The 93772-nt window shown below is 44.5% G+C and carries 62 protein-coding genes; 22 read left to right on the top strand and 40 right to left on the bottom strand.

Annotated features, from left to right (window positions below):
- Nucleotides 1–124 precede the first annotated feature (124 nt).
- The 3 genes from M0Q51_05165 to M0Q51_05155 form a co-directional block, all read right to left on the bottom strand.
- Nucleotides 125–1951 carry a T9SS type A sorting domain-containing protein gene (locus tag M0Q51_05165; protein ID MCK9399368.1) on the bottom strand — a complete coding sequence of 609 codons (1827 nt, stop codon included), beginning with the start codon at nt 1949–1951 and terminating at the stop codon, nt 125–127.
- A 125-nt stretch (nt 1952–2076) separates the two neighbouring features.
- Nucleotides 2077–2610, bottom strand: a complete 534-nt coding sequence (locus M0Q51_05160) for an isoprenylcysteine carboxylmethyltransferase family protein (protein ID MCK9399367.1) — start codon at nt 2608–2610, stop codon at nt 2077–2079.
- Nucleotides 2611–2614: 4 nt separating this feature from the next.
- Nucleotides 2615–3556: a class I SAM-dependent methyltransferase gene (locus tag M0Q51_05155; protein ID MCK9399366.1), complete on the bottom strand. Its 942-nt coding sequence runs from the start codon at nt 3554–3556 to the stop codon at nt 2615–2617.
- 184 nt (nt 3557–3740) lie between these two features.
- Here M0Q51_05155 and M0Q51_05150 point away from each other — a divergent pair, with 184 nt between their 5' ends.
- The 8 genes from M0Q51_05150 (at nt 3741) to M0Q51_05115 (ending at nt 12350) form a co-directional block, all read left to right on the top strand.
- The gene (locus M0Q51_05150) at nt 3741–4748 is read left to right on the top strand and encodes a hypothetical protein (GenBank protein MCK9399365.1); all 1008 of its coding nucleotides are present in this window, start codon (nt 3741–3743) and stop codon (nt 4746–4748) included.
- A gap of 178 nt (nt 4749–4926) precedes the next feature.
- Complete coding sequence (locus tag M0Q51_05145) at nt 4927–5283, top strand: four helix bundle protein (GenBank protein ID MCK9399364.1); 357 nt, start codon at nt 4927–4929, stop codon at nt 5281–5283.
- Between the two features lie 81 nt (nt 5284–5364).
- Complete coding sequence (locus M0Q51_05140) at nt 5365–6339, top strand: hypothetical protein (protein ID MCK9399363.1); 975 nt, start codon at nt 5365–5367, stop codon at nt 6337–6339.
- A gap of 129 nt (nt 6340–6468) precedes the next feature.
- Nucleotides 6469–7959: an oligosaccharide flippase family protein gene (locus tag M0Q51_05135; GenBank protein ID MCK9399362.1), complete on the top strand. Its 1491-nt coding sequence runs from the start codon at nt 6469–6471 to the stop codon at nt 7957–7959.
- Between the two features lie 130 nt (nt 7960–8089).
- Nucleotides 8090–8524, top strand: a complete 435-nt coding sequence (gene dut, locus M0Q51_05130) for a dUTP diphosphatase (GenBank protein MCK9399361.1) — start codon at nt 8090–8092, stop codon at nt 8522–8524.
- A 32-nt stretch (nt 8525–8556) separates the two neighbouring features.
- On the top strand, nt 8557–10317 hold the full coding sequence (locus M0Q51_05125) for a tetratricopeptide repeat protein (protein ID MCK9399360.1): 1761 nt from the start codon (nt 8557–8559) through the stop codon (nt 10315–10317).
- Nucleotides 10310–11128: a DUF4292 domain-containing protein gene (locus M0Q51_05120; protein ID MCK9399359.1), complete on the top strand. Its 819-nt coding sequence runs from the start codon at nt 10310–10312 to the stop codon at nt 11126–11128. Before M0Q51_05125 ends, M0Q51_05120 begins: the two co-directional genes overlap by 8 nt.
- A gap of 1 nt (nt 11129) precedes the next feature.
- Nucleotides 11130–12350, top strand: a complete 1221-nt coding sequence (locus tag M0Q51_05115) for a peptidoglycan DD-metalloendopeptidase family protein (GenBank protein ID MCK9399358.1) — start codon at nt 11130–11132, stop codon at nt 12348–12350.
- Nucleotides 12351–12398: 48 nt separating this feature from the next.
- On the opposite strand, the gene M0Q51_05110 is transcribed toward M0Q51_05115, so the two are convergent.
- Both M0Q51_05110 and M0Q51_05105 read right to left on the bottom strand, forming a co-directional pair.
- A complete protein-coding gene (locus tag M0Q51_05110) occupies nt 12399–14792 on the bottom strand; it encodes a S8 family peptidase (protein ID MCK9399357.1) in 2394 nt (797 codons plus the stop codon).
- A 241-nt stretch (nt 14793–15033) separates the two neighbouring features.
- On the bottom strand, nt 15034–16842 hold the full coding sequence (locus M0Q51_05105) for a T9SS type A sorting domain-containing protein (GenBank protein MCK9399356.1): 1809 nt from the start codon (nt 16840–16842) through the stop codon (nt 15034–15036).
- 404 nt (nt 16843–17246) lie between these two features.
- Here M0Q51_05105 and M0Q51_05100 point away from each other — a divergent pair, with 404 nt between their 5' ends.
- Complete coding sequence (locus tag M0Q51_05100; protein ID MCK9399355.1) at nt 17247–18461, top strand: outer membrane protein transport protein; 1215 nt, start codon at nt 17247–17249, stop codon at nt 18459–18461.
- Between the two features lie 18 nt (nt 18462–18479).
- Nucleotides 18480–19811, top strand: a complete 1332-nt coding sequence (locus tag M0Q51_05095) for a hypothetical protein (protein ID MCK9399354.1) — start codon at nt 18480–18482, stop codon at nt 19809–19811.
- Nucleotides 19812–19815: 4 nt separating this feature from the next.
- Here the strand turns inward: M0Q51_05095 and M0Q51_05090 are convergent, their stop codons facing one another.
- Both M0Q51_05090 and M0Q51_05085 read right to left on the bottom strand, forming a co-directional pair.
- A complete protein-coding gene (locus tag M0Q51_05090; protein MCK9399353.1) occupies nt 19816–21615 on the bottom strand; it encodes a T9SS type A sorting domain-containing protein in 1800 nt (599 codons plus the stop codon).
- 3 nt (nt 21616–21618) lie between these two features.
- Nucleotides 21619–25545 (bottom strand): C25 family cysteine peptidase, encoded by a 3927-nt coding sequence (locus tag M0Q51_05085; GenBank protein ID MCK9399352.1) that lies wholly within the window; start codon nt 25543–25545, stop codon nt 21619–21621.
- 290 nt (nt 25546–25835) lie between these two features.
- On the opposite strand from M0Q51_05085, the gene M0Q51_05080 reads away from it, so the two are divergent.
- From M0Q51_05080 to M0Q51_05070, 3 genes are all read left to right on the top strand, one after another.
- A complete protein-coding gene (locus tag M0Q51_05080; GenBank protein ID MCK9399351.1) occupies nt 25836–26234 on the top strand; it encodes a YkgJ family cysteine cluster protein in 399 nt (132 codons plus the stop codon).
- 2 nt (nt 26235–26236) lie between these two features.
- The gene (locus M0Q51_05075) at nt 26237–26416 is read left to right on the top strand and encodes a hypothetical protein (GenBank protein MCK9399350.1); all 180 of its coding nucleotides are present in this window, start codon (nt 26237–26239) and stop codon (nt 26414–26416) included.
- Between the two features lie 183 nt (nt 26417–26599).
- Complete coding sequence (locus M0Q51_05070; protein MCK9399349.1) at nt 26600–27304, top strand: ATP-binding domain-containing protein; 705 nt, start codon at nt 26600–26602, stop codon at nt 27302–27304.
- Nucleotides 27305–27420: 116 nt separating this feature from the next.
- Here the strand turns inward: M0Q51_05070 and M0Q51_05065 are convergent, their stop codons facing one another.
- Nucleotides 27421–27807, bottom strand: coding sequence for an endonuclease domain-containing protein (locus M0Q51_05065; GenBank protein MCK9399348.1), 387 nt, complete (start codon nt 27805–27807; stop codon nt 27421–27423).
- A 262-nt stretch (nt 27808–28069) separates the two neighbouring features.
- Here M0Q51_05065 and M0Q51_05060 point away from each other — a divergent pair, with 262 nt between their 5' ends.
- Nucleotides 28070–29719 carry a radical SAM protein gene (locus tag M0Q51_05060; protein ID MCK9399347.1) on the top strand — a complete coding sequence of 550 codons (1650 nt, stop codon included), beginning with the start codon at nt 28070–28072 and terminating at the stop codon, nt 29717–29719.
- A gap of 29 nt (nt 29720–29748) precedes the next feature.
- On the opposite strand, the gene M0Q51_05055 is transcribed toward M0Q51_05060, so the two are convergent.
- The 8 genes from M0Q51_05055 to M0Q51_05020 form a co-directional block, all read right to left on the bottom strand.
- The gene (locus M0Q51_05055) at nt 29749–31230 is read right to left on the bottom strand and encodes an Omp28-related outer membrane protein (GenBank protein ID MCK9399346.1); all 1482 of its coding nucleotides are present in this window, start codon (nt 31228–31230) and stop codon (nt 29749–29751) included.
- Between the two features lie 31 nt (nt 31231–31261).
- Nucleotides 31262–35854, bottom strand: coding sequence for a C25 family cysteine peptidase (locus tag M0Q51_05050; protein MCK9399345.1), 4593 nt, complete (start codon nt 35852–35854; stop codon nt 31262–31264).
- Between the two features lie 113 nt (nt 35855–35967).
- Nucleotides 35968–38304, bottom strand: coding sequence for a C25 family cysteine peptidase (locus M0Q51_05045; protein MCK9399344.1), 2337 nt, complete (start codon nt 38302–38304; stop codon nt 35968–35970).
- A 193-nt stretch (nt 38305–38497) separates the two neighbouring features.
- Entirely contained in the window at nt 38498–39007 is a 510-nt protein-coding gene (locus M0Q51_05040; protein ID MCK9399343.1) for a GNAT family N-acetyltransferase, read from the bottom strand.
- Nucleotides 39008–39246: 239 nt separating this feature from the next.
- Nucleotides 39247–41598 (bottom strand): glycoside hydrolase family 3 C-terminal domain-containing protein, encoded by a 2352-nt coding sequence (locus tag M0Q51_05035; GenBank protein ID MCK9399342.1) that lies wholly within the window; start codon nt 41596–41598, stop codon nt 39247–39249.
- A 24-nt stretch (nt 41599–41622) separates the two neighbouring features.
- Nucleotides 41623–44046, bottom strand: a complete 2424-nt coding sequence (locus M0Q51_05030) for a glycosyl transferase (GenBank protein ID MCK9399341.1) — start codon at nt 44044–44046, stop codon at nt 41623–41625.
- A 15-nt stretch (nt 44047–44061) separates the two neighbouring features.
- Nucleotides 44062–45894 carry a Na+:solute symporter gene (locus tag M0Q51_05025; GenBank protein ID MCK9399340.1) on the bottom strand — a complete coding sequence of 611 codons (1833 nt, stop codon included), beginning with the start codon at nt 45892–45894 and terminating at the stop codon, nt 44062–44064.
- 99 nt (nt 45895–45993) lie between these two features.
- Nucleotides 45994–46728, bottom strand: coding sequence for an NUDIX domain-containing protein (locus M0Q51_05020; GenBank protein MCK9399339.1), 735 nt, complete (start codon nt 46726–46728; stop codon nt 45994–45996).
- Nucleotides 46729–47133: 405 nt separating this feature from the next.
- Between M0Q51_05020 and M0Q51_05015 the strand changes: the two genes are divergently transcribed.
- Together M0Q51_05015 and M0Q51_05010 are read left to right on the top strand one after the other, a co-directional pair.
- Entirely contained in the window at nt 47134–50223 is a 3090-nt protein-coding gene (locus M0Q51_05015) for a TonB-dependent receptor (GenBank protein ID MCK9399338.1), read from the top strand.
- Between the two features lie 54 nt (nt 50224–50277).
- Nucleotides 50278–51792 (top strand): RagB/SusD family nutrient uptake outer membrane protein, encoded by a 1515-nt coding sequence (locus tag M0Q51_05010; GenBank protein ID MCK9399337.1) that lies wholly within the window; start codon nt 50278–50280, stop codon nt 51790–51792.
- Between the two features lie 310 nt (nt 51793–52102).
- Here M0Q51_05010 and M0Q51_05005 read toward each other — a convergent pair whose 3' ends face one another.
- The 13 genes from M0Q51_05005 to M0Q51_04945 all read right to left on the bottom strand — a co-directional run bounded on the left by M0Q51_05005 (nt 52103) and on the right by M0Q51_04945 (nt 70257).
- Nucleotides 52103–53224, bottom strand: coding sequence for a nitronate monooxygenase (locus M0Q51_05005; protein ID MCK9399336.1), 1122 nt, complete (start codon nt 53222–53224; stop codon nt 52103–52105).
- Between the two features lie 149 nt (nt 53225–53373).
- The gene (locus tag M0Q51_05000) at nt 53374–53874 is read right to left on the bottom strand and encodes a LytTR family transcriptional regulator (protein MCK9399335.1); all 501 of its coding nucleotides are present in this window, start codon (nt 53872–53874) and stop codon (nt 53374–53376) included.
- A gap of 596 nt (nt 53875–54470) precedes the next feature.
- Nucleotides 54471–58382: a GEVED domain-containing protein gene (locus M0Q51_04995; GenBank protein ID MCK9399334.1), complete on the bottom strand. Its 3912-nt coding sequence runs from the start codon at nt 58380–58382 to the stop codon at nt 54471–54473.
- A 215-nt stretch (nt 58383–58597) separates the two neighbouring features.
- Nucleotides 58598–62098, bottom strand: a complete 3501-nt coding sequence (locus M0Q51_04990) for a GEVED domain-containing protein (GenBank protein MCK9399333.1) — start codon at nt 62096–62098, stop codon at nt 58598–58600.
- 257 nt (nt 62099–62355) lie between these two features.
- Nucleotides 62356–63432 carry a butyrate kinase gene (buk, locus tag M0Q51_04985; protein MCK9399332.1) on the bottom strand — a complete coding sequence of 359 codons (1077 nt, stop codon included), beginning with the start codon at nt 63430–63432 and terminating at the stop codon, nt 62356–62358.
- A gap of 11 nt (nt 63433–63443) precedes the next feature.
- Entirely contained in the window at nt 63444–64349 is a 906-nt protein-coding gene (locus M0Q51_04980; GenBank protein ID MCK9399331.1) for a bifunctional enoyl-CoA hydratase/phosphate acetyltransferase, read from the bottom strand.
- A 188-nt stretch (nt 64350–64537) separates the two neighbouring features.
- The gene (locus M0Q51_04975; protein MCK9399330.1) at nt 64538–65806 is read right to left on the bottom strand and encodes an IgA Peptidase M64; all 1269 of its coding nucleotides are present in this window, start codon (nt 65804–65806) and stop codon (nt 64538–64540) included.
- A gap of 64 nt (nt 65807–65870) precedes the next feature.
- Nucleotides 65871–66491: a hypothetical protein gene (locus tag M0Q51_04970; protein ID MCK9399329.1), complete on the bottom strand. Its 621-nt coding sequence runs from the start codon at nt 66489–66491 to the stop codon at nt 65871–65873.
- Nucleotides 66492–66612: 121 nt separating this feature from the next.
- Nucleotides 66613–67143 (bottom strand): hypothetical protein, encoded by a 531-nt coding sequence (locus M0Q51_04965; protein MCK9399328.1) that lies wholly within the window; start codon nt 67141–67143, stop codon nt 66613–66615.
- A 28-nt stretch (nt 67144–67171) separates the two neighbouring features.
- The gene (locus tag M0Q51_04960; GenBank protein ID MCK9399327.1) at nt 67172–67945 is read right to left on the bottom strand and encodes a DUF2807 domain-containing protein; all 774 of its coding nucleotides are present in this window, start codon (nt 67943–67945) and stop codon (nt 67172–67174) included.
- A gap of 74 nt (nt 67946–68019) precedes the next feature.
- Nucleotides 68020–69126 (bottom strand): hypothetical protein, encoded by a 1107-nt coding sequence (locus M0Q51_04955; GenBank protein ID MCK9399326.1) that lies wholly within the window; start codon nt 69124–69126, stop codon nt 68020–68022.
- Nucleotides 69101–69676, bottom strand: coding sequence for a hypothetical protein (locus M0Q51_04950; GenBank protein MCK9399325.1), 576 nt, complete (start codon nt 69674–69676; stop codon nt 69101–69103). The genes M0Q51_04955 and M0Q51_04950 overlap by 26 nt, the downstream gene beginning before the upstream one ends.
- A complete protein-coding gene (locus M0Q51_04945) occupies nt 69673–70257 on the bottom strand; it encodes an RNA polymerase sigma factor (protein ID MCK9399324.1) in 585 nt (194 codons plus the stop codon). The genes M0Q51_04950 and M0Q51_04945 overlap by 4 nt, the downstream gene beginning before the upstream one ends.
- 243 nt (nt 70258–70500) lie before the next feature.
- Between M0Q51_04945 and M0Q51_04940 the strand changes: the two genes are divergently transcribed.
- Nucleotides 70501–71877, top strand: a complete 1377-nt coding sequence (locus M0Q51_04940) for a tryptophanase (GenBank protein MCK9399323.1) — start codon at nt 70501–70503, stop codon at nt 71875–71877.
- Between the two features lie 15 nt (nt 71878–71892).
- On the opposite strand, the gene M0Q51_04935 is transcribed toward M0Q51_04940, so the two are convergent.
- The gene (locus M0Q51_04935) at nt 71893–72468 is read right to left on the bottom strand and encodes a rubrerythrin family protein (GenBank protein MCK9399322.1); all 576 of its coding nucleotides are present in this window, start codon (nt 72466–72468) and stop codon (nt 71893–71895) included.
- A 74-nt stretch (nt 72469–72542) separates the two neighbouring features.
- Between M0Q51_04935 and M0Q51_04930 the strand changes: the two genes are divergently transcribed.
- From M0Q51_04930 to M0Q51_04920, 3 genes are all read left to right on the top strand, one after another.
- Nucleotides 72543–73004, top strand: coding sequence for a GAF domain-containing protein (locus M0Q51_04930; protein ID MCK9399321.1), 462 nt, complete (start codon nt 72543–72545; stop codon nt 73002–73004).
- Between the two features lie 132 nt (nt 73005–73136).
- Entirely contained in the window at nt 73137–73697 is a 561-nt protein-coding gene (locus tag M0Q51_04925; GenBank protein MCK9399320.1) for a manganese efflux pump MntP family protein, read from the top strand.
- A 23-nt stretch (nt 73698–73720) separates the two neighbouring features.
- On the top strand, nt 73721–74167 hold the full coding sequence (locus M0Q51_04920) for a 6-carboxytetrahydropterin synthase (protein ID MCK9399319.1): 447 nt from the start codon (nt 73721–73723) through the stop codon (nt 74165–74167).
- 83 nt (nt 74168–74250) lie between these two features.
- Here the strand turns inward: M0Q51_04920 and M0Q51_04915 are convergent, their stop codons facing one another.
- The 10 genes from M0Q51_04915 to M0Q51_04870 form a co-directional block, all read right to left on the bottom strand.
- Nucleotides 74251–75267: a DUF1028 domain-containing protein gene (locus M0Q51_04915; GenBank protein MCK9399318.1), complete on the bottom strand. Its 1017-nt coding sequence runs from the start codon at nt 75265–75267 to the stop codon at nt 74251–74253.
- Nucleotides 75268–75422: 155 nt separating this feature from the next.
- Nucleotides 75423–77780 (bottom strand): PKD domain-containing protein, encoded by a 2358-nt coding sequence (locus M0Q51_04910; protein ID MCK9399317.1) that lies wholly within the window; start codon nt 77778–77780, stop codon nt 75423–75425.
- A gap of 12 nt (nt 77781–77792) precedes the next feature.
- Nucleotides 77793–81032 carry a hypothetical protein gene (locus M0Q51_04905; GenBank protein ID MCK9399316.1) on the bottom strand — a complete coding sequence of 1080 codons (3240 nt, stop codon included), beginning with the start codon at nt 81030–81032 and terminating at the stop codon, nt 77793–77795.
- Nucleotides 81033–81092: 60 nt separating this feature from the next.
- Entirely contained in the window at nt 81093–82397 is a 1305-nt protein-coding gene (locus M0Q51_04900) for a PKD domain-containing protein (protein ID MCK9399315.1), read from the bottom strand.
- Nucleotides 82398–82409: 12 nt separating this feature from the next.
- Nucleotides 82410–83750, bottom strand: coding sequence for a hypothetical protein (locus M0Q51_04895; GenBank protein ID MCK9399314.1), 1341 nt, complete (start codon nt 83748–83750; stop codon nt 82410–82412).
- Nucleotides 83747–84334, bottom strand: a complete 588-nt coding sequence (locus M0Q51_04890; GenBank protein MCK9399313.1) for an RNA polymerase sigma factor — start codon at nt 84332–84334, stop codon at nt 83747–83749. The genes M0Q51_04895 and M0Q51_04890 overlap by 4 nt, the downstream gene beginning before the upstream one ends.
- 94 nt (nt 84335–84428) lie before the next feature.
- Nucleotides 84429–86042 (bottom strand): PKD domain-containing protein, encoded by a 1614-nt coding sequence (locus tag M0Q51_04885; protein MCK9399312.1) that lies wholly within the window; start codon nt 86040–86042, stop codon nt 84429–84431.
- A 10-nt stretch (nt 86043–86052) separates the two neighbouring features.
- Complete coding sequence (locus tag M0Q51_04880) at nt 86053–87387, bottom strand: porin family protein (GenBank protein MCK9399311.1); 1335 nt, start codon at nt 87385–87387, stop codon at nt 86053–86055.
- A 5-nt stretch (nt 87388–87392) separates the two neighbouring features.
- The gene (locus M0Q51_04875) at nt 87393–87926 is read right to left on the bottom strand and encodes a sigma-70 family RNA polymerase sigma factor (GenBank protein ID MCK9399310.1); all 534 of its coding nucleotides are present in this window, start codon (nt 87924–87926) and stop codon (nt 87393–87395) included.
- A 273-nt stretch (nt 87927–88199) separates the two neighbouring features.
- Nucleotides 88200–91628 carry an efflux RND transporter permease subunit gene (locus M0Q51_04870; protein MCK9399309.1) on the bottom strand — a complete coding sequence of 1143 codons (3429 nt, stop codon included), beginning with the start codon at nt 91626–91628 and terminating at the stop codon, nt 88200–88202.
- A 189-nt stretch (nt 91629–91817) separates the two neighbouring features.
- Between M0Q51_04870 and M0Q51_04865 the strand changes: the two genes are divergently transcribed.
- Nucleotides 91818–92942 (top strand): N-acetyltransferase, encoded by a 1125-nt coding sequence (locus M0Q51_04865; GenBank protein MCK9399308.1) that lies wholly within the window; start codon nt 91818–91820, stop codon nt 92940–92942.
- A 47-nt stretch (nt 92943–92989) separates the two neighbouring features.
- Nucleotides 92990–93667 carry a hypothetical protein gene (locus M0Q51_04860; GenBank protein MCK9399307.1) on the top strand — a complete coding sequence of 226 codons (678 nt, stop codon included), beginning with the start codon at nt 92990–92992 and terminating at the stop codon, nt 93665–93667.
- The last annotated feature ends 105 nt before the right edge of the window (nt 93668–93772 follow it).

The following is a 93772-nucleotide window of genomic DNA, read 5'->3' as shown; positions in this document are numbered from 1 at the left end:
TCGGGTAATTTCGGTCAATTGATCTCGTTCTTCCTGTGTAAGAGTAACTTTGTAAGTGTTCATAGCCTTTTTTTGGCTAAGATACAATTTTTTTTGATTACGTCATATTAATTGTGACGTGACACTACATTATTACAACCTTCTCTGTCGTCTGCTGTCCGCTACATTTCACCACGCAGTAATAAATGCCTGCCGGCAGTTCTGAAACATCCAGCCGGATGAAGTGCCGCCCTTCATCATATCTTCCCGGATCATTGCTATAAATGCTCTGTCCGACCTGGTTCAGCAATTTTATCGAGACATCACCGGCCTTTTTCAGGGTCAAATTCAGAAACGCGACTGTGGCGACGGGGTTTGGATAGATGGACAATTCAAAAGGCAAAGCTTCGGCCGGTTCCTTCAAGCCGACAAAAACATCCTTATCAATAGTCATGTGCATCATATTGTTCTGTACCTTGTCGTGGTTGGTAAGCCATTCGGCAATACCCGGGAAAGGATCTTCCTGGAATACAACATGAACATAATCGCCGATCACCGGAGCCATTTCCGGGTAGGCACATTCGGAAAAAATGTACTGTATATCCTCATTCAGGTCAATCTGCCCTTCCCAGCTGTTTCCCAGGTCGAAGGAGCTATTGGCGATGATATGACGGTAAAAGAATTCACCGTTGGTATAATCCGGAGCCAGGGTGCTGGACGCAACAAAAATATTGTCATCGGAATCAATTGAAAGCTGGGGATAGGCACACATGGCATTAGAATAATTAGGCTGCCCTTCAGGAATGGTATAGGAAGGTTGTGTGGTCATTACCCAGCCGCACAGGTTGCCGGCAGCGTCAAGAAAATCAAGGGTATAGGAACTTATGAGTGTGGTGTCTATCACCGGCATCGACTCATTCCAGTATATAAGCCCGTCGGTGAACGGATAATAATAAAGTATACCACCGGTATAAACCTTAGCCATCCGGGGGAATACGATATGGACATTACCTTGTGAATCCAGGACACAGGAAGAAGTTCCACTTCCGCATGGGGTCACCTCACTGTCGGTGGGGATATTGAAAGGATCGAGCGTGGTTTCCATGACCTGGATAAATTCCCAGGTATCCCCGTTATCGTACGATTTAAAAACCCGTCCGCCCCATTCGTCAAATCCCAGGGTAAATGCGATCGTTTCTCCAACGGGATTTGCCCAGGAATAGGTCAATGAATGGATGGTCGGAAAATAATCAGATCCCGATCCATCGATCACTTCACCATCGACTTCCCAGGTTTGTGCTCCGTCGGAAGACCTGTAGTAAAGCAGGGCATTGGTCTGGCCTTGATATTCAATATCATAAGTATAGGCCAGAAGCTGGATGTATTCATGGTTCTCGCCGCTTGTCATCATGGAGTGCCATACGAGGGAAATGCCTGCAGGTGGATTTAGCGTGGTTTCTATCCAATCTCCCTGGCCTTTGTTTTCCCTCTTGTAAAATTTAATAGAACCTGATCCAACGACATACCGGTATAATGCAATAATTTCCCCGTTCGGGCCCCATGGGGCATAGCTGGGCCAGCCCATACGGTCAGACGGGCCTACATGCAGATTTGGTATGTCCCCCCATTCGTTTCCGTCAAAATAATTATAGCCTGCACCCCTCTCAGGAACAAGATTTTCACCAGCACACATCCAGGTGGCACCGACAGTCCCGTCAGGATATGCCCAGATCCGCTGCATCACGTTTGTGTATGACTGGAGGTCGTACCAGGTGGTCCCGATAATGGAATTATCAAATTGCTTCTGGCCAATCACACTTTCACCGGCATACAGACTTACCTGATCTGGTCGCACCTGTTCCTGTCTGACACGATGATCCTTTTCAGGGCCGGTAATCTGTGCAAACTTTGGCTGCGCAAACGCGGAAAATGTAATAGCACAGGCCAGAATCGTAAATTGAAGCTTTTTCATACGTATAGTTTTAGAATGTTAATTAAAGTAATTACAATTATTTACTCAAATATATAAAAATTACGCAGAGATTTTCAGTTTTAAGGTTACTATTTGCAATAATAAGTGGGTAAAATCAAATTTGATTAATAAATATAAGGAATAAACATTTTCGTTTTAGTAAGATATGTTTCATATTCATCCCCGAATTTCTTCAGCATTTCTTTCTCTTCAACTTTACAGGTGATATATAAGGCAACGGAGATGATCACAATTAAAACTATAGTCTGCCATGTCATCGATTTCAGGAACATTCCCCATCCCAGGAAGAGGAGGGAACCATACATAGGGTGGCGGACATAATGATAAAGTCCGGTGGTGACCAGCTGTGTTGTATTTTCGAAATTCCTGCCGGGTTTCCCATGGCGATGAAATAAACGGAAGGCTGTAAAAGCATAATAAATCGAAAAGATGAACAGCAGCCATGCAACTATTTGAGGAATTGACAATGGATCTTTGAACCAGACGGATGAGTTCAGCAATGCGAACACAAGTAATCCTTCAAAAGCAAAAAATCGTGGAATGCCGTGATACCGGCGCTCCCGGATAGAAACAAACCAGGAAAACAGGATGATCATGATGGTTCCGGCTAATAAGATAAGAAGTTGATCAGCCGTCATTTTGTTAAGATTTTAGGGTTTCCAACCCTGTTAGAAAATAAACCACCGAACTCGATTGCTGAATATTAAAAAGACTTTCCAAATATGCCAGCTTTCCTATCACAACCCCGGAAATCATATAAGACCGGTTGCTCTTATATTTCTCGCTAAGCATCGAATTATAAAACGGGTCCAGCATGAGGCGCTTCATTCTATTCAACTTCAGGCCGTGCTTTTCCGCAAGGATTTTTAAGGTCGAGGGGGTAAAATGCCACAAATGCCTGGGTACATCATAACCTGCCCAGAATTCCTTGTAATGCCGTGCATCATAAGCGCTGCAGTTGGGCAGCGCAATCACCAGCGAACCGCAATCTTCTAAATGTTTGAGCATCAGCTTGAAATAGAGATTGAAATCGTGCACATGTTCCAGCACGTGCCACAATGTGATCACATCAAATTTGCCTTCAAACTTATGATTAATGAAATCCTCAGGAGAATATACCGGAATACCAAACTCTTTCTGCGCAAAAGCCCTGGCTTTTGGATCTGCTTCTATACCGGCAACTTTATAACCTTTTCGATTCATAAACGCCGGAAAATATCCTGTCCCGCAGCCAATATCCAGCAGGTTCCTTCCTTTTGCGACCCGCTTTATCATCCCATGTTTTTTCTTCAGCATAAACGTTCTTCCCAGGTGGTAAAGTTTGTTCGTCAATCCTTTACGGGTGTCGGAGTGGGAGATGTAATCCCGGCTCTGGTAATATCTTCCGATTTCAACAGATGTGGGAATATCTTGCGTGAAGACAAAACCACAGGAAAGGCATTTGAAAATATTAAATGGTTCATGGGTTACAAGATGATCAGTTGCCTTCAGAAAGGCCGATATATTATCAGCTCCGCAAAGAGGGCAATTTTCATGGGTGATAGCCATCACTTCAAATTTATTAAGCGCTTTATATTCCGGCATTCATTGTTCAAATTTATGAATCTTATGGATTCACTCACAAGCCTGACATTATTATCTCTAATATAAATATCGCATATTCAATCCTCTATCATCAGCAACATACGTTACTTTTATTTAAATCAATATTTTCATTATTTTAGAACCCTGAATGAAATATTCATTAGCTAACTGAATTTATATCAATATGAAACTGAATTACCCCAAAAAAGTAACGATCGGAGATATTACCGTACGTGACGGTTTTCAGCATGAAGAAAAATTCATCCCGACGGAGGCGAAGCTCTGGCTGGCGGAAGAATTACTGCTTTGTGGCTTCAAACACATCGAGGTGACCAATTACGGCAACCCGAAAGGAATGCCGCAGTTCCAGGACGCCGACGAGCTGATGAAGAATCTCAGGAGCAGCAAGAAGGTTGCACATCTGCTTGACAAAGTCAAGCTTACAACCATCACGATCCGGGAAAAGGCCATTGAACGGGCTATCCAGGCACGTAAGGATGGTTATGGCCCTGACCGTATCCTGATGATGGTATCCACGAGTGAATCGCACCACAGGACTAACTCAGGCCTGTCGATTGAAGAATACTTTAAAATGTGCGAAAAATATATCCCGATGGCGCGAGATGCCGGCCTCAAAGTGAACGGAACGGTCAGTACAATCTGGGGCTGCCCCATTGAAGGCCCGACGGATATGAAGAAAGCCATTGAGTTCGCCAAACGCTGGTTTGATATCGGTGCAACCGATGTAGAGCATGCCGACCACGACGGATCCGCCTCACCCGACAGGGTTTATCGCTATTATTCGATGCTGCTCGATGCCTTCGGCAACCCTGACAAGCACATCGTCCATTTCCACACCACACGTGGCTGGGGCCTCGCCAACGTGCTCGCCGCACTCCAGGCCGGGATGACCAATTATGAATCGACCATGGGCGGGATCGGCGGACAGCCGGCTAACTTCGTGGATGGAGTCCCGGTGAGCGGTACCGGCGATTATTATTACAAAGACCCCCAAATCGTCGGGCTCGTTTCTACGGAAGATATGGTGGTGATGATGGATGAAATGGGCATCGACACCGGGCTGGATATCGACAGGATACTTGAAACCGGGAAAATGGTGGAGCGAATTGTCGGAAGGAAGCTGAGATCTGAGACGATAAGGAGTGGGAGGATACCGAAGCACATGAAATGAAGTTCAAAGGGCAAAGGGCAAAGGGTAAAGTTGAAGTTAGTTAGTTAATGGTTAATAAGTTAGGTTGTTTGAAGTTAAGTTTTGAGTGTTAAGTGTTGAGTTTTAAGTTGGGGAATTTTATTAACAGGGCGGGTATATTTCTTCAATTTTCAGATTAACAGGTATAAAAACCTGTACTATGAAAAACAGTATTGTTGGGGGAAAGACTTTCCTGTTTGCTTTGAATATTCTGGGTCTTTACAAGGAATTGATAAATCGAAAGGAATATGTGATTTCCAGGCAATTGTTGCGTAGTTCCACCAGTATTGGAGCGAACATTGAAGAAGCTTCAGCAGCATTAAGTAAGAAAGACTTCATTGCTAAAATGTCGATCACTTCAAAAGAAGCCAGAGAAGCACGATATTGGTTAAGGCTTTTACAAGCAAGTAACTTTATCAATGGGATCACTTATAATGATTTGATCACCGAAGTAACAGAAGTCATAAATATGCTTACAAAAATTGTCAAGACATCCCAACAAAATCTTAAAGAATAATCCCCAACTTAAAACTCAACACTTAACACTCAAAACCTAACTAAATCACTTTAAACACTTAACAACAAAACAAATATTCCCGTGATTAAAATAATCGAAACTCCCCGTGACGCCCTCCAGGGCATTTCAAACTTCATTCCAACCCAGGAAAAGATTAGGATTATCAACCTTTTACTGCAGGCTGGTTTCGACACCGTAGAAGTTGGCAGTTTCGTCTCCGACCAGGCTATCCCTCAGATGGCTGACACAGCCGAAGTGCTGAAAGGTCTCGATGTTTCCGGAAGCAAATCAAGGATCATGGTTTTGGTGGGGAACAAACGCGGGGGCAATGAGGCAGTTCAAAGTTCAAAGATCAATGTTCAAAGTGGAGGAGTGCATAGAGCAAAGAGCTTAGAGCAGTTTTGTGCCGACTGCCGACCGCTGACCGCCGACCGCGAACCGGGAACTGGGAACCGCGAACTGCGAACTGATGGCGTGGATGATATTCTTTATCCGTTTTCGGTTTCACCATCATTTTTGAAGAGAAACCTCAATTCGGATGTTGACCGGGCCAAGGGGACGATTCTTGATCTGATGGAGATCTGCGAACTGCACCGGAAACGACTGATCGTTTGCCTGACGATGGCTTTTGGCAATCCTTACGGCGACAAGTGGGACCCGGGCATCGTTGAGGAATGGACCGGGTATTTGTATGAATTCGGGCACAGGGTAATCCCATTGTCGGATATCCTTGGTAAAGTCACTCCGGAAACGATCACCCGAGTGTATTCCAGGCTTATAAAAACATTTCCGGAGGTGGAGTTCGGCATTCACCTGCATAGCAGGCCGGGCGAGGAGTATGATAAGATCGACGCCGCCTGGAAAGCAGGCGTGCGCCGCTTCGATACCGTCACCGGCGGCTTCGGCGGTTGCCCCATGGCCGATGACCACCTTGTCGGCAACCTCGACACGTTTGCTTTAATAGATTATTGTGAAAAAAACGGGATAGAGCATGGGCTGGATGTTGGGCTGCTGAAGAAAGTTAAGGAAGATTGGATGAAAATATTTGAAAATTGAAAATTGAAATTTGGAAATGAATTATTTTAAAAATTGGCTGCTGACTACCGACTTTTTCCTGTCAACTGTCAACTGCCAAATGTCAACTGTCAACTTTTTTCTATCTTTACCCCCATCAATCCGCCAACATTGAACCCTCTGAAGAAACTGGCAGGGCAGACACTCGTCTACGGGATGGGAACCATCGTTCCGCGGTTGATGAATTATTTCCTGCTCACCCCTTTTTATACACGCGTTTTCATTGAAGGGCAATATGGCATCATCACGGAGCTTTACGCCTACATGGCTTTCCTGCTGGTGTTGCTGACCTACGGCATGGAAACAACTTATTTCCGTTTTGCCGAAAAGGAACTTGACCCGAAAAAAGTTTTCTCAGCATCACTTTTTAGTGTCCTCCTCACCTCTTTCCTCTTCGTCTTGTTAATACTGATTTTTGCCCAGCCAATAGCAGGGGCCATTCATTACACCGACCACAAAGAATATATCATTTGGTTTTCCCTGATCATCGCCCTGGATGCCTTCACAGCCATTCCTTTTGCCCACCTGCGACATAAGAACAAGGCGCTGAGGTTTTCCGTCATCAAGATAATAAACGTACTGGTCAATATCGGCCTGAATTTTTTCTTCCTATGGCTTGCCCCGCGGATGCTCGGCCACAACCCGGATTCATGGGTCAAAGCCGTTTACGATCCTACAATCGGGGTAGGGTATGCCTTTATCGCAAACCTGATTTCAAGCGCCATTACCCTGATCTTATTACTTCCTGACATCTTCAGTATCCGGTTTAAGGTTGATTGGGCTATGTTACGCCGGATGCTTGTCTATACTTTCCCGCTTCTGATCGTTGGCATGGCCGGGATGGTGAACGAAGTAGCCGATAAGATCATCTTCAAATACCTCCTGATCGTGCCGGCCGGTGTGCCAAACCCGGAGAACTACGCCATGGGCCAGCTTGGGATATACGGGGCGGTTTACAAACTTTCAGTATTGATGACCCTTTTTATACAGATGTTCCGCTATGCAGCAGAGCCTTTCTTTTTCGCTCAGGTTAAGGAAAAAAATGCCAAGCAGGTCTATGCCGATGTGATGAAATATTTCATCCTGTTCGGCCTGTTCCTCTTCCTCGGAGTTACTCTGTTTGTCGATGTGGTAAAGTATTTTATCGGGCCACGTTACTGGGAAGGTTTGTATGTCCTGCCTATCGTCCTGATGGCTAACCTGCTGCTGGGCATCACTTATAATCTTTCGATCTGGTACAAGTTAAACGACATGACCCGTTTCGGCGCATATATCGGCCTTTCGGGAGCTGCGGTTACGATCCTCATGAACGTGCTTCTCGTACCGCACTTCAGTTACCTTGGCGCCGCCTGGGGTCATCTTTCAGCCTACGTAGTGATGGTCATCCTTTCCTTCATATGGGGCCAGAAATATTACCGGATCAAATACCAAATAGGAAGGATCGGGTTTTATACCCTGATCGCTCTGGGATTGTTCCTGGTCAGCTACTTCCTGCCTTTTGATCAGAGATGGCTTTCACTGGGGATCAATAGCATCCTGATGATGATATTTCTGATTATTGTCTTTTTCAGGGAGAGAAAGGATTTTAAGCTTGCTTTTTGAGGTTTCTCGCAGATTTTCGCAGATCAACACGCAGATTTGTCAGCATTATTTTCTGCGTTAATCAGCGGAAAAATCTGCGCTCATCTGCGAGAAACTTTCTACCTTTGCAGCCCGTTGCAAATCTATCACAGTGAATATCAAGATCGTCAACCTTTCAAAGCACCCCTTGCCATCTTATGAAACCGGCGCTTCGGCAGGGATGGACCTTCGCGCCAGCCTCGATCACCCGGTTACACTAAAACCACTGGAACGGACGTTAATTCCTACCGGCCTGTTCATCGAACTGCCTGTCGGCTTTGAAGCACAGGTTCGTCCACGCAGCGGGATGGCCCTGAAAAAAGGCATCTCCCTTGTCAATGCCCCCGGAACCATCGATGCCGATTACCGCGGTGAAATAAAATTGATCGTGATAAACCTTTCCCAGGATTCAGTCGTTATAGAAGATGGTGAAAGGGTCGCTCAAATGATCATCGCCCGCCATGAAAGAGCTGAATGGATCCAGGTTGAGGAACTGAAGGAATCAGGGCGAGGGGTGGGAGGATTTGGGCACACCGGGACCAAATGATTACAGAGAATTTCCTTTAAATTTATGAATCAATGTTAAAAAACTTAGCAAATAGAACTCTTACAGTCTTACCTTTTCCTACAGTCTTACCTTTTCTTACTGTCTTAATATTTCTTACCGTCCTACAGTCTTTATCAGGAAAGGTGTTTGGCCAGGATAATCTTGCGGGTACCGGTAACTTTCCGAAAAACCGCGAAACCTACTACGAGGCTTCCAAACAAAAGATATTGGAGAATTATGATAAAGCCATCGAGCTTTTCAAAAAGAGCCTTGACCAGGAACCTGCCGATGCAGCCGCCATGTGCGAACTGGCCAGTATTTACGCTGAACAGGGAAACATAGCTGAAGCGACCCCGCTTGCTGAAAAAGCCGTTGCATTGGACCCGTCAAATAAGTGGTTTAAGATGTTGCTTATTCAGCTTTACCAGGTCCAGGGAAAATACAAAGATGCAGGTGTTATCATCAATCAGCTTCTTATGGCTGAGCCCGGCAATATCGAGTATTATCAGGATCAGGCGTTGAACTACATCTATGATAATGATTACAAGAATGCGGTAAAATCCTATGATATCCTGGAACAGAAACTGGGTATCAATGAAGATGTCTCCATTCAGAAAGAAAAGATCTACATCATGATGGGCAAACCCGACAAGGCTATCGAAGAAATCCAGAAGCTTTCCGGGGCATTCCCCGATGAACCGCGATACCTGGAAATGCTGGCCGAGCTTTACATGACCAGCGGAATGGATGACCAGGCGCTGGCAATTTATAACGAAATCCTTAGGATCGATCCCGAAAACCCATACATCAACATTTCTTTATCCGATTATTACCGGAAAAAAGGTGATAAGGTCAAATCCTTCGAGTACCTGAAGGCTGGTTTTGCCAATCCAAGCCTTGATATCGACTCCAAGGTGAGCATCCTGTTAGCCTATTATTCTGTCACTGAAATTTATAATTCTTATAAGGACGAGGCATTTGAGCTTGCCGCCATCCTGATAAAAGCCCACCCGGATAATCCAAAATCCCATTCCATTTATGCCGATTTTCTGGTCCAGGATAAAAGGTATGCAGAAGCGCACGAGGCGTTCCTGAAAGTGATCAGCCTTGACAGCACGAAATATCTTGTCTGGGAGCAGTTATTGTATGTTGAATCGGAGTTAAATGATAACCAGGCAATTGTTTCTGAAAGCAAAAGGGCGCTGGAACTTTTTCCGGAACAGCCAATGCTTTATCTTTTTGCCGGGGCGGCAAACTTTCAGTTGAAGGATTTTGAAGCGGCAGTCAAATATTTTAAAAACGGGGTAAATTTCGTAGTAGGTAACGATAAAATGCTGGCCCAATTTTATTCTTATCTCGGTGATACGTATTTCCAGCTGAAAGACCACCAGCATTCCGACGAGGCTTATGAAAAGGCATTGAAGATCGAGCCATCCAATGCGTTGGTACTGAATAATTATGCTTATTACCTCTCACTGCGGAATGTTGACCTGGACAAAGCAGAGCAAATGGCGAAAAAAGCAGTGGAGCTTGATCCCGGTAACGGCTCCAACCAGGATACTTATGGCTGGGTATTGTTTAGACTTGGCCGGTACGAAGAGGCAAAGGAATGGATCGAAAAAGCAATACAGACCGGTGAAGAAAGTGCCGTTGTGCTGGAGCATTATGGTGACGTCATGTGGAAACTTGGCAATAAAAAAGATGCGGTCAAATATTGGGAAAAGGCCGGGAAGGCTGGTGAAGGATCGGAGTTCCTCCAAAAGAAAATCCAGGGAAAAACATATTATGAATAGACTGTTTACCGCAATACTACTGCTGGGGTCAGCAATCCTCCTCATGTCGTCCTGCAAATCCACCAGGCCCTTGATGAGAGCGCCATTGAAAGAGGAGGGCCCCGAATATCTTTACAGCAGGCTGAAAGATAATGAACTCCGTTTCGATTGGGTTTCTGCGAAATTCGATGCGAGTTACACCGAGAAAAGGAATTCATCCAGTTTCAAAGGCCAGGTCAGGGTCAGAAAAGACAGCCTGATCTGGGTTTCCATCACCCCGGCTTTGGGGATTGAAATGTTCCGTATGATCATCACTACCGACTCGGTCAAATACGTTAACCGGTTTAACAAGGAGTATTTTCTCGGGGATTACGCCCTGGTGAGCCGCTTTTTGCAAATCCACATAGATTTCGATATCCTCCAGTCGTTATTACTGGGTAATGATTTCCAGTTTTATGAGACCAACTCGTTCCGGGCTTCCATCGACAACCTGAATTATAAACTTTCTACCACCGGACGCCGGAAGATCAGGAAAGAAGCCGAAGAAACCAATACCGACCCGATCGTCCTTCTTCAGAACATCTGGCTTGACCCTGAATCATTCAAGATAAAAAAGGTTGATGTAAAAGAATACATCAAAGACAACCGTAAACTTTCGGCGAATTACAGTGATTTCGTGGGTCTGGAAAACCAGTTTTACCCTTCTGCACTCAAATTTGATATCCAGGGGGAAAATTTGATTAAAATTAAGATCAATTACAGCAAGGTTACCCTGGATGAACCCATGACCTTTCCTTTTTCTATTCCGGGGAATTATAAGAGGATCCGGTAAAATGAGAAGAATCACCATTATTCTGCTTTTATTAGTGTTGACCGGTTTCGGTGCATTCTCCCAGCAGGACCGTGCAAAACTGGAGCAGGATAAAAAAAAGGTAGAGGAAGAGATCGAATACACTAACCGTCTCCTGGAGCAAACACGCCAGACACGGCAGAATTCCCTGAATGAGGTGGTGATTTTAAATAAGAAGATCGGCAAGCGTGAAGAATTGATCAGTACGATCAACAATGAAGTCCAGTTAGTGGAATACCAGATGGCACAGGCGCAGGACAGCATCAACCTGCTTGAAAAAGACCTGAAGGCCCTGAAGGATGAATACGCGAAGATGATCTATTATGCCTATAAAAACAAAAACCTTTACGACCGGTTGATTTTCATTTTCGCATCAGAGGATTTCAACCAGGCTTACCAGCGTCTCAAATATTTCCAGCAATATAACGAATACCGGAAGCAGCAGGCTTTACTTATCCAGATCAAGCAGAAAAGGTTGGAGATCAAGATGGAAGACCTCGCCTCGATCAGGGACCGGAAGAATACTTTATTAACAGGGGAAGAGCAACAGCGGCAACAGCTCACCCGTGAGCGGGAAGAAAAGAACAAATCGGTAAAGACGTTGTCGAAAAAGGAGAAGGAACTGCAGAAAACCCTGAAAGAAAAAGAGGCCGCAGCGCGCAAACTGCAGCAGGCGATCCAGGATATTATCGCTGAAGAAATCCGGCTGGCTAATGAGCGTGCCAATAAATACGGCGCCCCGATTCAAAAGACCGGTCTGTTTGCCCTGACGCCGGAGGAAAAGATATTATCCGATAATTTTCAGAACAACCGGGGCTCATTGCCATGGCCGCTTGAGCAGGGCATTATTTCCAGCACTTTCGGTGAGCACCCGCACCCGGTGCTTAAAAATGTCACGACCCGCAATAATGGTGTCGATATGCTGACGGAAGAAGGAGCGGAGGCCAGGGCAATTTTCAGCGGTGTGGTCACCCGCGTAATGAATGTGCCTAATAACAACAATGTGGTCATTATCCGCCATGGCGAGTTCCTGTCAGTCTATTCCAACCTCGACCAGGTTTATGTAAAAATCGGTGAAAAAGTGACCACCAAACAAAAGATCGGCAAGATTTTCACCAACAAGGTTGATTCGAAAACAGAACTGCACTTCGAGGTATGGCAGTCGAAGACGCTGCTGAACCCGGAGGAATGGCTCGCGAGATAATTTTAAATTTTAAATTTTGAATTTTGAGTTCGGGACTTTTTTAATTTTCTATTTCGCTATAACAAATCTGCTGCTTTCAATGATTTGTTCGTCCCCTTTTAAAATTGCGATATAAACCCCAGGCTGATATAATTCAACATTTAACCGCAATTCATGTTGTCCACTTGGTACTTTGATCTCTTGAATTTGCTTTCCTGTTGCATCAAAAATACCAAACGAATAATCCTTACCCGAACTTAAACCTGAAACCTTAAAACTTAAACCTTCCTTCGCCGGATTAGGATAGAGGATGAGCTGCCTGTTTCCGGCATTTTCATTCACACCCGCCGAGGAATAAATCTCAGTTGCAAAAGCATCCGAAAATTCACTGTTCCAACAGTCATTTATACCCACGACAGTTATCAAAACAGAGCCTGTATAACCAATTGTCCAGGCAAATTCACCGTCTGTACCGGTGCTGGAAGTGGTGCCGGCTTCCGCTGGGGCGACAAACCATTGGTAAGATATAGCATTTGGAACTTCTGCACAGCTAAAGGTTGAAGAAGTGGCAATATAGTTATCAACTGAAGCCGGACCGGAAGAGATAACAGGTTTTTCCGGCATCTGCACTACAACGAGGATTAGGGCATCTGTAGCGGTGCAACCGAACTCATTGGTAACTTCTACCCAGTATTCACCCTGGACGGCCGTTTCTATCGATATGGTCGTTTCACCCGTATTCCACAGGTATGATGCAAACCCTTCTCCGGCTGATATCACGAGGCTTTCACCCTGGCAGATCGAAGTATCGGCTCCGATATCAACGCTCGGCAAAGGATTAACCTGTATGGTGATCTGGTCCTCAACTGTGACGGACCCATCGAAAACCTCAAGAAAATAAGTGGTGGTAACATCCGGGATGACAGTGACGTTGGCCTCACTGGAGGTAAACCCCGCCGGATCGGAGGTCCACGTGTAAGTAAAAGGGCCTGGACTGCCAATGACGTAAGATGTTAGCTGCACACTTTCGCCCAGGCAGATTGTCTCCTGATCGGCACTGATATTAACTGCTACTTCAGAGACATATAAAGCCGCTTTATAAATATTCAACCTTCCACCTGTGACGGTGATTCCATCCAGGGAAGGAAGAGGATCGACGCCATCCAGGATATACTGCTTGATCAATAGGGCCATGCCTGCAGGATCATTATGGTAAGCTGTCATGAATTCTTCACTGGCCACTGAAAACATATATGCAATGGCACCGGCGACATGCGGCGAAGCCATGGAAGTGCCGGTCTTATAACCGTAAGCATTCGATTGACGGGTAGAGTATATCTGCGTGCCCGGAGCGCCCAGGTCGATAGTAGTGGGGCCATAGGCAGCAAAGCTGCTTTTTACATCATCATTATCGGTGTTAGTGACAGTAATCAGGAAGTCACTGGGGAAAGCAGTAGGAATATCACCAACTACATCGATATTCACGTTTGCATTGGCGGTTGCCCCGGCGCTCAGAATACCCTGCATCCCTAAAGAATCATACATCGCTCCCCAGATGGGAAAATCTTCCGGCTGGCCGTTATCCACCCCGAAAGAAGCATTCGTGGATACGATAAATGCGCCCTTTTCCCCGCCGGTCTCATTATACAAAGTCCTCATTTCGAGGATATAGGCATAACCTGCCACCACGATCGACTCGACCGAAGCCGAGCCCACCACCGGCATTACTTTCACATGCAGGTTCACCCCGGTGACACCTTTTGAATTGTTGCCCTGGGCCGCGGCAATACCGGTAACATGGGTGCCATGATCCCTTTCAATGATTTCCCCGGAATTGGTCCAGGAGTTCCATCCATTGTAATCATCGATATAACCGTTGGTATCATCATCGATACCGTTTCCGGGAATATCGTGGTAATTCTTCCAGTAACTGATATCTTCATGGTCGATATCGAAGCCGTCATCCACGATGGCAACTATGATCGTATCGCCGGTGGCTGTTACGCCCGAATTGCCAAGATCCCATGCTTCGGGACCGTCAATGTCGGCATCATTCGTTCCCCCGGTCTGGCCGGTATTATGCATATTCCATTGAAGGCCGAAAAACTCGTCGGAAGGAATAAGTTCCCTTTGCTGGATATAGTGGTTGAACTGGGCCAGTTCCACATCAGGATGGACCTTGATTTCTTTAAGTAACCGGTCGTCATCAGTAACACCCGGATTATAACGGAGAAGAAAAATATTCAGTCTTCCTGATAGCTTTTCGACCATATCCAGATTTACAGATTTAAAATCGGCCAGAACCTCCTGGAGCATCTGCTGTTGGCGTTGGGGAAGATCAGAACGCAATTTTATCATGATCTGCCCTTCGACATAAGGCTTGTCGCCATTGCGCGGTGGCTTCTGCGAGATGAGAAACGGGATTAACAGGATGATTGCGATGAGAGTAAAGATTTTTTTCATAACGTTGTGATTATGGGAATGCAAAAGTAACAATTAATTGGGAAAAATGTTTTCAGAAGCGGGGAAGCGGGAAAGCAGGGAGGCGGGGAAACATGGAAGCAGGGAAGTATTGATGGGGGGAACAAAAAATGAAAAGTTTCTCGCAGATCAACGCAGATAAAAACGCTGATTTATGCAAATCTTTTGCGTTTATTTGGATAGCATCTGCGGAAATCTGCGAGAACCAACAACTCGTTAAGATTTACAGTGAAATTTTCAGAAACTTCGCCGAACCGGATTCCCCATCTTTGTTTATTGCACGCAAAATATACATTCCTGGCTGAAGGTCAGAGATATCGAGCAGGAAAGGAAATGAAGAGATGTTAGCACATTCTTTAATCCTGCGTCCGAAAAGATCAGTTATCACCATCTTGACTGCCGACTGCCAACTGTCAACTGTCAACTGCCTACCCGCCGGATTGGGATAAACACTAATTCCCATGCTCTCCGGCTTCGGTTCATCGATCCCTATTCCCCCGTCAAGGATCATAAATGCCCTCGACGTAGTACTTGAATAGGTTGAAGTACCGGAAGTTATTGTGTAACGGATGTAACAAGTTACTGAATTTTCCTGGGGCACAATCCACTGGTACCTGCCGCTGTTGGGCAGTCCGTCAGCAATCAAAGTCATTGGTCCATTGGATCCTATGGTGGAATATTCCAGTTTGACAGTAGCAGGCTCATTTCCCGGGACTGTGCTGATCCAGTCGATAAAGCGGACGGAATTCGGCCTGAACCTCTCCCACCCGCGGGGGTATACCGGCTTAATGTCAAGCAGAATGGGGACCGAACTTTCCCGGTAACAGCGGAGATAGTTCTGATAGGTAAACCAGCTTAATTCCTCTTCCTCGAGCAGGACGATATCCGGCCTTCCGTTGTGGTCCACATCTCCGCCAACACGGAATGCCTGGGAATATCCCGGGTCGCCGGTGGTGAAGGTAGCATCAGCAGTCCAGTTGCCGTTGCCGTCGCCGAGGAAAACCTGGAATGTTCCTTCGCCATAGGCGGCCAAATCAATGAAACCATCCATGTTCATATCGGCCAGCTGGGTGTGTTCAAAGGGCCCGGTGGAGGGAAGATCCCCTGAAAAATCCTGCCATAATTGGTCCCAATCGTCAAAGATATAAACATGCAATCCGCCATTGTTGTTTGCAAAGGCAAGGTCCATTCCTCCGTCGTTTTCAATATCTCCCAGGGAAGGGCCTAACCGGCCCATCAATCCTCCCGAAGGGAGATTGAGATCTTTCAGGATAAAGTCTCCCGTTCCGTCGCCAAAATAAACCGTTCCGTTTTCGTAGCCGGCGATAAAATCTATAAAACCATCGTTATTAATATCTCCAAACTGGAAAATCATGTCGGAATTCCCGTCAAGTACGCCGAAACTCTGGGTCCAGGTACCATCTGAATTATTCAGGTAAACATGAATACCGGCGCAGCAGCCGAAAGAAATGCTTCCGAGGTCGAGGTCGCCATCGTTATCCACATCGGCAAAATCGGTGGCAAACATGCCATAGTCTTCGCCATTGGTGGCCAAGCCATCGTCCCAGGGTGTCCAGTTTATTCCGGTACCATCCCCCAGAGCTACTTCAATGAGCTGATCGCCGAAATCCGTGGAGGAATAATTATGATGCATGGCATAACCCACATCCAGGAAGCCGTCATTATTGACATCACCGGCTGCGATCCCTCCATATCCGAAATCCCCGGTCATCTGGACACTCCAGTTTCCCGCACCATCCCCGTAATATACCATGATGCCATGCTCTTCTGTATTGATAAAGGGACTGCCATGGTCGCCGATCGTGATGATATCCAACAGACCATCAGCATTGATATCGGCGAATTCCAGCTCCGTCCGCCCGCCTTCCCATTCGGGATTTGCAAGGCCGGAAGACGATTCGATGTAAGAAAGGGTTTGTGCTGTGACGGAGGAATGCGTTTGAGAAATGAAATTGCCTGTAAAAATGATAAGGCAGACAGAAATGAAAATCAAATGGCCTGGACTTTTCATAGTTTTTTTTCTTTAAAGATAAGAAAAATTTCTCGCAGATCAATGCAGATGAATACGCTGATTTACGCAGAACTTCTGCGCTAATCTACATCCAAATCTGCGAAAATCTGCGAGAAACTTAATCCTGGTATGCATTTATTTCGAAATTTTTAAAAACTTCTCTGAAGCGGTTTCGCCATTATCAAATATCAACCGCACAATATACATCCCGTTCGTAAGCCCTGAAATATCAATCTGAAAAGGAAATGAACGGACTTTTGATACACCCTCTCTACAATGAAGGGTCATTGATTATTGTCTGTCCAACTGCCAACTGTCCATCTGCCCAACTATAATTTCCCTATATATTTTTGCAACGAATTAATATTTAACTTGCACCCCATTTCAAACTTAAAAACCTACCTATGAAGAACAAATTATTCCTATTCCTCATGTTCTGCCTATGTTCGGTTACCCTTCTCGGTGGGGGTTACCAGGTCCGTTTGCAGGGACATAAGCAGACGGGCATCGGGCTCATCGGAACGCCGTTTGCTTTTGATGCCAGCTCTATCTTCTATAATCCGGGATCCCTGGCCCTTTATGACGGGAAATACAGTATTTCAGTCGGGGCCAGCGGCATCATAAGCAACCACATCTTTCAGAAAGAAGCCACTAATTACCAGGCGCGCACGGAAAACCCGCTCGGGACACCGTTTTTCGGTTATTTTTCAATCAAGATCAAGGACAAGATAGCGGTGGGTATTGGCGTTTATACACCATTTGGAAGCTCCGCCAAATGGAATGAAGACTGGGCAGGACGTTACCTGATCCGGGATGTTAAAATCAGTGCGATCTATATCCAGCCGACAGTTGCTTACCAGTACAAGGGAAAATTCGGTATAGGCGCAGGTTTTGTCTATGCTATCGGCAATGTCGAGCTGAACAAGGCATTGCCTTACAGCGAAACTTCGAAAGCTAATCTCAAAGGCAAAGCCACCAATTTTGGCTTCAATGCCGGGGTTTTCTACAAACCTATAGAAAAGCTAAGCATCGGGATCGATTACCGTTCGCAGATCATGATGAAGCTTGAAGGCGGAGATGCGACTTTTACGGTTCCATCAGCCCTTTCGACATCTGTTCCTGCAACCAACAAATTCAACGCTGAACTGCCTCTGCCGGCAAACCTTGACTTCGGCCTTGCCTATCAGATCAATGATAAGTTTCTACTTGCGGCAGAAGTGAACTGGGTCATGTGGAATACCTACAAATCCCTGGATTTTGAATTTGAACAGAGTGGCGATTTACTGAACACACAAAATCCCAGGGAATACAAGAACAGCTGGATCACCCGCCTGGGTGGCCAGTACAAGCTGAACGACATATTCACATTCAGGGCAGGAGTTTATTATGACCCCTCTCCGGCGAACGAGAAATATTTCACCCCGGAAACAGTAACCCTGAACACCATCGCTTTCACACTCGGTGCAACCATTACACCGGTGAAAGGACTTGAAATCGACCTGTCGTATCTTGAGCTGCACGGGCTGCAAGCCGATAAGACCTATGAACCCGATAATTTCGGAGGTACCTACAAGACCATGACTTTCATTCCCGGGATAGGGCTCAGCTATCGCTTTTAACTTTTAACATTCATCAAGATGAAAAAAAGAAATTTGCTTTATATCATACCTTTAATATTGCTTGCATCATGCAAGCCCAATATTGATGAGTTCTCCCCTTCCAAAGGAAATGCCGATTTCAGCCGTTATATTGCGGTTGGTGATTCATGGACTGCAGGATTTGCAGATGGCTCGCTTTATATATCAGGACAAGAAAATTCCTACCCGAACATCCTTGCCGGGCAGTTCAGTTTTGTCGGCGGTGGCTCATTCAAACAACCACTGATGGTTGACGAATACGGCTTCGGACTATCGACCGGTGTGCCCGAACCTAAATTGGAAATGGGATTCCGCGAGGATTGCAAAGGCGCTATCTCTCTTTTGCCAGGTTATGCCGATGTGCAGGTTGACATGGCGAATTTCGCTTCAATTGCCGCCAATGGCCCTTACAATAATATTGGCCTGCCCGGATTGAAAAGCTTTTACATGGGAGTGGTTGGTATGGCAACATTACATCCGTATTATGGAAGGTTTGCCTCATCTGCCGGATCTACTATTATTGGAGAGATACCTGCTGTCAATGCCACATTTTTCACCCTTTGGCTGGGGAGTTACGATGTCCTTTCCAATGCCATAAGTGGCGGTGTTGATCCGATCACTACGGTGGAAATTTTTACCGGCTCCATCCAGGCGACTCTGGATGTGCTGACAGCAAACGGTGCTAAAGGCGCTGTTGCCAATGTGCCGGATATCACCGATGCGGCTTTCTTCCATACTATCCCATATAATGTGCTGGCAATTGACCAGGCAACCGCAGATTTGCTGAATGGAGCCTATGCCGGCTTGAATCAGCTAATAAAAAGCCTTGGATCGAGCGATACCCTGCATTTTATCCCCGGTCAAAACCCGATTGTGATCCAGGATGCTTCATTGCCCTGGGGAATGCGTCAGATTAAAAGTACTGAGTTCGTTCTTCTCTCCATGCCCCAGGATTCTCTGAAATGTGCAGGATGGGGCAGCCAGAAACCGGTTCCTTCATCTTACATCCTGGATGAAACGGAAATCGCCAGTATAAAGCAGGCTGTTGATAATTATAATGTGCAGATAGACCAACTGATCAGCGGAAAAGATATTGCGCTTGTGGATATGAATAAGATCATGAAAGATGTCAACGGAGGACTGGTTTTCGATAATGTCAAGATCAGCCCCGGCTTCGCTACCGGCAATTTCTATTCTACAGACGGTCTTAATCCCACACCGGTGGGAAGTGCAGTAATTGCTTATTATTTCATTGATGCGATCAATACAACCTTTGGTGCAAAAATCCCGCAGGTAATCGTGAGCGATTATCCCGGGGTTACGCTTCCGTAAAATCCTACCGGGAGATGATGAGGAACTTAAACAGTTCTTCAAACCGGGAATCGCTTTTGATGATAAGCCAATAGATACCCGAAGGATATCCGGTCAGGTCGAAATGTAATCCTCCGCCTGCCATGCTGTATTTTTGACTGCATATTTTTATTCCTGAAGAAGAATAAATTCCAATCTGCAGGTATTCAGGAAGGCTTGAATTTCCTCCGAAATCAGGTGGATTAAGTGTAATGCTGTTTGTTGCAGGATTGGGGAAGATTTTCCATCCTTCTTTTACCTTTCCAGGGACTTCCGGCGTCCCCACCATCAGGTAATCTCCAAAAACCCCGTTATGGCGTGTATTATATTGAAGAATTGGCAAAACAGCCAGATCAGCGTTATATTCGACATTGGCATTCCATAGGTAAAGATTGGTGTTGCCGCTTCCCTGGTCGGTTCCTCCGCCGGAAATTGCCATAATTCCATCACGGTTAATATTGGCAACGAGAGGATTAATAAAGAAAGTGCTGCCATTGACAATAAGTGGCCAACCTTCCATTATAGTCCCATCATGGTTATAACCTGGGTATTTTCCGTCTGAAGTATTATCGTCGAACATCAGTTCGATCTCATGATCCCCATCGATATCTGCCAGGATGATCTGGCTGTTTACGGCAAAAATATCAGTGATGGGAAAACCTGGCAGGGGATTCCCGGTTATGGCGGTCCAGGCATAGACTTTATTCACCGGTGTAGCCGACAGCGTCTGGTCCCCCACTGCAATGTCGAGAGAGCCGTCGTCATTGATATCACCGATAGATGGAGGTCCGTAGATCCAGCTACCGGTTAATTTGGGCCAGGCTTCCAATGAGGTGCCATCATTTTTCACCACATGGACCGCGCCGGTGCCATCCGTGATAGAGTGATCGCCGCAGACGATCTCCCGGTTACCATCTCCATCCAGGTCTGCCAGGACAGGGGTGGAGTAGGAAAACACCCTGGTGCCTGTTGTGTCCGGTAAATAGGGGAATCCTGGCAGCAGGGTGCCATCTGTTTTAAAAGCATGCAGGCTGTAATATGACTCGGCGATGATCTCGGGGATTTCATCACCGTTGATATCACCCACAGCGACAGTTGAACCAGGGACATAATCCATCCGTTGCGGCCAGTCGGGAAAAACTGTCCCGTCACCGCGGTAAACATAGATGAACCCTTCGGGCCAGTCCCTTACCGCAATGATGATCTCCAGGGCGTCATCCCCATCAAGATCGGCCAGGACAGGTGTCCGGACCCCACCACCTACCGTGGTGACCGGAAATCCTGAAACATTCGTGCCATTAATCTCAAAGGCATAGATGGTGCCAGAGGAAAAAGTTGCAATCTCGTGAGTAGACACGACAATTTCGCCAACGCCATCCCCGTCAATATCGCCGAAAGCCGGAGCCCCGTCGGTAGGATAATCCAGTATCTGTGGCCAGCCAGTGACATTGGATGCGTCAATATTGAAAGCATATAATGCTGCACCAACCGGGTAAACCAGTTCCAGTTCGGGATCATCGTCGAGATTTCCATAAACCCCGCCTCTTTCGTTGCTCCCGGCCCTGGCAACCGGCCATTGCGGGAAAACGGTTATGTCGTCTTTATTTTCTTCTGAGGATAAGTAATTAAAATATCCTTCATCAATAACTACTTTTCCTTCTACATCAGGGTAAAACCGGTATGGATATTTATCCGTAAGCCTGGAAGCATCAATAACTTTGACTTGTCCCAGCGAAGGGAAAATACAAATTAAAAGAAAGCATAATATATTTGATAATCTGAGCATCTTCTATTGGATGATCAGCTTCCGGGTCTGGCTGTAATTATCTCCAATTAAGGTTAAAATGTAAATTCCATTTGGTAAGCTTGATAAATCAAGGGTAAGTACCTGCCGGTCTCCCATGTGAATTCCATCGCGGATCAACACCGAAGAACCAAGAAGGTTGTATATGCCTATCTTCATGTTGTCAGCATGAGGCCCGCTTACATCCAGGTTAATCACACCGGATGATGGATTTGGATAGATGACAAGACCCGGATTTACTGCGTTGGGTGTATTGATACTTACGAGGGAATTATCCACAGTAACTTCAAAGGCTTCTGAAAGGCCACCTTCGCCGCATTCATTAGTCCCGGCCACGGAAATGTATGCAGTTCCCATAAAAGTACTGTCCCAGCTAACGGTTGCATTGTTCTGGTCGGCAATGACCATCCCGGCGCCGGCCGGTTCGAGGTACCAGTTATAATTTTCCGATTCTTCCAGCAGATTGACTGAATATTCCGAGATCTGGATTAAAGCTAAATCAACATAATCAGGCCCCTGCGGAATATCGGGCACTGCAGGGACATCTGTAAACCCGAGAAGCATCTCATCAGCTACCATGTTTTCTGTGTCATCCCAAAGTGTAAGGGTCAGCATGACTTCACCGCTGTTAATGTCATCGCTGCTGGGATTGTACAGTGGGTGCATGTTCGTGTTGTCATCGAAATTACCTGTGCCGGAACTGGTCCATTGAACCTGGTTATAATCGGTTCCATAAGACTCGTCCAACTGATAGGATTCCCCGGTGCAAACATCATCATCAGGCCCTGCCCAGATGGTTAAAACCATAGGTGAGGGCAATACGATATAATCCAGCCAGGCGCAGTCGGATCCTGTGCTGCCCAAAGAGTTTTTCTCATAAACCCATTTAAAAGTTTTGTTGCCGGCACCAACAGCAAAAGCTTCACGCTTCCATCCACCGGTAGTCCCCGACCAATCTTCGATCAACTGGTTATTAATGTAAAATTTCAGGAGATCAGACGACTCTGAAGAGACCTTGCGGTAGAAGACAATGCTGTCGGCAGTCATCACGTTATAAGTTAAAGAGATTTCGGAGGTCTGGTTATGCGTAATGGCACCGGAACGAACGCTGTAATAACCTTCATAAGGATAGAGGTTAACGATCTGCCACGGTAAATTCCCGCCAGATTGCCAGTTGAACTTGGAGAAATCGCCCGTTTCAAAATCTTCGACATTTGCACTGATTTTCAATGGGAAAACCTTGTCCTGCAAGAGATCTCCCATAGTCAGTTCATTGACGAAATCGACCTTAATTCCTTCGGGAGCCAGTTCATCCACGATAACGGCATAAGTTTTATTGAAAACACCGAAGAACCCGATGGAAGAAAAGTTCTGCAGGGGATCGGTCAGTTCGACGAATCCTGACTGTCCTTCGAGGTAAACACCGACATCGTAAGCAGTAGCATGCCCGGTGTTGCTGTAATCGATTGTCAGGTCTGCCCTTTCGCCTGGATCCAGTTCGCCGTCGCCGTTACCCACTTCAGTATCGTTGATAGTGATATAATTAATATGCAGGATTGGCGCATTTACTTTAATGATAAACACACTCTCCCAGGTATTGGCGCCATTACTGGCACTAAGGTTAAAAGTAACGGGATGCTGGTCAGGCACATCGCTTGCGATCGAAAAGGCAAAACCATTTTCAACCGAGATGGTCTGGCCGGCCGGTATGACAGGGTAAAGCTCGCTATAATCGGTGATAATAATATACGGATCAGAACAGGTAAGAGTAACCATCACATTGTTTGCATCTACAATACCCACATTTTCTAATCCCACCGAAAGGTCAATAGACTCATTGTAATCGGGCAGGCCGTTATTGTTACCCTCAACATCGGCGATGTCATAGGAATCCATAACAACGTAGGGCCCGTTGGCCGGAATTACATCAATATCTGCAATATAGGGGATATGGTTGAAAGTTGTAATGGTGAGTGTAGCCGTGCCGATGTCATTCAACTGGGCAAACTCAAGGATAGCTGAACCTCCCTGGATCACAGCAGTGCTTAATTTGGCACCGTCCATACTCAATGTAATGCGGGCTCCTTCAGCGTCGCAGATTACAGTAAGCTGGGTGGCCCCGATGAAGAGCACCGGGTCGTGTGTTGCAGTGAGGTTTTCCGGCATGGTTGTGCGGACCATCACGCTGGGATCGCCAAAGCAAACCCAGGTGTCGGTCATTTCATTACCACCGCTGCCAAATTCATCGTTCATCTGCATGCAACCATGCATAGACAGTGCCCCGAAAGTCCGGTTGATGTTTCCGGGGTATGTTTCAACCATGATATCATTCATTTCATCCTGTCCAACCATCGGCGGGTCCCATGACTGGTTGATGGTGGCACCCAGGAAAGCCACGGCGCCGGTAGGTTGCCCGTTATGCGTCGCCCTGAGCCAGGCTTCGGCAAAACAGGTCCCGTTCACAAAATTCCCATTGACACAAGCTACCGACCAAATGAAAGGAAGAAGATTATCGTTGACAAGGTTATTGACATCGCTGACGGAAAAGCCGGTAGTTCCCCATGAAATATCACTGCCATGGCCTGTGTAATTAATGATGCCGGTACCTGCATTGACCGCTGTTGCAACTGTCGACGGTGTCGGATTTCCGCCTTCATCATTTCCGCCCTGGCTGCCGTCAAATAATTCGTTGGCATAAGTGTAGGTGAAAGGGATCAGCTTATTATTCTGGATATTGCGGATGTGCTGGTAGTCAAACTCATTGTCATCACCCGGGCCCTGGTCAGAGCCAATGCCCGTGGAAATTGAAAACCAGTCAGTGCTGATAACCGGATTCCGCTCATAATCCAGCGTACGTTGCACCTGGGTCTCCACCTGGGCAATATTTTCCGCGGAAAACCTGCCGACAAAGAGGTCGGGATAATGGTCGTTTCCAACGATGTAGGCGTAATTGTTATCAGAATCGCCGGCAGAGGTCGAAGAAGTCGGTACCTGCGCTGCATCGCCGACCAGCAGCACAAAGGTCAATCCTTTAGTATTATAATAATTGGCAATAAAGCTTTTAATAGCGGTAGAATTTCCGATGGTTCCCACATCCACGATCTCAACCGGGTAACCTTCCTGTTTTTTCCAGTCCACAAACGGCTGCATGGCATCCATGAATGCGCCAAAGGAGATGATCAGCATATTCCCGAATTCCGGCACCGGCGTATACCTTGAATCATTGTCGACAGGGTTCAGGAAATGGCGCTGATAGATCTGGTCAAACTGGCCATCGACATCCTCAAAGGGTACAATGCGGACAAGCGAATTTTGTCCCAGATCGTTAATCCGGCTGATTTTCACGGTTATATCGGTGTAAACTCGCAGCGTCCTTGAAACCGGGTTATACTGGAAAGGATAAACGATAACCGTTTGCCCGCGATAATCCCTAACGATATAAGGCTCCCTTAAACCTGCTATGTTTCCTGGGAAAAAGGCATCTGTCGTGTATTCTTTGCCGAATTCATAATGTATTGTAGAAGGGTCGATATCACGGGTCAGGTTACCTTTTGAAGGGGCAACCAGGATATTTTCAAAATCACGGTAAGCCGCATCCAGAACTTCGATTTGCATCCCGGCTAAGTCGGGGATGATAACAGAAGCGGTCATTTTCGGAAGGTCAGGCGCCCCTTTCTGAAGGAGCTGGGTTGCTCCTTCCAGGCCTATAACCATGGCCTGTCCCATTGGGGTATTCACTTCAGATTTGAGAAACCCGTCCAATGAAAAACGGATAATACTTTGATCGATGTTGGAAGAAATAAGTTGTTTTTGTCCAGGTTTGGGCTGTTCCGACCGAATGCCGGTCCAGTCAGTTGCAAAAGATTGAAAAACAATAAACAAAGAAATAAGAAGCGTAGTAAAATTTTTCATAAGTTAATGCATTAAAGTAGAAGGACAAAGTTAAGCAAATATCCTCTTTAAAGGTGTTAATTCTTTCTTAATCAGAAAAATCCCCCCAAATGTAATGTGGGTTCCGAAAAACTATTTTAGCCGGGGGATTTTTGAAATTTGAAACCTGAAATTCGTATTTAATTTAAGGTGATTTATTGTTTATATTTGGGAGGGGAAACAGGTACATTTACATTACCAGGTTTGGGAGGATCATATTACTAGGGTTGTTATGCAGATGTTGCAAGTAAATTGTAAAAAATCGGAAATCAATGCTTATAAAAGACTTAGAATTGATTGAAAAACTTTCCAAACGGAATGAAGACAAAAATTGGAGATTTCGTTCTTATTTAAAAATGCAGGAAGGAAAAGAAATTGATTTACTTGTTAAGCCGATTTATGAATTTGTAAAAAAGAACATAGATTGTTTAGAATGTGGAAATTGTTGTCGCAAATTGCGTCCGATAATTTTAAAAGGTAATCCATGTATCTTTCTCAATGGCAATAAATGTGAAATTTATAAAAGCCGACCAAATGATTGTAAATCCTTCCCTCATCTTCAAAAGAGAGGATTCACAACTCGACTAATTGGGATTATCGAGTACTCCATGATTTGTCCAATTGTTTTTAATGTTTTTGAAGAATTAAAAATTGCGATGAAATTCAGATAGTTATGAGCCCTTTTTATGATGATAATGGAATTGAAATCAATCCTGATGAAATCAAAAAACCATCCTTGTGTATTATTTGCAAAAAGGATTCAAGCTCTGATGAGGAAATTTTATGTACATTGACAAGGCTGGACCAAAGAAATGATGAAGAATTTATTTGTGAAGCATTTGACAAAATTTAACCTGCATACAACGAGCCGGCAGCTTCAATGCGGGGCAAGGTGGTAAGGAGAGTGGTTGGAGCTAATAAACATGATAGCGAAAAGCAAATGTAAAATCTGCTAAAACCTGCACTACGGCTGCCGGCGGGGCGTCACCTGCAAGCCTGACAAAAAAACATTACTAAAATAATATCAACAAGTAAAATGACAAAGACAGACGCATATCTTACTCCACAAGACCCTCAAGAGATAACAAAAATATTCTTTAAAATAGCTGACAGCTATACCAAATCAATTGAAAACATAAAATTAAAAAATAGTACGTTAGACGATTTCACTGATTCAAGAATACATCTAACAACTATTCACAAAACCAAGGGAAATGAATATCCCAATATCGTCTATTTCAACTTGAGCCAAGATTCACGGCTGACAGATGAATCCGATATAGAGGAAGAGAGGCGGGTAACATATGTGGGCGTCACAAGGGCAAGAGAAAGCATTTTCATAACTGCCCTGAAGAACAAACCTTCAATGTTCTTGCCTGAAGTTGCATTCAATCCTGAACTGAAATCGCTTTCAACAGTGAAGCTCCAAAGCGAGATAAGCTTCACTAGTCGACAGCTTTTGAAATTAGAGTACAAAGTGGACGTTCGGCAGAGTAAGAAGAACTATTTTTTAGACAAATTCCCGGAACTCCGGGGCAAGCAGGTCGTTCAATCTTACTCACTTTTAGCTAATGCACTCTCTTGGTGGCGAGAAAAGAGAATCGAAGTAGCGTTAAGAAAGATTGATTTACTAGAGGCTGAAATCCTTCAGCTTACACAAGATCAGATGAGACCAATGAGTGAGAAAATCGAATTTCTTGAAACTGAGGTTCAATTGCGAAATAAGATTCCCAAAAAATAGGGTTGTCGCCATCGCATAATATGTAAGGCTTCGTGTGGTGCAGCCCAATCCTGATTTTTACCCCTTTAAACACCAGTTGCCGTATAAGCGACCTAAGCTGGCGCCTGGCCAATACCTCACCTTTGGGGGGTGAGGTGTTCCTCAATCTTTCTCATCACCTCATCAATATCATTCATCACCTCTTCATTGCTAAACCTGATAACTGTAAGCCCTAACCGTTCCAATTCAGCAGTGCGGTTTTCATCCCTTTCATTTATTTCCGGCAGTTGATGTATACTGCCATCGATTTCAACCACCAGTTCCTTTTCAGGGCAGAAGAAATCCACTATGAATTCCCTCACCGGATGCTGCCGACGAAATTTGTACCCCGAAAGGTAACGGTTACGAAGTTCGTACCAGACAATCCTTTCGGCTGGTGTCATCGTTCTTCGAAGTTCCCTTGCTTTCCGGAATGTCTCCGGAAATGCCCCGTAATGAAATTTGTGTTCTATAATCCTCCCCATATTCGCCATAGTTTTTACTGGTTAATCCGGAAATTTGGGAAATATACCCGCTGATGACTTAACAATTAGCACAAATTTCTCCCCTCTCCTTGAGGAGAGGGGCTTGGGGGTGAGGTATGGCAACGAGGCAAACCCGGGGGACATCAGATTCCCACACTATTAGCACGCTCTCCGGCTTTCGCAATTATCATTATTATTTTAATGATATTTGTTCATGAAAAAAAAAGAGGATCAAATCACCTTTTTATGAAAACAATCCGTCATGAAAAGAACCATTGGAATTATTGCCCCATTAATCGATAAGCACCAATTTCATAGGGACTTCAACCTGAGGCTTAGCCGGAATAACAGGGAGTTGACTCTTGCCGCTTTTTATGAACTTGCCAATGAGTCTTTTAAAACTGAGCATGTTTCCCGGGGCTTTGATTACGGAGATGATATCCCGGCGGCAGGGTTCTACCTTGAAGGCTTATTGCACCAATACGGCTATGACACCATCCTGACAAACAAATACGATACAGATACTATAAAAACCATTGCTGAACAAGACCCTTTTGCTATTTGTGTTTCAACAACGATGATCATCACAACAGATTCGCTTCTGGGTCTTTTTTCATCGATTCGAAGCGCCATGCCCGACACTCATATTATTGCCGGAGGTGTTTTTGTGTGGAAAAATTATCTGCAATTCATGAAGCATCTCGATTCCCCGCACCTTTATCCTCATCAACCCCGGATGCTATTCCACCCCGGCCATACCAGAATGGACGCTGACATTTTGGTCGTAGCACCGCACGGAAAATCTTCCCTGCTGGAAGTCCTGAAAGAGTTGGAAAAGGGCAGTAGCGCATCATTCGAACATATCCCGAACCTCTGTTTACCCGGTGACAATGGTTTTAATTTTACTAAAAGAGAAGAAGAGCAGGTGGATTATGACGAAGACTATACCCGGTGGGACCTGATTGATGAAATCCCAGAAAAAATTCCGCTCCGGACATCCATTGGCTGTCCTTACCGTTGCCGGTTCTGCGATTTTTGCCAACTCTATCCCCGTATTTTCCTCCGTTCCAGGACTAGCCTTTCACAGGAGTTGAACCTGGTTAAAAACAGGCTCGGACAAAACCTGGCGGTTATCCATGTTTCTGATGATAATGTGTTTATCACTAAAAAACGACTATATGAAGTTTGCGACGCCATTACTGAATCAGGACTCAGACATTGGATTGGCTTCATGCGGGGAGGGGAATATTCTGACAACGAAATGGAAGCAATAGAACGCTCCGGCCTGATGATGGGAAAAATAGGCGTGGAATCAGGTGATCCGGGACAATTGGAACGGATGAATAAGCGCCAGAAGATCGAAAATGTGAAAAGAGGGGTGGAACAACTCGATGCCCATGGTATCAGTGTTCTGATGACTTTTGTCGTCGGCTTTCCGGGTGAAAACAAGCAAACCCTCCGGAATACAGCCGCTTTTCTGAACAACCTATCGCTAACAAATTTATCAGCCGGTTACCAGTTGTATCCACTTGTTATCTTTCCCTTGAGTGAACTGGCTGATCCTTCGGCCCGAACTGAATGGAAAATAGAAGGACTCATGGAAAAATGGTCGCATTATACCATGAAATCGGAAGAGACATTCGAAGCCAGCTATGACCTGTTTAAGGAAGTCACCAATGTACCATACTCTTATTCTGAGGAAAGTTACTTTTTTAACAGAGGGATGTTTACCTTTGGAACCAGGAAATCGTTATTTCAGTTACGGCAGGAGCTTACAATCAAACTGATTGAGAATGCGCCATGGGAATACATTGAACCGATTCTGAAGAGGATGGCGCAATACATGGAATTATCCGTCGACAGAATCGGGGAAAGCCTGAGGCATGAGATTTCAGTACCATACATCCGGTAAGCTCCGAAGCAGGTGGTTTTCACTAATCCTTATCTCTGTAAAATGATCTTCCTGAAATAAGAGGATTTATCGCCATCAACGTAGATATAATAAATCCCATTGGAATTACCAGTAAGGTCGATCATCGTGCTGAAGTTTCCGTTAACCTCGATGTTTTCTTTTTGATAAATGGTCTTGCCGGTGATATTAATGATCCGCAGGTTCATCATATCTTCCATACCCGTAATGGAAAGTTTGAAGGTCCCCTGGGTTGGGTTCGGAAGGGTTACGATCTGCACGCCTTGGTTTTCCGGTATGCCGGTACAGGCATCAACAATGACTGTTTGTTCGGCGAAATTCTCACAACTGTTCTCATCCATATAGGTATAAATGAGCGTGTGCGTTCCGGCACCTGCTACATCGGGATGGAAAAAACCATTTTCAACACCCGGACCGGAATAGGTGCCGCCGGCAGGGTTTCCCTGGATCAGTTCCACCGGGGGATAATTGATGCACTGATCTTCCATAGCCGCAAAAGCAACTTCAGGAAGTTCAAAGACATCAATATAATCTTCCATAAGACTGGTGCTGCTGTTTGTCCCCCTTGTCACCGTCAGCGAAACATCATATTTGCCTGTAGTGTTATATGTAATAATTGGATTCTGTTCCCTGGAAGTGTCCGGTGTACCTCCCGGAAATTCCCAGTACCAACCGGTCGGGTTTCCGGCTGATTGGTCAGTGTACTGAACCTGGTAGGTTTCGCAGGTTGTCGTATCAGAGACAAAAGAAGCAGCCAGTGGAGGGGGAGGAGGCACCAGGAAGGCCAGTTTTACTTTATATCCATTGTGGATCTCTTTATTGGAATTGGTCTGCACAAAAGCCACCAGCTCCATATTGTTTAAAACCCAACCTGACTGCACATTAAAGGTGAGAGGAATTTCCAGCACGTCGCTTTCGGTGAAATCTAATTCCGTCCCGAGCTGGTCGGGCACCATCAGGCGGTCTACATAATTTACTTCACTCATGCCTTGCCAGGCATAAACTATGTGTGACTCGGTCAGGCAAAGGTGCAGGCGGATATTCTGACCATTGATCTCTGCAACTTTGGTAACCGTTACGGTAACATTGTATGTCAGACCGGTATGGCTGCCCCAAACCTCAATTGTAACAGGAGAAGGTACTGCCATCCTTTGCTGAACTTTTGGCCAGTACGACGGATACATGCTCTCGTTATGGCTGCCGCCAACCACTGAACTTACGCCATCAAAGAAAGCAGTTGGATATCCTGAGATACCATAAAAAGAGTTCCTTGCATTTGAGTAATTGTTGGTAAAGGGGTCTCCGTTATGATTTTCAATAGCAGCCACCGGCCACCCATTCTCGATCAGATCATCAACGCCCATGGCAGCGCCGGGACAATACTGGCACCATGTGCCGGTTCCTACTTCCACCACTACTTTATCCCGTGTTACCTGTGCAAAGACAGCAGAAACGGAGAGCAGGCAGATAAAAAGAAAAGTAAGCTTTTTCATTATGGATTGGTTTTTAATTGTACAAAAATATTTATTTTTTTATTATGATTTTCCGATTAGAAATGCCCATATCTGTCTCAAGTTGAAGCAGGTAGATCCCTTCGGAGAGAGATGCAACTTTAACCGGTAAACTCAACTTGCTGTTGATCTCTGCTTCAACAGGCCCCCAGGCTGGTTCACCTGAAGCATTGTATAGTCTCATTTTAACTTTGGTGGATTTATAAGCTGACAGTTCAATTCTGAAATTCCCGATATTAGGGTTTGGATATACGGCTATACCGAGGCCGGATTCATTCTCATCCAGGCCAAATGTGTTAGCAACATTTACGGCCAGGAGTTCTGAGAAATCGCCCTCTCCGCAATCGTTGATCCCTTTGACTTTCAGGTTGGCCTGCCCGGTATAAGTCGACAGCCAATCGACGGTGCAATCCAATCCGTTCCCGCTTACTATCAGGTTTCCTGCATCGGAAGGCGATAATGTCCATTCATAGCTAAGTGCAGAAGCAGAACCGGTGGTGTTGTAATTACTTTGCAAAGTAGTATACAGGTCAATAAATTCCGGTCCGGTTGGCTTGGCCGGGGATGCTGGCAGTGGCATGACAGTTATCATCGTAGGCGTGAAATCAATTCTTTCACATCCTGTGCCATCAGTCAGAGAAACGATCACTACCTCCAGGTCTTCAGTCGGATTTAAAGGAATACCATCCATATACGGTTTATTGGGATTCATGGTAATCTCATTGCCACTAAGGCTTATTACGAGACGCCAGGGCGAAACCCCTGTAAGGAAAATATTCACGAGAGTCGTATCGCCTGCACATATAGTTGTGCTTGTAAATGACATTTCAGCCGTTGGCAGATCATAAATATTAACTGTAAGGTCAGGTGAAACAGGTCCCAGGCCGCTCTGGTTCATCCCGCAAACCCTTAGATTTGCGGTGCCCTCAAAACCAGGGGTCCAGGTCACGGTAACCTCTGTGCCCCATCCTTCGACAGTGCCTGCTTCAGCAGGATCTACCTCCCAGATGTAATACGTGGCATTGGAGACAGGTTGGGTAGAATAAACACCCTGGGCCGAATTTGCACAAACCTTGGTCTCTCCGGCAGGGATTTCAGGCGTTTCGGAAATAGGGTCCATTCCGAAGAAGTTCAGGTATTGCAGCATAAGGTTTTTCCTGGTGCTGTTGGGATTATCCAGCAAACCGCCAAATTCGGAAGCAGAACCGATCGTTTTGTATGTTCCGGGATCATGAGCCACAGCGATAGCATAGGCTGGGGTGGCGTTGTTGAAAATGGTATAGGCCGGGTTGATCGGAGAGATATGGTCGATATAGCTGTTGTCACCACTAAAGTAGAAAATCATGCCCTCAGTGATGGTCCCTGCAACTCCGTTTATGGTGCCCAGGTCACCGTCGCCATCGTCTGTGCCCAGAATATTAAACATGGGATGGAGCGATGTCGAGTAGTAAATTTGGTCATAATACCATGTATCGGCCCCTTCAAGGTAAAGGTTCCCGCCATTATTCAGGAAATCAATGAAAGGTGCAGCCTCACTATCTGTCAATATATGATTCGAACTGTAGGTTCCTAGGCAAAGGAAGATGGTCTGGTACTGGCTGATATCGGCAGGGATTTCCTGCGAATATTCCGCAAATATGCGCCAATCGTCCAGGGCGTTCATCATCTTTTCAGCTGAATTGGTGTTATCGTCCAGGTCCAGGATAAGCATCGGGAACAAGCCAATATTTAAGGAAAACTCCCCGTTTGTTGTAATGCCCATGTCGCCGGAGAAATTGACCGTGAAATCAGCCTGGTGTCCCGGTGGCGTGATTACCACTGCAGTTACCGGAAATGTCTGTGTTATGATGGCATTCTGTGCAATTTCCCCAAACATCGCCGAGTCGGATCCTATTTGTATAAATGGGTCATTGGAACCAAGCAGGCCAAAAACATCGTAAGCATCGGCAGCTCCTTTATTGGTGATGGAAACGATCAGGTCCGCCGTTTCACCGGGGTCAAGGCGGCCGTTGTTATTGCCGTTGATATCGGAGATCGTGAAATCGACATATTCCAGGATTGGTGCGTATGCCTTGACACTGAATGAACTGTTCCAGATAGTGTCGCCATTGGTGGCTTCCAAATTGATCTGGATATTATGACCGTTGGGGACATTTTCTGCGGCCAGGATAGAGAGTGCACCTGAAACCAAGGCAGTCTGATTGGGAAGTATAGTACCTGCCTCTGCAGCGCCATCAATGATTGTCATATACTCGTCGGCACTGGATATTGTAACCGATACATTTTCAGCGTTTTCGGTACCCACGTTTTTCAGGGTCACATCGAGGACAACAGTTTCGCCATAATCAAGCTTCCCGTTATTGTTCCCGGAAGCATCATTCACCATGTATGAATCAGTAACGACGAAGGGACCGTTCGGCGGGATAACCTGCACATGGGCATGATAACGGTAATAGTTTTGTTTGGTCACCACCACATCGATGATGTTTGGCGGATTCTGAGCAATGATAGGAATATCTGTGGTTGCCCCGGTGCCGGTTCCCACACCAATAAGCTCACCATTCACTGAAAATGCGATTAAAGCACTTTCGTCGGCCTGGATGGTAAACGTGGCCATCCCTGCCATCTGCACCTCATTATGCATGACAGTAAGATCTTGTGGGACTTCAGAATACAGGCAGGTGAATGCATCACCATGATGATGAAACAACTTGAAAGTTATTGCTTTTTCCGAGGCATTATAAGGCCAGCTCGAAGAAAAAAGGAAGTATTTCCCGGCTGCATTGCCGAAAGCAGGTAACATACCCCTGGATTCAGGCGTTGTGCCGAATTGCGGGAGAAAATCCGGAAACATATTGTCATAAAGCCCCCATACATAAACGTCATTTACAAAGGAGTAAGAAACCTCTGTCGGGGCAATCAATCCCAGTGCACCGCTGCCCTGGCCGTTGACTTGGTACCGGTGGAATTTTTCCGCAAAACATTCACCCCCGCTGTTGAATTTTCCGGTCTGGCAATTGATTGACATGACGAATGTCAGGTCTGTATTATTAAGCCCTGAAATATTCGAATTGACGTAAGAGGGTTCACCCCATCCGGTTTCCATACCGTGATCGCGATGTTGCAAAAGAAAAGATCCGCTGTTTACGGCATTGTTGATGTCAGTGGCATTTCCCCCTGACCACGCCCCGAGTTCGCCAGGTGTTGCCGGGATGTATCCCAACCCGGAAGGACCAAAAACATCGAGTATTGTTGGGGTGTTGGGTGCAGTAGACCATGGGTCGACATCCGGATTTCCACCATAAACCTCGTTAATTCTGACAGGATCTTTTTCCAGAACATTTTTTAAATATCCTCCGAATGCTTCAGAACAAATCTGGAACCACCGCTCGGTCTGCCATCCCAATGCAGTTATAGGGTGTTCGTAAAAATATGCGCTCGTGGGTGGATTACGTTCATAATTCAGAAATTTATTCACCATGAGGGAAAGCTCCATGGCATTCCTGGCTGTAATCCTGGCAAAAACAACATCCGGCAACAGATCACCATTTACATCTGAAAAAGGATTATCGGAAACATAGGGATTATAACCGCCCGGGTGATCATTGAGGACAGTGGATGTGATACTGGATTGAGCATTACTGCCATAATCCCCAAGCAATAAACAGGCAGCCGGTGGAATATCCCAGTTGTTATAAGCATTGTTGATGAATGATTCAATAGCAGTGGCAGAGTTGCCACCGACTTCCGAAATTGGAACTACGTTTGTCAGGATACCCTGCTCCGTCCGGAATCTTTTGATAGAATCGGCCCACTGCTGGAAATCAGCGCCATCAGGACAAATAATCAGGTATTCGCACCCGGTGGCACGGATACCCTCTGACTGCCGACTACCGACTGCCAACTGCCGACTTGCATAATCGACCGGTGAAAGTTGTTCATAGTTCAAAAGTATATCAGACAGCAACGGGTCCCACCAGCGGCTGCGCAACCTTTCATCACCAAACCGGCCGTTCCCGCCGGCAAATTCTACTTCAACCTCAAGGTCCCTGTATACGATCAATTCCTTTGTCACCGGGTTGTATTGAAATGGGGTAATGCCAAGCATTACAGCATCAACACCTCTTACTTGCGTTACTTCAGAGAGTTTGACCGGTTCTGCCGGATAAAAAGCGTTATTTGAATAAATCCTGGCGTTTTTGTTGTAATCCAGCGGGCCTTTTTCTATATCTGTAGGGATTCTGGGTGCCGGAGCAATATTAATATCCTGATAAACTTCTTTTCTGACGGATTTGATATGAAGAATGGGAGTGGCCCCCTGTGGAACGGCAATATAACGTCCATTGCCGGGAAGGTCGGGCATTCCTTCATCTCCGGGAAGGAAATGATTTGTCAGGCTGACATGCTTCATGGATTCGCCCCGGATATCGATATCATCCATGGTAAATTCCAGGATGGAATAATTTAATGTGATACCCTGTTCACTTTGAGACTTAAGATTAAAACCTTCCTGGTCCCAACTGTCACTGTATGTAAAAGTCTGAGCTTGAAGCTGAGCAAGAAATATAACAATAGCAATAAAAAAAGTAAGTAGCAGTCTTTTCATAGATGTCGGCTTTAAGTTATTTGTTGATTCTCAATTTTATGCAGATATTTGATTTTGTTGTAGCAATACAAAATTATACTAAAAAAGAAAAGAAAAACATAAGAATAACCGATTTATATCCTGACATGCAACAGGCGGGAATGGATCACCTGGCTACCTGAAATGATCCTTGCCTGAATCAATCCTTCAGGCCATTCAGCCGTGTTAATCAGAAATTCATTTGATCCCTCATTGCCATTAAAGACAAATTCTTCCAGCAACTTTCCTGATGACTCGTAGAAACTGACTGAGACCTGCCTGGAATCTTTCAGATTTAATAAAATCTTAGTATGATCGGAAAAGGGATTAGGCTGAACCTTCAGACCGGTAATTTCTTTCCGGTTTTCACCTAATCCTACCGTGATATTAAGAGTGTATTGATGGGGAAGGCAATTATAGCCGGAAACAACCAGTTCGGCTGTGTTTATGCCCGAAAAACCATCCGGGACCATAATGACAGCCTGGCCTGAAGCATCGGTCGGGCAACAGCCCAGCATGGTCCCATCAGCCAGGATCACGCACATAAGTCCTTCCATAGGTTCTCCGTTGCTGGTAACGGTTACAGGGATAGAAGTCGTCCCGGGAAGGATTTCTTCAGGATAGGATGTCTCGATGCTGATCGGTTCATCGGTCCATACACCCAGGACAGGGTCACCAAAGATGTTGCAGTCATAGAAACACCAGCGGAGCGCTCCTTCTTCCCATTGGCCGGGGGCATTGACCCAGACAGAAGTTTCGATTTTTGAGATCATGTGAGCGGCACCGATCCGGCATTCTTTGTCGTGATATAATGCATCCACAAATTCCCGGTGCAAATGTGCCGAAGGGCCTTCGGTCTGTCCTTCGTTAAACCAACCATACCTTGAATTGAAAGCGCCAGCCACGGCAAAATTATCAATACAAACCATCGCCTCGCCGATGCAGTCATTTTCATCGAAAGCCCCGCAAAGGCAGCCGTGGGTGTAAATGAGTGAGTAATTATGATCGATTCCGTTAGTCTGCGCAAAGTTGCTGTTATTGATATCGGAGATGTTGAGGCGCATGACGTAAGTCTGGTTGGCATGACCGGAGTGATGAACAAAGCTTTTCCCCTGGTTGATGGAATTGATCAGGTCATAACCTCCCCAATAAGCTTCAGAATCATAAAGCTTGGTAAAGTTGTAATCGTCTGGTATGCCATCGGTTTCATAACCGTTATCGGCATGATATCCGATCAGCAATTCGAGGTAATCTTCGCCGTAAGTCAGCGGTTCTTCCCATAAATATTCGCCGGCAATCAGCACGTCGCGGAGTTCGCCTAAAACCGGGGCGTCCTGGTAACTGACGGTTTTCAGCAGGAGTTTCTGAAGTTGTGAAACCGTACTGACCGGGAACCGCGCAACTGAAACGTCCGGAAGAAGGTCATCTTCGCCTATCTCCGCCCAATATCCATCCCCGTCTGTATTCCAGTTACCATCGAGGGCGGAATAATATAAATCAGCCGGTATATTGCTGTCCTCATAAGTCGAGCTGGAATAGGCAATGCAGTAGAAACCACGGTAGGGAACAATTTCGGCATCACCACCCAGAAGAACATGTTCAATGCCATGAGCCTGGTATTCAGCGATGATATAATTTCTCATTTTCTCCTGCAGGTCCTGCCCGGTAAAATTTGCTTCAATATTTTCCGTCGTGGCAATCTCGGTTTTAAAACCCCTTACTAAATAAAGATCTTTTAGCTGTTGATAATAGCTTTCAAAAAGCTGGGGTGTAATAATCAGGATCTGATATTCCCCGTCTCTTGCTGATATTGTTGGGTAGGCTGAGATCATGGAAGGATTTTGGGCGATGTTGCTGATGCGGTCATCAATTTTTGCCGATGTATTAAGGTTTTCAAGTGCCCTGGAAGACCGCCCGGTTTTCCGGGTTTCAACTGTTATGGTGATTTTTTGGAAGAAAGACACCATGCCGTCTGCCGGCACATAATTTACCGGGGTAAAAGAAGTTAACAGGAAAGAATGACCGTTGAGGAAATGGGTTGAATACTCGCCCCATGCTTGTCCGGGGAAAATACTGCGGGATTGATAGATTTCATGTTTTTGGTGAAAGATGCCATCGCTGCTGGTTGAGATAGGCTGTGATGGCTGCTGGGGATAGATCGTAAAGGTCCCTTCCAGGTTTTTTTGATCTTCAAAGCGGTATTCTACGGAAACCGCTTCCTCCCCTGGCGGAAGCAGGAGCCTGACAGCCTGGTAGGGAAGGGCAGGTTCGCCGGTTTTTCCGGTAAGAAAAGTTCTATCAAAAGACACTGTTTGGAAAGACCCCGCCTGCTTAACCGATGGAGTATTGAAATAGTAGGTGTACTCAACAGTACCAGCAATAAGGCACACAGCCCAAACCATCAGTAAGCATGTAATAGTAACTTTTTTCATCGACTTTAATAATTTGAAATCTGAAAATTGAAATTCGCAATTTGGATTCCAATGCAGCCAAGTACCATCTCACGTCTCACGCCTCCATGCCTCTATGCTTCACTAAATCCAGAATGCAATATTAATCTTTTCCAGCGTGAAACAGTGTGATCAAAGTCACTTCTTTAAGCTATTGAATTAATTTAAAGGGAGTTTAAATTAGTTTTAAATTCAAATCATACCTTTCTTCCGAGATATATTTTCCCCAAATGTTATGTGATTTCACATCTGTTTTTTTGAAACCTGCCTGCGCGTATAAATGGCTGGCTGTGGTTAATTCGCTTGTGGTCCAGAGGAAGACGCTATTATATTTCCGCTCTTTGCAAAACTTCAATGCTTCATGGATGAGGCTTTTTCCAAGACCATGGCCTCTATATTCAGGATGTACGAGAAACCACCGCAGTTGTGTTTCAACTTTTGAAGTCCTTACGACTGCAATAGAACCGACAATCCGACCATTAGCCTCAGCCAGCCAGATCCGGTCCCTGTATGGATTAAAAGATTTAACAAATTCAACAAGCCCATGAGCGACATAGGCTTCGAATGTTTGATCGTATTTATATTCTTTTGCATATAGAATTCCATGAAGATAAGTAAGGTAACCGATATCCCCCGGCTTTAGCTCATGCCGTAACTCCCATTTCGTCAGTGGATTATTTTCCATTATTGAATAAGGCTGTCTGTCTGAGGATTAATGATCTTCTCCATTAGTCATGATTTCCTCAAAGGTACTTAATTCGAACCTATAATCTTAAAATACAAGGTAACGCTGTGGGTGATGTTTCAGAAATACAATCTTATTCAAGGAGTAGCCCGTGATTATCGCCTCGACCAATGTTGTCATAGAAGAATTACAAGTAAGATTTCTTTATGCTTAATGCGTTGTGCAATCCTCCCGGGTGATCACAAAATGATCTTGCTTGGTTCTCCGAAAGTGGCTGTTTCAGTAAGTGTGATGACTTGGTCAAGATCGCTGATCCGGATCACAAAATCCCCCTTTTCAGCCACCAATTGGTTTTCCTTATTGTAGAATGCGAGATCTTTGGCTTTAATCGTAAATTCAATAGTCTTTGATTGAGCCGGATCCAGGTTAATTTTCATGAACCGCCTTAATCTCTTATTGTCTGGGGTTATGGAAGCATATAGATCTGAAGTAAACAGCATCACCACTTCTTTCCCTGCAAGGTCACCGGTGTTCTCAATGGTAACAGCAACATTCACGGAATCTTCCGGTGTCAATTCATTGCTGCTTACTTTCAGGTTGCTGTATTTAAAAACGGTATAGCTCAAACCATGACCGAATGCGTATTGGATGGCAACATCTGATTCATTTTCATTTAAGCCCTCCATCTTTTCCTGTTTTTCCGATGGTTTGTAATCATAATTGATCAGCGAGTTTGGGAACAAGGGATAAGTATAAGGAAGTTTCCCGTTGGGGTTGGCATCACCAAATAATATATCTGCCAGGGCATTCCCGCCAAAATTTCCAGGAAGGTAAGTTTGAACAACTGCAGCCATTTTGTGCTCGAATTTGCTGATTATGCGAGGACGGCCTTCATTTAACACCAGTATTACCGGTTTCCCTGTATTGGCAAGTGCTATGGCGAGATCGGCCTGGTTTTCTGAAAGGTAAAGATCATGCAGATCGCCAGGCTTTTCGCAATAGCTGTTTTCACCAAGAAAGAGAATGATGCAGTCTACCTCATTTGCAGCCCTGACAGCATTATCGATATCCAGGTTTTTTTCCTGGTAGTATTTACCCTGCATGTCATAAGAAACACCTTCCACGAATGTAACCTTATCCTTACCTATCTTGCCTTGAATTGCTTCCAGGAATGTACTGTAATCTTGAGCAAATTCATCTGTTTTCTCACCCTGCCATGAATAAGACCAGCCACCATTCATTGGCCTCATCCAATTGGCATTTGGCCCTGAAATCAATACCTTGATATCCTTTTTCAAGGGTAGTATATGGGAATCATTTTTCAACAGGGTAATGGACTCCAGTGCCGCATCCAACGCAAGATTCTCATGCTTTTCACTCCCGAAATCCGGATAATCTTCGTAATTGGTAGTAGGAGATTCAAATAATCCGAGTTCCATTTTTAATTTCAAAATTCGGGTAACGGCTTCATCGATCCGGTTCATGGGTACTTCATTTTCATTAACCAACTCGACCAGGTAATCGCAGAAGTCGAAATCATATGGGACCATTGACATATCGACACCGGCGTTGATGGCCAACTCAACGGCTTCTTTCGGAGAAGAAGCGAATTTATCACGGTTGTATAGGTTATCAATATCAGCCCAGTCGGTGACGACCACTCCTTCAAATCCCATTTCATCCCGGAGCAATGTTGTCAGTATGTCGTAACTTGCATGGACCGGAATGCCATTCAATATGCCTGAATTGACCATAATGGATTTTGCCCCTGCATTTATGGGGGCCTGGAAAGCAGGCTTATGTTTCTCATTAAGTTCACGTGGATGGATTTGGAACGGATTACGGTCTTTTCCTGAATTCGAATTATAACCCAGGTAATGTTTCAGGCAGGCAGCGCCATGCATTTGATCAATGATTACCGCATCTTTTCCCTGAATGCCTTCAACAGCCGCAGAACCCAATATACCATTTAGATATACGTCTTCACTGAAAGTCTCCCACATGCGCGAATCCCTGGGATCGCGGCCCATATCCTGTACCGGAGAAAAGTTCCAGGGTATGTTGGAAGCACGCATTTCATAAGCACACATCTCATTAAGTTGCCTGACGAGTTCCGGATTAAAGGTGGCGCCCAGGCCGATCTCCTGGGGAAACAAAGTGCCTCCGGCAGTATAAGTTGTGCCATGGATAGCGTCAATACCATATAATACCGGGATGCAGGTTTCATGGATGGCTACCTCTTGGATCTGGTTAATGATTTCATGCCACCATTCCAATGACTTTGCCCGGTTGTTCACTGTATTCAGGACAGAACCAATCTTGTATTTACCAAAAGCTTTCTGAAGCATTTCAGGATCCAGTTCAACCGGTTCAGGCTGCGCATCCAGATTGTTACCTTTGACGAGTACTGGCAAGGTAACTTGTGTCATTTGACCCACTTTTTCTTCCAGGGTCATGCCTGCTAATAGTTCTTTGACTTTAGTGTCAATGTCTCCAGCTGATTTTGTATTATTTCTCTGCTCACAACTCTGCAGAATGAAGACTTGAAGAGCAAAGATCAGGACAAAAGAATACTTTTTTGTAATATACATGAATACTTTTGAGTTTGGAATGAATTATTGCATCAAGACTTTAACTTCATAAGTAATATTTTTTTTAGGAGAGGGTAGTAAATTACCCTCCAATTCTTCATTGTCAATAAATACCTTGCACTGGTTCCCACCATTATTGATAAACTTAATTTTATATGTGGCACCCCTGAACTTTCTTGTGATTTCACATCCATCAATGCATCCGGGTAATTTTGGGTCAATGATCAAGCCTTCGTAATCGGGCCGGATGCCTAATATATATTGGCTGATGGCGTAGAAATTCCAGGCAGCGGTTCCTGTTAACCAGGAATTTTTTGTTTCGCCCGGTTTAGCTGAATCCTTACCCGCGATCATTTGTCCATATACGTAAGGTTCAGTTTTGTGCAATTCGCTGATCTCTTCCAAATATGCGGGTGCAATTCGCTTATAATAATCGAATGCCTTGTCATTATGGTGCAGCATTGTTTCAGCAATGATGATCCATGGATTATTATGACAGAAAATACCGGCATTCTCCTTATAACCTGGAGGATAACTGGAGATTTCTCCAAGGTTTAAGTAATATTTAGTGTAGGCGGGGTTTAATAATACAATTCCATAAGGTGTGGCCAACCTTTTTTCAACCTGGTCCATCGCCTTTTGCGCTCTGCCATCCTGAAGGCCAATTCCGGCCATAACACAGAAACCCTGGGGCTCAATAAAGATCTGCCCTTCTTCGTTCTCTTTGCTGCCAACCTTTTTGCCATAATAATCGTATGCCCTGATAAACCAATTATCGTCCCATCCATATTCATCAATGACGGTTTTCATGGCATCAATATGTCTGCGAGCCTCTTCAGCCTGATCCTTATGTCCCGTGAGTTCACAAATACGGACAAACTCATGACCATAGAGGACAAACATACCGGCAATCATCACCGATTCGGCTTGTCCGCCACTTTTGTTTTCTGTTGTCTGGAATGACTCACCGGGTTCTTCAGAGAAACAATTAAGATTCAGGCAATCATTCCAATCGGCCCGGCCAATAAGTGGAAGCCCATGTGGTCCGAGATTATTGACGACATGATAGAATGAGCGTTTGATGTGTTCAAAAATTGAATACTGATTAGGATCATCATCAAACGGTACCTTAGCTTCGAGTATTGACCAGTCGCCTGTCTCTTTGATGTAAGCAGAAACTGCCAGGATCAACCATAAAGGATCATCGTTAAAATTACTTCCTACTTCAAGGTTTCCTTTTTTGGTCAGGGGTTGGTATTGATGATAAGCACTGCCGTCTTTCATCTGAAACCTGGCAAGGTCGATGATACGTTGTTTTGCAAGCTCAGGTACCATGTGAACTATGCCGATTATATCCTGGTTCGAATCTCGAAAACCCATTCCCCGGCCAATTCCCGATTCAAAATAAGAAGCACTGCGCGAGAAATAATAAGTGACCATACATTGATATTGGTTCCAGATATTCACCATGCAGTTAAGCTTCTCATCCTGACTTTCAAGCTGTAAGTTGCCTAGCAGTTTATTCCAGAATTGCTTTAATTCAGAAAGTGACTGGTCAACTTGTTCAGAAGTTTCAAATCGCCCAATCATTTCTCTTGCCTTTGTTTTGTTGATCTCGTTTGGTGCTGTGAACTTTTCATTCTTTTCATTTTCAACATAACCGAGAATAAACACAAGATCACATACCTCTCCAGGACCTAAAGTTATTTCTAAAAAATGTGAGGCTATAGGTGACCAGCCATGGGCTATAGAGTTACCGGAAGATCCGGTTAAAACTTTTTCAGGCTTATCAAATCCATTATATAGTCCAAGGAAGGTATCCCGGTCGGTGTCGAATCCTGCTATCGGATGATTGACCGAATAAAAAGAATAATGATTCCTGCGTTCACGATACTCTGTTTTGTGGTAAATTTCAGAACCAGCTACTTCAACTTCACCGATAGAAAAGTTGCGCTGAAAATTGGTCATATCATCATGGGCATTCCAGAAGGCCCATTCAACAAACGAGTGAATTTTGATCTCTTTTTTTTGAACGCTTAGGTTTTCAAGCCTAAGTTTTTGCACTTCAGCATCAAATCCCAACGGTACAAAGAAAAGGACTTCGGCTTCCAGGTCATTCAATCTTCCTGTTATCCTTGAATACCCCAATCCATGACGGCATTCATATTGATCCAGTTCATTTTTTACCGGCTTCCATCCCGGCGACCAAATATGGCCGTCATCATTAATATAGAAATATTTTCCTCCGTCATCTGCAGGCACATTATTATACCTGTAACGGGTAATTCTCCTTAAGCGTGCATCTTTATAAAAGCTGTACCCCCCGCAGGTATTAGACAGTATGCTGAAAAAATTCTCATTTCCAAGATAGTTTATCCATGGATATGGCGTCTTGGGATTAGTAATAACGTACTCTTTGTTTATATCGTCGAAATATCCGTATTTCATTCTGATAAGTTTCAATTAATCATTAGGCAATTTATCCCACCATTTGTATTTTAATATAAGTGATGTAATAATGACAATTAACAGTGATATCCCCGTATACATCCATTGGCGCAGCACAAGAAATATAGGTACGGCAGTTAAAGCTGTCTGCCAGATAATACCGATAAAAACATTAAACATATCGGTTTTAAAGTTCCTGTTTGGCTGAAACGAAGGGTCTCTGCTTATTACCCTTTTCTTCACCGGTTGCCAGAATCCCCACGGGCGAACCGTTTTGTAAAAACTGTCTAATACTGCATCATCGGTGGCTGGCTTTGAAAAAGTTCCGGCATAGCAACCTGCTAATGAAAAAAGCAGGAGGACCGGAAAATAATACAGTTCAAGGGTTGTTTTAAATATCAATGGGAAAATCAATGCCGGGACCAATCCTGCTACCATGCCCCAGAAATAGCCGTGACCGTTGAATCGCCACCAGTACCACTTTAATACATTGGAGGCCACATAACTACCCCATAAAGCTGACACAATCCATTGCAGCAGGCTATTTACATTTTTGGCATAAATGCCAAGTATGATACTGAACACCATAATCAGAACACCGGAAAGATAGCTTATATTCCGAACCTGTTTATTAGTTGCATCTTTTCTTACTTGCAGGAATATATCATTTACGATATAGGCTTGTGCCGCATTAAGAGTTCCGGCAAAAGTCGACATAAATGCAGCGAGCAAACCGGCAAATAAAAGCCCCATCAGGCCCACAGGAACAAATTCACTGATGGCTGATGGCAATATCTGTTCGAAGTCAATATGCCCGGCTACATTTAGATTAAGTCTGTCATAATACAATAAGGCAAGGACTACAAAACCGGTTATCATAAAATACCTGACAGGATTGAGTATCACTGATACAAACCCGCTCATTTTAGCGCCTTCTTTAGGAGACTTTGTGGCAAGTATCTTTTGCATATCATAGTTTGGAGCCGGTCCGGCAGCACTGGAAAGGAATCCTTTAAACAGCATCATCATGAAAAAAATGGAAAACAGCGAGAACCCATCCTCCTTTATCTTTTGATTTACTTCCGGGATAATATTACTCCAGTCGAGGTGGAGCTTCCATCCAAACCAGATTGAATACCAGTTTTCCGGGACAAGCAGTGTTTGTCCGGCCAGCGCATTCATTGCAATAATCCCAATAACGATGGCGGCCAGGGTCATAATAGTGTATTGCAATAAATCTGTCCAGACGATGCTCATCATGCCACCCAGTACAGCGTACAATGTGCCGAACAAGGTAAATGCAATCCCATAAACATGAGGAATATATTCAGGGGCGATTATTCCGGGATCAAGTCCAAAAATATTGCAAACAAAATCCCATGGTATAAAAATCATGACGAATTTACCCAGGCCAATAAATCCATAGGCAAGAAAACCCAGGCAACTTATCAGTGCATAAACTACAACGATATTATGCGAATTGCGGGCTCCTTTTCCGGTCCCAAAACGGGTTTGAATCCATTCTGCTCCGGTTGTCACATTTGACCTCCTGAGCCAGATAGAAAGAAAGACCATCAGGAAGATCTGGTTAAAAACAGGCCAGAGCCATGGAATCCAGATGCTTTTCAGGCCATAAACAAATCCAAGTGTGACGAGCCACATGGTGCCCGAAATATCGAACATGCCGGAGGCATTAGACAGTCCAAGCATATACCAGGGGAGTCGGTTGCCGCCTAACAAGTAAGACTTTTTACTTTTTTGGGCTTTTTTCTTAAGGATAAACCCGATTGCAACAGTTGCCAGCAAGTAAATCCCTATGATAATTAGATCAATTAAGTGTAATTTCATAGGTATAACATCATTTAACAATTAATACTCCTTGCCAAGAAACATGGACCTGTTAAATCCATTAAACAAACTATTACACCTAACTTTTGTCTGAATATGTCAAATGGTGAAGCCTAACTTATCTTTTTTTGTTCGTTCATAAACATCCCTGCTGAATATAAATTCTTGGGCAGGCTTACGGGCCGCACCATTCTGTCTTTTATTCAGGGGGATCACGTATTTCATTTGTGCGACCTTTTTCCTGAAATTGCGACGGTCAAATTTGGTACCCAACACGATTTCATAAAGTGTTTGCATTTGTGTTAAGGTAAATCTCTCCGGTAAAAGTTCGAAACCTATCGGTTCCCTGCTAAGTTTGACGCGAAGACAACTTAAAGCTTTTTGAATGATTTTCTCATGATCAAATCCCAACTCAGGCAGTTCGTCTACAGGAAACCACCGGGTTTCCTGGTGCTGCTCGTCAGGATTCACCTTTGAGCTATCAACCAGAGAGTAATAACCGATTGAAATCACATGTTCCGAGACCATGGGATAAGCTTTTTTGGTCCATAACTGGTCTCGTTCTCTGAGCATTCGATCGGTGTCTCCAAACGCATAAAATTGTTCCAGGTATATGTCTTTGAGTCCGGATTTATCTCTAAGCACCCTGATGGCAGCTTGATCGATATTTTCATTTTCAAGCATATGGTGCCCCTGAACTGTATAATCAGTAAATAGGATTTTACCAGTTTCCGGGTCTTTCAATTCACGCTTTGTTAATAACACATTCAGTTTCTTGTAATCGAAACCAAATACCACGCAATCAACTGATAAGTTTGGAATAATTGATCTCATCTTAACAAGTGTATAAATTACACAGATGCAAATATAAAATAATTGCACGAAAAAATTCCACAACTAAAAAAAATAATTTTATATGCGTGTATTATAAAATACAGTAAAACAGATGTTTAAAAAATTTAAATATAGAATGAGTATAAATAGCAATGAAAATATTAAAAAGGTTAAACGGATTTTATAAAATTGTTATACATTTGTTAATGTAAAAGATACACAAGACATATTTAACTGATAATCAAAAATATAAATGAATGTAATATAGTATGCGTAGATAATGCAAGTAAAACTTTTTCCGAATTGTCATTTTTTTGCAAACTCGAACGATTGAAACAAATAATCAAAAACCTAAATGAAAAACCTATGAGAACAGAATTTTACAATTATTTAAAAGTAGACACTATGGCAAAAAAATTCCTTTTAGTTGCGGGAATTCTGTTGTTTAGTGTATCTGTTACATTGACTGCACAGCAGTACAACTATTCAGGAACCGTTCAAAGTAATGACGGTGCTCCTTTACCTGGTGTTAATGTTATCGAAAAAGGAACAACCAATGGAACGATAACAGACATCAATGGTAAATTCATCCTCCCTTCATCCCATGAATCCCTGGTATTGACTTTCTCAATTATAGGTTATACTACCTATGAAAGAGAAATGAAGCAGGGAGAAATCGTTGAAATCTCTTTGGGTGAAAGTGTAGTAGGCCTGGATGAGGTAGTCGTAGTTGGATATGGTACCCAAAAACGTGCGAACATAACAGGTGCCATATCAAACATGAATTCCGAACAGCTCAACGCTGTCCCGGTTACCACAGTGGGTGAGGCATTGCAAGGTCGAATGGCGGGTGTCAGTGTCACTAATAACTCTGGTTCACCAGGATCAGGATTGAAGGTCGTGATCCGCGGTGTTGGAACTAATGGTAGCGCGCAGCCACTTTATGTGGTCGACGGAATCAGGACCAATAACATCGATAATATTGAACCTTATGATGTTGAGTCCATCGAGGTACTGAAAGATGCTGCATCTGCAGCCATTTATGGGGCCGATGCCGCCAATGGTGTTATTCTCATCACTACCAAAAAAGGAGGAAAACCCATAGGAAAAGCAGGAGGCCTGGTAAACTATGATTTTCAGATCGGCATGCAGAGTATTGGTAAATATACACATCCAATGGATGCTTCAAGCTATGCCACGTGGGTAAATGAGGCTAATGTGGGTGTCGAAATTCCGACCAATAGTTCAATAAATACCAATTGGATGGATGAGATCACGCAAAATGCAATGGTACAAAGACATCACCTGGCTTTCAGTAAGACCACAAATTTGGGGTCTTACTATATATCAGGATCATACATGAATCAAGATGGAGTGGTCGGTGGTGATAAATCCAATTTCGAGCGTTATAACCTGCGTACCAATGTAACACAACAGGTTAAAAGTTGGTTGAAAGTCGGAACAAACTTAGCATATTATCATTTCAAGCGCAATGCCATTACAGAAGACGATGAATTCGGAGGGCTTATTGCTTCAGGGTTAATGCTTGATCCTCTTACACCGGTCATTTATGAAGGTAATTTGTCTGATAATGCACAAGGTGCGCTGGACGCTGGATACACACTTGTTCAAAACGGTGATGGAATGTATTTTGGCGTTTCAGATTATGTTAAAGGTGAGATCGCAAATCCGCTGGCCCAGTTGCAGGTCGCAAAAGGTACAACCAAGCAGGATAAATTTATGGGGAACATATATGCAATTCTGGGTGGTGAAGCATGGAAAGGAGTTTCTTTTACCACCAGGGCCAGTATTGATGTTGCTAACCAGTTGTTTCATACCTGGTATCCTACATTCTGGTACTCATCAGAAAGAATGAATACCCAGACCAGTGTAAGGGACAATACTGATGCTTGGTCCACCTGGATGTGGGAAAACTTCCTGACCTACGACACTACCTTTAATAAAAAGCACCACATTAATATAATTGCAGGTATGTCGGCCCAGGAATCCACGCATAAATATTTAACCACTTTCTCCGGACCCATGTTCGCCGAAGGAGACAATTATGCGGAGCATGGTGGTGTCGAAATTGATGGAAAAGTAAGTGGAAGTCTTGAGGACAAGAAACTTGTTTCCTACTTTGGACGGGCTTCTTATGAATATGATGGCAGGTATCTGGTGAGCTTAATTTTCCGTCGCGATGGAACTTCACTACTTGGAACAAATAACAGGTGGGGTAACTTTCCCTCGGTTTCTGCAGGCTGGATCGTTACCGGTGAGAAATTCTGGAATGTTGATTTCATCGATTTCCTGAAAATCAGGGCATCATGGGGGCAGAATGGTATGCTTTCAGGACTTGGACCTGATCAGTTCAGGGCGTTAATTACTACTTCAGGACTTAAATACCCAAAACCCGGTGGCGGTTTCTACACGGGCGCCGAACCGGAATTGTTGGCTAACCCCGAACTGGTTTGGGCTACCAGCGATCAAGTTGATATCGGTTTGGATATGTATATGTGGGCAAACAGATTGTCTTTTGGATTTGACTATTTTAACAAAACCACGAAAGATTTACTGACCCCAGGTACACCACCTCCTTCAGTAGGTAATTATGCACCTTTTGTAAATGCCGGTGACGTAACCAATAAAGGACTTGAATTTGAAATTGGTCTGAGGAATTATGAAAGCGCATTCAGGTATGATATGAATCTTAACATGACCTGGATAAATAACGAAGTCACTTACCTGAATCCTTTGCTCGACCGGGTATCCGGTAATACCGTTGGAACCGGATGGACAGCAACATGGATGGAATTGAATCAGCCGGTATGGTACTTCCGTGGATATAAAACCGATGGTATATTCCAGAACCAGCAGCAAATTGATACATACAAAGAAGCTAATGGCGGTTTAGCCGGTTACAATCCGGTACCGGGTGATCCCATTGTAGTAAATACAAATGGCGATAACCTGATCAATAATGAGGATCAGACTTATATCGGTGATCCGCATCCGCACTTTATGTGGGGTGCTATATTCAACTTTGCCTATCACGGATTCGACCTGAGGTTTTTCCTCCAGGGAGTTCATGGACAGGATGTCCTGCTGGGCTGGAACCGTTACGACAGGTCTACTTCCAACAGGCCTCAATTTTTCTTTGATGAGAGATGGACAAGCGAAGGCAGTACAAACGAACGGCCACGTGCTGACCAATCCAATCCTTTTATCTACAATAGTGACCTGATGGTATATAAAGGTTCCTACGTCAGGATCAGGCAAATCCAGTTAGGTTATACACTTCCGGGAAGTGTGATGAACAAATTGAAAATGCAAAACCTCAGGTTTTACGTGTCGCTGGATGATTTCTTCACCTTCACCAATTATCCGGGTATGGATCCCGAAGCAGGTTCAGCTGATGATAATAGCCAGGGCATAGACCGTGGATTATATCCAACACCCAGAACGTTTATTTTTGGGTTAACATGCTCTTTCTAATAATCCTGAAAAGTTGAATAAAAAATCAGAATGTTTTACTAAAAAGATATAAAAATGAAAATTAAATATAAAATAATGGTAGTCTTTGCAGTGATATTAACAATTACTGCCTGCAAAAAAGATTTTTTAGATGTAGCTCCGATCGGTAAAATGTCGGAAGAACTCTTTTACAAAACCGATGAAGATGCTACAAAAGCCATCATGGCAACTTACGATATCCTTCAATGGATGTATGCACGCGACTGGAACAGCGCATACCTTGTAAAAACTTTCCCTTCTGACGAATCAAATGTCGGAGGTGGAGATTCAGGTGACCAGCCGCCGTACCAGGAATTGGGAAATTACACTTATGGGGCCAGTAATGCTACCATTACAGCCGTATGGCAATCAAACTATTTTGGGATTTACAGGGCAAATAAAGTGATTAATAATGTCCTGCCTGAAACAGACCTCCGTAAACAAATAATTGCGGAAGCCAAATTCTTACGTGCTTACTACTATTTTGAAATTGTAAGTATGTTTGGGAAAGGACCTATAATTTTAACGGATCTCGCTCCAAGTGAATATAGCCAGCCCTTCAAATCAGATGCTGAAATTTATGCTCAGATCGTAATTGACCTGAATGAAGCAATTGCAGGTCTGCCGGAGAAAAGCGAATATGCCCCTGAAGATGTTTTCAGAGCTTCGAAAGGAGCTGCATTATCATTACTGGGAAAAGCTTACCTGTACCAGGAAAAATGGACTGAAGCTGCTCAAACATTTGAACAAGTGATCGCTTCGAATAAATACCAATTGCAGGAAGATTTCTCAACACTTTTCCTTAAAGAATCTGAATTTGGAGTTGAGTCAATTTTTGAAGTATCATGGGTTACTACCGCGGGATATGACTGGGGGACATTCCAATGGAGCGGTAACCGTGCCATGGAAAATAACATTACCTGGCAGCTTACGGGTCCGAGAGGTGACTATTTCGTGGCCGGAGAGACAGGGCTGATCGGAGGATGGGGATTTAACTATCCGAGGGAAAATGCCTACCAGGTGTTTGTTGATGCAGGAGACGTAACAAGAAAACCGGCATCCATTCTTTCTTTAGAAGACCTCCGTGCCCAGGGTGGTGATTGGACCAACGAAGAATCCTGGGGATGGGATGGCTATATTCGCGTAAAATACGGTACCAGGTTGGATGAAACCAATAGCGAGGGCGGAGCCGTGGCTGAACTGAATTATGGTACCAATCTCCGCCTGCTAAGGTATGCCGATGTTTTATTAATGGCTGCAGAAGCCAACTATCGGGCCGGCGATAACGGAAAAGCAGTAACCTATCTGAACCAGGTTCGGCAAAGAGCAAATCTGGCATCTTTTCAAGGGGATTTTTTCCTGGCACTTGTTAAAGAACGGCAAATGGAACTTTGCTTTGAGGGTGTGAGATTCCTGGACTTGATAAGATGGGGGATGGCAGCGGAGGTCTTGGGTCCAAAGGGATTTGCAGCCGGGAAAAATGAATTGTATCCCATCCCGCAAGATGAGATGAGGAACAATTCAAAAGCAGAACAGAATCAAGGCTATTAATAAGCACAGCTTATTTGGCATAGTCAATTTTTGGTTAATTGCAATTGAATGGCAGGGTACTGTTAAGTGCCCTGCATTTTTTTGCCCATGAATCCATTACACCATGGACATCAAGTTTGAATTAAGGGTTCAAATTATTTCAGCAAGATTTTTTTGGTGAAGCGTTTGTCTCCGGAAGTACACTCAACAAACAGCTTATCATCATAGGGAACGCAATATTACTGATTTATTCCAAGAATGGAAGGCTGGGAGGCATGGGGGCTGGGAAGCTTGGAAGCAGGAAAGCAGGGGAATGCAAAATGTAACTGGTTTAAACAGGAACTGCCAAAGAAGATTTTAGTAATAAAGCTCCAGCTTTCTGTATATTATATTCCCAGGCTAATTCTTTCATTACGTCTGATACATATTGCAATTTGCTCGCTCTGTATCCGTTTGTGCCGGAAAATGCAAATCCTTCCGCCATTTTGCCCCGTGCTGAATTAAACAAAACCTGGGCAATACAATAAGGAGCCTGTTTAAAATCACACGAACTTAGACAATGCCAGGTACATTTAAAAGGTTTGGTTTTACCCAATCGTATTTGTCCGACAAAATCATTATAAATAACACGGCCGGGTAATCCGACCGGACTATCAATAATAGTGATATCTTCTTTTTTACAAGCGAGATAACTCTCTTTAAAGGCTAAAGAGGCATCGCACTCATGGGTTGTAACAAAACGGGTTCCCATTTTTACTCCCTTTGCGCCAACCTTCATAATGTCATAAATATCATAACCTGTATAAATGCCTCCTGCAGCTATAACCGGAACCTCTTTCGCAAATTGCTCTTCAAAAGGCTTAATTATTTTTACAGTCTCTTTTATAAGTGTAGCGAGAGGCACAAGATCTTTTTTCAACTCTTCTTTTTTGAATCCAAGATGACCACCCGCGAGAGGCCCTTCAATAACTACGGCATCGGGAATACGATTATATTTGCTTGACCAATACTGGAATATCAGCCTGGCAGCTTTTGCTGATGATACTTTTATTGCCAATTTGGTATGATGACTATCAATTCCCGAACTGGCAATCATAGCAGGGATTTTCAAGGGCAATCCGGCACCCATAATGATGATATCAATTTTCTCTTCAAGAGCTACTCTTATCAGACCCTCATGATCAGTTAATGCCATCATTATATTTACTCCCAATATACCCTTGGTCAGACTTCTTGCTTTCCTTATCTGGGTTCTTAAAGCCCGTTTATTGGCTTCGAGAAAATTTTTCATATAATCGGGCTCACTCATTCCAATTCCTGCTGCTGAGATTACACCAATTCCACCTTCATTGGCTACAGCTGCGGCCAAACCCGATAGTGATACTGCAACACCCATGCCTCCCTGGATTATCGGAAGCTTCACATGCATATCACCTATTTGCAATCCTTGCATAATTGTTTTTATAAAATTTATCCAAAATTATTGCTTTATATGCCAATTTCTGAATAAAAGGGTCGAACAGGTGTTAATAGGTGTTAAAGGATATTTTAGGGGTGAACGAATCAGTTTTAGGTGCCAGTGGATGCGAATGTTCGCCCTTCTTAAATTAATTCCTGTAGTTTGCTTGCGAAATTTTTCGAAACGGGAATCGGGAAATCAATGTATTCAAAATAGAGTTTATAACCATGTAAATTCCCTTCAAAACGGTCAATGTAATTGATATTCACTATAAATGAACGATGACATTTTACAATAAATTTATGCTCCTTTAAAAGTTCTTCTGCATAAGCCATACTGCAGCGAACCATTTGATTTTTTACAGAATCTCCCTCTTTCCAGAAAACCTCAATGTAATTATTGGCAGAACGAATAAACAAAAGCAAACTAACTTTTATTGCCAAACTATCTTTTTGGTAATCGGAATTAAAATATATGATTTCCTCCTGTCTCAACTTACTGTCTTTCAGTTTTTTATTTATATCGCCAGCCAATTTCAAATGCGAACGGAGCATTTTATTCTGGTTAATAATGATGAGACCTGAAATAGGGATAATAGCTGTTAATATCAGCTTTATCACCATATCGAAATCAAATTTCAGCACAGCAAGCGTTTTGCAATAAAAGAAGTAACCGGTTAATATGGTGAAGAGTATCCATAAATTCCAGAATATTTCCTTTTTGATATTCCATATTGATGAGGAGAATATTTTTGGAAACAGGCTGGGAATGAACAGCAAATTAAGACTTAGAGCTACAAATGTGATAACCCCAAACCCAATTATTAAATAGTATTTCTCAGGTGTTGGCAGTAAACTTATGTCAAAAGGCTGAAGAAGCATTAAAAACAATAAAACTCCAACGCTAATAAAGAAAATTATTTTAGAATTATGCTTTAAATCATCGTTGAAAGGATAAGGTTTGTTAAACAGGTTCTGCATAATTTGGGTATAGTTTATTTAAAAAGATAAAAGTAATTTAAAAAACCGACGTCTTTCCGAAATCAGGGCCTTTCATAAACAGTGAAATTCCGTTATCCCCCTTTCAGTCTGGCTGATCATAGCAAATCAGGAATTAAATCAGCCTGTAAATATAAAACAATATGGAAAACGGGCCCGGTATCAAACCAAACCCGCTTTTCAAATTTTAAGTTTTGAATTTTAAATTATGATTTTTGAACTTTGAACTTTGAACTTTGAACTTATTGTACCACAATCTGCTGCCTGCTCAGCATCCTGTCATGTGAATCACTTACGACCAGGTAATATGTCCCTCCGGGGAGAGTGCTCAGGTTGAAGCTTTTCTGATAAAGCCCCACTGGAATACTTTCCTTGCTGTCCAGGATCTGGTTGCCACCCGAAGTACTGATCTGTAACCTGATTTCCTGTTCTTTCCCCGAATGTAACTGGAAGGTAAATACCCCGTCATTCGGGTTGGGGAATAGTTTTACGCCGGAAATGACATTTTTATCGCCAATTCCCTGTGAAGAGTAGACATTAACAGCATATGACTGGGAGTAGCTGCCTGCACCGCAATCATTCTTACCTTTTACCGATACATGGGCTGTCCCGGTGAAACCTGATGACCAGGTCACCTGTGCTGTAGTCCCCGTGCCGGAAATACTACCGGCTTCAGCGGGTTCCAACCGCCATTCATAGGAGGTGGCATAAGTACTGGCCGATGAAGTGAAATCAGATGACGGGTTCAGGAAATTATCCACCGAAGATGGCCCGGAGGTGATTTCCGGTGCTACCGGCAGCGGGTCCATGGTCAGAACGATAGTGTCGCGGTTGGAACAATCGTTCATATCTGTTATTTCCACCCAGTATTCCCCGGGCTCGCCGGTGTTGATGGAAGAACTGGTTTCACCCGTACTCCACAAATAAGAAGTGAAACCGGTGCCTCCATTGAGCGTAACAGAAGTGCCTTCACAGAATGTCTGATCATCACCGAGGTTCACTAACGGTTGCGGAACCATGGTCAGTATGATAGTATCGCGGTTGGAACAGCTATTCGCATCTGTCACTTCCACCCAGTATTCCCCGGGTTCATTGGTGCTGATATTATAACTGGTAGCGCCGGTATTCCATAAGTAGGATTCAAAACCGGTGCCTGCATCAAGCATAACGGACGAACCTTCACAGAAATTCTGATCGGCGCCCAGGCCAATCATCGGAAGCGGGTTGATGATAAATGCAACCGAATCCCTTTTGGAACAGCCATAATCGTTTGCCACTTCTACCCAGTAGATACCGGCGTCAGTCACGGTTATTGACTGGCCTGTCTGGCCATTGCTCCACAAATAGGTTGCAATGCCTGCCCCGGCATCGAATACCGCTTCTCCGCTTTCACACACTGCCACGTCTTCTCCAAGGTCGATTTCCGGCAGATTGACCACGGTAATGGTTATCTCATCTGTCAGGATTACATTGCCATCACTGACTTCCACAAAGTAAGCCGTAGTTACAAGCGGAGCAACCAGCGGATCGGATTCAGAAGATGTAAATCCGGGAGGATCAGAAGTCCATGAATAGGTGAAAGTTCCGGAGCCGCCGATAATATTGGCATGCAATGTAGTCGAGCCGCCGAAGCAAATGCTGTCTTTGTCTGCTGTTACGGTAACAGATACCGTTTCAACATGCATGGTAACGGGGACAATGATTTCGCTGCTATCAGGGTCGTTGCTGAAAATGGTGTAATTGGCATTGTAAGTTCCGACACCAAGCCCGCTTGCATCGAAATTAAAGGTGATATCCTGGCTTTCTCCCGCCTGGATGGTCCCTGCCATAGGACTGGCAGAAACCCAACCCAACACGTTGATGGAATAATCCTCCACTTCGCCGTTAGTAGCAAGTCCGCAAGGGCTGAGGGTCCCGCCGCGTTTGATCCTGATCCGGAAGCGCGTGGTGCCGTTTTTGGCATCATCCGGAACGGTAATGGTGGCGGTATAAGGTCCCGGGCCAGGCGAGCCGCTGACCGTAACAGGTGGATCGTCAAGGAAACTTTCGTTCTGGTTCCAATCGACCCAGATGCCGCATACATCTTCAGGGTAAATGTTTGTACTGTTATAAACCGTAATATCAACAGATTCTCCTCTTGATAGCAGGTAGCTCAAACCGGTGAAATCTTCATAACCATTACAACCAGAAAAGTTGCTGACATCGCCATATGTTACCCCACTGATGCTTTCACCGCAGCCGCCGATCCCATTACAGTACGCTTTGGTGTCACGAAGCGCATCGCCGGGCAAACTGAAGCCTGACTCGTATTCCAACGGAAGCTCGCCTACGTTTGATAATCCCATGACGACAGAGGTGCTTTCTTCCGGTAAAACAAAAGCTTCAATAGCTTCCGGCTCCACCTGTGCCTGGGCATTGCCCCACTGAACATCGGCAATAGCCGGTGCTGATTCACCTTCAATAGTATAATATGCCGTCACCGAGTACCGATAATTGCCATAAGCAGGAAGAACATCGTAATAAAAGGGAAATGTGGTCGTCCCGATAAGCTGAAGACCCCGGTAAATGTTATAGTGGTCAAATGTCGGACCGATATTATGGGTCCAGGTCAGGTTAACGGCCCCGGTTTCTTCATTTAACTGGGCAATGAGGCCAGACGGTGCTACCATCGTGCTGGTTTCATAGGGTGACGTATAAGTCAATGCTGTACCGGTCCGGTTATCGGTCCATACCGGGTAAACTTTACCGTTCCTGGCCGATATTCCAAGGTAGTCTCCCATATACTGACTTGCAAGCCCGGGGATAGGGGATGGCGTAAAGGCAACATCGCTGACCTTAAAATCTTCCCATGTATCTCCTCCGTCATATGAATTGCCGCAAAACGCTTCCACCTGGGTACCTCCAACATTACGGTCATCATACCATATCATGCTCAGTGTTCCTGTTGCCGGATCAGAGGTAATCCAGCCGAAGTAATGTTTCTTGCCCTGGCCGGAGGGATCCTGGTTTACACGGACAGGATCTGACCAGGTAGTCCCGTTATCTTCAGAACGGATCATGTAAATATCTGCGTCATTACCACTATTAATTCCCGGGTAACCTATATTAGTCCAGGTGACATATAAATTTCCCCGGTTAGGCCCGGTACTGATGTCGGCTGCCATGACTGGAAAAGAATTGACCCTCATAGTTTTACCAACACCACTGCTGCGGATACCCCTGATATTATCGATAATACGGAATGATTCATAGGTCTGCCCGCCATCGAAGGAACGGGCCAGGCCAATGGCATCTTCATCAGAAGGCCAGCTGTCGTAAATGGTGAAGGCGGCATAAACCTCACCATTCGGTCCGGTCTGGATATTCACGCCCTGCGAATGGCTTCCGGCATTAATGATTTGGCTGACATTGATGACCGGGCTCCAGGTATCCCCGTCATTGGTGGAACGGGAGATTTCAATATCGTTATTATTTGAACCTCCGAAAGCTGTCCAGGCGTTATAAAGGTTGCCTTCGTATGGACTGGTGGGACTGTTATCGATCCACAGATGGTTTTTATCCAGTCCGCTGCCTCCCGGGTTATTTGCACAAACTACAGAGATCCACGTTGAACCCTGGTTGTCTGAATGAGCGACAGACATTCCGTATGAGTTATTGATAAAGCCAACATGGTAACGTCCATTTGAGCCGATGGCAGTAGTCGGGTCGCCGGAATTGGATACACCGGCTCCCAGGATAGAGCCGCCCCAGGTTTCGCCCCCGTCAAAAGAGTATAAATAGTCAGCGCCGTAAAAGGTGATGTTGCCACTCGGCTGGTTCGTGGAATTATTCGAATTGAGGGGATTATTATCATCATTCGGGTTTACGAATACGGAATTCTCGCTTTGGGAAGTGTTTCCGGAGATGAGCAGGACATCAGGAGAGTCCTCTGTGATGACAGAAACCGCGCGGATCTCACTACCGGTGTATATAGCAGGGGGAGCACTTCGTTGCGGGTTAGGCATGGTCAGGCCATGTTCGGCAGCAGCTTTCCAGTAACCCAAATTATCAACGCGGGTATTCAGTTTATCGAACAGTAATGGCCCCTGGGCCAATAGTGTGATGCTAAGGAAGCTGAAAATCACAAACGAGCAAAAGATTTTTAAGGTTTTCATATTGATTGTATTATATAAGCACAAAATTAATCAATGTTTAGCTGATAATTTTTAGAAAGAATAGATTGATCTGCAAAAATGCAAGAATATTTTTACGGGAACTTCAATCAAAGTGTAAAATGACAAAGACGCTGAGATGTCATCTCGTGGCATTAAACCACTTGCACTTCAGCGTCTTAACGTCTTTGCGATAAAAGCAAATGACCTACCGCATACTATTTCATAATAATCCTTCCGTAATAAACCACGGATTGGGATGATAATTTCAAAGAATAAACTCCTTCTGATAGTTGCCCGAGATCCAGGGTTACATTGTCGCCGGCGGTGATCGTTACGCCCGTTTGGCTATAAACCGTTGATCCTTCTGCATCTGTAACTGTAAGGTCACCGGTGAAGGTCTTTTGCGAAGGCAACCTGACAGTAACCTTACCGTCTGCAGGATTAGGATAGATGATGAGTTGCCTGTCCGTGGAAATTTCATTCAAACCTGCCGAGGAATAGATCTCAGTTGCAAAAGCATCCGAAAATTCACTGTTTCCGCAGTCATTCAAACCCATGACAGTTATCAGAACAGAGCCTGTGTAACCGGCTGTCCAGGCGAATTCACCGTTTGTGCCGGTGCTGGAGGTAGTGCCTGCTTCAGAAGGAGTAACAGACCACTGGAAAGTTGTGACATATGGATCTTCTGCACAGCTATAGGTTGAAGAAGTGGCGTTATAATTATCCACTGTAGCGGGACCGGAAGAAATCACAGGTTTTACCGGGAATTGAGTGACTATAAGATAGAGGGTATCTAACCTGGCACAACCAAACTCATTGGTGACTTCCACCCAGTATGCTCCTTCGACCGCCGTTTCAATCGACGTAGTCGTTTCACTTGTATTCCACAAGTATGAAGCAAAACCTTCTCCGGCTGATATCACGAGGCTTTCACCCTGGCAAATAGCAGTATCGGCTCCGATATACACACTGGGTAAAGGATTAACCTGTATGGTGATCTGATCCCCAAATGTCAAGAATCCGTCGAAAACTTCAAGGAAATAAGTGGTGGTGACATCCGGCGTAACAGTGACATTGGCCTCACCAGAGGTAAATCCTGCCGGATCGGAGGTCCATGTATAGGTAAAAGTACCTGAACCGCCAATGACCTCAGATGTAAGCTGGACACTTTCGCCCAGGCAGATAGTCTCCTGATCGGCACTGACGATTACTGCTACTTCAGCGACATGCATGGTAATAGGAACTGTGATTTCCGGATCGTCCGGATCATTGCTGAAAACATTCAGTTCTGCAGTGTAAGTTCCGAGTGCCATGTTAACGGCGTTGAGGGTAACGGCGATTTCCATGTTTTCACCGGCAGGTATGTTTCCTGAAACCGGGTCGGCAAACAGCCAGCTTGACACGTTTACAGTATAATCCTCAACTTCACCGTATGTTAACGCACCGCAGGGTATGGGCGATTGATAATAAACGATACGGGTGCGGAGACGGGTTTCCCCGGGCATTGCTCCGACAGGCGGTGAGATTGTAGCAGTATAAGGACCAACACCAGGAGAACCGTTCATCGGGATTGATTCGTTATCATCAAATACCTCATTCTGGTTCCAGTCAATCCAAAGCCCGCATTGGTCTTCCGAATAAATCGGGGTACCATTTGTAACGGTAATCTGGTAAGAACTTCCAACCGACATAGTAGTGGACAGGTTAGTATAATTGCCATAATTAGTGCAGTTACTCAAATTATCGATCTCGTTGAGCTGCACCCGGCTGATGTATTCATCACAGCCCCCGGTTGCTCCGCAATAAGCCCTCGCATCGACGGATGCGTCTGATGGAATGAACATGCTGATATTGTAGCTCATTTCAAGCTGGCCGATATTGCTGATCGTGACCATCCGTGTGACGGAACTGTCAGGTTGAAGGGTTTCCTCTATTTCTAAAGGATTAACACTGATTTGAGCATCGCCCCACTGGACACTTGCATTGGAAGAACTTGATTCACTGCCATCTGAATATTTGGCAGTTACTTTATAAAGATAAATGCCATAATCCGGCAGTTGATCATTATAAACCGTATCATAGGTTATGCCGATGGAATCTACTCCCCGGTATATCTTAAAATAGCTGAAATCTGGCATTTCATCGAACCTCCATTGCAAGTCGGTAATGCCGGTCTCAAATGTTACTTCCGCAGTCAGGTTCGTTGGTTTGCTAAGCGGGTTGGTCTCATAAGGGGAAACGTAGGTCATAGCGGAACCGGTCCGGTTGTCGGCCCAGGCGGGATAAACCCATCCGCCACGGGCACTGATTCCGAGGTAATCCCCCATGTAGCCATCAGCCATATTAGGAATTGGACTCGGGGTAAAAGCAACATCACTGACCTTGAAATCTTCCCAGGTTTCTCCGCCATCACTGGAATTGGCACAATAAACTTCGCACTGGTATCCACCCACGTTACGGTCATCGTAGAACACCACACTCAGCATGCCATTTTCAGGATCACAGGTAATCCAGGGGAAATAATGCTTGCTTCCCTGGCCGACAGGATCCTGATTGACCCTTACCGGGGTGGACCAGGTGACACCAAGGTCTTCAGAACGTGACATATAAACATCAACATCATTGCCGGAATTAATCCCCGGCACACCCACGTTCGACCAAACGATATATATATTTCCATTGTATTCATTGCCGCTGATATCGCAAGCCATGCTGGGGAAAGAATTGTTCCGCATGTTTTTGTTTACACCGGTGGCCCTGATGCCGCGTATATTCTGGATAATACGCGTTGCAGGCTCGAAGGTAGCCCCTCCGTTAAAAGAGCGGGCAAGACCGATCGCAGTTTCATCTGTCGGCCAACCGTCATAGATGGCCCAGATTACGTAAACCTCGCCATTAGGGCCGGTATTGATGTTTACCCCCTGGCAATGGCTGCCTGCATTCACAGCGCTGCTTACATTAACAGGGGTTGACCAGTTTACTGCGCCATTAATTGAGCGTGACAAAGCTATATTACCATCGGCAAAGCCACCAAAATCGGTCCAGGCATCATACAAATAATTGCTGTAAGGACTGATAAGGCTGTTGTCAACCCAAAGATGGTTTTTATCGAGACCTTCGCCACCTGCATTTGCTACATTGTAAACAGTAAAGTACCCTCCCTGGTTGGTTGATTTAGCCACGGACTGTCCGAAACTAGACGTGATAGCTCCGACATAATAAGCGCCATCCAACCCGATCAACGCTACCGGGTCGCCCCAATTATAACCACCGGCTCCCTGGACTGTCCCGCTCCAGTTTAAGCCTCCATCTTCAGTTCCCAACCAATTGGCACCATAAATGCTGCCGTCAGAAGGGTTCGGGGTCGAATTGTTTGAATTGATAACCACCAGGTTATCATCCGGATGAACGAAGACGGAGTTTTCACTCTGGGTAGAACTGCTTGTCGCTACCGCTACATCGGGTGAATCGTCAGTGATTACACTGAAGGCCCGGATCTCGCTGCCTACATATACTGCCGGCTTTACCGGGGTGACGGGATTAAGTCTGGCAAGCCCTAATGCTGCCATCTTTTTCCAATACCCGTTGTTGTCAATACGGGTATCTACTTTTTTCGCGCGTTCGGCATCTTTCTGATGCTGTGCTTCCTTTTGGCCGAAAACATAGCCGCTTGACAGGATCAGGGCAGCTAAAGTCAGGATGTAGAATTTTTTCATATTTAATCGTATAAAGTCTGTTGGTTTAATTATGGATATATTAATTCTTTACAAAGGTAAAACTATTCTATCAACAACAGTTTTCCACCCTGAATTTTAGTTACGGAATTAAGCCTATAAAATGAATACAGAATACAGAAGACAGAATACAGAAGACAAAAGACGAAAACAGAAGACAGAAGACAGAAGACAGAAGTCAGAAATTTGGAATTTGGAATTTTGAACTTTGAACTTTGAACTTTGAACTTTGAACTGAATCAGCTGTATTCCTTCACCTCGACCTCGCCATGGAGGGCTCGCCAGGCGTTCATCGCAAGGGCTTCCATTTCATTCTCGCCGGGATAGATAAAGAATGGCCCGACCCAACCGGCATATTCCCGGAGTTTGTCGACGAACCATGTATCGTAGGCAATGCCACCGGTGATGAGTATGCCGTCGACTTTTCCTTTTAAGACAACCGCCATGGTGCCAATGAATTTAGAAACCTGGTAGGCCATGGCTTCATAGATGAGGGTGGCGTGCGGATCGCCGCTTTTCACGCGCTGTTCCACTTCATAGGCATTGTTTGTTCCTAAATGGGCAGCAAGTCCACCCTGACCGATCAGCATTTTGGTAAATTCTTTCTCGGTATATTTTCCGGTGTAGGCAAGTCTAACCACATCAATAACAGGGACACTGCCTGCGCGTTCCGGGGAAAACGGCCCTTCCCCGCCGATGGCATGGTTCACATCGACCACCCTTCCGTTTCTATGGGCGCCTATGCTGATACCACCTCCGAGGTGAACTACGATCAGGTTCAGCTCTTCATATTTTTTCCCAACCGCAATGGAATGCCTTCTGGCTGTCGCTTTCTGGTTCAGCGCATGGAAGACTGATCTACGCGTAAAAGCCGGATGCCCTGCAATATGGGCGATTTCGTCCATTTCATCGACCACCACCGGATCGGTGATATAAGCTTCGGCATTCGGAAATTCTTTCGCCAGGTCTTCGGCAATGAAACCGCCAAGATTGCTGGCATGCTCTCCCACCGGGCTGTTTACCAGGTCGTGCTTCATCTTTTCATTGATTCGGTAAACACCGGATTCGATCGGATGGACCATCCCGCCCCGGCCCATGATCACCCTGACTTTATCACGTTCGAGTTTGGTTCCGTTTAATCTTTGCAGGATAGCCTGCTTCCGGAACTCAAACTGGTCTGTGATCTTTTCATAAGGAGCTAATTCCTCCGTGCTGTGCTTGATGTTCTCTTCAAATATGCACTCCTTGTTCCGGTAAACCGCGATCTTGGTCGATGTCGACCCTGGATTGATAGCGATAATGAAAATATCTTCCATATAATGACTATTTACGCAATAGCAGCCGCCAGCACGATGCTATCCAACTTCGACTCTTCCGAGTCTGAACGGGATGTAAGCACGATGGGTGCGCGGGCACCAAGAACGACAGCGGCTACCTTTGCTTTAGCGAAGAAAACGAATGCCTTGTAAAGGACATTTCCGGATTCAATGTCGGGCAGGAGCAGCAAGTCGGCATCGCCTGCCACTATGCTCTTGATCCCCTTATGTTTGGCGCTTTCGGCGCTGATGGCGTTATCAAAAGCCAACGGACCGTCGATGATGCAATCCTTGATCTGGCCACGCTCGGCCATTTTCGACAGCAAAGCTGCGTCTATCGTGGCCGGCATGCTTTCATTGACCAGCTCGACTGCTCCCAGGACAGCCACCTTCGGTGTTTCTATGCCCAATTTGCGTAAGAATTCCACCGAGTTGTTGATGATTCCGATCTTTGTATTCAGGTCGGGGGCAATGTTCATGGCCACATCCGCAAGCGAGATCAGCTTATGATGATAAGCCTGCACCTCGAATATAGCTATATGTGAAATGACCTCGTTTTTCCTCAATCCCCATTCCTTGTTAAGGACGCCTTTCAGAAGGGTTGCCGTCCCAACATTGCCTTTCATCAGGATATCCGCTTCCCCGTAATGCACCAGTTTAACAGCCTTGGCAACTGCTTCAGCATCATTTATTTCATTGATGATCTCAAACTGGTTCAGATCGATCTTTTTATTCTTTTCGGCGATCCTTTTAATTTCCTCTGCATTTCCAACTAAAATGGCATCAATGTATTTTTTCTTGACCGCAGCATTGACTGCTTCCAGAGAATGTTCATCATGAGCTACCGCCAGCACTAGTCTTTTCGTCTGTTGTTTCTTCCTGACAATATCATGAAGATCTGATAATTTCTTAAGCATTTTATTATTATTTTATTGAAAATTAATAAATTCGATAGCTATTGTTAAAAAAATAACAGTGCAAAAGTACAAAAAAAGTTGGAATATAAAATTCCAGATTCCAGATTCGAGTTGACAATTGACAGTCGGCAGTTGACAGTTTTTGTCTTCGGATTCCTGCCTACTGTCTGCTGTCAACTGTCAACTTCTCAGCGGGTATAGTAAACAATCATCTCCTTTATTGCTCTCTGGCAAACAGGGCAGAAGTTATTAAATCTGATAAAATTCATAGAGCAGTCGATGTAGGGGCGGAAAACACCTTTTTCCATATAGCCTGCTCCTTCATAAATACCTGTCTTTTTTTTCCATTCATCGGTTGGAGGTGTTGGCACGGGCGTGTCAGCAGGAAGCATGTCCTTCCATTTTGCATCAAAATTTACGAGGGTTGTGATATTCGGTTCCCAGGGTTCTTTATCGAGAGAATACACATCTTCCGTTGCTGAGCCTGCACCGCTGTATTCATCGCCAAGACCGGCAAAGGAATGACCAAATTCATGTGTAAAAACAAACCCTGAGTTCTCATTGTCAACGGTAGAAATAGCATAAAAATTATAGATGCCACCTCCTCCATACCGCGGATGGTTAACAAGGATGATAATCTGGTCGTATGGCACACTGGAGGCTACATCCCTGACTTTTTTAAAATCGGTGGTCATAAGATAGCGGTCAGATCCGAAGGTGTAAAAGCTTGAATTCAGTAAGGTGCTTCGGGATATAGTATCACCGGGATTATCCGTTCCTGATTCTTCTGAAGGGGCGATAACGGCCCGGATATTAACTTTCTTGATAAACTGTCCATAAGGATCAGTCTCGAATAAATATCCTGTGAAACGTGAGCAATCTTCCAGGAATTCAGGCAATTCCGCACGCGTATAACCTTCCGGAAGAAAGATCAGGTCAAGCTTATTCTTCGGACTGCCCGAACGCAGGATCGTCTCGGCGGGATAAGTATTTCCAGTTTTGATTTTAAAATCATCCTTCTTTGGATTGATAAATGATTCATATCTTTTCACCCAAATCATATCTTTTCCTCTGCTGTAATACTCAAGCCTGACGGTTTTTTTTGGCAAAGGCATCAGAATGCTTTCCGGGAAGTTACCGCACTGCGATTTTGCCTCCTCCGTAGCTTGGTATTCAATGAAAAGACTGGAAAACCCTTTGGTGAAAATCAATTTATCAGAAACAGAATCATACACCATTATTTTATCAGCGCCGTAGTCGAACGGATCTATCAGGTTTTTTCTCGGGCCGGCCCATTTCCCTTCGACAATCATTTCATCAGGCATGACGTATTCAACTTCAAAACTCCCCGAATGAAAGTAATCGAAACGGAGTGTCCGGTTTTTAAAGTATCTGCCAAACTGTGCGGTTGATGTGGCTACCAGTGCAAAAAGCAGTATCGTAAAGGTCAGGCGCATAGGTTAACTTTTGGATGGTGAAATTACAAATAGTTAATCAACAGCTGACCAATAATTTCAATATTCAGAACTTCCCGAACTTGAAAGTCACGCTCCCGTTAAAGCCGTTCATCAGGTTCTTCGGCACATAGGCCATATGCAAATTGCTGGTGTATCGGTAAGAAGCCCCAAATGCCACTCTGAAACACTTTATTACGTTCAGTTCGATTTCCACTCCGGGCTCGACAACAAAATAGGAGTCCCAATCATAAGGCTCATCATAATCATTTTCCCAGTTATAATCATGCCAGGTTTGATCATTCAGAACTAAACCACCACCACCAATAAGTATTGGAAATGAAACATGTACCGGAAAATTTGGAGCAACAATCGGCTCAACGAAAAATCCACCATAACCACCCGACAGGTACAATCCATTTTCAGTGATATTTGGAAAGTCTCCTTCAATAAAAACTGAGTTCATAAAGGCTTTCCCGGCAAGCCCGATCGTAACATGATGATCAATCAACCAACCGGCACGGCCGCCAAGAGTCATAACATCCTCTCCATCGATTTGAGTATATCCAACCGAAAGGGCTGCATACCCGCCATGACTGATCCTGTGATCAGTATTCCCGAAAATAGTCTTCATTTCTTTGCTTTTTTCTTCCTGACCATAAGACACCGCAATGATTCCTAAAGTCATTAATCCAATTATTAGTATTCTTGTTTTCATTGTAAAAAATAAATTAAAAATTAAAAATAAAAACTCAGAACTCAGAACTCAGAACTCCCGCCCGACTGAACGTCGTTCGGGCGGGCAGAATTCAGAAGTTATATCTCACATGGAATCCGAAATCCCAGAAATTTGCCCTCAGATAAAAAGGTCCATATAGTTCAAAAAATGGCTTAAAATCGATAGCAAGACTGATAGGAGCGGAATTAAAAAAATATTCCATCCCGATTATGCCATCGAGGCCAAATGCCGGTCCGGTATGCCAGTATTTATTATCATCCATATAATCCTCATCACTGTCGAAAGGATCGTAGTTATAATCATATTCATTCCAGCGGACAAAACCTACATGAGCTCCACCGCCGAAATAGAAGAACATGTTTTCCACCCGGTTTAAATAAAGTGGTTTCCGGACTTCAAACAATCCATATAGTTGCGCCCCGCCATTCCTGAACCCTAGTATGCCTTCAAAAGCAAAGTTGTTTTCCGTAATGATCCTGCCGGTAAAACCTGTAGTATTTCCAAACCTGAACCCGGCCTGTTTTTGATTTTCCTGCGCTTCTGCCAGTGAAATCAACAAAGCCAGGGCAATTATCATGAATATTCTTGACGTTATCTTCATTTCTCTCATGTAATTATTAAGTAATTTATTAAGGATGAATTACTGCCCCTGAACCGGTTATATCAGTATCTATATCCGGGGACCCCATAACATAAACATCACCGCTTCCTGAGATTTTGACATTAAGGTAATCCTCGACAGTCAGATACATGTCTCCTGACCCGGAAATTTTAGCATAACACTCTTGGAGCGTCAGGTCATAAGCATGGATAGAGCCAGATCCGGAAATATGAAAATCCCCATTGTTTGCAGTGCCCCAAACCTCCATTTCACCGGAGCCGCTGATATCAGCATTCAATTCATTGCAGACCAGGCCTAAATCTATTGAACCGGAACCAGAGATGGAACATGTTACGTCCTCGGCTGTACCGGAAAAGAATATTTCTCCGGACCCTGAAAGATGGATTTCCAGATCTCCGGTAACAATATCCTCTGCGTGCATCAATCCTGAGCCGCTGAGTTTTACTTCATCGAGCTCATTGGTATGAACATAAATTTTCATCGGGTAATTGTTCCTGAGATCGTCCTGGGTATCAATCACCAGGGCAGATCCCTGGATGCGGGTCCTGATCAGGGGAATGAGGTTTGATTCGGCTTCAATCATCACTTCACTCAAACCGTCCTGGATTATGTAAACATCAAAACTACCTTCATTGATCACCCTGTCAAAAGCAGTATATTGACGGGTTTCGGTTGTGACATCATAGTTTCCTTCCACATGGCGCCAGTGATCATAGCATCCGGTAAACATGAGCCCGGTCATCAGAAGAAAGAGCCCAGGCATGACATTTTTTGTTTTCATATATTTTGACATGATTATTAATTTTAATGTTAAAGACAAGATGATTTCTCGAAGGTTACATTTTTCAAAAATATTTATGACCCCATTAAATAAATTTTACCGGATTTAATATGGATATTTACAGGAACCTTTGATTTAACAGGGTTTCCAGCTGTAATTACCGAGCGGAAGGTGTCATCAACGCCATCTACCGGATCCTCCTTCTGTGAGAGCAGGGCAGTCGAGGAAATGACCTGTGAATGGTCATCCCTTATGATATCAAGCTCATACAGGTGTTCGTCATTCAGGTATAACGTAATATCCGAATATTGAGAGAAGAAATCCATGCGAAGAAAAGTTTCTGAGATATCAAGGAGTTTAAAATCACCGTAATTAGTTTTAAGATTGATTTTCGACGTTGCTTTATCAAGGCTCAGGTAGGAGAAAAAGACATCACCCGTCAATTCTGCGGCTGATTTGATGTAATAACGGTCCCGTTTTGAATCCAGGTGAAGTTTTTCACACGAATTAAGATACAGTTTGGATGAACGGGTTTCAAAATTGATCTCACCCGCTTTTTCAAGGTTGAATTCCGCATATCCAAGCGAAATATTCGCGTTGGTGATCTCGTCAATGCTCACATTCCCGAACTCGATTTTAAGCCTGGCCGGGCCACTGAAAGTATGTGCCTTCATATCACCGTTAGATAAATTGATATCGACTCTACCGGTATGATCCGTGGTGTATATGTTTCCAAACTTATTTTCGATCCTGATGTCGTTCCCGGCAGGAAAATAAACCGTGTAATCGATCCGTGTACTGGTTCCGCTGCTGAAAATCGTACTGGCAACATCTGCCATTTCGCTCCAGATAGTGTTCTGCCCTTCGAAAACAGTCTGGGCGATCACGTAATAAGCTGTCGCTTTAAAATCGAAATCGATATAATCAAAGATCTTATCGGCTTTAGCTTGTTTATTGGAGGTTACGGAAAAATCAATCTCAAAAACAACGGAATCTTTTTCCCATGGAATCAGATGAATATCCCCGTATTTGTTGATCACCTGTACCTCCACGTTCGAGGCGATCCTGTATGCCTCCCTGAGTGTCCGGCTATTCTCGAAAGTCTGGCCGGTCAGCGAAAAACTAATGGCCAGGCAGGCGGAAATCACCAGGTATTTATAATTCGATAGGTGTGTCTTCATGGCTTTTTTCATTTTGAGATTCGTTTGATTGTTTTAGCTGAAGCAGCATTTCTTCCAGGATGTCAAGCTTCAGGCGGTAGTTCTGGATCATGGCTTCTATGACTTCTTCATTGTCTGCATTATCTTTCAGATCCTCCTTCAATTCTGTAAAAACCCTGTCAAGTTCAACCATTTCAAGGTTTATTTCACGGCGCACTTCCGGATTGGATGCGGTCAGCCGGAATACCTCTTCTTTTCTCATGTCGATTTGTGAAGTGTAATAGGCTTCCGCTTCGATCAATTCCCTTACTATCGGTGAATTAACTTCAGCATTTTTACTCATGAGGTTCTGGGACGATTGTTTCCGGGATGCCATGTAATCGTGGAAGTAATAAGATGCCACGAAAATAGCAGCCACAGCCGCGGCTTTCCAGGCAATATCTTTCCAATTAATCCGGATCACAGGCGCTTTGCCTGTGTCAACCTTCTCCCATAAGGCCGGGTCGGGTTCCTGATCATCGAATTGCCCGCGATGATCAAGGATATATTTTTCTAATTCGTCAATACTCATAAAACCTGTGTTTTTAATATTTCTTTAATTCTTTGTTTAGCCCGCATATACTGCGTCTTTGAATTTGATTCACTGATGTTCAGGATTTCCGATATCTCCTGGTGATCATAACCTTCAAGTAAATAAAGTGAGAAAATCATCCTGCTTCCTTTAGGTATCCCCTCCATTGCTTTCTTGATTTTATCCGGAGATAACCCCATTTCCTGTTCATCCTGGAGTTCTTCTTCCTCTTCAAAAGGCGACATATCATCAAAGAACTCTAACTGGGCTTTCTTTCGTTTGATCTCGTTGATACACTTGTTGATCACGATCATTTTCAACCAGGCCCCGAATGTAGATTCGTGGCGGAAGCTGTCAAGCCGGCGGAACGCCTCTGAAAATGATTCCTGCAACATGTCTTCAGCTTCGGATTTGTCGTTCATCATTCGATAGCAGATGTTGAACATGGCCCTGGCATACATCTTATATAGCTGGTATTGAGCCTGCCTGTCCCCTTTTTTGCTGCGATCTATGATATCTCTGCTGATATCCGTCTGCTCCACTTCCGGTTTCCTGTTTGGATTATTCAACGGTAAAGACAAAATAAAATATCTTGGGTTGCATTTTCATTAAAAGTAAAAATTTTTTTTATTTTTGATGATGCAAGTAACAGCATTATTTAATGATTTACAGGCAATTCAAATCTAAAAAATTCATGTACCTGAATCTGAAGAACAGGGACGAATTTCATTGTTGATCATTTCATTCATTGTAAGCAGTACAACTAATCACTAATCCTGCTTCCATTTTCAATTTTCAATTTTCAATTTTCAATTAATCCTCCCATGAAATTGCCTTTTGCTGAATCATATAAGATAAAAATGGTGGAGCCTCTATACCGCAGCTCTAAAGCTGAAAGACAGGAATGGATAAAAGAAGCCAGATACAATTTATTCAACCTTCGGAGCGGACACGTTTTTATCGACCTTCTGACCGATTCCGGCACCGGGGCCATGAGCGACCTCCAATGGTCGGCCATGATGTTGGGTGACGAGAGCTATGCAGGGGCTTCCTCCTATTTCAAAATGAAAGAAGCGATCCAGGGGATCCTGGGATTTGATTATTTTCTGCCCACTCATCAAGGCAGAGCTGCCGAGAATGTCTTATTTTCAGTATTGGTGAAAGAAGGCAATATAATTCCCGGCAACGCCCATTTCGACACTACAAAGGGACATATCGAGTTTCGTCATGCCACTGCAGTTGACTGCACCATAAAAGAAGCATACGATACTTCAGTGTATCATCCTTTTAAAGGCAATATAGACCTTGAAAAACTGGAGGGGGTCCTGAAAGCAAGCCCCCGGGAGAAGATTCCCATGATTATCGTCACCGTGACCTGCAATACACCCGGAGGACAACCAGTTTCGATGGAAAATCTGAAAGCTGTTTCCGCCATGGCTAAAAAATATGGGGTATTGGTTATCCTTGACGGCGCACGCTTTGCCGAGAATGCCTATTTCATAAAAAAGCGTGAGCCGGGTTTTGGGCATATTTCTGTCCGCGATATCGTCAAGGAAATGATGAGTTATGTGGATGCCATGACCATGAGCAGCAAGAAAGATGCGATTGTGAATATGGGTGGGTTCATCGCTTTCCGCGAGGAGGAGCTCTACCGCCAGGCCAGTGTCTTTAATATTCTTTTTGAAGGATATATCACTTACGGGGGGATGTCGGGCCGCGATATGAACGCGCTGGCACAGGGGCTTTATGAAGGGACGGAATTCAATTACCTGGAAACAAGGGTAGAGCAGGTGGCTTACCTGGGTAAACTGCTTTCCGACTTTGGTATCCCGGTGCAGCAACCTTATGGCGGCCATGCAATCTTCGTCGATGCTCGTAAATTTTTACCTAAATTACCGAAAGAACAATTCCAGGCACAGACCCTCGCAGTGGAGCTTTACATCGAAGGCGGCGTGAGGGGCGTGGAGATTGGTACCCTGATGGCAGACCGTGACCCCGTAACACGGGAGAACCGTTACCCGAAGCTGGAACTGATGCGCCTGGCCATCCCACGGCGGGTCTATACCAATAACCACATGGATTACGTGGCTGCCTGCCTGAAAAATATCTGGGACCGACGTGATGAGATCAAAACCGGACTTCGCATTACCCGGGAAGCGACGATTCTGAGGCACTTTACTGTCGAACTTGAGAAATTTTAAATTTAAAATTATTCATTAGTAGTTTTCTTCCACCAGCTCAAAATAAGCCTGCGGGTGATGGCACAACGGGCAGTTCAGCGGTGGTTTTTTTGCTTCATGCAGGTATCCGCAAACGCGGCATTTCCATACCACCTTTCCTTCCCGTTCAAATACCTTTCCTTCTTCCAGGTTTCTGTGAAGCTTTAAGTACCTTTCCTCGTGTACTTTTTCCACTTTAGAAATGAGCCGGAAAGTTATGGCTACTTCTTTAAAGCCTTCTTCCTCTGCGATCCTGGCAAATTCAGGATAGAGGCTCGCCCATTCTTCATGTTCGCCTTCAGCGGCAGCCTTAAGGTTTTCGAGCGTATTACCGATTATACCGGCCGGGTAAGAAGCTGTGATCTCCACCATTCCTCCTTCCAGGTATCTGAAGAACTGTTTGGCATGCGATTGCTCGTTCCCGGCAGTTTCCGTAAACAAGGCAGCGATCTGCTCCAACCCTTCTTTTTTAGCTTGTTTGGCAAAGAAATCATAACGGTTCCTTGCCATGGATTCGCCGGCAAAAGCTTTCAGGAGGTTTTTTTCGGTTTGTGTTCCTTTTATGGATTTCATAAGTTTTGGTTTAGAATGAGAACTTAAAGTTAATGTTTAATGTTTAATTTTGAAGGCATATTGAATAATTTAATATGACAGAAACCCAGAAAACCGGAAGATACCAAAGGATATACGATCAACTTGAAGAATTACTGAAGGACAAACCGAACATGATTGCCTGCATGTCAACTATCGCTGCCGTGTTGCATCAAAAGATGGACTATTACTTCTGGACCGGTTTTTATCTCCTCGACCATGGTGAACTGATCGTCGGCCCCTACCAGGGAAGCCTGGCCTGTATTAAACTGAAGAAGGACACCGGGGTTTGCTGGGCCGGAATAAATGCCGCAGAAACGATTGTTGTCCCTGACGTCCACTTGTTCCCCGGCCACATTGCCTGCGATTCCCGCTCTAAATCCGAAATCGTCGTTCCGGTAAGAAATAGTAAAGACAACATCATTGGCGTGCTTGACGTCGATAGCAAAGAGCATGGCTCTTTCGATGAAGTGGATGCAGAATGGCTGGAGAAAATAGTGGGATTGATTGGCGATTAGAAGACAGAAGAATGGAACTCTGAAACTTGAAACTTGAAATTAGGAACTTTGCACTTTGCACTTTGCACTTTGCACTTTGCACTTTGCACTTTGCACTTTGCACTTTACACTTTGAACTTTGAACTTTGAATTATGAGCCTCCTCCCGCTCCTCCTCATCTCCTTCCTCCTGAGCCTGGTGCCGTTTTCGGTGGCGCTGAACAGCAGTGTTTACCGCTGTATCTTGTGGAAGGAAGCGTTGCGGATAGCATTTGTCTTTGCCCTTTTTGAGACGGTAATGATGGCTGTAGGCTGGGTAATAGGGTTCAGCATAAAGGGATTTTTTCATGACCTGAAAATCCCGGTAGCGGTGATGATAATCTTTTTTATCGGGGCCCGGATATTTGCTGACGCGAGAAGGTTGGGTGCAGCACAGCGGACCATGGCCGTTGAAAGCAGGCGCATATTAATGGGTTTCGCTTTCGTCATCAGCATCAATACCTGCCTTTTGGGCATGGGCCTTGGAATCCTTTATCCTGATATCCTGATTTTGGCGGGATTTGTTTTTGGAATGGTATTCCTGATGACGATCGCAGGCGTGCAGGCAGGCAAGCGGGGCATGATGAATTTCGGTAGAACTGCTGAAACAATTGGCGGCGCTGGACTTGTCCTGATCTGCGTGCTTATTATCGTTCAATACCTGAAAATCTTGTAAATTTGTCACTCAAAACTACAAATATGCCAGTTGTTCGGATCAGTAAAGAGTTCACCTTCGATATGGCCCATGCACTTCTCGGCTATGACGGTCTTTGTAAAAACATCCACGGGCACTCTTACACGCTGGTGGTAACAGTCATCGGTTCTCCCATGCAGGATGATGCCTCCCCGAAAAACGGTATGCTGATCGATTTCAAGGATCTGAAAAATATAATCAAACAACAAATTATTGATCGGTTTGACCATGCACTTGTTCTTAACAGCGCTTCGCCAAAAGACCTGCTGGATATGCTGATGAAGAATTATGAAAAGATCGTCTTGCTGGATTACCAACCTACCACTGAGAATATGATTGCCGATATGGCTGGAAAAATAAAGGATCTTCTTCCAAATAAACTGAAATTATTTGGTTTGCGATTAAGAGAAACTCCCACCTCATCTGCAGAATGGTATGCGGCTGATCAATAGGCAGTTGAACAGTTGGCAGTTGGACAACAGTCAACAGTCAACTGTCAGAAGTCACTGGAAAATCCTGCATCCTGTTTCGTGCTTCACTTAATTATAATCAGCTCCCTGGTCAGGACCGGGGCAGATTTATCAAGAACCGTTACAAAATAAATCCCAGGCTGATAACCTGACACATCTATCTTGACCCTCCAGGTTTCCTTTTCTTCCGTTCTCACTTCCCTGATTTTTTCACCCAGCATATTGTAAATAACAATTTTCAGGGACTGCTGACTGCCTACTGTCAACTGCCTACTGTCAACTATAAAATAAGTCGACGCTGGGTTAGGATAAATCAGCAACTCAGATTCAGGGCGGCTCTCCTTCAATCCCACGACGGTACCCAGCCATTCATTAAAAAGAGTTTGCAATGAATCGATAGGTTCCATGCCTGCGGGTAATGACGGGACATTGAGGTCGCAATAAAAGCCCCCGGCGGTATCTGCAGGTCTTGCCACCCGGATGAAGGCCGAAAGCGAGGAAGTGCCGTTTTCAGTGCAGCGGGTATCGGCACCAATGACTTTGGCTCCCTGAAGTGCAGCCATCATTTTTTCCGCAAAGGAACCTTCAGTATTCAGGAAGCGGGCCTCTATACTGTCAAGGATTTGTTGGCCGAGCAGGATATTTCCCTGGATGGCATAGTTCGGTCCGGTTATATGGTTCTTGTAATTCAAGCAGTTAGCCCCGGTAAATCCCGCCGACCGTGCGTGCCCAAGCGTGTCAAAGTCGACGATCCCATATTGTCTCACGGTAGGGTTATTTTGAGCATCGTGGGTAGAGAGCCAGTCAATAATTTCCAGTGGGCTCATCCCTTCCACCATGCGGGCATGGGCATTCTGCTGGTTGGTCGGATTCCAGTAGGATTGGGTATGGATTGCACCCCGGCCCGGAATGACATCGCTGATAATCAGCGCTCCTCCTTCAATCTGGGTTTCATCAATACAGGAGGCGCCGGCACTTCCGATCTCGCCGGTAATGGTGTCGACTGCTATGATGGAAAAAGTATCCTGGGAATTGAGAACCTGTGACAGGAGGATGAATAGGAGAAAAGTTATATTTTTCATTACCATTGATATTTATATAGCAAAGATAATAAAATCAGAGTGGAAAGATTTCTCAATCGAGATGTCATCTCATTAAAAAGAGACTGCCGGTTAAGGCAGCCTCTCGCCAAAAAAAGTATGAAAAATGACCTAATCCCGAAGGGATTGGAAAGAACTTACTGTACTTTCAAGAACTTGCGGCTTACCACTTCACCTTGTCCGGTCGTTAGCCTGAGAAGATACAAACCAACCGTTAGTGAACCGATGTCGAGCTTTATGCTGTGCATTCCTGTACCTAAGGATAAAACCCGGACATCCATCAATTGACCGGTCTGGCCGAAAATGCTGATCTCCAGGCTGACCGGCTTTCTGACAGTGATGTCAAATTTGGGGTTGTCATTTACAGGATTGGGATAAATCTCACCTACTTTATCCAAAACAACATTTTGTTCCGGCACGCCAAACACTACATAGGCTTCTCCACCGCTGACCTGGACCTGGACGTATGCTTCCGGCTGGTCAGCACTCAGGGTAACCTGGGCCTGGATCGTATGAATTCCCATGATTTCTGCATGTATAACATAAGTGCCATAAGCGAGGTCTTCGAAAATAAATGATCCCTGCTCATCCGAACGTAAATAAGTCAAAGGATTTTTATCTGCATCCATCAGAACAATTTCGACATCATTCATGAACCCTCTTGACCCAAGGTTGGATACCACACCGGTTATGGAACCATTGCCGCTGTCTGTCGAGTCGCCTGTTAACATGAAAATATTGGCAGGCCAGTTCATAAGCGGGAGCCAGGGTGTAGCCTCTTCCCAGTTTAAGGAACTGATGTGATAAGTCGGAATATACTGCCCAAAATAGGCAGACCCCTCTGTCAACTCGGCCTGGATGTAATAAATGCATGAATTGTACATCGAAACTTCCGGGAAGGAATAAAATCCGCCTGAATCAATCGTAGTCGATTGAACTTCAACGACATTTTGCCATGTAGTATCCATGGTCATAAGATGAACTACCGCCTGATCTGCAACAAGGTTATTTCCCAGGAAAACTGATCCATATATATAGAAAGTGGGGATCACTAGATTAATACCCTCGCAATAGTTGGCAGTGCAAGAGTTACCGTCTGGTAAAACAATCGTTGATGTCAGGCATACCGTATAACCGCCGGCCGGGTTTTCCTGGAAAGTATGAGTGATGGTTTGGCCGGTTCCGGTGGTGCCGTCACCAAAATCCCAGGTATAGACCGTACTCGAATCCGGGTAGGTCATTCCATTATTCAGGTAAACAATGCCGGTGAATGTGAAAGTCAGACTGTCAATCTGTTCGTAACTGAAATAAGTGCCGCATCCCTGGTTGAGAGTATCCACCCATACTTCCATTGAAGTCTCGTAGGTACAACTTGTTGCATCTATGGTTTGCAATGTGGTGATATAAATTCCCGGGTAAGGGTATGTATGAGAAACGAACTGACCTGTAGCTGTTACTCCATCTCCAAATTCCCAGTAATATTCTGTTTCATACTGGCTGATAGTATAACCTTCAAATTCCACTGTCAGTCCATACATATTATAAGGTATGATGTAACTTTCGCATTCGCTCGGAGGCGGTGGATATCCGGTAAATACTTCTTCACAGTATGTGTTGGTACACATACTTGAGCTATCTGCAATTGTCAGGCATACTATGTAATATCCTGTATCAGCATAAGTATGTACCGGGTTTTGTAGTGTTGAACTGGTGCCGTCTCCAAATTCCCAGAACCACGAATCCGGAGCAGTGCCATTAGGATTATAACTCATATCCAGGAAGTTGATAGTCAGCACATTCGAACTGTCAGGATAATATGAAAAATAAGCGTAACACTCAGGTTGGCTGTTAAGCCAGACTTCCTGGTAGGAAGTATAAAAACAGGAATCACCCATTGAATCCATGACCATGGTGGATAATCCTACCATATAAATTCCGTTATTACCCTGTCCTGAAGGGAAGGTATGCGTCACGGTCTGTCCTTCGCCTGTTGTGCCATCGCCAAAATCCCACAAATAATATTGCGCACCCGGGCCATTGTAAAGAAATCCTTCAAATGTCAGCGTAAAAGGTTCATTATAATCATAATTATAAATGAAATAATTTTCACACCCGTTCCAACCCCCACCGGTGTTGCACAAATAAAAATCCATTGGCTGCAATGTAGCACCCGGTGCAATAAACTGCCCGTTATATAGGTACTGCCCAAGACATGAATCAAGGGTCATGGCTTGTACATATTCGTACCCTGAATAGCCTGAAATACTGATCACATCTTCATAATATCCCGAATCATCGGTATAAACAGTATCTTGATAAGTAAAACCGCCGTTGGAACTGTCGACTGTGATGATGACTTCCTGATCAGGCACTGGACTGATGGTATTTCCACTGACAAGCATAACGGTTCCGAAAACCGTAACAGTGTAATTTTGAGCGAAAGCCGAAAGACTTATAAAAAGTCCGGTTAGCAGCGTTAAGAAGATATTTTTCATGGAGATAGGAATTTAATGTTTGATTAATTTCTTCGAGATCAGCAATTTTCCTTCCAAATTCCAGATTTCGATCAAATATAAGCTTTTTTTCAATTCTGCCGTCGATAAAATGATAATTCCTTGTAAGCCAGGTCTTTCAATTGTTTGATGTGCCACAGCTCTTCCCAGGATATCGGTTATCCTGATAAAAATACCGGTTTTTGGTTTCTGAAGGAAAATGATATTTAATTTTTCTTGTAATGGATTTGGATAAATGAAGATGGCAGGGGCGGATTCTTCCTCACTAATAACCGTAAAAAGAAAATGAATCACATTGGAAGTATCAGATAAGCAGCCGGATGAATTGGTCACCATGACAAAGTAATCATCTTCAACCGGCGGATAAAAGACCTGCCAGGTAGCCCCGCTAATGGAGCCATTATTGTCGAACCACTGGTTTCCTTCTGCTGCCATGGAGATCAACGAGTCACCTTCCTGCACGATAACGGGAGTTTCAGGAATGGAGTTTATAATAACCTCAATATCAGAGGATACAGTATTTTCGCCATCATTAACGCTCACAGAATACAGAGTAGTAGCCGCAGGACTGGCAATCGGAAACTGCACTGCTGGATCAGTCAGTGTTGAAGAAGGTGTCCAGATGAAATTATAATTGCCCGTTCCTCCTAATACATAAGCGCCAAGCTGTGATTCACCCGGACCGCAAAACTCATGCGGGATAGCATTGGCTAACGTTTTCAATGTTCCATTAAGATTACTGGACGGGAAGACGATATAATCCAGCCAGCCCCCGTCAAGTCCCTGGCTGTTCAAATTATCCTTTTCAAAGGTCCATTTGAATGTATGAATGCCGGGTTTAACCTGGTAAGTTTGTAATTCCCATGACTTTTCTCCTGACCACTGGTCGATAAGCATATCATCGATGTAAAATTTCAGGAAATCAGAACCCGCTTCCGAAGAGACCTTGCGATAAAAAGAGATGTCATCATATCCAATCACATCAAAAATAACCTGCAATGCTGAGATCTGATTATTGTTAATATTGCCTGATTTGGCGGAATAGACTCCTTCGTACATATCGAGAAAATTGATGGCCCACGGTTTATTTCCGCTTGGCAACCAGTCGAACTTTGTTAAACTTCCTGTTTCCCAATCTTCAACGATGGCCCCGGAAGTGAAATTTATCGGGAAGCTTTGCTCGTAGGCACCATCATTGGAGGTGATATTCAACACCATCATCAGTATTTCTTCCAAAGGACAAAAAAAGCTGCAATTCGTCTCGAAAGTCAGTTGAATGCTATCCCCGAAATTCAGGTTTCCGAGGTCCGCATCAGGATTGGAAACTGACATAAATTCAGGGTCAATATTCAGGTAAACCTGGCCGTCTTCCATCATCATACCGCCAAGGTTGCGAAGGGTAATAATAAGATCAACATTCTCTCCCGGGTCGATCCGGCTGTTTTCATTCCCTGAAGGATCAGCAATCTGGCAGTCCAGAGTGAGAAAAATAACCTGTGGTTGTTCCGGAGCTTCAACGGCATCAAGGTCGAAGCCTGCATTATCTCCATTGGCCTGGACATTGCCGTCATCTTCGATACGGATATACCGGGCTTCTGAGATACCATTGGAAGAAAAATCGAAAGTCGCAGTGCCCATTCCGTCGCCAAGGAAAGTCCACGGACCATCCATACTTGTACCTGCAAAACAGGCAAATCCCTCCGGATCGCTGTCACCTTCGTGCACAATGACCTCGATGCCAGGGCCATCCAGAATATCTTGCTGCATATCAAGGATGATCCAGCCCGATTTGCCGATGGAATAGTTAACACCATCCGGTTCCGATAAAGCAGCAAACGTCTTAGCCTCATCGGCGAAATTAGTTCCCGGTATATGGCAGGCAATGACCCGGTAGGCGAATTGGTGGTATTCAGGTTGAAGAGCAAAATTCACGATGGTGTTGTTGTTGCTGACTATAGTTGTAGTTTGGGTAAGAGGCTGATAGCCATTGGCTGTAACTGTGACAGAATAGTTACCCGCCAGCAGGTATTTGTGATAATCCCCGATTACAGGATCACTATAACATGGATAATAATCATTAACGAAAATGGTGGCAGCAACAGGATCACCGGTCGTCGCATCATAGACTGTCCCGCTGATGCCGTAGCCGGCATATTCAATCATGGCAACCATTGCCGGCTCATTGAGGTCATAATAATATTGGATCTGTGAAGCCGGAGGCTGTTTATCAGAGGATATCTCTATCGTCCAGCCAATTGATCCCATCACACCATAAACAACATCTTTTGAACTGCCATTAATGGGATACATACCCGTATAACCTTGCTCATAAGGCAAATCAGAATAGCCGGAAGATGAGGAATAAATACCTGCCAGATGGTCGATATGAGCCAGGTCAGGACAGGGATCAGGGCGGTAACTCCAGGGGTAGGCAAGAAATTCTGTTCCGCTATGATAACTTGTATGGACAACAAACTGGTTTTCCATCATGCATGTTCTCAAGGACCTTGTTTCGACCTGTGAGTAATAGCCCGGACTATAACCTTCGCCATCCCACATATAGCCCCAGTCGCGGTTCAGATCGACACCGTTGCTGTTGTACCGGACCATATTCACCCTACCGTCGGGGTTGACCATAACATAGAGCCAGATTTCACGATTATCAATAAGGTTGGTGATCTCAGGATCAATATCATAACTCTCACAAAGAGACCCGGCAAACCTGATCAGGTTCTCCGGCCCGCCTATTTCATCACCATGGATTCCTCCATCGAACATTACTTCGGCTTCATTTTCATCATAGTTTACATTGTCGGAAATCTTTATCGCAACCAGTTGCCTGCCTTCCACGGAAAGTCCGTAATCATATTTTTTACATATCGATGAGTAACTTATGCAAAGTGTATTGATCGTTTGAATGATCTCATCATAGGTATGGTATTGGTCGCGGGTTGACCAGAAATTTTTGAAATATTCATTCAGGCCGGCTTTAAGGATTTCAAAAGTAAACCCGCCGGATTTAACCCTCTCCAATTCTTCAGGTGTTACATAGAGTAAAGCATAGCCGGCATGGCTGTATATATCCCCGTTCAAGTCAAGAAGGCTAAGTTCAGCAGCTTGCCAGGGCCCGTCGATTGTTACTTTAATTTCCATTTCACCCTCACGCCAGCCGACCTGGGCGCTGCTTCCAAGGTATAACAGGACAATTGCGAGTAACAGGTATATCTTTCCCATCCCTGGTTTAAGGTTTCGAAACAGATTCAAAGTTAGTAAAGATAATACCTGGCGGGGGAATTATTTAATGAATTTCCCCGTGATGCGCTGGGCGCTTCCCTCAGGTTGCATAATCAGTAAATAGACACCAGCCGGGAGAGATGCAGCCGGGATGAGGATTTGGTTGAAACCCGTTTCGAGCATTTCATCATGTGAATAGTAACTTCTCCCTGTGACATCAACGACATTGATATCAACATGGGCAGATACAGGAGAAAATGCGCTGACATGCAGGTCTTCGATTACCGGGTTAGGGTAAATACGGATAAAAGAAATACCCTTTTCCAATACTTCCTGGATGCCATAAACATTGGATCCGAATATGGTCAGGTTGATCCCTTCAGCCAATGGGGAGCTTTCCGAAAGAGTAAAAGTAACAATTGTTGAAGGTTTACCGGTTGCATCAGCGTTCAGGAAATAAGTGCCATAAGGAATCCCGGTAAATTCAAAATATCCTGATGGATTGGGCATGGTGAAAAGCAGCGGTGAATGATTGACATCCGAAAGGATTATGGTAGTCTGAGAAATTGGCGGCATGCTGAGTTCATGGCTTTGCTCGAAATTGACATACCCCTTGATAACCCCTGGACCAATCGGCAGTTCCTGGACGGACAGGAGATGGATTTCGGCATCATAGTAACTTGAAGTGGATATTGTCAGCAAATCTGCTTTTGTCCACAAAATATCATTGCCATAATAGGTAGTGAAGTAATTGTTATAATGCGTGGATCCTTCCGTCAGTCCGATCTTTATGATGTAATCCCCCGTAAAAAGATATCCGAACCAATAATAACCGTAGTCCTGGAAATAATGATCTTCAACGAAAACGACCTGTTCATTGACAATCCTGTAAAGTGAGGCAATGCCGGTATCTCCGGTCATAACCGGATTATTAAGTGGATACTCTCCGGCATATACAAGTCCGCCCAGGCTGAAATAATCAAGCGTAATGACATCCTGGCAGAGTTGGTCGGAACAGCCGGTTGTGTCGTTCAGGTTTTTAACGGTAAGACAAACTTCGTAAATCCCGGGGTCGTTATATTGATGAGATGGATTTTGTTCCGTGCTGGAGAAACCATCGCCGAAATCCCAGTGCCATGAATTGATATTGCCAGTTGATAGATCTGTGAAATGGTACAAAAACGGGTAACTTGTAAGGGAATCCGGAATGGCAGAAAACATTGCCTGGCAGGAGGTATCAGAGACATTACCGGAACTTTCCCCGATAGTGACCTTAGCCGTGACATTTAAATGGTTTTGTGCTGGCAGGTTTAAGGAAAGAAAGAGCAGCCATAAAGTAATTGTAAATATTTGCAGGGATTTCATAGCATTGATGCTTTAAAAGTTATACCGGATACCGGCTCTGACTCCCGTAACATATGGTTTCCGTGGTTTATACCCGGGTTGTTTGGCATAGACAGGACTTATATATTGCTCAAAGACAGGTTCCAGGTGGAGGCTGAATTTTTCTGTAAAGAGATATCCAAAATCAAGTCCTGCAATGAATCTCCAGTTGGTATTCATCCTGGCCGGCACTTGTCGCTCAATATCGATCAGTTCGGCATCAGATATCCAGAAATCCACAGTCGGTTCCTGTTTATCCACAAGTACTGAAAACTTCACTCCCGCGGAAGCAGTAAGGGAAACACGGCTTTTTTGTAAGAATGTGTAACCGAAAGCCAATGGAATATCAATGTAGGAGTAATAATTAGTCTTATCTTCAATAATATAATGCGGTACAGAATCATATATCGGTTCTTCCTCCAGGACATACGTAATCTGGCCCGGATTTCTGGGATCGACCGTAAATGAAACGACACGCAGGTAAAAGCCCACACTATCCTTAGTTTTATAATTGACCTGGTAGGAGCCTATATCCTCCATCCGGCTGAAACCTATTCCGCTCATTATGCTGAAAGCAGAAATTTTATAATGGATAACTGCTTCGGCGCCAAGCATTTTATTATAAGGATTCGGATCATAAAATACGATGGAAGGGTTGAAATTTATTCCTGCCGAGATTTCCGCCTTCCTGAAATAATCGTTTTCGTATTTGGGAGAGAAAGCAGAAGTGAGTGAAATATGAGGTACGGATAAAATATCAGTACTGAAAGATCCGGGATCCATTAATCCGGACCTTAGCGATGGCATGCGATATAACCACTTATCAGCATAAAAAGAAACCGGATCAGGCTCACGTTCCAGCGAAAGGGTATAATCAACCTGGTTTGCGCTTAATATCGGAAAGATTGCAGGGTCTTCGGAAGGGTCAGTAATCGATGCCAGGAACTGGGCACTTGGATCGCCGGCAGGGTCAACCGGATTTTCCAGGTAAACAACAGGTTTAATGGAAAAGGTTCTTTCAGGCAAATCGGTCTTGTAATTTCTGTTCTGGTGAATCTGCTCCGGATTGTCGGATTGAATAAGATATCCCTCACGGATGTTCCCGGCAGGGAGGGTCGGTTCTTTCTCAGCCTGATCATTGGCAGGAATGAGTATCCATGGCATCAATCCTGCGACTATCAGTAAAAGGATGGAAGTAATCAGGCCTGAAGGGCGGTATTTCGAGGGCGGGAAAAACCGCCTTTCGATCCTTCGCCAAAGACCGATGGAAGGCTCAACCTGGTATCCGGTCATGGCCTCCCTGAAAAGATCGTCTATTTTATTCCTGGTATTCATATCGTTGTAACCCTGTTGACATGATTGTGTTGCAATAATGCTTCAATTTTTTTCCGTAATGCTTTCCTGGCTTTCAATAATTGGGTTTTAGAAGTATTTTCTGATATCCCGAGCAGGGAAGCGATGTCTTTATGATTGTAACTTTCAATTGCATAGAGGTTAAATACCATCCGGTAGCCATCGGGCAATTCCTGGATCATTTCCATCAGTTTTTCCCTGGAGATATTCAGTTCGTCCGCAAGGTCATCATCTTCATCAGGATGATCATCCATTACCGCAGATTGAACGATTTCACTGACATCTTCATGGAAGGAATATTTCAGGTTGGATTGATAGTTATCGATAGCGGCATTGATCATGATCCTTTTGATCCAGCCTTCTAAAGAGCCTTCACGGCGGAATTTATGTATCTGGGTGAACACCTTGATAAAACCATCCTGCATCACGTCTTCGGCATCAATGCGGTTCTTGCAGTAACGCATGCAAACACCCAGCATGACCGAAGCATAATTTTTGAAGAGCAGGCTATAAGCTTTTCGCTTGCCTTCCAAACACCCTACGATGATTTGATCATCGGAATTCATCCTTTATACCTTCAGTAGATAAGACTCCGGTCTTTGAAAAAAGTTGCCCGGAAAAGAAAAGAAAAAATAGTGAAAGATGGCAATGATGCTCTTATTAATTTGATTTCAGGAACTTACCTGAGATCATCACCTTGTCTTCAGGGATTATAAGCACCTCGTAGAACCCTGCCGGCAAATCCCTCACAGGGAGGATGATCTCCTGTGATCCTTCCGGTAACTGGTTATCCTGCCGGCAGATGACCCTGCCCAGGAGGTCAGTGATCATAACAGTCATGTCGGATGCCTTTAAAACCTGGAGGGAAATCCTGGCCTGGTCGGAAACCGGATTGGGGTAAATGAGAAACGCTTTGTCTATAAAGGTCGAAATATTTTCAGGAATTGAAAAAGTAATTTGTTGGGGGTAGATAACCAGGCTTACATCGTCAACCCAGGGTTTATCTTCAGAAATAGTCACATACATCGGCGTAGTGGATATCCCTGCCACATCCGGGAAAAGCTGATAAGTCCCATAGGTAATATTGTTAAAACTGAAATTTCCCTCTATGTCGGATAACCCGCAGGTCAGGCTGGTTCCCTGTCCGTTCAGGAGAAGAATTTCAATATCTCCCGCCGGGATGGGTGTCCTGACAATCAGGGATGTATCATAAGTGATCTGCCCGGTAATCTGTCCTTCGCCTGAAGTGATGCCATCAGAAGGAATGAGGCTGATATCGCATTCCCAGTTATCGTCATCTGAAAGGACAATTTCCTGTGCATCTTGCCAGTCAAAGACATTGCCAAAGTAAGTGGGCATGAATTGCCCGTAAAGCACCGAACCGTACTGCAACCTGGCCTTTGTGGTGTATTTTCCTTCGGGTAGCTCATAGAAGTAATAATAACCCAGGGTGTCGATCTGCGTAGTATCAAGAGGGATCAGGTTGTTATCCGCATCATAGGTGTACAAGTAAGCCAGGCCTAAATCTATAGGAAAATATTGGGCAAATACATGGCCGCCGATATGATGAAACTCCCTGAGGCCGACTTGTACCTGTTTGGTAATGGAGCTTGTGAGACAATCCAGGCATTCAGGAAGTGCGCTGATAGTCAGGGTAACCATATATACCCCTGGTTCATCATAAATATGTTCAGGATCCTGCACGGTAGAGGTTTTGCCATCCCCAAAGTCCCAAAGCCATGACTTGATGCTGACTCCAAATGATTCATCCTTAAAGATGATTTTTAATGGATTTTCCTCCAGCGGATCACCCTGTGGTGTAAAATTAGCCTGCAGTTCCTCATTCGCATTGGGGTCGAAAATGGCGAAATCGGCGAACATTAAATACTTATTTTCCCAGACGAACCGGTAATAACGGTCAAGCTGGATCATGATATTGTCAAAGTCGTACAGGTAAACTTTAATGATCCCATCTGTAGAAGTAGTGGCGATAGTATCCCGGTAAAAACCATTCACATCGGTTTTGGCTGTTGCATAATAGCTGAATCCGTTATTGATCAGGGAATCTGAGCTGATATAAATCTGGTGGTCTGCGATCGGGGCACCGGTATTGGTGTTGGTAAGCTGGCCGCTGAGGAAGATATATTTCTGATGGAAGTTTATCTGGGCTGAAGCCGGCATGATCATGAAGCCCAGCAATGCGAGCAGGGTGGCACAGGCCAGGCCCCACCGGCGAAATTGCTTGCTTTTGAATGGGAGTAAAAGTTTTTTCATGATCGAAAGCTTAGAAGTTGTAATTCAAACCTGCTCTGATACCGAATGAAGTTGTATTCCCCCTGGCGCCATCCGGCAGGTTGTATTCCGGTTTTAGTGCAAAACGGAAAGTAGGTTCCAGGCTGAAACTGAATTTATCAGCCAGCTGATAGTCAAATCCCGCTCCCATCATTAGTTGCCAGTTAACTGCAGACCTTGCGGGTATCTGGTAATCAACGTTGATGATCCTGGCTTTATCTTCAGGATACCCGGCACCAGGTACATTCCTGATGACCAGGAATGATGCGGCCGGCCCGGCTTTGGCAAATATCGAGAACCTGCCGAAATTATACCGGTAACCGAACAATAACGGGATTTCCAGATAAGTATAATTAGCTTTTGTTTGAGATATGGTATAATGGTTTACCGTATCGTATACCTCAACGGTATGGGTAAAATAGGTCGGGATAACACCATTTTCAGTGGAATCGAATGTAACCTCATAGACATCTTCGTAAGTACCTAAATAGCGGTTATAATCGACGGCATAATTACCCTTGTCATGGGTAAACCTCATATTGATGCCGCTCTGGATAAAAAAGCGGTTAAAACTAACCTGAGGCAGGATACCTGCGTTGTAGCTGACCGTATTCTCTATGCTTGCATCCTGACACCTGGTCACTTCCGGATTGAAATAAATCCCGATAGACCAATCTGAACGGCTATGCCTTGCATAATCCTGGAATCCTGACAGTTTCCTGATATCACGAAGGCTCAGGTCATACTTCAGGGCATCGGCATAGCTGAGTTCACCGGCAGTAAGTGCCTGGACAAGGCCGGCTTTCCATTGGCCACTTCTCGATGGGCTATTCGAAGCGATTGACGGATTATTTTTTGCCTTTTTCTGTTTCCTGTCACCTGGATAGGTTTGTCCAAAAGCTTCCCTGACCGGGATCACAGGCTGTTGATCATGCTGGATTGCCTGGTTAAGACTTTCGGATGAAAAACTGGAAGCAGGTACTTCTGACGGGGTTTGGTAAAACTCTTCCTGTAAAGTAACATCAGAAGTCGTGGTAGATCCGGTTGAAATTACCCCTGCTTTCTGGACTGACAGCGCAGAAGCCTCAGTCTTCAGGAGAGTGGATCTGGAATCGTCAATATAAAAATGATACAGTAATCCGCCGACAAAGATCAGCAGGGAGACGGTAACAATGATCGGCATAACGAATCCGGAAGAAGATGGCGGGGGAGGGTTCTTTTTAATGCCGGACCTGATGTTTTCCCACACCTGAATAGGCGGATCCGGCTCGAAGTTTTCGAACTTCTGCCGGATGATCTGGTCGATATGGTTGAAATTTTCTGCCATCGTCATTATTGTTTGCGTTGTGTAAGTCTTTGTTGAAGAGCCATCCGGGCCCTTGAAAGCTGTGACTTGGAAGTATTTTCTGAAATATTCAGCATTTCCGCAATTTCCTTGTGGTTATAGCCCTCAATGATATAAAGGTTAAATACCAGGCGGTAACCTTCAGGTAATTCATGAATCAGGTTCAGGAGATCAGCAGTGGATATCTTTTCAAGAATATCTTCCGATACAGATTGGTAAGACTCCGCCTTATCAATGCTCGTCTCGCTCCATTCGTTCTGTTTGCTGTTGTAATAGTTTATGGCTGTGTTGACGATTATACGTCTGATCCAGCCTTCGAGAGAGCCATCGTGACGGAATTCCTTGAGGAATGAAAAAACTTTGATATAACCTTCCTGAAGGATGTCGTCAGCTTCCAATGTATTCCTTGCAAAGCGCAGACAAACACCGTACATACGGCGTGAAAACCGCTTGTAGAGTAATTCCTGAGCCCTTGAATCATTCTCCAGGCAACGTTCGATCAATTCTTTATCAGAGTACATCAAACTTAAACCCCCCCTTTAGCCGTAACAGGTAAAAGGGTTTTATTAACGAATTAACCTTTCTTATCTATTACAAACATAGTAAATTAATTCACAAAGGAAGAATAAATAGTTATATTTTCTTCTTCTCCGGAAATGCAATATTTCAAAGAACGCATGCAACGCAATAATAACAGGCATAATTTATCCTGTCAATGTAAGTTTAAGACAAGATTTCACAGGAAAGGGTTGCATGCGGCGGTAAATATTTGTAAGCTACCCGGAGAAGATCAGTCAGAATACTTTATTTCGCATAAAAGGAATTCTGACTTTCACCCGCCACAAAATATTATAAACTGCCGGAACTACAAGCAGCGTGAGGAAAGTGGAAAAGGTCAGACCGAAGATGATGGTCCAGGAAATCGGCCCCCAGAACGCAACATTGTCACCTCCGAAGTATATCTTGGGATCAAAATGCTCAAACAGTGATATAAAATCGATATTCATGCCGGATGCCAGTGGGATCAAACCCAGTAGCGTGGTCGCCGCAGTCAGAAGAACCGGCCGCAACCTGGTTTTACTTGCCTGCACAAGGCATTGAATTTCAATATCACGGGGAAGACTTGCCCTGTCATCGAGTCCCATCTCCCTGCGTTTTCTAAGTTTGACAAGATCGATGTAATCGATCAGAACGATGGCATTTTTCACCACGATTCCTGCGAGGGAAATCAGGCCAATCCCGGTCATAATGATCACGAAATCCATTTTAAAAGTGGCTATGCCTCCAAATACCCCAATCGTGCTCAGGATAATACTGGTCATGATTATAAGCGGCTTGACCAATGAATTAAACTGGGATACCAGGATCAGCATGATCAATGACAGTGCGATGAGAAGCGCTCTTATAAGGAACGCAATTGATTCGGCCTGCTCCTCCTGTTCACCGGTAAATTTATATTCATAACCGGATGGCATTTCGAAATTTGCCATGATTGTTTTCAGCTCAGCATTGATTTCATTCGCATTATAACCTTTGATGACATTGGAATAGAGGGTCACCATGCGTTTCATCTCATTTCTTTTGACGGCTTCATAAGTGGTGCTATAGGTGAAGTCAGCCACTGCCGATATCGGAACCTGGACTATCCTCCCGTTCGTAGGGTCCCTGAAAGTGATAACCTGGCTTAAAAGGGAAGACAGATCATTGCGGTATTGTTCCTTCAGACGGAGTTGAATAGGATATTCATCCTCTCCATCTTTGAAATCAGAAATATCTTTACCAAATAGTGCGGTTCTGATAGTCATCGCTATCTGGGCAGTTGACAGGCCATAGCGCCTCGCCCTTTCACGGTCGATATTCAGAATGGCTTCCGGTTTTCCTACGTTCAGGTCCATTTTAAGCCCTTCAATCCCACTAATACCGGCTTTTTTTATGTAGCTTTCTATGGTATCGGACAGGTAGATCAGTTTGTCGAAGTCTTGCCCCGTAATTTCAAGGTTGATAGCTTTGCCGGTGGGTGGACCTTCCCCCTGTTTTTCAACGGACAGCTCTACTCCCGGATATTTTCCTATGAGCGCATCGCTCAGGTCTTTCATCGCATCCCAGGTGTCGATGCCACCGCGAAGTTCATAATCGATAAATGTTACAGTAACTAAGCCCTTGTTAGGAGTCTCTGAAACATCAAACCCTTCATCTTCTCCCCTGGCTCCATTTCCCACCGTTGTAAGAACCGATTTGACAATGGGTTTATATGGTTCCATTACCTGGAAAACCTTATCTTCCAATCCTACCATAAATTTATTGGTGGCGTTAACATCAGTCCCGACCGGTAACCTGGCCAGAACATTAATATACTGGGGATTCATGGAAGGAAAGAATTCGACTTTCGGTTTTCTTACTCCCATGAGGAAGATAGTGAACAAGAGGAGAAAGATGGCACCCCCAAGTATTAAATAGGGGTTTCTGCCCCTGAGAACAAATTTTAAGAGCCTGCTGTAATTTTGATCGAGCCATTCAAGGAAGTTATCATAAAACCAGCGTCCGATTCTGTTAAGAAAGAGAAGATTGGCCAGGCCGATAAGGGCCAGGAGCACCAAAATACTTCCAACGGTATTCTGCCCGATAGCATAAAAGATAGCTGCAAGAACAGTCATCACCAAAACTGTTATCAGTGTCCTTTTTCTTTTGACAGGCGGAAACTGGTTGCCGGATTTCATGAAAGTAGAAGTAAGAACAGGTGTGATTACCAGGGCGACAAATAGGGAAGAACCCAATGTAATGATCAATACAACCGGAAGATATTTCATGAACTCCCCGATAATACTGTGCCAGAAGATCAGAGGAAAGAATGCTACAAGGGTCGTCAGGGTCGATGTGATAACAGGGATAGCCACTTCACCCACCGCAAAACGCGAAGCCTCACCTCTTCTGATACCCCTTTCAACATACCGGAATGTGTTTTCTGTTGTGACGATGGCATCGTCAACGATCATTCCAAGTGCCAGGATAAGCGCGAAGATCATGATCATGTTCAGTTTGTACCCCATCAGGCTGAAAATGAGGAAAGAAATGAACATCGACAAGGGAATGGCCAACCCGACAAAAAATGAATTCCGGCCCCCCAGGAAGAAAAATAATACAAGTACGACCAGGATAATTCCAAGGATCATGCTGTTTTCCAGCTCACTCAGTTGCCTGCGGATAATGTCTGACTGATCATTGGTGATGGTTATATGCAGGCCGGAAGGGAGTGAACCATTTTCCTTCGCCTGGTCAAGCGACTTGAATATCTTATCCGTTGCTTCGATCAGGTTTTCTCCTCCTTTCTTGACCACATGAAGGGATACGACCGGCTGTTTGTTCAACCTGGCAAAGTCTTTCGGGTCAGCAAACCCGTCAACAACATCCGCAATGTCCCTTAAATAAACTATATCGCCGCCTTCATGCTTTACAATGATGTTCCGGATATCCTCCATGTTTTTGAATTCGCCAATGACCCTAAGCGACCGGCGGGTGTCACCCTGGCGCACCTGGCCGCCAGCCATGGAAATGTTTTCCAGGCCAACTGCGTTTTCGATATCATAAAAACTAATCTCCCTTGCTGACATACTAAGCGGGTCGACGTTGATCTGTATTTCCCGTTCATTCAGTCCCTTTATATCAACCCTGGAAATTTCAGGGAAGGCTTCGATCTCATCTTCAAGGAATTCGGCATACTTTTTCAGTTCCGTCAGGCTGTAATCACCTGAAAGATTGATATAAACGATCGGAAATTCAGTGAAGTCGAGGTCCATAACCATAGGATCCTGGGGAAGGTCATCAGGCAGATCGCCCTTTACCTTGTCAACCCCATCCTTTACATCCTGCACTGCCGCCTTGATGTTTACATTGGTATTGAACTCAATAAGGATAGTAGAGACATCCTGTGAGGAGGTGGAGTTGATCTCCTTTACACCTTTGATTGATTCCAGCTCTTTCTCCAGCGGTCGTGTGACAAGATTTTCCATGTCCACCGGCGGGTTTCCCGGGTAAATGGTCTGTACAAAAACTGTCGGGATTACGATTTCGGGGAACAACTCCTTGGGCAGATTGATGTAAGAAATCATCCCGGCCACCATGAGGACAACGACCATGAGGTACACCGAAATCTTGTTATTCAGCGCAATATTCGTAAGGAAAAATTCGCGTACTACCTTTTGTTTTTTTTCCTGTGGATCACTCATAACATATAATAATAAGGCGGCAAAAGTAAGATAATTTCAGAAAAACAATGTAGGCGGATTCGAGATAATGTTTTCTCAAATCAACAGATGGGACCTGCTAAAACTTAATTAGCAGGATCATAAATAAGTTATATTTGTATGATCGGTAAAATATGCGGGTTTACTTGGGTATTAAAGAGGGAGTCCAATATGAATGAAATTGAGATCAGAAAAGTCAGTTCACGCAGAGCCCTGAAAAAATTCGTTGATTTTCCCTTTCAATTATATAAGGACAATTCGTTTTGGGTCCCGCCCATAAAATCTGATGAGATCAAAACACTTCGCGAAGATAAGAACCCGGTCTTTGAATATTGCGAAGCCGAATATTGGATTGCTTTTCGCGATAATAAACCGGTGGGCCGGATTGCCGGCATAATCAACCATCATGAAGTAGAACGCTGGAATGCCAGGCTGGCCAGGTTTGGCTGGATTGATTTTATCGATGATCAGGAAGTATCGCGCATTTTAATTGAAACCGTTAAAAATTGGAGCAAGGCCAAAGGTATGACCACTTTGCACGGACCACTTGGGTTTACCAGCATGGATGCGGCAGGCATGTTGATAGAAGGATTTGAAGAAATTTCCAGTCTTTCAGCTATTTATAATTTTCCTTATTATGCAGACCACATGCAAAAACTCGGTTTCCGGAAGGCCACTGACCTGGTTCAGTACGAGATCAGGACTCCTTCTGAAATTCCGGAAAAGGTGGAAAGAATTACCCGCATTGTTTTGCAGAAATATAGCATGCATTTGCTGAAACCACGGAAGGTGAAAGAGTTACGGCCTTATACGGAAAAGATGTTTTCGATTTATAACAAGGCTTTTCATGACCTATACGGCTTTACAGCCCTGACCAAAAGACAGATAGATTACTATTCAAAAAAATATTTAAGATTAATCCGCCCCGATTTTATATCATTAGTAATCGATGCGCAGGATGATGTTGTTGGATTTGGGATAACTATGCCCAGTCTTTCCAGAGCGCTCCAGAAAACCAAAGGATCATTGCTGCCATTCGGATTTATTCACCTGCTGCGTGCTCTCCGGAAAAATGATATGGCGCACATGTACCTGGTGGGTGTACGGCCCGATTACCAAGGGAAAGGACTATTGGCACTTGTATTTCAGGATATTTACTTGACTTTTATAGATAATGGAATAAAACTGGCACAAACCCTTCCGCAGCTTGAAGATAATTTGAAAGCCGTTAGCATCTGGAAAAATTATGACAGCAGGGTGCATATCAGACGGCGCTGCTGGATCCTGGATATGTAAAGAGTAAAAAGATAACTTATCTTTGGTTGAAATAAAAGGATCGCAATATGAATAAGATTGAGATCAAACAGGTCAATTCACTTAAAGAACTGAAGAAATTCGTCGACTTTCCATTTAAATTATTTAAAGGAAATGCATTTTGGGTCCCGCCGTTGAAGTTTGATGAGATCAATACGCTTCGCAAAGATAGGAACCCTGCTTTTGAATTTTGTGAAGCCGAATACTGGATTGCTTACTGCGATGGAATACCTGTAGGGCGGATTGCCGGGATTATTAATCCCATTGAGATCCAACGATGGAATACACGACTGGTCAGGTTTGGTTGGATCGATTTTATTGATGATCCGGAAGTTTCACATGCATTAATAGAAACGGTAAAAGAATGGGGCAAATCAAAAGGGATGACCGGTATTCATGGTCCTCTTGGCTTTAATGATATGGACGCGGAGGGAATGTTGATAGAAGGCTTTGATGAGATTTCAAGTCTTTCGGCCATTTATAATTATCCTTATTACAGAGATCATATGGAAAAGCTGGGTTTCCGAAAGGCAACCGACTTTGTCCAGTTTGAGGTAAAGGTCCCTGCCGAAATTCCTGAAAAGGTGGAGAGGTTGACCCGGATCGTTCTGGAAAAATATAACCTTCGGTTGCTGAATGCCCACAAAGCAAAAGAGATACGGCCTTATGCCATTAAGATGTTTGCTGTATATTCCGGTCGATCCTGACCCCCCATTCCGGAGCAAGGTGACCCCCCATTCCGGTGATACTGACCCCCTCTTTTTCTGAGAACTGCAAATAATCTCCTTTGTTTTATAACTCATTGGTTATTA

It is taken from the genome of Bacteroidales bacterium, from assembly GCA_023229505.1.
GTDB lineage: Bacteria > Bacteroidota > Bacteroidia > Bacteroidales > JAGOPY01 > JAGOPY01.
This window is presented reverse-complemented; position numbering and strand designations above follow the sequence as displayed.

Excerpts from the sequence above, each read along its gene's own strand:
- M0Q51_05165 (MCK9399368.1), bottom strand. The coding sequence starts at position 1,951 with ATGAAAAAGCTTCAATTTACGATTCTGGCCTGTGCTATTACATTTTCC.
- M0Q51_05160 (MCK9399367.1), bottom strand. The coding sequence starts at position 2,610 with ATGACGGCTGATCAACTTCTTATCTTATTAGCCGGAACCATCATGATC.
- M0Q51_05155 (MCK9399366.1), bottom strand. The coding sequence starts at position 3,556 with ATGCCGGAATATAAAGCGCTTAATAAATTTGAAGTGATGGCTATCACC.
- M0Q51_05150 (MCK9399365.1), top strand. The coding sequence starts at position 3,741 with ATGAAACTGAATTACCCCAAAAAAGTAACGATCGGAGATATTACCGTA.
- M0Q51_05145 (MCK9399364.1), top strand. The coding sequence starts at position 4,927 with ATGAAAAACAGTATTGTTGGGGGAAAGACTTTCCTGTTTGCTTTGAAT.
- M0Q51_05125 (MCK9399360.1), top strand. The coding sequence starts at position 8,557 with ATGTTAAAAAACTTAGCAAATAGAACTCTTACAGTCTTACCTTTTCCT.
- M0Q51_05120 (MCK9399359.1), top strand. The coding sequence starts at position 10,310 with ATGAATAGACTGTTTACCGCAATACTACTGCTGGGGTCAGCAATCCTC.
- M0Q51_05115 (MCK9399358.1), top strand. The coding sequence starts at position 11,130 with ATGAGAAGAATCACCATTATTCTGCTTTTATTAGTGTTGACCGGTTTC.
- M0Q51_05110 (MCK9399357.1), bottom strand. The coding sequence starts at position 14,792 with ATGAAAAAAATCTTTACTCTCATCGCAATCATCCTGTTAATCCCGTTT.
- M0Q51_05105 (MCK9399356.1), bottom strand. The coding sequence starts at position 16,842 with ATGAAAAGTCCAGGCCATTTGATTTTCATTTCTGTCTGCCTTATCATT.
- M0Q51_05100 (MCK9399355.1), top strand. The coding sequence starts at position 17,247 with ATGAAGAACAAATTATTCCTATTCCTCATGTTCTGCCTATGTTCGGTT.
- M0Q51_05095 (MCK9399354.1), top strand. The coding sequence starts at position 18,480 with ATGAAAAAAAGAAATTTGCTTTATATCATACCTTTAATATTGCTTGCA.
- M0Q51_05090 (MCK9399353.1), bottom strand. The coding sequence starts at position 21,615 with ATGCTCAGATTATCAAATATATTATGCTTTCTTTTAATTTGTATTTTC.
- M0Q51_05085 (MCK9399352.1), bottom strand. The coding sequence starts at position 25,545 with ATGAAAAATTTTACTACGCTTCTTATTTCTTTGTTTATTGTTTTTCAA.
- M0Q51_05080 (MCK9399351.1), top strand. The coding sequence starts at position 25,836 with ATGCTTATAAAAGACTTAGAATTGATTGAAAAACTTTCCAAACGGAAT.
- M0Q51_05075 (MCK9399350.1), top strand. The coding sequence starts at position 26,237 with ATGAGCCCTTTTTATGATGATAATGGAATTGAAATCAATCCTGATGAA.
- M0Q51_05070 (MCK9399349.1), top strand. The coding sequence starts at position 26,600 with ATGACAAAGACAGACGCATATCTTACTCCACAAGACCCTCAAGAGATA.
- M0Q51_05065 (MCK9399348.1), bottom strand. The coding sequence starts at position 27,807 with ATGGGGAGGATTATAGAACACAAATTTCATTACGGGGCATTTCCGGAG.
- M0Q51_05060 (MCK9399347.1), top strand. The coding sequence starts at position 28,070 with ATGAAAAGAACCATTGGAATTATTGCCCCATTAATCGATAAGCACCAA.
- M0Q51_05055 (MCK9399346.1), bottom strand. The coding sequence starts at position 31,230 with ATGAAAAAGCTTACTTTTCTTTTTATCTGCCTGCTCTCCGTTTCTGCT.
- M0Q51_05050 (MCK9399345.1), bottom strand. The coding sequence starts at position 35,854 with ATGAAAAGACTGCTACTTACTTTTTTTATTGCTATTGTTATATTTCTT.
- M0Q51_05045 (MCK9399344.1), bottom strand. The coding sequence starts at position 38,304 with ATGAAAAAAGTTACTATTACATGCTTACTGATGGTTTGGGCTGTGTGC.
- M0Q51_05040 (MCK9399343.1), bottom strand. The coding sequence starts at position 39,007 with ATGGAAAATAATCCACTGACGAAATGGGAGTTACGGCATGAGCTAAAG.
- M0Q51_05035 (MCK9399342.1), bottom strand. The coding sequence starts at position 41,598 with ATGTATATTACAAAAAAGTATTCTTTTGTCCTGATCTTTGCTCTTCAA.
- M0Q51_05030 (MCK9399341.1), bottom strand. The coding sequence starts at position 44,046 with ATGAAATACGGATATTTCGACGATATAAACAAAGAGTACGTTATTACT.
- M0Q51_05025 (MCK9399340.1), bottom strand. The coding sequence starts at position 45,894 with ATGAAATTACACTTAATTGATCTAATTATCATAGGGATTTACTTGCTG.
- M0Q51_05020 (MCK9399339.1), bottom strand. The coding sequence starts at position 46,728 with ATGAGATCAATTATTCCAAACTTATCAGTTGATTGCGTGGTATTTGGT.
- M0Q51_05015 (MCK9399338.1), top strand. The coding sequence starts at position 47,134 with ATGGCAAAAAAATTCCTTTTAGTTGCGGGAATTCTGTTGTTTAGTGTA.
- M0Q51_05010 (MCK9399337.1), top strand. The coding sequence starts at position 50,278 with ATGAAAATTAAATATAAAATAATGGTAGTCTTTGCAGTGATATTAACA.
- M0Q51_05005 (MCK9399336.1), bottom strand. The coding sequence starts at position 53,224 with ATGCAAGGATTGCAAATAGGTGATATGCATGTGAAGCTTCCGATAATC.
- M0Q51_04995 (MCK9399334.1), bottom strand. The coding sequence starts at position 58,382 with ATGAAAACCTTAAAAATCTTTTGCTCGTTTGTGATTTTCAGCTTCCTT.
- M0Q51_04990 (MCK9399333.1), bottom strand. The coding sequence starts at position 62,098 with ATGAAAAAATTCTACATCCTGACTTTAGCTGCCCTGATCCTGTCAAGC.
- buk (MCK9399332.1), bottom strand. The coding sequence starts at position 63,432 with ATGGAAGATATTTTCATTATCGCTATCAATCCAGGGTCGACATCGACC.
- M0Q51_04980 (MCK9399331.1), bottom strand. The coding sequence starts at position 64,349 with ATGCTTAAGAAATTATCAGATCTTCATGATATTGTCAGGAAGAAACAA.
- M0Q51_04975 (MCK9399330.1), bottom strand. The coding sequence starts at position 65,806 with ATGCGCCTGACCTTTACGATACTGCTTTTTGCACTGGTAGCCACATCA.
- M0Q51_04970 (MCK9399329.1), bottom strand. The coding sequence starts at position 66,491 with ATGACTTTAGGAATCATTGCGGTGTCTTATGGTCAGGAAGAAAAAAGC.
- M0Q51_04965 (MCK9399328.1), bottom strand. The coding sequence starts at position 67,143 with ATGAAGATAACGTCAAGAATATTCATGATAATTGCCCTGGCTTTGTTG.
- M0Q51_04960 (MCK9399327.1), bottom strand. The coding sequence starts at position 67,945 with ATGAAAACAAAAAATGTCATGCCTGGGCTCTTTCTTCTGATGACCGGG.
- M0Q51_04955 (MCK9399326.1), bottom strand. The coding sequence starts at position 69,126 with ATGAAGACACACCTATCGAATTATAAATACCTGGTGATTTCCGCCTGC.
- M0Q51_04950 (MCK9399325.1), bottom strand. The coding sequence starts at position 69,676 with ATGAGTATTGACGAATTAGAAAAATATATCCTTGATCATCGCGGGCAA.
- M0Q51_04940 (MCK9399323.1), top strand. The coding sequence starts at position 70,501 with ATGAAATTGCCTTTTGCTGAATCATATAAGATAAAAATGGTGGAGCCT.
- M0Q51_04935 (MCK9399322.1), bottom strand. The coding sequence starts at position 72,468 with ATGAAATCCATAAAAGGAACACAAACCGAAAAAAACCTCCTGAAAGCT.
- M0Q51_04930 (MCK9399321.1), top strand. The coding sequence starts at position 72,543 with ATGACAGAAACCCAGAAAACCGGAAGATACCAAAGGATATACGATCAA.
- M0Q51_04925 (MCK9399320.1), top strand. The coding sequence starts at position 73,137 with ATGAGCCTCCTCCCGCTCCTCCTCATCTCCTTCCTCCTGAGCCTGGTG.
- M0Q51_04920 (MCK9399319.1), top strand. The coding sequence starts at position 73,721 with ATGCCAGTTGTTCGGATCAGTAAAGAGTTCACCTTCGATATGGCCCAT.
- M0Q51_04915 (MCK9399318.1), bottom strand. The coding sequence starts at position 75,267 with ATGAAAAATATAACTTTTCTCCTATTCATCCTCCTGTCACAGGTTCTC.
- M0Q51_04910 (MCK9399317.1), bottom strand. The coding sequence starts at position 77,780 with ATGAAAAATATCTTCTTAACGCTGCTAACCGGACTTTTTATAAGTCTT.
- M0Q51_04905 (MCK9399316.1), bottom strand. The coding sequence starts at position 81,032 with ATGGGAAAGATATACCTGTTACTCGCAATTGTCCTGTTATACCTTGGA.
- M0Q51_04900 (MCK9399315.1), bottom strand. The coding sequence starts at position 82,397 with ATGAAATCCCTGCAAATATTTACAATTACTTTATGGCTGCTCTTTCTT.
- M0Q51_04895 (MCK9399314.1), bottom strand. The coding sequence starts at position 83,750 with ATGAATACCAGGAATAAAATAGACGATCTTTTCAGGGAGGCCATGACC.
- M0Q51_04890 (MCK9399313.1), bottom strand. The coding sequence starts at position 84,334 with ATGAATTCCGATGATCAAATCATCGTAGGGTGTTTGGAAGGCAAGCGA.
- M0Q51_04885 (MCK9399312.1), bottom strand. The coding sequence starts at position 86,042 with ATGAAAAAACTTTTACTCCCATTCAAAAGCAAGCAATTTCGCCGGTGG.
- M0Q51_04880 (MCK9399311.1), bottom strand. The coding sequence starts at position 87,387 with ATGGCAGAAAATTTCAACCATATCGACCAGATCATCCGGCAGAAGTTC.
- M0Q51_04875 (MCK9399310.1), bottom strand. The coding sequence starts at position 87,926 with ATGTACTCTGATAAAGAATTGATCGAACGTTGCCTGGAGAATGATTCA.
- M0Q51_04870 (MCK9399309.1), bottom strand. The coding sequence starts at position 91,628 with ATGAGTGATCCACAGGAAAAAAAACAAAAGGTAGTACGCGAATTTTTC.
- M0Q51_04865 (MCK9399308.1), top strand. The coding sequence starts at position 91,818 with ATGAATGAAATTGAGATCAGAAAAGTCAGTTCACGCAGAGCCCTGAAA.
- M0Q51_04860 (MCK9399307.1), top strand. The coding sequence starts at position 92,990 with ATGAATAAGATTGAGATCAAACAGGTCAATTCACTTAAAGAACTGAAG.